At 69.3% G+C, this 96,464-nt stretch carries 64 protein-coding genes and 7 pseudogenes (1 of these 71 only partly in view); 36 read left to right on the top strand and 35 right to left on the bottom strand.

The features are described 5' to 3' along the window. The 9 genes from M8I34_RS09285 to M8I34_RS09245 form a co-directional block, all read right to left on the bottom strand. Positions 1 to 1,190: M6 family metalloprotease domain-containing protein (locus M8I34_RS09285; protein WP_250048772.1), on the bottom strand; the 1,190-nt coding region annotated here is incomplete at its 3' end. Between the two features lie 65 nt (positions 1,191 to 1,255). Further along, positions 1,256 to 2,521, bottom strand: coding sequence for an alpha/beta fold hydrolase (locus M8I34_RS09280; RefSeq protein WP_250048758.1), 1,266 nt, complete (start codon positions 2,519 to 2,521; stop codon positions 1,256 to 1,258). A gap of 200 nt (positions 2,522 to 2,721) precedes the next feature. Then, positions 2,722 to 3,447 carry a GntR family transcriptional regulator gene (locus tag M8I34_RS09275; protein WP_250048771.1) on the bottom strand — a complete coding sequence of 242 codons (726 nt, stop codon included), beginning with the start codon at positions 3,445 to 3,447 and terminating at the stop codon, positions 2,722 to 2,724. A 46-nt stretch (positions 3,448 to 3,493) separates the two neighbouring features. Further along, positions 3,494 to 4,876 carry an aldehyde dehydrogenase family protein gene (locus M8I34_RS09270; RefSeq protein WP_250048757.1) on the bottom strand — a complete coding sequence of 461 codons (1,383 nt, stop codon included), beginning with the start codon at positions 4,874 to 4,876 and terminating at the stop codon, positions 3,494 to 3,496. Next, on the bottom strand, positions 4,873 to 5,877 hold the full coding sequence (locus M8I34_RS09265; RefSeq protein ID WP_250048756.1) for a proline racemase family protein: 1,005 nt from the start codon (positions 5,875 to 5,877) through the stop codon (positions 4,873 to 4,875). The genes M8I34_RS09270 and M8I34_RS09265 overlap by 4 nt, the downstream gene beginning before the upstream one ends. A gap of 24 nt (positions 5,878 to 5,901) precedes the next feature. After that, positions 5,902 to 6,810 carry a dihydrodipicolinate synthase family protein gene (locus M8I34_RS09260; RefSeq protein ID WP_250048755.1) on the bottom strand — a complete coding sequence of 303 codons (909 nt, stop codon included), beginning with the start codon at positions 6,808 to 6,810 and terminating at the stop codon, positions 5,902 to 5,904. Between the two features lie 84 nt (positions 6,811 to 6,894). Further along, positions 6,895 to 8,424, bottom strand: coding sequence for an NAD(P)/FAD-dependent oxidoreductase (locus tag M8I34_RS09255; protein ID WP_250048754.1), 1,530 nt, complete (start codon positions 8,422 to 8,424; stop codon positions 6,895 to 6,897). Further along, positions 8,405 to 8,719 carry a (2Fe-2S)-binding protein gene (locus M8I34_RS09250; protein WP_030075133.1) on the bottom strand — a complete coding sequence of 105 codons (315 nt, stop codon included), beginning with the start codon at positions 8,717 to 8,719 and terminating at the stop codon, positions 8,405 to 8,407. Before M8I34_RS09250 ends, M8I34_RS09255 begins: the two co-directional genes overlap by 20 nt. Positions 8,720 to 8,772: 53 nt before the next feature. Continuing rightward, complete coding sequence (locus tag M8I34_RS09245) at positions 8,773 to 9,927, bottom strand: FAD-binding oxidoreductase (protein ID WP_250048753.1); 1,155 nt, start codon at positions 9,925 to 9,927, stop codon at positions 8,773 to 8,775. Positions 9,928 to 10,227: 300 nt separating this feature from the next. Between M8I34_RS09245 and M8I34_RS09240 the strand changes: the two genes are divergently transcribed. From M8I34_RS09240 to M8I34_RS09220, 5 genes are read left to right on the top strand one after another with little or no spacing between them, the layout of a single operon-like run. Next, positions 10,228 to 11,973, top strand: a complete 1,746-nt coding sequence (locus M8I34_RS09240; protein WP_250048752.1) for an ABC transporter substrate-binding protein — start codon at positions 10,228 to 10,230, stop codon at positions 11,971 to 11,973. Between the two features lie 14 nt (positions 11,974 to 11,987). Then, complete coding sequence (locus M8I34_RS09235) at positions 11,988 to 12,932, top strand: ABC transporter permease (RefSeq protein WP_250048751.1); 945 nt, start codon at positions 11,988 to 11,990, stop codon at positions 12,930 to 12,932. Continuing rightward, positions 12,929 to 13,915, top strand: coding sequence for an ABC transporter permease (locus tag M8I34_RS09230; protein ID WP_250048750.1), 987 nt, complete (start codon positions 12,929 to 12,931; stop codon positions 13,913 to 13,915). The genes M8I34_RS09235 and M8I34_RS09230 overlap by 4 nt, the downstream gene beginning before the upstream one ends. Then, positions 13,915 to 14,919, top strand: coding sequence for an ABC transporter ATP-binding protein (locus tag M8I34_RS09225; protein WP_250048749.1), 1,005 nt, complete (start codon positions 13,915 to 13,917; stop codon positions 14,917 to 14,919). The genes M8I34_RS09230 and M8I34_RS09225 overlap by 1 nt, the downstream gene beginning before the upstream one ends. Further along, positions 14,916 to 15,896 carry an ABC transporter ATP-binding protein gene (locus M8I34_RS09220; RefSeq protein ID WP_250048748.1) on the top strand — a complete coding sequence of 327 codons (981 nt, stop codon included), beginning with the start codon at positions 14,916 to 14,918 and terminating at the stop codon, positions 15,894 to 15,896. The genes M8I34_RS09225 and M8I34_RS09220 overlap by 4 nt, the downstream gene beginning before the upstream one ends. Positions 15,897 to 15,952: 56 nt before the next feature. On the opposite strand, the gene M8I34_RS09215 is transcribed toward M8I34_RS09220, so the two are convergent. After that, complete coding sequence (locus tag M8I34_RS09215) at positions 15,953 to 17,146, bottom strand: M6 family metalloprotease domain-containing protein (protein WP_250048747.1); 1,194 nt, start codon at positions 17,144 to 17,146, stop codon at positions 15,953 to 15,955. A gap of 142 nt (positions 17,147 to 17,288) precedes the next feature. Between M8I34_RS09215 and M8I34_RS09210 the strand changes: the two genes are divergently transcribed. Together M8I34_RS09210 and M8I34_RS09205 are read left to right on the top strand one after the other, a co-directional pair. Beyond that, a complete protein-coding gene (locus M8I34_RS09210) occupies positions 17,289 to 18,263 on the top strand; it encodes a LysR family transcriptional regulator (RefSeq protein ID WP_250048746.1) in 975 nt (324 codons plus the stop codon). Between the two features lie 375 nt (positions 18,264 to 18,638). Next, positions 18,639 to 20,612 carry a collagenase gene (locus tag M8I34_RS09205; RefSeq protein WP_250048745.1) on the top strand — a complete coding sequence of 658 codons (1,974 nt, stop codon included), beginning with the start codon at positions 18,639 to 18,641 and terminating at the stop codon, positions 20,610 to 20,612. 85 nt (positions 20,613 to 20,697) lie between these two features. Here M8I34_RS09205 and M8I34_RS09200 read toward each other — a convergent pair. Continuing rightward, a pseudogene (locus M8I34_RS09200) lies at positions 20,698 to 20,956 on the bottom strand (IS5/IS1182 family transposase); the annotation flags it as partial. On the opposite strand from M8I34_RS09200, the pseudogene M8I34_RS09195 reads away from it, so the two are divergent. Beyond that, a pseudogene (locus tag M8I34_RS09195) lies at positions 20,946 to 21,140 on the top strand (DDE-type integrase/transposase/recombinase); the annotation flags it as partial. The pseudogenes M8I34_RS09200 and M8I34_RS09195 sit on opposite strands and share 11 nt — an antisense overlap. Here M8I34_RS09195 and M8I34_RS09190 read toward each other — a convergent pair. Further along, positions 21,094 to 21,387: an SMI1/KNR4 family protein gene (locus M8I34_RS09190; protein ID WP_250048744.1), complete on the bottom strand. Its 294-nt coding sequence runs from the start codon at positions 21,385 to 21,387 to the stop codon at positions 21,094 to 21,096. The pseudogene M8I34_RS09195 and the gene M8I34_RS09190 overlap by 47 nt on opposite strands. Positions 21,388 to 21,553: 166 nt before the next feature. On the opposite strand from M8I34_RS09190, the gene M8I34_RS09185 reads away from it, so the two are divergent. The 3 genes from M8I34_RS09185 (at position 21,554) to M8I34_RS09175 (ending at position 23,891) form a co-directional block, all read left to right on the top strand. Beyond that, positions 21,554 to 22,819 carry a S9 family peptidase gene (locus M8I34_RS09185; protein ID WP_250048743.1) on the top strand — a complete coding sequence of 422 codons (1,266 nt, stop codon included), beginning with the start codon at positions 21,554 to 21,556 and terminating at the stop codon, positions 22,817 to 22,819. Between the two features lie 449 nt (positions 22,820 to 23,268). Then, positions 23,269 to 23,439 (top strand): helix-turn-helix domain-containing protein, encoded by a 171-nt coding sequence (locus tag M8I34_RS09180; RefSeq protein ID WP_250048742.1) that lies wholly within the window; start codon positions 23,269 to 23,271, stop codon positions 23,437 to 23,439. 32 nt (positions 23,440 to 23,471) lie between these two features. Further along, positions 23,472 to 23,891 (top strand): helix-turn-helix domain-containing protein, encoded by a 420-nt coding sequence (locus M8I34_RS09175; protein ID WP_250048741.1) that lies wholly within the window; start codon positions 23,472 to 23,474, stop codon positions 23,889 to 23,891. A 109-nt stretch (positions 23,892 to 24,000) separates the two neighbouring features. On the opposite strand, the gene M8I34_RS09170 is transcribed toward M8I34_RS09175, so the two are convergent. Continuing rightward, positions 24,001 to 28,791 carry a DUF6531 domain-containing protein gene (locus M8I34_RS09170; RefSeq protein ID WP_250048740.1) on the bottom strand — a complete coding sequence of 1,597 codons (4,791 nt, stop codon included), beginning with the start codon at positions 28,789 to 28,791 and terminating at the stop codon, positions 24,001 to 24,003. Positions 28,792 to 29,272: 481 nt separating this feature from the next. On the opposite strand from M8I34_RS09170, the gene M8I34_RS41860 reads away from it, so the two are divergent. The 4 genes from M8I34_RS41860 (at position 29,273) to M8I34_RS09150 (ending at position 33,103) form a co-directional block, all read left to right on the top strand. Beyond that, positions 29,273 to 29,752: a hypothetical protein gene (locus M8I34_RS41860; protein WP_374210879.1), complete on the top strand. Its 480-nt coding sequence runs from the start codon at positions 29,273 to 29,275 to the stop codon at positions 29,750 to 29,752. A 131-nt stretch (positions 29,753 to 29,883) separates the two neighbouring features. Next, a complete protein-coding gene (locus M8I34_RS09160) occupies positions 29,884 to 31,065 on the top strand; it encodes an FAD-dependent monooxygenase (protein ID WP_250048739.1) in 1,182 nt (393 codons plus the stop codon). Then, complete coding sequence (locus tag M8I34_RS09155; RefSeq protein WP_250048738.1) at positions 31,065 to 32,603, top strand: hypothetical protein; 1,539 nt, start codon at positions 31,065 to 31,067, stop codon at positions 32,601 to 32,603. Before M8I34_RS09160 ends, M8I34_RS09155 begins: the two co-directional genes overlap by 1 nt. Before the next feature lie 143 nt (positions 32,604 to 32,746). Next, a complete protein-coding gene (locus M8I34_RS09150) occupies positions 32,747 to 33,103 on the top strand; it encodes a hypothetical protein (RefSeq protein WP_250048737.1) in 357 nt (118 codons plus the stop codon). On the opposite strand, the gene M8I34_RS09145 is transcribed toward M8I34_RS09150, so the two are convergent. Continuing rightward, the gene (locus M8I34_RS09145) at positions 33,058 to 34,116 is read right to left on the bottom strand and encodes an RICIN domain-containing protein (protein ID WP_250048736.1); all 1,059 of its coding nucleotides are present in this window, start codon (positions 34,114 to 34,116) and stop codon (positions 33,058 to 33,060) included. The genes M8I34_RS09150 and M8I34_RS09145 overlap by 46 nt on opposite strands. 544 nt (positions 34,117 to 34,660) lie before the next feature. Here M8I34_RS09145 and M8I34_RS09140 point away from each other — a divergent pair. Next, on the top strand, positions 34,661 to 35,032 hold the full coding sequence (locus M8I34_RS09140; RefSeq protein ID WP_250048735.1) for a nuclear transport factor 2 family protein: 372 nt from the start codon (positions 34,661 to 34,663) through the stop codon (positions 35,030 to 35,032). Positions 35,033 to 35,041: 9 nt separating this feature from the next. Here the strand turns inward: M8I34_RS09140 and M8I34_RS09135 are convergent. From M8I34_RS09135 to M8I34_RS09125, 3 genes and pseudogenes are all read right to left on the bottom strand, one after another. Beyond that, positions 35,042 to 35,170 (bottom strand): annotated as a pseudogene (locus M8I34_RS09135) (IS5/IS1182 family transposase); the annotation flags it as partial. Positions 35,171 to 35,465: 295 nt separating this feature from the next. Continuing rightward, the gene (locus tag M8I34_RS09130; protein WP_250048734.1) at positions 35,466 to 40,115 is read right to left on the bottom strand and encodes a peptidoglycan-binding domain-containing protein; all 4,650 of its coding nucleotides are present in this window, start codon (positions 40,113 to 40,115) and stop codon (positions 35,466 to 35,468) included. 17 nt (positions 40,116 to 40,132) lie between these two features. Then, entirely contained in the window at positions 40,133 to 43,048 is a 2,916-nt protein-coding gene (locus M8I34_RS09125; protein ID WP_250048733.1) for a hypothetical protein, read from the bottom strand. 87 nt (positions 43,049 to 43,135) lie between these two features. Here M8I34_RS09125 and M8I34_RS09120 point away from each other — a divergent pair, with 87 nt between their 5' ends. Next, positions 43,136 to 43,342: a hypothetical protein gene (locus tag M8I34_RS09120; protein WP_250048732.1), complete on the top strand. Its 207-nt coding sequence runs from the start codon at positions 43,136 to 43,138 to the stop codon at positions 43,340 to 43,342. Between the two features lie 176 nt (positions 43,343 to 43,518). Here the strand turns inward: M8I34_RS09120 and M8I34_RS09115 are convergent, their stop codons facing one another. Then, entirely contained in the window at positions 43,519 to 44,352 is an 834-nt protein-coding gene (locus M8I34_RS09115; protein ID WP_250048731.1) for a hypothetical protein, read from the bottom strand. 239 nt (positions 44,353 to 44,591) lie between these two features. Between M8I34_RS09115 and M8I34_RS09110 the strand changes: the two genes are divergently transcribed. The 3 genes and pseudogenes from M8I34_RS09110 to M8I34_RS09100 all read left to right on the top strand — a co-directional run bounded on the left by M8I34_RS09110 (position 44,592) and on the right by M8I34_RS09100 (position 47,579). Beyond that, positions 44,592 to 45,857 (top strand): hypothetical protein, encoded by a 1,266-nt coding sequence (locus M8I34_RS09110; protein WP_250048730.1) that lies wholly within the window; start codon positions 44,592 to 44,594, stop codon positions 45,855 to 45,857. A 545-nt stretch (positions 45,858 to 46,402) separates the two neighbouring features. Further along, positions 46,403 to 46,996: pseudogene (locus M8I34_RS09105) on the top strand (N-acetylmuramoyl-L-alanine amidase); the annotation flags it as partial. 13 nt (positions 46,997 to 47,009) lie between these two features. Next, a complete protein-coding gene (locus M8I34_RS09100; protein ID WP_250048728.1) occupies positions 47,010 to 47,579 on the top strand; it encodes a glycoside hydrolase family 25 protein in 570 nt (189 codons plus the stop codon). 3 nt (positions 47,580 to 47,582) lie between these two features. On the opposite strand, the gene M8I34_RS09095 is transcribed toward M8I34_RS09100, so the two are convergent. The 3 genes from M8I34_RS09095 to M8I34_RS09080 form a co-directional block, all read right to left on the bottom strand. Next, entirely contained in the window at positions 47,583 to 49,154 is a 1,572-nt protein-coding gene (locus M8I34_RS09095) for a triacylglycerol lipase (RefSeq protein WP_250048727.1), read from the bottom strand. Between the two features lie 665 nt (positions 49,155 to 49,819). Next, complete coding sequence (locus M8I34_RS09085) at positions 49,820 to 50,602, bottom strand: hypothetical protein (RefSeq protein WP_250048726.1); 783 nt, start codon at positions 50,600 to 50,602, stop codon at positions 49,820 to 49,822. Between the two features lie 7 nt (positions 50,603 to 50,609). Next, on the bottom strand, positions 50,610 to 50,819 hold the full coding sequence (locus tag M8I34_RS09080) for a protealysin inhibitor emfourin (protein ID WP_308372098.1): 210 nt from the start codon (positions 50,817 to 50,819) through the stop codon (positions 50,610 to 50,612). Positions 50,820 to 51,222: 403 nt separating this feature from the next. Between M8I34_RS09080 and M8I34_RS09075 the strand changes: the two genes are divergently transcribed. The 4 genes from M8I34_RS09075 to M8I34_RS09060 all read left to right on the top strand — a co-directional run bounded on the left by M8I34_RS09075 (position 51,223) and on the right by M8I34_RS09060 (position 55,903). Further along, positions 51,223 to 52,557 carry a S8 family serine peptidase gene (locus tag M8I34_RS09075; protein WP_250048724.1) on the top strand — a complete coding sequence of 445 codons (1,335 nt, stop codon included), beginning with the start codon at positions 51,223 to 51,225 and terminating at the stop codon, positions 52,555 to 52,557. After that, on the top strand, positions 52,554 to 52,802 hold the full coding sequence (locus M8I34_RS09070; RefSeq protein ID WP_250048723.1) for a hypothetical protein: 249 nt from the start codon (positions 52,554 to 52,556) through the stop codon (positions 52,800 to 52,802). The genes M8I34_RS09075 and M8I34_RS09070 overlap by 4 nt, the downstream gene beginning before the upstream one ends. A gap of 784 nt (positions 52,803 to 53,586) precedes the next feature. Then, complete coding sequence (locus M8I34_RS09065) at positions 53,587 to 54,084, top strand: lasso peptide biosynthesis B2 protein (protein WP_250048722.1); 498 nt, start codon at positions 53,587 to 53,589, stop codon at positions 54,082 to 54,084. A 61-nt stretch (positions 54,085 to 54,145) separates the two neighbouring features. Then, the gene (locus M8I34_RS09060; RefSeq protein ID WP_250048721.1) at positions 54,146 to 55,903 is read left to right on the top strand and encodes an asparagine synthase-related protein; all 1,758 of its coding nucleotides are present in this window, start codon (positions 54,146 to 54,148) and stop codon (positions 55,901 to 55,903) included. Here the strand turns inward: M8I34_RS09060 and M8I34_RS09055 are convergent. After that, positions 55,887 to 57,089 (bottom strand): hypothetical protein, encoded by a 1,203-nt coding sequence (locus tag M8I34_RS09055; RefSeq protein ID WP_250048720.1) that lies wholly within the window; start codon positions 57,087 to 57,089, stop codon positions 55,887 to 55,889. The two genes, M8I34_RS09060 and M8I34_RS09055, sit on opposite strands and share 17 nt — an antisense overlap. 163 nt (positions 57,090 to 57,252) lie before the next feature. Beyond that, positions 57,253 to 57,495: a M23 family metallopeptidase gene (locus M8I34_RS41855; RefSeq protein ID WP_374210878.1), complete on the bottom strand. Its 243-nt coding sequence runs from the start codon at positions 57,493 to 57,495 to the stop codon at positions 57,253 to 57,255. A 464-nt stretch (positions 57,496 to 57,959) separates the two neighbouring features. On the opposite strand from M8I34_RS41855, the gene M8I34_RS09045 reads away from it, so the two are divergent. The 3 genes and pseudogenes from M8I34_RS09045 to M8I34_RS09035 form a co-directional block, all read left to right on the top strand. After that, positions 57,960 to 58,760 (top strand): DUF6424 family protein, encoded by an 801-nt coding sequence (locus tag M8I34_RS09045; RefSeq protein ID WP_250048719.1) that lies wholly within the window; start codon positions 57,960 to 57,962, stop codon positions 58,758 to 58,760. A 279-nt stretch (positions 58,761 to 59,039) separates the two neighbouring features. Continuing rightward, positions 59,040 to 59,608 (top strand): annotated as a pseudogene (locus M8I34_RS09040) (isochorismatase family cysteine hydrolase). A gap of 4 nt (positions 59,609 to 59,612) precedes the next feature. Next, positions 59,613 to 59,852: pseudogene (locus M8I34_RS09035) on the top strand (FAD-dependent oxidoreductase); the annotation flags it as partial. A gap of 87 nt (positions 59,853 to 59,939) precedes the next feature. On the opposite strand, the gene M8I34_RS09030 reads toward M8I34_RS09035, so the two are convergent. After that, entirely contained in the window at positions 59,940 to 61,496 is a 1,557-nt protein-coding gene (locus M8I34_RS09030) for an alpha/beta hydrolase (RefSeq protein ID WP_250048718.1), read from the bottom strand. Between the two features lie 96 nt (positions 61,497 to 61,592). On the opposite strand from M8I34_RS09030, the gene M8I34_RS09025 reads away from it, so the two are divergent. After that, a complete protein-coding gene (locus M8I34_RS09025) occupies positions 61,593 to 62,537 on the top strand; it encodes a MerR family transcriptional regulator (RefSeq protein ID WP_250048717.1) in 945 nt (314 codons plus the stop codon). 308 nt (positions 62,538 to 62,845) lie between these two features. Here M8I34_RS09025 and M8I34_RS09020 read toward each other — a convergent pair whose 3' ends face one another. Both M8I34_RS09020 and M8I34_RS09015 read right to left on the bottom strand, forming a co-directional pair. Then, on the bottom strand, positions 62,846 to 63,445 hold the full coding sequence (locus M8I34_RS09020) for a hypothetical protein (protein WP_250048716.1): 600 nt from the start codon (positions 63,443 to 63,445) through the stop codon (positions 62,846 to 62,848). Positions 63,446 to 63,729: 284 nt separating this feature from the next. Next, positions 63,730 to 64,131, bottom strand: coding sequence for a MerR family transcriptional regulator (locus M8I34_RS09015; protein ID WP_250048715.1), 402 nt, complete (start codon positions 64,129 to 64,131; stop codon positions 63,730 to 63,732). 64 nt (positions 64,132 to 64,195) lie between these two features. Here M8I34_RS09015 and M8I34_RS09010 point away from each other — a divergent pair, with 64 nt between their 5' ends. Continuing rightward, positions 64,196 to 65,005 carry an alpha/beta fold hydrolase gene (locus tag M8I34_RS09010; protein WP_250048714.1) on the top strand — a complete coding sequence of 270 codons (810 nt, stop codon included), beginning with the start codon at positions 64,196 to 64,198 and terminating at the stop codon, positions 65,003 to 65,005. Positions 65,006 to 65,521: 516 nt separating this feature from the next. Here the strand turns inward: M8I34_RS09010 and M8I34_RS09005 are convergent. Continuing rightward, positions 65,522 to 66,550, bottom strand: coding sequence for a hypothetical protein (locus tag M8I34_RS09005; protein ID WP_250048713.1), 1,029 nt, complete (start codon positions 66,548 to 66,550; stop codon positions 65,522 to 65,524). 98 nt (positions 66,551 to 66,648) lie between these two features. Between M8I34_RS09005 and M8I34_RS09000 the strand changes: the two genes are divergently transcribed. Continuing rightward, positions 66,649 to 66,993 (top strand): hypothetical protein, encoded by a 345-nt coding sequence (locus tag M8I34_RS09000; protein WP_250048712.1) that lies wholly within the window; start codon positions 66,649 to 66,651, stop codon positions 66,991 to 66,993. Positions 66,994 to 66,996: 3 nt separating this feature from the next. On the opposite strand, the pseudogene M8I34_RS08995 reads toward M8I34_RS09000, so the two are convergent. The 6 genes and pseudogenes from M8I34_RS08995 to M8I34_RS08970 form a co-directional block, all read right to left on the bottom strand. After that, positions 66,997 to 67,386, bottom strand: a pseudogene (locus M8I34_RS08995) (IS5/IS1182 family transposase); the annotation flags it as partial. 78 nt (positions 67,387 to 67,464) lie between these two features. Continuing rightward, positions 67,465 to 67,890 (bottom strand): lipid II flippase MurJ, encoded by a 426-nt coding sequence (locus M8I34_RS08990; RefSeq protein ID WP_250048711.1) that lies wholly within the window; start codon positions 67,888 to 67,890, stop codon positions 67,465 to 67,467. Continuing rightward, the gene (locus tag M8I34_RS08985) at positions 67,877 to 69,214 is read right to left on the bottom strand and encodes a cytochrome P450 (RefSeq protein ID WP_250048710.1); all 1,338 of its coding nucleotides are present in this window, start codon (positions 69,212 to 69,214) and stop codon (positions 67,877 to 67,879) included. The genes M8I34_RS08990 and M8I34_RS08985 overlap by 14 nt, the downstream gene beginning before the upstream one ends. A gap of 63 nt (positions 69,215 to 69,277) precedes the next feature. Further along, positions 69,278 to 70,894 (bottom strand): acyl-CoA dehydrogenase, encoded by a 1,617-nt coding sequence (locus tag M8I34_RS08980; RefSeq protein ID WP_250048709.1) that lies wholly within the window; start codon positions 70,892 to 70,894, stop codon positions 69,278 to 69,280. 270 nt (positions 70,895 to 71,164) lie between these two features. Then, positions 71,165 to 71,695 (bottom strand): EF-hand domain-containing protein, encoded by a 531-nt coding sequence (locus M8I34_RS08975; protein WP_244416981.1) that lies wholly within the window; start codon positions 71,693 to 71,695, stop codon positions 71,165 to 71,167. Positions 71,696 to 72,120: 425 nt separating this feature from the next. Next, positions 72,121 to 72,813 (bottom strand): NAD(P)-dependent oxidoreductase, encoded by a 693-nt coding sequence (locus M8I34_RS08970; RefSeq protein ID WP_250048708.1) that lies wholly within the window; start codon positions 72,811 to 72,813, stop codon positions 72,121 to 72,123. Between the two features lie 76 nt (positions 72,814 to 72,889). On the opposite strand from M8I34_RS08970, the gene M8I34_RS08965 reads away from it, so the two are divergent. The 4 genes from M8I34_RS08965 (at position 72,890) to M8I34_RS08950 (ending at position 77,782) form a co-directional block, all read left to right on the top strand. Continuing rightward, positions 72,890 to 73,579 carry a TetR/AcrR family transcriptional regulator gene (locus M8I34_RS08965; protein WP_250048707.1) on the top strand — a complete coding sequence of 230 codons (690 nt, stop codon included), beginning with the start codon at positions 72,890 to 72,892 and terminating at the stop codon, positions 73,577 to 73,579. Between the two features lie 232 nt (positions 73,580 to 73,811). Continuing rightward, positions 73,812 to 74,708 (top strand): LysR family transcriptional regulator, encoded by an 897-nt coding sequence (locus M8I34_RS08960; protein ID WP_250048706.1) that lies wholly within the window; start codon positions 73,812 to 73,814, stop codon positions 74,706 to 74,708. Between the two features lie 327 nt (positions 74,709 to 75,035). Beyond that, positions 75,036 to 76,538 carry a peptide MFS transporter gene (locus M8I34_RS08955; RefSeq protein ID WP_250048705.1) on the top strand — a complete coding sequence of 501 codons (1,503 nt, stop codon included), beginning with the start codon at positions 75,036 to 75,038 and terminating at the stop codon, positions 76,536 to 76,538. A 53-nt stretch (positions 76,539 to 76,591) separates the two neighbouring features. Then, positions 76,592 to 77,782, top strand: coding sequence for an amidohydrolase (locus M8I34_RS08950; protein WP_250048704.1), 1,191 nt, complete (start codon positions 76,592 to 76,594; stop codon positions 77,780 to 77,782). Between the two features lie 172 nt (positions 77,783 to 77,954). Here the strand turns inward: M8I34_RS08950 and katG are convergent, their stop codons facing one another. Further along, the gene (gene katG / locus M8I34_RS08945) at positions 77,955 to 80,144 is read right to left on the bottom strand and encodes a catalase/peroxidase HPI (protein ID WP_374210877.1); all 2,190 of its coding nucleotides are present in this window, start codon (positions 80,142 to 80,144) and stop codon (positions 77,955 to 77,957) included. Between the two features lie 684 nt (positions 80,145 to 80,828). Between katG and M8I34_RS08940 the strand changes: the two genes are divergently transcribed. Then, positions 80,829 to 81,341, top strand: a complete 513-nt coding sequence (locus M8I34_RS08940) for a hypothetical protein (protein WP_250048703.1) — start codon at positions 80,829 to 80,831, stop codon at positions 81,339 to 81,341. A gap of 1,119 nt (positions 81,342 to 82,460) precedes the next feature. On the opposite strand, the gene M8I34_RS08935 is transcribed toward M8I34_RS08940, so the two are convergent. Continuing rightward, on the bottom strand, positions 82,461 to 84,590 hold the full coding sequence (locus M8I34_RS08935; RefSeq protein ID WP_250048769.1) for a DUF4157 domain-containing protein: 2,130 nt from the start codon (positions 84,588 to 84,590) through the stop codon (positions 82,461 to 82,463). A 582-nt stretch (positions 84,591 to 85,172) separates the two neighbouring features. Between M8I34_RS08935 and M8I34_RS08930 the strand changes: the two genes are divergently transcribed. Continuing rightward, positions 85,173 to 96,464, top strand: partial view of an amino acid adenylation domain-containing protein gene (locus M8I34_RS08930; protein ID WP_250048702.1) — the 5' portion only. Its footprint extends 42 nt past the window's final position; 11,292 of the gene's 11,334 nt are visible here — the first part of the coding sequence; it begins with the start codon at positions 85,173 to 85,175; its stop codon lies beyond the right edge, outside the window.

The raw sequence follows: 96,464 nt of genomic DNA, 5'->3' as shown, positions 1-96,464 counted from the left end.
ATGCCGAGCCGCACCACATCCCCCGTTCCGTCACTCGCGAGAACGTCGATACGGACGCCGCTGTCCGGGTCTGTGAAGGTCTGGCCGGGTCGGTACGCCGCCAGGTCGAGTCCGGTGCAGCCGGTGGGCGGGGTCGCGGTGGGGTTGCCGTTCATGACCCGGACCGGTCCCTGGCCGGTCGGGGTGGCGGAGTTGACCTTGTAGATGAGCACGCCGACCGAGCACGCGTCCCGGTCGTTGCCCTCGGCCCGGCGGGACTCCGCGACGTACGCCGTTGTCTCGCTGGTGCGCAGTACGGCGATCTTGGTGCCATGGCGCCGTTCCACCGGGGTCAGGCGCACGGTGCGGCGACCGGGGGCGGCCAGGCAGGTGACTTGGGCATCGCGGGTCCAGCCGAGTTTCCAGGAATGCCAGCCCAGGTACTGGGGCGTGGGGCCGGCAATGTTGCCCATGACGTCCCAGCCGCCGACGTACTGGTGCGTGGGGCCGGTGAAGGAGTACAGGTCGGGCAGACCGAAGGTGTGGCCGGTCTCGTGGGCGGCGACCTTGGGGCCCCAGCGCCACAGGTCCTGGCCGAAGGTGACGGCCCACTTGGTGCGGGTGCCGTCGGCGGTCACCCCGGACCTGGTGGGGTCGTAGAGGTAGGTCGGGGAGAAGGAGATCGCGGACGCCGTCCTGGTGGGGACGACGTAGACCATGTCGTAGCGGGAGAAGTCCGCGTACGGGTCGGCGGCGGTGATTGCGTCGCGTACGTACTTCTCGTGTGTCTCGAAAGTGAGGCCGCGCTCGAAGCCGTACGAGTCCGAGGCCGCCGGCATGCGGATCCAGCGGTGCAGGGAGGTGAGGGCGAGGCGGGTGCGGCCGTAGCCGGCCGTGCGCATCCAGTCGGCGACGGGGGCAAGTTGAGCCGCATACTCCGCTGTGGAGCCGGTGGCCTCGGCGTCGGAGAAGTCCACGAACAGCGTCAGGACCCGCCGGGTTCCGGTGGTGGGCTGGAACTGGACGCGGTCGGTGTCGTGGCCTTCGTCGGTCCAGCCCGTCTTTCCGGGCAGCGCGCACGCGGCGGCGGGAGACGGAGGCCGGTGGGCTGAAGGCGAGGAGGCCGCGTTCACCGTCGTGGGGGCGGCGAGGCAGGAGGCGAGGGTGAGGGCCGCCACGCAACGGCGCAGACGGCTCGGTGAGACGGACAGGCCGGGCATGTCACTCCCGTCGGATCGGAGGGGACGGCTTGGGGCGGGGGCGGAGGGCGTTCGGCTCACGCGCGGCCTGCGGCCAGGTCCATCAGACGGGCGAGGACGTGGCCGTTCGAGGCGGTGATGCCGTCGTGCTCCCACTCGTTGGTGACCCAGACGTGGGTGGCGCCGACCTCACGAGCGGTGCGCAGGGAGAGTTCCGCGTCGACGTACATGTCGTCGTGGTAGACGGCCGCGGCGACGGGGACCTGGTTGGCGGCGAGGCGTTGGGGGTCGTAGAGCGGGGGCCAGTCGGTGCGCTGGGACAGAAGGTCCGCGGCGTCCGCGAAGGGGCGCAGGCCCGCAATCTCCCGGAACATCCAGGGATAGATCATTTCCCCGGTGAAGAGGAGGGGGTCTGCTTCCTCGGCGAACTCGGGGAAGGCGGTGAGGGCCCGGTCGGCCGCCCAGCCGGCCGGCCCGGCGCCCTGCCCGTAGAGGGTCTCCTGCATGACGGCGAACAGCGGGTTGTCGGTGAAGCCGGTCAGCGACTCGACCTGATGACGGAAGGTGTCGGTCAACTCGCCGTCGCTGTCCAGGGATTCGTCGAGCAGCCAGTGGATGCGCTCGAAGCCGTCGCCCATGCCGAGGGCGAGGCCGAGGGTGCGCAGACGGCGGGCGGTGAGGCGGTCGCCGCCGGGCAGGCGGATGTCATCGGATGCGAGGTGGTCGGCGATCTTGCGGAGGCGAGGGGCGTCGTCGGGGTAGCGGGCGTAGAAGTCGAGGACCCGGTCACGTACACGGGGGTAGGTGCGGGCGTACACGTCGTCGGCGGTCGCGGTGAGTCCGGGCAGGCCGCCGGTGACGTAGCAGGCTCGCAGGCCGTCGGGGGCCAGGGAGAGATAGGTGAGGGTGATGAAGCCGCCGTAGCTCTGGCCGAGTGTCTCCCAGGGTTCGTCGTTGCCCAGTTGCCGGCGTATCAGTTCTGCGTCGGCCACGATCGAGTCGGCGCGGAAGTGGGCCAGATGTGCGGCCAGTTGGGAGGCGGAGGCGAACCGGGAGGCCATCCGCGCGGTGAGCGGGGTGGAGCGTCCGGTACCGCGCTGGTCGAGGAGCAATACCCGGTGGGTCTTCAGCGCGTGCGGCAGCCATCCCGGCGAACCTGCCGAAGGGCGGGGCGCCTTGCCGCCCGGGCCGCCCTGCAAGTAGAGCAGCCAGGGCAGTTGGTCATCGGCGTGAGCCGGGTCGACGACCTCGCGCGCGAAGACCTGGAGGGTCGGGCCGTCCGGACGGCGGTGGTCCAGCGGGACGGTGAAGACGTGGTCGGTGGTGGCGTACGCGGGGTTCATGGGGCCCTTTCACAGCGAGGCACGGCGAGGCATGGCACGGCACGGCGAGCGAGAGGTTGCGGGTCGGGAGCCATGGATGAGGTGTGACATTGCATACGGGCGCATACGTCAGCGTGCATCAGCTGTCCGCTTCCGAGGAGCTCTTACTTGGGCATAGCACGGCGTTATGGGAGCCCGCCCCGCCTCGACGCCTCAGAACCTCAGCCGGACCGCTTCCCGGTACGCCGCGCCGCTCCCTTGCCACCGGCCGAGGAAGAGCTGCTGCCGCCGTCGGCCCACAGGGAGCGGACATGGCCCAGGTGCTCGGCCATGCACTTCTCCGCCCGCTTGGCGTCGCCGGCGAGCATCAGGTCGAGCAGCTCCAGGTGTTCCTCGGCCGAGGGGATCAGTTCGCCGCGCTCGTCCAGGGCGATGAGCCCGTAGAGCCGGGAGCGCTTGCGCAGGTCGCCGACGGTTTCGACCAGGCGGTCGTTGCCGGAGAGCGCCAGCAGCGAGAGGTGGAACTGCCGGTCGGCCTCCAGGTAGCCGATGAGGTCGTGGGCGCGGGCCGCCCGCACGATCTCCTCGGCGACCGGGCGCAGCGCCTCCAACTGCTCGCGGGTGGCGCTGCGGGTGATCCGGCCGACCATGGGGATCTCGATCAGCCCACGGATCTCGGTGTACTGGTCGAGGTCGCGCTCGCTGACCTCGGTGATCCTGAAGCCCTTGTTGCGGACGGGCTCGGCCAGGCCCTCACGGACCAGGTCGAGCATCGCTTCACGTACCGGGGTGGCGGAGATGCCGAAGTCCTCGGCGAGTGCGGGCGCCGAATACACCTCGCCCGGGCGCAGCTCGCCGGAGATCAGGGCGGCCCGCAGGGCATTGCTCACCTGGTCGCGCAGCCGCTCCCGGCCGACGTTGAGGTCGCGGTGCTTCAGGTGCCCCATGGGGTCGTGATCCCTTCGGTCCGGCATGGACCACCACTGTACAATGTCACGTTGCCCTGGTGGGCGACAGAGAATAGGTCCGGCCGGCGGTGTAGAACTCCAGCGCTGCCCTGCCCTGTTCGCGCGGCCCGAGGCTGGATGCCTTGGCGCCGCCGAACGGCAGGTGGAAGTCGACGCCGGTGGACGGTGCGTTGATCCGGATCATTCCGGTGTCGAGCCCGTCGAGTCCGCACAGCGCCGCGTCCAGATCGGCGGTGTGGACCGAGCTGACCAGGCCGTACGGCACGGAATTGGTGAGGCGTACGGCGTGCGCCACGTCGTCGGCGGGCAGCAGGGCCGCGATCGGGCCGAAGACCTCCTCGTGCAGGAGGCCATGGCCCGCGGGGACGTTCTCGACCAGCGTCGGGGCCGCGTACCAGCCGGGACCGTCGGGCACGGTGCCGCCGGTCAGCACATCCAGGCCGTGCCAGGCGTCAGCGGCCCGGTCGCGGGCGCACTCGTCGATGAGCGGCCCGCTCACGGTCGCCGCATCGGCCGGGTCCCCGACCGGGATCGCCCGCAGGGCTTCGCAGAGCGCTTCGCGCAGGGGGCCGAGGGCCGCCCCGACCGCGACGACGCGGCTGGTGGCGGTGCACTTCTGGCCCGCGTAGCCGGCGATCGCGGCGGCGATGTGGGCCGCGGCCTGCTCGATGTCGGCGTCCGGGAGGACGATCGCCGCGTTCAGGCCGCCCATCTCGGCCTGGACCGGAATGCCCCGGGCCGTGGCGTCGCGGACCACGGCACGGCCGACGACGGTCGAGCCGGTGAAGGAGACGACGTCGGCGGCGGAGACGAGCGCGCCGCCCTCCGGCGCTCCGCCGGGCAGCGCCGTGAACACCCCTTCCGGCAGGGCTCGTTGGGCGATCTCTGCCAGGCGCCGCGCACAGGCGGTGGCCTCGGGTGCGGGCTTGAGGACCACCGCGTTGCCGGCCGCGAGCGCCGGGGCGGCCTTCCAGCTCGGAATGGCGAAGGGGAAGTTCCAGGGCGTGATCAGTCCGGCCACGCCGTGCGGGCGGCGGCGGGTGAACAGCAGGCCGGGGCCCGCTGCGGTCTCGTGGACGGCCCCGACGGGTTCGTACGGGGCCTGGGCGTAGTAGCGCCAGATCGCGGCGGTGCGTGCGACCTCGGCACGGGCTTCGGTGAGGGGCTTGCCCACCTCACGGACGGCGAGCTCGGCCAGCTCGGCACCTGCCGTATCGATGGCGGCGGCAACCGCACCGAGGGCGGTCGAGCGAGCGGCCGCCCCGCCGAGCAGCCATCCGGGCTGGGCGTCGCGGGCCCGCTCCACGGCCTCGATCGACGCGAAGGCGCCGGGCGCCGGGATCTGGAGCAGTACGTCGGACGGATCGGCCGGGTTGTACGAGGTGATCAGGGAGAGGGTGTCGGTCACAGGAGGAAGCCTCCGGGGAAGGGGTCGGCCGGGTCGAGGAAGTACTGGGCGGTGCCGGTGATCCAGGCGCGTCCGGTGACGGTCGGCACGACGGCGGGCAGCGAGCCGACGGTGGTCTTCTCGATCAGGCGCCCGGTGAAGCGGGTGCCGATGAAGGACTCGTTGAGGAAGTCCTGGCCGAGGGGCAGTTGGCCGCGTGCGTACAGCTGGGCCATCCGGGCCGAGGTGCCCGTGCCGCACGGGGAGCGGTCGAACCAGCCGGGGTGGATGGCCATCGCGTGCCGCGAGTGGCGGGCGCCGGAGCCGGGAGCGGCGAGGTAGACGTGTTTGACTCCGGCGATCTCCGGCTGCTCGGGGTGCACGGGCCGCTGGGGCGAGGCGTTGATCGCGTCCATGACGGCGAGCCCGGCGGCCAGCAGGTCGTCCTTGCGCGCACGGTCGAACGGCAGCCCCAGCGCGTCGAGCTCGACGATGGCGTAGAAGTTGCCGCCGAACGCGAGGTCGTAGGTGACCGTGCCGTATCCGGGCACGGTCACCTTGCTGTCCAGCGCGGCGCAGAACGCCGGCACGTTGGTGAGCGTCACCGATTCGGCCGCGCCGTCCGCGACCCGTACGTCGACGGTCACCAGCCCCGCCGGAGTGTCGAGCCGGACGGTGGTGACCGGTTCGGTCACCGGCACCATGCCCGTCTCGACCAGGACGGTGGCGACCCCGATCGTGCCGTGCCCGCACATCGGGAGCAGTCCGGAGACCTCGATGTAGAGGACGCCGTGGTCGGCGTCGGGGCGGGTGGGCGGCTGGAGGATGGCGCCGCTCATGGCGGCATGGCCGCGCGGCTCGTACATCAGGAGCGTCCGGAGGTGGTCCATGTGCTCGATGAAGTACATCCGTCGCTCGGCCATGGTGGCGCCGGGGATGACGCCGACGCCACCGGTGATGACGCGGGTGGGCATGCCCTCGGTGTGTGAGTCGACGGCGTGGAAGACGTGACGGGTACGCACGGGCTTCCTTTCCGTGGGGTGTGGTCAGCGGTGGCCGTCGGCGACGGCCTTCTCGGTGGCGGCCCGCACGGCCGACTCGGTCTCCGCGGTGAGCGGGGAGCGCGGCGGGCGGGTGGGCCCGCCGCGTCGGCCGACGAGGTCCATGGACAGCTTGATGGCCTGGACGAACTCCGTCCTGGAGTCCCAGCGCAGCAGGGAGTGCAGGGACTTGTAGAGCGGGCGGGCCGTCTCCAGGTCGCCCGCGACAGCGGCGTGGTACAGCGTGGCGCAGCCGGCGGGGAAGGCGTTGGGGTATCCGGCGATCCAGCCGACGGCACCGGCGACGGCGAGTTCGAGCAGCACGTCGTCGGCGCCGATCAGCAGATCGAGTTCCGGGGCGAGCTCGGCAATCTCGTACGCCCTGCGGACGTCGCCGGTGAACTCCTTGACGGCGACGACGCTGCCGTCCTGGTGCAGCCGGGCCAGCATGGCGGGGGTGAGGTCGACCTTGGTGTCGATGGGGTTGTTGTACGCGACGACCGGCACCCCGGCCCGCGCCACCTCGGCGTAGTGGGCGCGCACGCCCGGCTCGCCGGCCCGGTAGGCGTTCGGAGGCAGCAGGAGCACCGAGCCGCAGCCCTCGTCGGCCGCCTGTTCCGCCCAGCGCCGGGCTTCGCCGCTGCCGTAGGCGGAGACGCCGGGCATGACGCGTGCCCCGTCGCCCGCAGCCTCGACGGCGGTCCGCACCACGCGGGCCCGCTCCTCGTCGGTGAGGGTCTGGTATTCGCCGAGCGAGCCGTTGGGCACCACGCCGTCGCAGCCGTTGTCGAGGAGCCAGCGGACATGATCGGCGTAGGCGTCGTGGTCGACGGACAGATCGTCACGCAAGGGCAGGGCGGTGGCGACCATGATGCCGCGCCAGGGGCGGGCGTTGTTCCACGTGGTGGCGGTCATGCCGGTAAACCTCTCTATGGTATGTGACATTTTACTAGGACGGGCCCCGAGGAGCTCGGCCGGAGGTCGGCCGTCACCGCCGGATCATCCGTCGGCGTCGGGGGCGGCGTCGGGCTCGGATGTGGTCTCGGATCGGCCTCCGGGCGCGTCGGCGTCGCCCCCGGGCTCGTTGACGGCGGGGACGACGGGGTCGTCGAGCGCGGCGAGCGCCGAGAGCGGGACGGGTGCGGCGAACGGGCGGCGTTCCGCCAGGGGTTCGACGGCTTGGTCGCGGGCCATGAGGCAGGCCACCGCCGGACCGCACATCCGGCCCTGGCACCAGCCCATACCGGCTCGGGTCAGCAGCTTGACGGTACGTGCGTCGCGCGCTCCGAGGTCCTCGACCGCCTCGCGTATCCGCCCGGCGGTGACCTCCTCGCAGCGGCACACATCGGTGTCGTCCGGGAGCCGGTGCGCCCACCCCGGGCCTGGCGCGTGGGCCGCGGTCATCACTTCGGCGAAGGCGCGCATGCGGTCCCTGCGCCGCTGGAGTTCCCGGACCCGGCCGGCGTGGGCGGGGCGCCCGAGGAGCCGGGCGGCAGCAGCGACTGCCGCCAACTCCCCTTCTACCCTGGCCAGTTGCGCGCCACCCACTCCCCCGGTCTCACCCGCCGCCCACAGCGAGCGCACCGAGGTCTCCTGGACGCCGTCCAGGGCCAGGGCCCTGGTGCCGTCGGGCAGCGGGCGGGTGGCACAGCCGAGCGCCGTGGCCAGGTCGACCTGGGGGACGAGGCCGTGTCCGACCGCCAGCGCGTCGCAGTCGATCCGCCGTCCCGTCCCCTGTACGGGGCGCCAGTCGCGATCGAGACGCATGACGGTGACGGCCTCCACCCGATCGATTCCGTGCACCTCGGTGACCGCGCTGCGCAGCCGCACCCGCACCCGGTGCCACAGCAGCGCCGCGCCGTGGACCAGCGCCTCGGCCGCCTTGTGCGGATTGGTGACCAGCGCGCGGGGGTGCCGGGCGTAGCGCAGATAGCCGGACGCCTCGACGACGGCCGGCACCCGTGCGCCGGCGGCTGCCAGCGAGGAGGCGACCGCGAGCAGGAGGGGGCCGCTGCCCGCGACGACGACCCGCCGTCCGGGCAGCACCAGGCCGGACTTGAGCATGGCCTGCGCTCCCCCGGCACCCACGACGCCGGGCAACGTCCACCCGGGGAAGGGCAGCTGCCGTTCGTACGCGCCGGTCGCCAGGAGCACCGCGCGGCACCGTACTCGCACGGGGCGCTCGCCACCGCCGTCGGCCCCGGTGACGGCGTGCACGGACCACACCTCGGCGGCCTCGTCGTCCTTGGTCACGCTCCACACGTGGTGCCCGGGAAGATGCCGGACGTCGCTCTGCGCAAGGCGTCGGCGCAGGTCGGCGTAGGCGGACCAGTCATGGTGCAGGGCTTCGGGCCGGACGGCTCCCAGGGCGGGTGCCGGCGTGCGGTAGAACTGCCCGCCCGTGTGGGTGGAGGTGTCCAACAGGACGACGGACAGGCCGAGCTCACCGGCCGTGACGGCGCCGGCGAGGCCGGCGGAGCCCGCCCCGATCACCGCGAGGTCGTACGGTTCAGACGCCGAGAGCGGCACGGCCGTGTCCTTCCTGAGTGGTGATGGCGTCCCCCGGCCGGGCCGGCACCAGGCAGGCCCGCCGGTTGGGCTCTCCGTTGATGGTCGCGAGGCAGTCGTAGCACTGCCCGATGCCGCAGAACGCGCCCCGCGGGCGCCCGCCGTTGCGTGTGGTGCGCCAGGCCAGGATTCCGGCTGCCCACAGGGCAGCGGCGACGGACTGGCCGGGCAGAGCGGTCACCGCGCGCCCGTCGAACGTGATCCGGAACGGCGGACCGGGCTGGGCGCCGACCAGCTCGGCGGGGGTACGGGCCACGGGTGCTCCTCTCATGGCGGGCATGGCGGTGATGGCGGCGGTCGCAGGCGGTCTCAGGCTGCTGGAGGGAAGCGTTCCGGCCGGAACGGGGTGAGGTCGAGCGGCGGTTCGCCGCCGCTCAGCCATCGTGCGACGGCGAGTCCGGTGGCGGGGGCGAGCCCGACTCCCGCACCTTCGTGGCCGCAGGCGTGCAGCAGGCCGGGGACGCGCGGATCGGGGCCGATGGCGGGCAGGTGGTCCGGCAGATACGGGCGGAAGCCGAGGTATGTACGCATCGCCCGGACCCCGGCGAGGACCGGGAAGAGTGCGGTGGCCTGGGCCGCCAGGCGCCGCAGCACTTCGACCGACAGCGTGCGGTCGTAGCCGACCCGTTCCCGGCTGGCGCCGATCAGGACCGGCCCCGCCTGGGTGCCCTCGACGACCGCCGAACTCTGTAGCGCCGCGGAGCCACTGGCGACATCGGCGACGTAGTCGGCCGCGTACACCTTGCGGCGTACCACTCGGGGCAGCGGCTCGGTGACCAGGACGAAGCCCCGGCGGGGCCGTACGGGAAGCGCCACGCCCGCGAGGCGGGCGAGATCGCCGCTCCAGGTCCCGGCGGCGTTCACCACGTGCGGGGCGTGGAGCTCCCCGGCTGTCGTCCGCACTCCCCGGATCTCGCCGCTCCCGCCGGTGAGCAGGCCGGTGACCTCCTCGCCGAGGCGCAGCCGGATCCGGTCGCCGCCCGCGCGCAGCAGATGTGCGGCGGCGAGCGCCGGCATGACCTGCGCGTCCTGGGGGTAGTGGAAACCGCCCGCCAGACCGGGGGCGAGATGGGGCTCCAGGTCGTGCAGGCGGTCGGGCGGGACCTCGTCCGCCGTGACACCCGCCGCGCGCTGCCCGGCCGCGAAGTCCCGTAGTGCGGCCATTCCGCTCTCGCCGGCGGCGACGACCAGTCCGCCTTTGGGCTCGTACTCGATGCCCGGCGGGAGTTCTTCGGCCAGCTCCCGCCACAACCCGGTGGACAGTAGGGCCAGTTCGAGTTCAGGTCCCGGCTCCTTGTCGGAGACCAGGAGGTTGCCCTCACCGGCCCCCGTCGTACCGCCCGCCACGGGGCCGCGGTCGAGCACGGTGACGCGGAGGCCGGACCGCGCGGCGTAGTAGGCGCAGGCCGCACCGATCACACCGGCCCCGACAACGATGACGTCTGCGGAGTTCCTCGTGAGCACGGCAGTAATATTTCACATTGCACCGTCTCTGCCAAGGGTCCGCGATCCATTGGGTCGGGTCGATTGCCCTTACGTGCCGATGAGTTCCGCCCTCCACCAGGAACGCGGCGGGTTTCGCCGGGACCGGCAGTTGATGATGTGCGGTACGGATGACGGCGGCCGCGGGGTCACCCATGGCAGCCCCCTCGGGCACGGGTGGGTAACGAAGTCGATGAGGCCTTGTCAGTGCAATTTCACATTACTATGTTACCGGTCACATTCCAGCCACTGGCTGTCCAACTGCTTCCGGAGTGACCACTCATGGACAAGCGCACCTGCTCAGCTCTGGCCGCCACACTGGTGGCGGCCCTCACGTTCGGCACAGCCGGGTGCTCCGGCGGGCAGAAGGCGGACGGCGCCCGCGGCCGCAAGAACCCGGCAACGGCCAACAGCGGCCGAGCGGTCGGCGGGACGCCCCAGAAGGGCGGCACCCTCACCGTCCTGTCCAACCAGGACTTCACCCACCTCGACCCGGCCCGCAACTGGGTCATGAACGACATGGACTTCGGGACCCGACTGCTCTACCGCACCCTGGTGTCGTACAAGGCGGCCCCCGGAACCGCCGGCGGCGAGCTGGCCCCCGACCTCGCCACCGACCTCGGCACGCCCTCCAACGGCGCCAAGACCTGGACCTTCCACCTCAAACCGGGGATCAAGTACGAGGACGGAACGCCGGTCACCGCCCAGGACATCAAGTACAACGTGGAGCGGTCCTTCTCCCCGGACCTGCCCGGCGGCGCCGACTACGCGGCCCGCTACCTCAAGGGCGCCGAGGGCTACGGCGGCCCGGCCAAGGGTGAGCACCTGGATTCCGTCAGGACGCCGAACGACACGACGATCGTCTTCGAACTGCGCACGCCCTTCGCCGAGTTCCCCAACGCGACGGTGATGCCCACCTTCGCCCCGGTGCCGAAGGCGAAGGACAACGGGCCCCGCTACGACAACCGGCCGTTTTCCTCAGGCCCGTACAAGATCGAGACGTATCAGCGCAACAAGAAGCTGATCCTGGTCCGCAACCGTCACTGGGACCCCAAGACCGATGAGATACGCAAGGCCTACCCGGACAAGCTGGTCATGGTGATGGGGCTCAAGCCCAACCAGATCGACGACCGGATGATCGCCGGCCAGGGCGCGGACGCCTCCACCGTCCCGTGGTCCGCGCTGCGGCCGGAGAGCGCGGCCAAGGTCCTGCCCAGGGCCGAGGTGCGCGAGCGGCTGCTGGCCGAGTCGACCAACTGCACCGACATGGTGCAGATGCACACCGGGCGGGCCCCCTTCGACAACGTGAAGGTCCGTCAGGCCGTGCAGTACGCCCTCGACAGAGAGGCCGTGATCACTTCCTCCGGCGGCCCCGCCTTCAACGACGTGTCCCACGCCTACATGCCCGCAACCCTGTTCGGCGGCAAGCAGCCGGACACCTTGAAGATCCCCGCCACCGGGGATGCGGACCGGGCCAAGCAGCTGCTGAAGGAGGCCGGGAAGCCGAACGGCTTCACCACCAAGATGACGGTCTCCAACGGGGACAAGGGGCGGGCCGAGGCGATCCAGCAGTCGCTCGCCAAGGCCGGTATCAAGGTCACCATCGAAACGGTCGACCCGTCCGCGTTCTACGCCACCATCGGCGACACCGCCAACCGCACCGACATGGTGTACACCGGCTGGTGCCCGGACTACCCGTCCGGCTCCACCTTCCTTCCCTTCGTCTTCGACGGCCGCTACATCAAGGAGAAGGGCAACACGGGCAACCACTCCCTCTTCCGCGACAAGCCGACCATGCAGCGGATGGACGAGATCGCCGCGATGACCGACGTCAAGAAGGCGAACGCGGCCTGGCGGGAACTGGACGGCACGATCGTCGCCAAGGCCCCGGCCGTACCGGTCCTGGTGCGCCGGTGGCCACTGGTGGTGGGGACCAACATCGCGGGCGCGTACGGGCAGACCTCCTTCGGCGGCCAGCTCGACTACGCCTCGGTCGGCCTCAAGGACCCCGCCAAGAGCGAGGGCTGAGGAGCGTACCCACCATGGCCTCCACCTCCATGTCCGCACCGGCCGTCAACACCACTCCGGCGAGCAGCGGCCCCTGGCAGCTCGCCCGGCAGCACCTGCGCCGACGCACCGCCGTGAAGATCTCCCTCGTCGTCATCGTGCTCTTCGCGATCACGGCGGCGGCCGCCCCGCTGCTCGGCACGCTGGGCGGCTGGTCACCCGAGGAGTTCGACAAGACCGCCGTCGACCCCTACCTGGGCGGGCAGCCGATCGGCCCGCTCGGCGGGATCTCCGCCGACCACTGGCTAGGGGTCGAACCCGTCACCGGCCGCGACCTGTTCGCCCGGGTCGTGCACGGCGCGCAGGTCTCGCTGTTCATTGCCTTCGCCGCCACCGCGATCGTCGTCGTCGCCGGAACGGCGGCCGGGATCGCGGCCGGCTACTTCGGCGGCCGCACCGACGCGGTGCTCTCCCGGCTGATGGACCTCATCATGTCCTTCCCGTCCCTCATCTTCATGATCGCGATGATGTCGGTGGCCCGGGACGTCAACCGGATCGTGCTGATGACCGCCGTGATCGGGCTCTTCGGCTGGCCCGGCATCGCCCGCGTGGTACGCGGCCAGACGCTCTCGCTCAAGCATCGCGAGTATGTCGACGCCGCCCGTGTCGGCGGGGCCGGCCCCTGGCGGGTGCTCACCCGCGACATCCTCCCGGGCGTCGCCGGACCCGTCATCGCCTACACCACCCTGATCATCCCCGGGATGATCGCCACCGAGGCGGCCCTGAGCTATCTGGGCGTGGGCGTTCGCCCGCCCACCCCCTCCTGGGGCCAGATGATCGCCGAGAGCGTCGCCTTCTACGACACCGACCCCATGTACTTCGTCATCCCCAGCGCCTGCCTTTTCCTCGCCGTGCTCGCGTTCACGCTGCTCGGCGACGCGCTGCGGGACGTCCTGGACCCGAGGGGAAGCCGCACATGACCCTCTACCTCGGGCGCCGGATACTCGGCGTCATCGGCGTCCTGATCGCCATCGCCGCCATCACCTTCACCATCTTCTACGTCCTGCCGTCCGACCCGGCGGCCGCGGCCTGCGGCAAGTCGTGCAGTACCGAGCGGCTGGCGGCGATCCGTGAGCACATGGGCCTCGACCAGCCCCTGTGGCGGCAGTTCGCCGACTTCGTCACCGGCATCTTCACCGGCCGCACCATGGGCACGGGCCAGTACGAGCTGCACTGCCCCTTCCCGTGCCTGGGCTACTCCTACGAGAACAGCGAAGCGGTCTGGGACCTGTTGATGGACCGTCTTCCGGTCTCCGCCTCGCTGGCCTTCGGCGCCGCGGTGATCTGGCTGGTCCTCGGGCTGTCCGCGGGGGTCGCCGCGGCCCTGCGCAAGGACACCCTCACCGACCGCGCCCTCATGGTGGGCGCGGTGGCCGCCGCTTCGCTGCCGGTCTACTTCACCTCGATGATGCTGATCTACGGGGTGATCCGGTTCGCGGGCCTGCTGCCCTACCCGCAGTACGTGCCGTTCGGCGACAACCCGCTCGACTGGGCGTCGAACCTGCTGCTGCCCTGGCTGGCGCTGGCCATCCTGTACGCGGCGATGTACGCACGACAGAGCCGCAGTTCGATGATCGAGACGATGGCGGAGCCGTACATCCGCACCGCCCGTGCCAAGGGCCTGCCGCGCCGGACGGTCGTGGTCAAACACGGGCTGCGGGCCGGTATGACCCCGGTCCTGACCATCTTCGGCATGGATCTGGGCGGACTGCTCGCCGGCGCGGTGATCACCGAGTCCATCTTCGGGCTCCCCGGCATCGGGCGGCTCTTCTACGGAGCACTCTCCAGCGGCGACCAGCCGGTGATCCTCGGAGTGACGCTGCTGGCCGCCACCTTCATCGTCGTCGCCAACCTGGCCGTCGATCTGCTCTACGCCGTCGTCGATCCCCGAGTGAGGTACTGATGAGCGCTCGCGAACCCGTGCTCTCGGTCAGGGAGTTGACGGTCACCTTCCCCACCCCGCGCGGCCCGGTACGGGCCGTGGACGGCCTCGGCTTCGAGGTGCACCGGGGACGAACCCTCGGCATCGTCGGCGAGTCCGGCTCCGGCAAGTCCGTCACCTCCCTGGCGGTGATGGGGCTGCACACCGGCGCTTCGGTCACCGGCTCCATCACCCTGGGCGGCCGGGAGCTGACGGGCCTGCCGGAGCGCGACCTGAACCGGCTGCGCGGCCGGAAGATGGCGATGATCTTCCAGGACCCGCTCTCCAGCCTCCACCCGTACTACACCGTGGGCGAACAGATAGCCGAGCACCACCGCGTGCACTTCGGCAGCGGCAGAAGGGCCGCCCGCGAGCGGGCCGTGGAAGCGCTGGGCGAGGTCGGTATCCCCGAACCGCGGCGCCGGGCGCGGGAGTACCCGCATCAGTTCTCCGGCGGCATGCGCCAGCGTGTGATGATCGCGATGGCCCTGGCCTGCGAACCCGAGCTGCTCATCGCGGACGAGCCGACCACCGCCCTGGACGTCACCGTCCAGGCGCAGATCCTGGAGCTCATCGCCCGGCTCCAGGAGGAGCGGGGACTGGCCGTCATCATGATCACGCACGATCTGGGAGTGGTCGCCCGGGTCGCCCACGACGTTCTCGTGATGTACGGGGGAAGAGGCGTCGAACGGGCCCCTGTGGACACCCTGTTCGCGGAACCGGCCCACCCCTACACCGGCGCCCTCCTCGACTCCCTTCCCCGTCTCGACGACAGCGACGAGGAACCGCTGCGGGTGATCCCCGGCAGCCCGCCGTCCCTGCTCACCCCGGCCCCCGGCTGCGCGTTCGCGCCCCGCTGCCCCCGGCCGGCCGACGCCCCCGCCGAGGAGCGCTCCCGATGCGAGAGCGAACTCCCCCTCCTCGACGGCCCGACCGGGCATCCGGCCGCCTGTCACTTCCCCGCGTACGGAGGCATGGCTCCATGACCACCACGACCACCGAACCCCTGTTGTCCGTACAGAACTTGACGGTGACGTTCCCCGGGAGGAAGCGATCCGCGCCGGTCCGGGCCGTCGACGGCATCACCTTCCACGTGGCGGAGGGTGAGACGCTGGGCCTCGTCGGCGAGTCCGGCTGCGGCAAGTCCACCACCGGACGCACGATCGTCCGGCTCCTGGAACCCACCGCCGGCTCCGTCACGTACGACGGACGGGACATCAGCCATCTGTCGCAGCGGATACTCAAGCCGCTCCGCAAGGACCTGCAGATGGTCTTCCAGGACCCGCACTCCTCGCTCAATCCGCGCCAGACGGTGGCCCGGGTCATCTCCGATCCGCTGCTCGTCCAGGGCAGTTCGGCAGCGGGCGCCCGCAAGCGTGCCGCTGAGCTGATGGAGCTGGTGGGGCTCATCCCCGAGCACATCGACCGCTATCCGCACGAATTCTCCGGCGGCCAGGCCCAGCGCATCGGCATCGCCCGCGCCCTGGCCACCGGCCCCCGCCTCGTCATCGCCGACGAGCCGGTCTCCGCGCTCGACGTCTCCGTCCAGGCCCAGATCGTCAACCTGATGGAGCGGCTCCAGCGCGAACTCGGCCTGGCCTACCTCTTCATCGCCCACGACCTGTCCGTCGTCAAGCGGGTGTGCGACCGGGTTGCCGTGATGTACCTGGGCCGGATCGTCGAGATCGGAGCGAAGGAAGAGGTCTACACCGCCCCGACGCACCCCTACACATGCGCGCTGCTGTCCGCCGTCCCGCTGCCCGACCCGGCCGCCGAACGGGGCCGGGAGCGGATCACCCTGCTCGGGGACCCGCCCAGCCCGGCCGCTCCCCCACCCGGCTGCACCTTCCACCCTCGCTGCCCCAAGGCCCAGGAGATCTGCCGCACCGAGGCACCCTCCCTGCGGAAGACGGCACCGGGCCCGGCGCGGCAGGTGGCGTGCCATTTCCCCGAAACGGCCTGAGCACGGCCATGCCCCGGCTCCCGCCCAGGAACCGGGGCACAACCGTCCGCATCACGCTACGACTTGGTGATCCGCACGGTCTCGCCGTTCCCGTCGGCGCTCAGCACCTCGATCCGGACACCCGCGGCGGAGTCGGTGAACGTCTCCCCGGCCCAGAACGGGCCGTCGTCCAGGGGACGACAGCCCGACGCCGGGGTGGCCCTCGGCTTGGCGTCCATGACCCGGATCGGCCCTTCACCGGACTTCACGGAGGAGTCGACCTTGTAGACCAGCGCACCGGTGGCGCAGAGGCCGGTATCCGCGTGGACAGCCCGCCGCGATTCGACGACGTACGCGGTGGAGGGGCCCGTGGGTATCACCGCCATCTTGGTGCCGGACCCGTACTCGACGGCGGTGAGGCGCACGGTATCGCTGCCCGCCGAGGCCCGGCACACGACCTGGCTGTCATCGGTCCAGCCCAGCTTCCAGGAGTGCCAGGCGAAGTACTGCGGCCCGGCCCCGCCTATCAGACCCATCACATCCCATCCGCCCACGAAGCGGTGCTCGTCGTCGCCCTTGTCGAAGGCGTACAGATCGGGCAGCCCGAAGGTATGAGCGGTCTCGTGGGCCACCAGTTTCTTCCCCCAGTGCCACATGTCCTGGCCGAAGGTGACCGCCCACTTGACCCGCCTGCCATCGGCGACGACGCCCGCCGTTCCCGGCTCGTAGACATAGGTGGGGGTGTAGGAGACCGCCGACGCGTTCTTCGTCGGTACGACATAGACCATGTCGTACCGCGAGAAGTCCACGTCCGGATCGGCCGCCGCGACCGCGTCCTTGAGGTACGCCTCGTGTTGCTCGTGCGTCATCCCACGCTCGTATCCGTAATCGGTGGAGTTGTGCGGCATCCTCGTCCAGCGCCGGTGCTGGGTGATATCCAGCCATGCCTTGCCGTACGAGGCGTTCCACAGCCAGTCCGCCCCGGGCGTGACCTGTGCGGCGTCGTCAGCCGGGGACTCGGCGGAAGGGGCAGGGGCATCCGGGAAGTCCACAAAGACCATGGCTGCCTTGATTGTTCCCGCCGGGCGCTGGAACACGGAGAAGTCCGTGTCGTGCCCTTCGTCCGTCCAGCCGGTGGTGCCGCGCAGCGCACAGGCCGACGCGCTGTCGGCGGCCGGGGCGCCGAGAGCGGCCGGGGCGCCGAGGAGGAACGAAAGCGGGAGCAGGGCGGCGAGCAACACCCACAGAAACGCCGACCGTGTGCCTGGCACCCACCGTGTACGCGGCAAGAGATGTGGCCGTCTCACGTCATCACTACCTCTCCATAAATGCCCATCGCGTGTGTCATGTCACATAAGACTGCGGACGCACGCCCCTGTCCGAAAGCTGTCGTCAGTCCATAACATCCGCGCCATGGACCTGGAGATACGGCATCTGCGGGTGGTGTGCGCGATCGCCGAGGCGGGGAGCCTCACCCGCGCCGCCGCCTCGCTCCGTATGACCCAACCAGGACTCAGCGCCCAGCTGCGCCGTATCGAGGCCGCTCTGGGCGGGCCCCTGTTCGACCGGCGTCAGTCGGGCACCGTCCCCACGCCCTTCGGCGAGCTGGTCATCGGACGGGCCCGCGCCCTACTGCCGGGCATCGACGGACTGCTCTCCGACACGGCCCGTGCCGCCCGCCGTATGACAGCCGTGGACCGGATCCGCGTCGGCTCGGTCGGTGCCCCGCTTCTGGGGCACCTCCTCCTGGCCGTCCGAGCACTGCTGCCCGAGGCCGACCTGACCTGCCGTTGCCAGTACTCCCCCGTCGCTCTGCTCGACGACCTCGCCGCGCGCCGCCTGGAAGCGGCGGTACTCGGCGACCACCCCGGCCAGGAGCTGCCGCAGCATGCGGGCGTGGCACTCCACACGATCGTCAACGAACCGGTCTTCGCCCTCCTGCCGGCGGCCCACCCGCTCGCCACGCGGGACGAGGTCCCGTTGGTCGAACTCCTGGAGGAGGACTGGGCGGTCCCCCGGCCCGACAGCGACCGGACCCCCGAGTACTGGGCTTCCGTCTGCACCTCGGCCGGCCGCGCCCCCTTCGCCCCCTATGAAGCGGAGGGGCGGCAGCTGATCGAGATCGTGCGGGCAGGCCTGGCCGTCAGCCTCTGCCAGGCCACGTTCATCGAGGTACCCGGCGTCTCGGTCCGCCCCCTGGCCGAAAACCCCCTGTGGTACCGGCACCTTCTGGCCTGGCACCACGACGGCCCGCTCGCACCGTACGGCACCGAAATCCTGCGCCGAGTCGCCGACGGCTATCTGGCCACATGCAGTGACAGCCCGGTGTACGCGCGCTGGCGGGAACTGAACCCGCACGCGGCCCGACCAGTGACGGTCGCGCCCTGACCTACCCGGCCGGCGGACGGCGGCGCCGCTCGGGCGGCGGTCCCCCGCCACGGAAGCGCTCCCCGGACAGCACCGGCCTCACGGCAAGTCCCGAAGAGCCACCACGTCAAGGCCGTTGACGGGCCGGCCTCTCCGTCGAAACCAGCGCCGCAGCGCTCACCGAAGCCCGGCGAGACGCACCGGAGGCACGCCAAGGGGGCTCGTTCTGTTACTTGCAACCCTCTTCTCACTAACACGTGAACTGTGACATTGTACGGTCACACTTTTCGCGGGCACGACAGCTCCGAGAGTGTTCAACTCCCGTTGCCATCAAGGTCCGCACCCCCCACTGCCGTGCCCCTCGCGCGGCTGCCGACCGGCCTGGAGGCCATCGCTATGCGCAGACCCCCCACAGTGAAGAAACTCGCCCAACTGCTGATATCCACCGTGGCCGCCGTCGGCCTGGGGCTGACCATGCTCGCCCCCAACGGCGAGGCGGCACCGGCCGACGCCGGGGCACCCAAGCCCGCACCGAGGTCGGCCCCCGCCCCACAGCCCGCCTCCGCCACCGTGCTCGCCGCCGATCTCGCCCCCGGACACGCCGCCACCCCCTCGCGATCGGCCACGAAGCCCGCGAACTCCGCGCTGCGCCCTCCGCTCCCCGCGGCCCAGAACGCCGCAGAACGCAAGAAGGCCCGCTCCGCGGCGAAGGCCGTGGCGGACTGTAACGTCAGCGACTTCACCTCGAAGACCGGCACCGAACTGGTCGAGCAGATCAAGCAGTCGGAAACCACCTGCATCAACACGCTGTTCAACGTGTCCGGTGAGGACTCCAAGGCCCTCTTCCGTGAGGAACAGATGGTCACGGTGGCGAACGCGTTCAAGGATGTCGCGACCAACTACCCTGGGGACAACAGCACTTCCGCAGCCCAGGTAGTGCTGTACCTGCGGGCCGGCTACTACATCCAGTACAACCAGCCGGAGAACGTCGGCGAATACGGCCCGGTGCTGAAGAGCGCCATTCAGGGCGCCCTGGACGGCTTCTTCGGCTCGTCCCACGCCTTCGATGTCACCGAGGCCAACGGAGAGACCCTGGCCGAGACGGTCATCCTGATCGACAGCTCCGAAGAGAACGCCCGGTTCCTCAACGTGGTCAAGCGTCTACAGAAGGACTACAACTCGTCGTACGACCAGTTCTACGGAATGCTCGCGGCGGTCAACAACACCTACACCGTGCTGTTCCGCGGCCACCAGCTGCCGGAATTCGTGGAAGCCGTGAAGGCCGACCCGAGCGTCCTCACCGGACTGCGTGACTTCGCCGTCGCCCACGACGATCTGCTCGGCACCGACAAGTCCTACCTGGCCAGCAACGCCGGACGGGAACTCAGCCGCTTCCTGCAACACGCCGAACTCAAGGACACCGTCAAGCCGTTGGTCAAGGAGCTGCTCGGCCGCAGCGAGATCACTGGGCGCACCGCCCCGCTCTGGGTCGGTCTCGCCGAGATGACGGATGAGTTCGACAAGGCGAACTGCGCCGAGTACGACACCTGTGACCTCCAGAACCGCGTGCGCGACGCGGTACTGACGATCAAGCACGAATGCGGTCCGAGCGCGAAGATCCTCGCGCAGGAGCTGACCGCGTCCGAACTCTCGGCCACGTGCGACAGCATCCTCAAGCAGGACCCGGTCTTCCACGGCATCGTCAAGGACAACGGCCCGGTCAAGGACGACAAGAACACCAACATCGAGATCGTCGCCTTCAACTCCAGCACCGACTACAAGACCTACGCCGGTGTCGTCTTCGGTATCGACACCAACAACGGCGGCATGTACCTGGAGGGCGACCCGGCCGCTGAGGGCAACCAGCCGCGCTTCATCGCCTACGAGCAGCCGGCCCAGGACGGCGCCTTCCAGATCTGGAACCTCAACCACGAGTACACCCACTACCTCGACGGTCGCTTCGACATGCACGGCGACTTCGCAGCCGGGCAGACCACTCCGACCGTGATGTGGGTCGAGGGCTTCGCCGAGTACGTCTCCTACTCGTACCGCGGCATCACCTACGACCGGGCGATCGAGGAGGCGGGCAAGGGCACGTACCAGCTGAGCCAGCTCTTCGAGACCACCTACGACAACGCCGACACCACCCGTATCTACCAGTGGGGCTACCTGGGCGTCCGGTACATGCTCCAGTCACACCCTGAGGATGTGGCCACCCTGCTCGGCCACTACCGCGCAGGCGAGTACGACGCCGCCCACAGCCTGCTCCGCGACACCATCGGTACCAGGTACGACGCCGACTTCACCGACTGGCTGAGCAAGTGCGCCGGCGGTGACTGCGGCCAACTGCCGACCCGGAGTGCACGGTGACCGACGCCTCGGTCACCGGCAAGAACTGAGCCAAGCGAACACCGAGCCATGAGAACCCGGTGTCCCGCGCACCGTGCGCGCGGGACACCGCGACGGTGGTCACGGTGCCGTAGAAGACGTACGCCCTCTTGTCGAAGCGGGTGGCTACGGCACGGGAGCTCGTGAGCGCGTTGATCGTTCGTTCGGCTTCATTGCGGCGCTTGCAGATCGTCTTGTCGAAGCCGGTGGGCTCACCGCCCGCGCTACCGCGGCGCCGGCGATTGGCGCCTGGTCCTTGCATTCGGGAGTGGTGTTCTTGATCTGCCGACGCTCAGGTATCGGCGGTTCCGGCGAGATGAGGCCGCCACCACCTGCGCGGCCTTCCTCACCCGCGCAACCGCCTGGTTCGCCCGGCAAGGCATCACCGTCGAACGCGTGCTGACTGACAACGCCTGGGCCTACACCAAGAACTCCTGGCGTCAGACCTGCCGCCACCTGGGCATCAGGCCCCGCTGGCCACGGGCCTGGCGGCCACAGACCAACGGCCGCTCATCTTCTCTACCGCGCTGCGTGCACTGGGTGTCACCTTTACGATGTCGAGAGCTTCGTGGGCAGCGTTGGGTTGGAGGACGCTGAGGAAGTCCTTGAAGCTGCCGCTTCCATAGCGTTCGACGAGTTTTTTGTAGTCGCTGGGCAGTTGAGTGCCCAGCGCGTTTTCGACCGCGGTCCATTCGATGGGTGATGGGCTCGGATCCGGTGAAGGGCAGAGCTGCTGGAGGCGGTTGAGTTCGTTCATCAGGGCTCCTGTAGCCAGGCAGGGTTTTCCAACTTCACATTCTGGAATATCGGACCGCCGCGTCAGGTTCGTCAGGCGCCCCGGGATGGTGGTAGGGATAGCCCGAGGGCGGATACGCCAGCTGACCGGGCTGGAGACGAGTGCGGTCGTCCGTAGCGTCAGCGACATGAATTCCGCATACCCAGAACGCAATCCACGTTCCGTGTTCCGTTGGCTGAGCGCCGGGATGGTCCTGGCCGGCCTGGCCGGCCTGGCCGCTACGACGGTGACGGCCGGAGTCGACTCGGCGGCGGTGCCCCGAAGCGATCGCGGACGGTTGGTGTCCGCTCAGCAGGTGAGCACGCTGCCCACGAAGCAGGATGTTGCTGCGGCCTTGGGCGCCACCGGATTCGACGCGAGTACGGCGCGGTTCGGGGTGGCAGCCTACCGGTTGGTGTACCGCACCGTGGACCCCGCAGGTCGGCCGACCACCGCCAGCGGACTGCTGGTGCTGCCCCGCAGCCGCGAACACCATTTACGGACGGTGTCGTTCGCCCATGGCACTGCCAGCTACCGGCCCGACGCCCCGTCCTCCATGGACAAGGTCGGGTTCGTGTCCTCGCCCGCCATCACGTACGCGTCCGCCGGGTTCGCCGCTGTCGCCCCGGACTACCTCGGTCTCGGCACCGGTCCGGGACTCCACCCCTGGATGGATCTGCCGTCTGAGACGACCGCCTCGTTGGACATGCTGCGGGCAGCCCGTGCCTTTGTTCCGCGTATGGGCCGGGCGCTGGGGCATGATGTGCTGGTCACGGGGTTCTCCCAGGGCGCCTCGGCGGCGATGGGACTCGCGCAGTCACTTCAGGCCGGTGACGATCGATGGTTCCGACTCCAAGCCGTCGCGCCGGTCAGTGGGGCGTACGACTTCCGGAATGCTGAGCTGCCGGCACTGCTCAACGGCTCTCTCGACCCGAAGGCAAGTGTGCTGTATGCGGCGTATTTTCTCGTCGCATGGAACCGGCTGCACCATGTGTATGACTCGCCGACCGAGGTCTTCCAGGCGCCGTACGACGGCACGGTTGAGGCACTGTTCGACGGTTCGCACACCGGCCGACAGCTCTTCGCCGGGACGCCGAACACCATCAACGCACTGCTCACCCCGCGCGGCTTCGACATGCTGCGCCACCCGACCGGCCGACTGGCCGCGGCGCTGCGGGTGGCTGACGGCATCTGCGCCTGGACACCACGCGTCCCGGTCCGCCTGTACGCGGCCCGTGCGGACGAGCAGGCGGCCAATGCCAACACCGACCATTGCGAGGCCGCGTTGCAATCGCACGGCGTGAGTGCGGCGGTCGTTGATCTCGGTACCCCGGAGTTCGAGGGTTCCAGGCACCTCGGCTCCAACGTCGCGGGCACGGCGGCAATCGTCCGCTGGTTCAGTCAATTGCGCTGAGCGCCCGTCGGATGGCGCCGGCCCGCCCTCGCTCGCGGGGCGGGCCAGCGTTGGCCAACCGGAAGCCCGCCATCGTGGAACGCTCAACACCGGCACCCGTTGCGCCGCGCCGCTGACCCCGGCGGATCGGCCTAAGGGCTGTCCCGTAATCCCTGGTGGATCAGCGCACGGCGTCAGATGCGGTGCATCGCAAGGCGGAGGGACGTCCGGATACTGGGCGTATCCGGACGTTCCGACAACGCGGCGAGGTGCCGTAGCTGTCGTCGTGCGCCCGCCAGGGATTGCGGGACAGCCCTTAGGCGTGGAGATCTTCGCCACGGCCGCCTCACTGCCGAGCGACCACTCGGGGCGTGCCTGGGCCGTTGGTGTGCTGAAGCACGGTGTCGACCCGTCCTCGTCCCCGAATGATTGGCCGTCTTCCTTCTGTGCCTGCCTGATCCGCCGTGCCCATGATGCTCACCGCTTCCGAGCGTCACCGGCAGAAGAAGAAGGCCTACGGCAACAAGACACCTCACCGGGCCCGGATCCGCGCCCACGTCGTGCTCCACGCGGCACGGGGTCGCTCCTACGTACGCGTAGCCCGCGATACGGGCCTGCACCTGGACACCGTGCGGACCTGACGTGGCCGCTTTGCCGGCAGGGACTACCCGGGTTGGCCGACCGCAAGCGCCCCGGTCGCCCGCCGGTGTTCACCGCGTTGCAGACCGCCCAGGTCAAGGCGCTCGCCTGCCAGCTGCCCGCCAGGCGCGGCTACGGAAGGGGCTCAAGGCTCGGCTTGCAGGGCACACTCCCCTGCTCTCGGCAATCTTTCTCATTCGAGGCGAAATCGCTCAGCTTCGATATCGTTTTGGCGAGCGACATCGAGGATTCCCTGCACGGCAGCGGCAAGGGAGCGTTCGAGGGTTTGAAGGTGCGGAATTCGCTGCTCGATATCGACAGCCGAGGTCACTTCCTCCCACGCGTGGCGGTAATCGTCTTCCAGCCCCAAGATGACCTCGACGATTTCTGCGCGCTGATCGAGGGACAGACCGACGGGCCCTTGCATGCCCATGCTGAGTTGAGCTCTGGCTGAGATCACGTCACCAACCAGTCGGATATGCGCCACTCCAACTATCTTACTCAAAAGAATCTCTGCAAGAACTGCGTCATGGTGTTCTTCATGTTCATTCATCATGCTTCCCCTAACCCATCATTTTCTTGAGTGTGATCATTCCTCGCGCCCCTGCTGGTATGTCCACTCCACCTGCTCTCAATATGTCGACGCAGTATGTGACGCAACTGTTATGGATTCCATCATAGTTGCCTAGGTCGGCATTGATCGAACGCAGTTGCGCCTCAACGGCTGCGTTCACGTCAGGCACATCGAAGGTCCGCTCTATCACGTTCGGGCCAAGACGCTGGGCGCCTGCTCCCGTCGTGGGATACCCGTTCGGGCTCCCGGTTCCATCCCAGCCATTGATGATCTGTTCGGTCTCCATGTACCTGCCGTTGCCTTCTACTCGGATGGTGGCGTGTTCATTGTCAACATCCCAGCGCACAGTCGCCCGACCGGAGCCATCGGGTTGGGACTCCGGACCGTTGCTGTATGGCGCCAGACCGAGGGGGTCTGACCAGGTATGGGGATTGCGGACGTAGGTAGCGGGGTTGGGGGCCGGGGCGAGACCGAGGGGATCGGGAGTGGCGTAGCGGGCGGTTAGTGGGTCGTAGGTGCGGAAGTAGTTGTGGTGGAGTTGAGTTTCGGGATCGAAGTATTGGCCGGGGAAGCGGAGGGGGGTTTGGACCGTGGAGCCTGCCGACCAGCTGGTGCTGCCCCAGAGAGTGGCGCGGGTGCTGGCAGCGATGTAGCCAGTCTCGTCGAGGAGTTCGGTCGGGGTGCCGACGAGGTCGGTGACGATGGAGAAGAAACGCTGGTCGACTTCGTCCTGTGGGGCGTGGACTGCGGTGGTTCGTTCGCGCTGCGTCAAGGGCACACGGCCCTGGTGGTCCCAGGTGATGCTTATCTGCGTGGTTTGGCCGTGGACAAGGGTGGTCTGCTCACAGAGCGTGTCGCCGTCCCAGGTGAAGTCCACCTGCTCAGCAATGTGTTGTAGTTCCCCAGTCAGGCGCTGCTTGGCGGTGCGCCGACCGAGGGGGTCGTAGGTGTAGCGCCAGGTGGTGCCGTCCGGGGTGGTGCAGGTGACCAGGCGGTCTTCGGCGTCCCAGGTGTAGCGCCAGGTGTCAGGCTTGCGTGACAGTCTGGTCTTCTGGCGCAGGGTGGTGCGGCCGGCGTGGTCGTATTCGTAGCGGATGGTTCCCGCACGGTTCACCCGGGTGCCGGTGTAGCTGCGCTCGCCCCGTGCTTCGGGGGCCGGGTGCTGGTCGGGCCAGGTGGCGTGGGTCTGGTTTCCGGCCGCATCGTAGGCGTAAGTCTCGCTCCAGTTGTGGGCGGAGACCGTGGTGACCCGACCGGTGGGGTCGAGTTCGAAGCGGCGAGGGCCGTTGAGGTGGTCGTCAATGCCAGTGAGATGGCCGTCCGCGCGGTAGGTGTACGCACGGTGCTGGATGGTTTCAGCGGCTGCGGTGACATGCTGGTCAGCGAGACGGCCGCGGGCATCGAATTGGTTGGTGTAGGTGATGTGGCCGAGGGTGCGGGAGAGTTCCTGGCCGAGCGCGTCGTGCGTGAAGGCCAGGGTGCGGCCGGAGACGTCGAGTCCGGTGGTGCGTCCTGCCGCGTCGTAGGTCCATTGACTCACCGCGCCGGTGGGAGTGGTGCGGGAGATGCGACGCCCCAGGGCGTCGCGGGTGAATGTGGTGGTACGGCCGTTCACCGTCTCGGTGACGACCTGCCCCAGTTCGTCACGTGTGTAGGCGATCTCACTGTCGGGAGCGGTGATCCGGGTCAGATGCCCGGCGGCGTCATAGGCAAAGGCAGTGAGATCGCCCTCGACGTCCTTGATGACTCTGCGGCCCAGCACGTCGTGAGTGAAGCGGATCGTGTGGCCGAGCGCCGTGGTGCGGGAGGTGAGCCGGCCCACCGCATCATGCGTGTAGGTCTGGGTGCGGTTGTCGAAGTCCGTCTCGGAGATCAGACGGCCGGCCTCGTCGTACTCGTAGCGCCAGGTCAGGCCCTGCGGGTTGATGACCTTCATGAGTTTGAGTTCGGTGTCATGGATGAACTCGTGACGTGCACCGTCCGGGCCGGTTCGTGCCGTCAGTTGGTCGAAGTGACCGTATTCGAAGCTGGTGACCTGCCCCATGGCGCCGGTGTGGGCGATGCAGTTGCCTTCGCCGTCGTAGGACCAGGATTCCCGGGTGGCGTCCGGGTTCAGTCGGCTCGCGAGGAACCCTTCGGCGGTCCATCGGTGCAGGGTGGTGTTGCCCAGGGGATCCCTGACGGAAGTGGTGCGGCCGAACTCGTCCCGGCACAAGACCGTGACGGCGCCGAGCGGGTCCGTGACGGCAAGGGGGAGGCCGGCCGCGTCGCACTCGATTCGGGTGGTGCTTCCCAGCGAGTCGGTGATCGAGGTGAGGTGACCGAGTTGGTCGTGGGTGAAGCGGGTGGTACGGCCGGCGGAGTCGGTGACCGCTGTCCGATTGCCCTTGGCGTCGTACTCCTGGCGGACGGTCCTGCCGTCCGGGCCGGTGACCGTCGCCGGAAGGCCGAGCTCGGTGTAGGTGGCGGTGCTGGCAGAGCCGTCCGGGCGGACGACGGAAACGAGGCGCCCGTACTCGTCGTACGTGAGCTGCGTGGTGGCGCCCAGCGGGTCGGTGATCTGAAGAGGACGGTCGTGTGCATCGTAGGTGGTGCGGGTGGTGTTGCCGAGGGGGTCGGTGATCGCCACGACCTGGAGCCGGTCGTTGATGAGGTAGCGGGTACTCGCGCCCTCACCGTTGATGTGCGTCGTGGTGCGATCGCCGGTCTCCGCACGTACCTCGCCGTATGTGAACCGGTTCGCCAAGTGCCACTCGGCGCCGGACTGGGTGATGCACCGGTGGCGGTGGTCGTAGGTGTATTCGTAGCGGGAGTCGTTGGAGTCGATCCAGGCGGTCATCCGGTGCTCGGTGTCGTACTCGAACCGTGTCACCGCACCGGTGGAGTTGGTGACGGTGGTGAGGTTGCCGGCCTCGTCGTGCGCGTAGGACCTGATCAGCTGGTCCGTGCCGTCCTCGCCGGCGCCCGCCAGATACAGAGAGCTGAGACGTCCGCCTTCGTCACAGGTCAGCTTCAGCTCGTAGCCTGCGCTGTGCCGGATCGCGTAGGGGATTCCGGTCTCGTCCGCGTAGTCGAAGATGATCCGGTGCCCGTTGCGGTCCGTGATCTCATCGGGCAGAGCGATCCCGGGAGCGTGCAGGGCGTCGCTGAAGTAGCGGGTAAGTCCGGTGTCCGGGTCATGAACGGCCCAGTCACCCTGAAGCGTGCGCATCAGGGGCCAGCGCGGGCCCCTCTTCGGCAAGACCCGCTCACCGGCCTCGGGAATGGCGTAGCGCAGCAGCATCCCGGTCTCGGTAACGAACACGATCTCCGTGGCGTCGATTTCCAGGTGCTGGTCGACGGTGGATGACCAGGACGGGCCGATGTGGCGTCCGATGCGGGTCGATGACTCGTACCTACGGGTGAAGACCAGCGGCAGTGCACCGGGCAGGGTGATGTCCGTCTGGGACAGGAAAACCTTGCCCGTGGCCAGGTCGACCGGGTCGGTGCCGTCCGTGCACTTGCCGTCATCCTTGCGGGTCTTGTCGTGAGGGTGGTCGGCGTCCGCCTGCTTTGACGCCTCGCTCTTCGAGGGCCCCTTGGACTGGGGGCCTTTCGGCTTCGGTGACGCGCCGCCGCCACTGCCGCCGGTCCCTGAACTGCCGCCGTTGGGTGGCTTGGGGTCTTTCCTGCCCTCCTTGCCGAGGCTGTTGAAGTGGTCGGCCAGGCTCTTGTCGTTTTCGTGATGGTTCTTGGCCATCTGCTTGACGCCACGAGTCATGTTGTCGTCGAGGTGCTTGGCGGTCTTCTTGACGCCGTCCTCGATGCCCTCGATGACCTTGTCCAGCATCGCGTTGGCGGCGTCGGCGATGGCGTCCTTGCCCCGGGTACGCCCGTGATGGCTCTTGGCCCGCCCGATCTTGCCGCCGGCCTTGTTACGGAACGTGCCGCCCGCGCTCTGCAGACCGGTAACGACCCTGTCGTGCTCGTCCTTGTCGAAGCTGAATCCGCCGCTGCCACCGGAACTGCTGCTGCCTCCTCCACCGCCGCTGCCGGATCCTCCGAGCCCTCCCCCGCCACCGCCGCGGCGGCCACCGGCGCTGAGGAGCTCCATGGGGTTATCGGCAGCCGATTTCGCGGAATCCTTGGTGTCCTGTACCCCCTGGCCGAAGCCATCCTTGCCCGCCTGCGCGGTCCGGCCCAGGTCCACGCCCTCCTGCACGCCGAGGGCGTTGGCGCCGAGCTGGACGACCAAGTCCCCTACCATCGCGCCGAGCGCTTCCTCGACAGGAGTGAGCGCCATACTGATGACCTGCTCGGCGACGGCCTGGCAAACCTCTTTGAACAGGCGTTTGACGATCACGCGGGTGGCCTGCGTAGCGGCCAGCGCACCGACCTCGGACAGGCCGAGGGTGAAGGGGGCTGCGGCCTGAGCAGCGACCACTTCCGCTGCAAGGATGCCGAGTTGAACAAGTGCACCGATCTTGGCGCCCTCAATCAGGATGGCGACGCCGTCCATAGCCGTGGCCGCCATACGTCCACAGTCGGCAAGGCCCTTGAGGTGCTTGCCGTTGATCTTCCCCCAGTGTGCGTTCAGCGCATCCACAGCCAGGGAACCACCCGAAGAGCCCACCAAGCCCTGGATCGCGGTGTGGGCCTCGTTCGCACCTTCGTCGATGTCCTCGGCGAACTCCCGCATGGCCGTCGCCATTTCGCGATAGTCGTCCTCATCCACATTCGGCCACGACACACCGATGATGTCGAGAACCTCATCCGCCCACCCCGGCAGCACAACACCCACGCGAAACCCGCCCCCGTAAAGAACCTGTCAGATGATCACACGCTCTCGCCTGGGCAGACGGTTCCTCAAGGCAGGAATGGGCCTGCCGTGAGCAACCGTCCCGCCCGTCGGGCGGTTCAGCCGGAGACATCGTTTGGAACAGTTCAAGCATCACCGGCCGACCGAGTTCCGCGGCCGCGAGTGTCACAGGCTGAACCGGCTCAACGGATCGGTGCACCGTTCTTATGCTGTTGCGCAGGCCTTCGTCGTCCCCGATCAATGGTGTCGGACCCATCGGCACCGCAGATAGCAGCGACGGACATGTACGCGCCGGGGACCTGGGTCAGCGAGTCCTGCATGGATGACATGACGGTGGGCCAATGGCTGGCCGATCTCTGCAAGACCGGAGCCTTGTCGGTGACGAAGAGCCCGCAACCGCCGCCGCAACGCTCTGGGTTCTGTCCGGCGGACCATGGCGTCATAGGCTCCGGACCATGCACCCGTGGCACTGTGGACCCGGCCCGCTGGATGTGGCATCCGCAAGGCCGTCGACGGCCCTGAACTGCCCGCGTGCCGGCTGCTGGCCGAATGGCCCGCCACCGAGTCGGAGCCGGTGCAGAGCTGGCTTTCCAACCTGCCCGACAACACCCCGCTCACCATGCTCGTGCGGCCGGCCAAGCTCCGCCGACGGATCGAGCACGACTACTGCGAGGTTCAACAGGCCCTGGGCCCCTCCCATTTCGAGGGCCTCACCTGGAGCGACTGGCATCACCACGTCACCCTCGTCTCCGCCGCCCACGCCTTCGGCACACTCCATTGCCTGGCCCGGACCCAAGAGACACAGCGCCGGCCTGACTCTCTACCAGGTCGTCTGCGAGATGCAGTTGCTCCTGGCTGTCTGGACCGGGGCCTGCGCGCCACCTGTCACCGCGGCATACTCACGGCGATATCCACCTGGCAGGTCCGCCCCTCGGCACGTTGACAGGCGTCTGTCGACATGTTGCTATGAGGCGCTGCTCAGCCGGATCTGCGTCGCGTCGCATGCCGCTCGGGCACCGGATCGACCGCCACTTTTGACCGGGGGCGGCGCCCCCGAACTCAGAGCGAGGACCCATGCCACAGCGCGCCGCGACCATCGTCGGCGGCGGGATCGGCGGGCTCGCTGCGGCCATCGCCCTGCACCGCCGGGGCTGGCGCGTCGAGGTGCTGGAACGGTCCCGGGAGTTCACTGAGATCGGCGCCGGCATCTCCCTGTGGCCGAACGCGCTGCACGCACTTGAGGTGCTCGGCCTGGCCGACGCCGTCCGGGCACTCGGCGCCGTCGAGGCCACAGGCGGCGTACGCGACCGCCGGGGCCGCTGGCTGTCCCGTACGGACAACGCGGAGCTGACGCGCCGCTTCGGCCATCCCCTGGTGGTCCTGCACCGCGCGGACCTGTTGCGAGCGCTCACCGAGGCGCTGCCCGCCGACAGCCTGCGGTCGGGCAGCGAGGTGTCCGCGGTCCGCGACGACGGTCACCGTCTGGTCGTCGTTCACCGTAAGGGCGAGTCCCGGGCCGACCTCGTGGTCGGCGCCGACGGGCTGCGCAGTGCGGTCCGCCGCGCCCTGTGGTCCGACACGGACGGCCCCCGGTACGCCGGTTACACCGCCTGGCGCATGGTCACCGAACCACTTGCCGAGCCGCCCTCCGAGGGCGCCGCGACCTGGGGCCGCGGGGAGAGGTTCGGCTACACGGCGCTGCCGGGCAGGCGGATGTACTGCTTCGCGACCGCGTCGCTGCCGGCGGGAGCAGCCTCAGGATCGTCCGAGTACGCCGAACTGCTGCGCCGGTTCGGGTCCTGGCCGGATCCCATCCCCGCCCTGCTGGCCGCCGTCCCCGCCGACGCGGTGCTGAGACACGACCTGTACGACCTGCCGCCGCTGCCCTCCTTCATCCGCGGCCGGGTCGCGCTGCTGGGCGACGCGGCCCATGCCATGACCCCTAATCTGGGCCAGGGCGCGTGCCAGGCGCTCGAGGACGCGGTCACCCTCGCCCACTGCCTCGACGGCCGGCCGGACGTTGCCGCCGCGCTCCGCTCGTACGACCTGCTGCGCCGCCCGCGGACCCAGGCCATCACGCGCCGCTCCGCCCGGCTCGGCGCAGTCGGCCAGCTGTCGTGGCCGCCCGCGGTGCTGCTGCGCGACACGATCGCCCGGCTGACGCCGACGCGGGCGACGCTGCGTTCCATGACGCCGGTGCTCGACTGGACTGCGCCAGGTGACCTGGCGACCGCGACGGAGAACGAGAGACACTGATGCCGGACTGGACGTATCAACCGCTGCGCGGCTTGGCCGCTGCCGTCCTCGGCCGGCGCCGTTCGCAGCGCACCGCGCTGCGGCTGTTGGCCTCGGTCGGCTCCCGTCCCGCCGGCGCGCGGCTGATCGCCCGGGGGTTCGGCCACCGCCATCCGCCCGAGCGGCTCGCCGGCGAGATCGCCGGCGTGCCCGTCACCGTCCGCCTCGGCATATCCGTCCCGCCCTCGCTCGCCCGCGACGCGGTACACGCCATGCACCCGCTCGGGGCCGGTGTCGTCGAGGTGGCGCCCGTCTCGGCAGCCGACGTGGAGACCGTACGCGAGGCCGCTGCCGACCGCTCGATTCCGCTCGTTGTCGGCACCAGCGACCCGGAGGCCGAGGCCGCCCTCACACCCCATGTCGACGGGTTCACCGACAGCGAGGAACCGCGCATAGTCCATGTCACCGACCCGTCGGTCATCGCCGCTGCCGCCGTGATCGAGGAGCCAAGCGCCGTCGTGCTCGCCCGGCCCGGGGTGCTCGTCGCGGCCGGACCCGGTTGGTTCGCACGGGTCACCGAGGCAGCTACACCCACCGCGCCCGCTCCGCTGCTACGGGACATCGGCCGCGATCCCCGCCGCTGGCCGGCCTGGTGGTGGGCGCTGCTTGTCGGGCTCGGTATGACGGGCGCCGGACTCGGCGCTGCGGCGATCACGCTCGGACCGGTGCTGCTCTGGTACGACCGTGACTACCTCGGCATGACGCTGCACGAACTGCACGCCGCCAACCATCACCTCGTGCACTTCCTCCAGCACGACCGGATCACCATGGCCGGCACGATGGTAGCGATCGGCGCCCTCTACACCGGCCTTGCCGTGGGCGGGATCAGACGCGGCTGGCCCTGGGCCCGTGAGGTGTATCTGCTCTCGGGGGCGATCGGCTTCCCCACCTTGCTCTACTTCCTGGCCACCGGCTTCGTGGAACCCCTGCACACGGCCACCGCCATCGTGCTGTTCCCGATGTTCGTGGCCGCGGTCCGTCGGACCCCGCACGCACCGCGATGGCGCCTGGCGCCGGAGGGGCCTGAGCCCGAGCGCCGACGGGCGCTGGTCGGCCAACTGCTGCTGATCGTCACGGGAGCGGGGCTGTTCGTCGGCGGAGCAGTGATCTCGGTGGTCGGTCTGACCGGTGTCTTCGTGCCGACCGACCTGACGTTCCTGGGCACCAGCACGCAGACGCTGGAAGCCGTGAGCCCTCGGCTGGTGCCGTTCGTCGCCCACGACCGCGCGGGGTTCGGCGGCGCCCTGATGGCCTCCGCGGTGGCGATCGTCCTGCTCAGCGCGTGGGGCTGGCGGCGGGGTGAAGCCTGGGTGTTCTGGACCCTGTCCGTGGCGGCGGCCGCCGGCTTCCTGCCGGCTGTCGTAGTGCACGGCGCGATCCACTACCTGGACTTCATCCACCTCGCGCCGGTCTACTTCGGCATCGCCATGACCGGCACCGGCCTACTGCTTGCGCGTCCGTACCTCTGCGCCAGAGCGTCGGCGGGGCCGAGAGACTGACCGGCCGTCCGTCACGGCAGGCGCTTCGCTACCGTTCCAACAGACTGGCATCTGTAGGTGGTTGGCCTTCTGGGCCCCGGCGGAGGGCCGCGGGTTTCTCCACAGGCAGGCCACGCCTACACCAATCTCCCGAGGAGGTGACGGTGAAGGCTCGTCCTCGCACGGCGAGGTCCGACGTACCGCCGTCGTCCGCCCACGCGGTCAAGACGGATTCCACTCCGCCCCCGAAGGCCGACGCGGCGCAGACCTGGAAGCGGTTACCGGTCGTCGCCGTACTGACCTGCGCCTTGTCGCTGAGGGAGAGATCGGTGGCGGGACGCATCTTCACCATGACGGTGGCGACGGTATCGAAGGTGGTCGCGCTCTTCTCCGCCCAGGCGAGCAGGAAGCGCCTACCCGGCAGCGGTGGCTGCCGGGGCTGGGCCCGCACCACCGTGCGGGCCCGCCTTCTGCTTCAGTTGTTGCAGGTGGTGAAGTCCGGGCTGGTCTGGGCCAGATAGATGCTGGAGCGGCCCTGGTCGTCGCTCTGTAGGGGAACCGTGACGGTGTCCCTCGCCTTCCAGGGGAAGCCGTTCGCATCGAAGGTCCACTCACCGGTCACCTTCGTCGCCAGCTCCGACAGTGCCACCCATCCGTAGTGGTGCGTCGGCACGGTGATCATCAGGCTGTTGCCGAGGTCCTTGCGCAGGTCGTAGGTGACCTGGCCGGAGATGGTGAGGCTGACGCTGGTCTGGACTGGGCTCGCGGCTCCCGTGCCGATGCCCGACTCGAAGGACACGCCCAGCTGGCTCGACCAGCCGGTGGAAGTGTTCAGCGAGAACGTCCACGGCACCGGCGCCTCGGTGCCGTTGTACCAGACGGGAGAGATGCACTGCTTTGGCAGCGGCTCGGCCGGGGCCTGGGAACCCTTCGTCCACGAGCAGGTCGTTGCGTCCTTCTGGCAACGCTTCGACGCATAGTCCACGGCGGCCTTCAACGCGGCGCCGGTTGCCGACGAGGGGATCTTCCACTGCTGCGCCTTGCTGCCGTTGCAGCCGTAGCTCTGGGTCCACGCGTCGTCGTACTGGGCGGCCAGGACAACGTCGATGCACTTGTTGTCACCAGCGTTGCGGACCATGAACGTGTCACTGGTGCCGCTCACGGGCTGGAAGTACCAGCGAAGGCCGGACGATCCGGAACAGGAACGCTGCTTGAGCGGGGAGCCGGCTTCGATGCACTTGCCGGTGGCGTCGTTGACGAGGGTGAACGACCCGTCCGCCTGTGGGCCGGCGGTCCACTTCTGGTGGTAGCCCGGCGCGGAGTTGGTGACAATGAAGACACCGTCTCCGGTGTTGCCGTTCTGCACGTCCAGGTTCCGGCCGCCGTTGGCCGACGAGAACGTCAGGCCGCTCAGGCCCGAGCCGTCGTCGGCCCAGGCCGTGCCGGCCTGGGTGGCCAGGCCAAAGGTGACGGCGAGCACGGCTATGAGGACGGCGAACGTTCTGTGTAAGCCGCTGCGTCTGGGCGGTTTCATGCCAGAACAACCCCCTTATCCGATCGAGGTGTTGGTGGTGTAGTCCACCTTGTTCATCACACTATCGCTGCCTATGCTCCAGCGGCAGTGCTCTGCCCGGCCGGCCGATACCGCAACGCGTCCTCGCTCAGGGCTTTGCTCAGGCCAAGCCCGGTAGTCCGGGAATCGGGACGGATCGTGAAGGGGCATGGGCCGCCGCGAAGTCCTCGCCGGCCGCCGGGTTCACTGGGTTCGCTCGGCCTTTCTCTCCTGAGACGTCGTTTCATTTGGTGAGGCGGCGGTGGCAGATGAGGACCGCGGCTATGCCGACGAAGGCGAGGCAGTGTTCTGCCAGGAGTCTTCCCTACAGTCTCCGGCTGTTGCCGCCTCGGGCCAGCGAAAACGCCGTATCCGGGAATCGGTGCCCGGTGATGGATTACCTCTCAAGTAATCGACAGCCGTGATGCCGGGTGTGAGCATCAGGAGGCCTCCAGGCGACACCATCCGATGCTGCGGATGGTGCGTCGGATGCCCGACCCGGTTTCCTTCAGGAAAGGGAAGTGCCTTGACCAAGATCGCCGATTTCGTGGACCGGTACACCGCGGTGTGGAACGAGGTGGATGCCGACCGCCGTCAGAAGGCCGTCGGAGAGCTCTGGGCGGGCGATGGCCACTACGCCAACATGACCGATGAGTATCGCGGCCACAGCCAGATCCACGAGGCCATTCATGAGGCGTACGAGGACTTCGTCCAGAAGGGGTTCGCCTTCACGATCCACAACTATCAGGTGAACCACAACTCTGTGCGCATCACCTGGCACATGGTGCCCGCTGGCGGCGGTGATGTCGCGGCCGTCGGCACGGAGTTCATCGTCCTCGGCCCGGACGGCCTCATCCAGAGCGACTACCAGTTCATGGACGTGGACCCGACCCAGTAAGACGTCGTTTCATTGGCTGAGGCGGCGGTGACAGATGAGGACCGCGGCTATGCCGACGAAGGCGGCGAGGAAGTGTTCTGCCTTGCGTTCGTAGCCGCGGTGCAGACGTCGGCAGCCGGCAAGCCAGGACACGGTCCGTGGGGCCCAGCCCGACGAGGGCATGGTGGCCTTCGGCGACCAGGGTTACGCTGCGCCGGACCTGGAAGGCGTCGTCGGCTTCGGGCTCCGGTCCTTCCGGACCCCAGCTCAAGCCATCAGCGGCTACACGCAGAAGAGGTTCCAGATGGCCAGACTCTGGACTCCATCACCCGCATGTTCGCCAAGCGCATCCGCCAGGCGCAGCGCGGATAGGCGGAGCTATACGCTCGCGGGGCGAAGGGTCCTGCGCCGACGGCGATGCGCTTCCGGGTCGCCCTAGCCGTGTCACCGCAGGTCAACGGTGGTGGAACCCGCCACCGAACCCACCCCCGTGATCACCCGGTCCGTGATCGCCCGGTCCATGGGGGCCGTCATGGTCGCCGTGGCCGTCATGGCCGTCATGGCCGCCGTCCGGGCCACCCGGCCTCCGCGAGAAGGTGACGGTGTCGCAGTAGATCACCGGCCCGGGTGTCGTGGGCGGGGTAGGGCCGTCGGGGCGGATGCCCTCGGTCTCGAGGACCATCAGGCGCAACGGCCCGTTGCGTCGTCCGGGCGGTATCGGGATCTGGCCCGTGTAGAAGGGCGTTCGGGAGGATTCCGCGTCGACGGAGGTGAGTTGGACGGTGGTGTCTTCGAGGCTCACCCAGCCGAGGTCAGCGTCGTCGACCAGGCTGTTCCGGCGTTGCAGCGTGGCGGTGATGCGCGGCGGCAGAGAGCCGGTGGGGTCCCAGGAGGGGCCGGTGAGGCTGACCGACAGCGAATCGCCGCGCGTGACCCTCAATTCGCGGTCGGGCAGGGTGCGCACCAGGTCGGTGAGGACGACCGTGGAGGAGATCTCGGCTCCGGGGATGGAATCCGGCTGGTAGCGGACCAGGGCGAGCCGGACGAAGGGCAGGCAGGCATCCCCGGTGTCCAGGTCCAGGTCGCAGAACCAGCGGCCGGTCTTGTCCTTGTCCTCATCGGAGTCCTCATCGGACTTCGGAGTGCCCGCTTCGAACTGCGGGGTGAAGCCGACGACCGTGACCGGGAGGGGGCCCGACGGCGTGGAGAGGGAGAGCTTGCCGGACTGCCGCTCCGCGTTGGTGAACATCTCCGGGGTTGGGGCGAAGACCGGCGCGGAGCGGTGGATCGGGTCGCGGCCCATCAGGGTGACGCAGGCGTCCCGTGCGGACTTCGGATCGCCTCCCGGTGGTTCGCCGAGAACGACGCCGAGCAGTTCGCCGTCTCCGGATGAGAACCAGGGGCGGTCCAGGTACACCCGGATTCCGCGACCGCGCCGTTGATGGACGATGGGACCGGGCGGCCCGCCGACGTGCTCCAGGGTGAGCGTGGGCACGCAGTACAGCAGCCGTGGGGCCATGGGAGGCTTGCTGCTCAGCACCGAGTACTCCTGCGCCGCCCCCTCTACGGTCAGCTTGTTCGCGCCAGGCGTGGCGAACTGCGGTGGGAAGTAGTCGGCGAACTTGCTGCCGGCCACGGGGTGGTAGCGCACCGTCCGGTGCTTGGTGTCGCCGAATTCATGCTTCGCGGGGTTGGGCGGGAGAGGGTGAGGCTTGTCGTCCTGATTGCCCTGGGGGTTGGCGGGGTGCGCCGCCGCGGCCGCGGCGTCCGCCTTCGCCTTGCCCTCGGCCGCCTGGGTGTTGAAGGTCAGGACGCCGTCCCGGAGGAGGGCGGGTTCGGCGCCGGGAACACCGTTCCGGCCCGCCGCCCACGCCGTCAGCAGATCGAACACCGGGACAGCCATCTCGCGGATGTGGCGGCCCTTGGGGCCGGCGTCCGTCACCTCGGTCCACTCGGCGATCAGGTCGATCCGGTCCGTAGTGCCCTCGTCCAGCGCGACGGAGCCGATGAGGTGCTCGGCGGTCGCTCCGGCGGCACGCGGGACCGTCGTCGGCGGCAGGGTCAACACCGGTGATTTCATTGGCCGTTGCACCGCATGGACGAGTGTCAGTTCCTGCCAGGGGGTGAACATCCAGTGCCGACTGGCTGCGGCCAGCGCCAGCGTGTCGTCGGTGAGTTGCGCCTCTGCCGCTCTTCTCGCCGCCGCCTCCCCCTCCGTCTCCGACGCCAGCCTCGGTACCGAGTCCTCCTGCTCCCGACACCACCCGGCCATGCCCATGACTTTCTCGTCGAAGTCGATCCTGGAGCACACCCGGACGGTCGCCACGACGCCTTTCGGCAGCGATACGGTCAGCACTCGGGACGCCTCGTCGAAGCGCGGCGGGGCAGTGCCTTCGGCCAGCCGCAGCCGCAGGGACCGGGGGCGGTGCCAGACCTCGCCGTCCCAGGAAACCGGGAAGGGCTCCCCGTCGGGCATGCCCGGCAGATCCAGGAAGACCGCGCCCGAGGACAGCGGATCGGGAAGGTAGGGCAGCTCGACCCGCTCGCCGGTGTGCAGAACGGTGTTCACCGGGTTGTCGGGGTCCGCCGACGACGACTCGATCGGCTCCACTTGAACATCCGGCTGGGACGGGGAGGTGTCGCTCAACGAGCCGCTCTCCCGGGTGGCCAGATCGTAGACCGCGTTCTGCACGGCCTGGTCCGTGGAGCCGATGGCCTCGTCCAGCAGTCCGTGCCACTCGACGCACCGCAGCGACGCCTTCGGTGCCACCACATGACGTTCGTCGGTCCCCCGGTATGGTCCGTGTCCTTCCGCGGTGACCAGGGGCGACCGGTTGAAGTCCGCGGCGTACTGCTCGGCTGTCCGGCCGGCTTCGCTGCCGGCCGCGGTACCGGTTCCCGTGCCGCTGCTCGTGCCCGTGCCGCAGTCGACGGCGAAGCCGCTCTTGAGGCCAAGGTTGGTGAGGGATTTGCAGCCGGGATCACCGTCGGCACCGCTGCCCGTGAAGCCCTGGGCGCGCTGCTCCTCGGCGTACGCGGCCTTGGTCTCGTCGCCGAAGATTCCGTCCGCGCCGTGGGGGAGCAAGTGTGCGTGTCCGTTGTCGATGAGGGCCTGCTGGACGATGCGGACGTCGTCGTTGTGCTTGCCGAATTTGACGTTGACCAGGGCGACGGTCCGCACGGTCCCCCCACCGGCCGGGGGCGGGCCGGTGCCCGGGCTGCTCCGGATCACCATCCGGAAGGCCGAGGAACCTTCCTCGACGGCGAATCTGGGCACTATGGCCGGGGCCAGGACGGGCTCGAACCTCTGGAAGAGTTGCAGTCCGGCCCCGCCGGGGAGCATCAGGGCCGCTGCGTCCTTCGGCGCGGCGGCGGATTCCGCCTTCAGGGCGGCGTCGGCCTCCTCCCTGGTAAGGCCGTTGCCTGCCAGGTCGACCGTACGCAGCCGTACGCGGTAGTGGTGGCCGAACCGCAGCCTGGGCAGCGAGCCGGGCCGTGTCTTGGCCGTGATCTCCAGCGGCAGTTGCGTCTGCGCCGTGTTGTTGAGCGGCTTCGGCAGGTTGGGAGGGCGGTGGTCCTCGACGGACCCCTCGTCGATGTCCAGTACCAGGCCCGGGCGGGGCGCGGACAGCGACCATCCGTCCCAGGTGACCAACTGCTCGGGCACGTAGAGATGGTCGGGGTTTTTGGCGTCGCTCGGCGGTGAGGCCAAATGGGCCTGGAAGAACCCTTCGTCCGACGCCGTGAGCAGGACCGGCCCGTCGCGTGGCTGCCGGTACTCCACGACGCGCTCGTGCAGTGAGAACCATCTCTGTCGTTCGTCGTCCCAGATGTCCATCCGGTGGCCGCGGATCAGGTCCTCGGCGATCAGTTCGGGGGCGGCCTCGGGCTCCTGCGCTTCGTGTGGGGCGACGGCCCCCGGAGGCTGCGGGCCCGGCTCCGCACCCCGCCCGTTCCTCTGCTGCTCGATCACGCGGGCGAAGGCGCCGTCATGCTCGACCGCCCGCGCGAACTCGTCCGTGAGGCTGTCCAGCCGCTCGCTCCTGACCAGCGAGATCCCATGAGTACGCACCGGGGAGAGTCCCGTGGCGCCCTTGGGGGGCGAGACCATCTTGCGCGCGGCGGCGTCGATGTCAGCCTGCTCGACGGCGAAATTCTTTGTCACCGCCACGAGGCCGCGGGACGGCGGCGGCAGCGGCTCCTCGTCCGTGAGGGCCTTCCCCGCGGGCACGAAGGCATGACGGTCCGGAAGGAAGACGTAACGAGTGCGAGGGGCAACATCGTGCGAACGATTCCCCAGTGCGGGCGCCCAGTTGGGGGTGACGGTCAGGATCCGTTGGCCCGAGGAGACAGGAAGCAGGTTGGCCGGCAGGACGAAGTCCAGGACGAGGCCGAGGGCCCGGAGCAACTTGGGATGGTCGCCGAGCGAGGTGAGCATCTGGTGGAAGTCGGGATCTTGCTTGGGGGGTCGCGGCCGCCGGATCGGCTCTCCGTTGGCGAGCGTTGGGGCGGGGGGCATGTTGAGCGTGTGGAAGCCCTTCAGCCCGTTCAGCTGCGGAGGCATGGCGGGCTCGCCGTCCGCGGCGACGTCGCCGGTCGCCATGGCCACATCCCTGGTGCCCGTTGCAGTGTCACTCGCTGAGCGCAGCAGCGCCCTGGTGGAGGGCGGTGTCTCGGGCGACGCCTTGGCCGCTTCCACATATCTTTCCTTGGTGAACGTGCCGACTTCGTTCGCCGAGTAGGTGTGGAATTTGTCCGGGTCGGTGTGGTCCTCGAAGACGTAGGGGTCCAGCGGCGTCTCCCTGCCGAAGAGGCTCTTCCACAGGTCGGCGTCGGGGGGCTGGCCCAGCGGCTTCAGACCGCTGAGGAAGGGCGTCGAGGATGCGGAAGTGCGGTCCCCGGTACCGAAATCGAAGGTGGCCGCTTTGACCTTCTCCGGCCAGGAAAGGAAATCGGGGAAGTGCGGTCCCAGCGTGGTGCGCGGCGTCGTCCTGTCGGATGTCACCAGTCGCGGGGCGATGAACACCGACACGCTGACCTGCGTACCGTCCTTCGAAAGACCGGCGGGGAGAACGGTCCAGTTGATGTGCTGTTCGAAGTCCATTCTCGTCTCCCCGCGGCTCAAGCGGCGAACGCCGCGCAGTACTCACGCCAGTCATGTTCTTTCGAGATGCACTGGGCGAAGGTCGGGTCGCCCGGCGCGCCGGAGAAGCTCCGCTCCAGTTCGAGCGTGACGGACTTGCTGAAGAAGGCGATCCGCACGCTGACCGTGAGCGTGCCCCGTCCGCGGACCACCGACTGGCCGTCGTGCTTTTCGTAGCTGAGTTCCAGATAGAACTCGACGGACACCGTGACGATGCCCAGCACGGTGAGGAAGCCGTTGCACCGCAGATATCCGGCCAGGGTGACGTCGCCGCCCGCGAACAGGAAGTGGATGCCCGCCATGACCGACACGCCGCCGCTCGCGACCCCCAGGTCCAGTGCTGCGCTGCCGCCGAACTCAAGGGCTCCCTCGACCTCCTTCACACCGCTGGTGTCGACCAGCATGGAGAAGTAGCCGCCGCCCCCGAACAGCGAGACCGTGACGTTGAAGGGGTGCTTCTGCTCGCAGACCGAGAAGCGGAAGGAGACCGGCTTGTTGTCGAAGGGGATCGCCACCTCCGCAGACAGAGCGAGGTTCGACAGCATGAAAACGCCGAGCGGGATGGCCGGAACCGCGAGTGTGTAACCGACACGAATACCGCTGGGCTGGATGTCCAGGAACGCGCCGGAACCGAAGACGTCGGCGGGCAAGGCGGCGCGCAGGCTGTTGAGGAACTCCAGCTCATTGCTGAACTTGAGCTCCACGCCGGAGGCCGTCACATCGGGTTTCTTTCCAGGGCCGGTGCTGAACTTCAATTCGTCGAACTCCACTCGGGCCATACCGAAGAAGTTCATCGCGAAGTGGCTCAGTTTGCCGTCCACGGTGGCCTTGTCGACGGCGTCCTTGGAACGGACGGTGCGGGCGTCCAGGATCAGCGAGGCCTTGGACACATCGATAAGGGCGTTCGGGTCCGGCTTGTTGTCGGGCGTCTTCGGCGGCTCCAATGGAGGCTTCCACACATACCGCAGTTCCTTGCCCTGGCCGTCGGCCAGGTCGCGGATGCGCAGCACGGGCGCCGGAAGTTGGCTGTTCGCGTCGTTGAGTATGGCCGCTATCTGCTCGTCGCCGAGCTGACGCAATGTGTCGAAGTTGTCCTTGACCAGGCCCTTCAGGTACTTACCGAGGTCGATGCCGAGCAGCTGGGCCCCGCCGAAGGCATTCCTGATGGTGTCGATGTCCTTCGCGCCGACGACCGCCCCACTGGCGTCCGTGTCGAAGACGTCAGGAACAACGCCTGCCCGGGTGGTGATCGTCTTCACCGCGGAATTGGGGCTGGAGAGTCCACCGGCCTGCTCGGCCCCGAAGGTGAGGCTGAGCGGCTTTTGCAGGTCCAGGTACGCGCCCGCCGGGTGTCCCTCCATGGTCTGCCGCAGATACGTATCGTTGAATACGACCTTGAGATCACCGCCGTTGGGGGTGAATTGCTCGACGGCGGGGACGCGTATCGCCGCCTCGTGCACACAGGGCCGGCCCACCACAGGGGTACCGCCCTTCGGGCCGAGCCCAAAGGTCAGGGTGCCGACTGCGTGGCTGGTACTGCCGGGGGCCTCGGGGGGCGGCTGCGCCATGGCCATCACTTGGCCGTTCATCGGGCGTCGCAGTCGGTCGCCCAGCCTTGGTTCTTGGTTCTCGTCGTACAGCTTCGCCAAACGCCCCTGTTCATTGGGCGTTCCGTCCGCCACGAACACCAGCGGCATGGTGAAACTGACCTTCCGGCCCTCGCTGTCCGTGCCGATCAGGGTGAACTCGAAGTCCTTGAGGGAGCCACGGAGAACCACCCAGAAGGCGTCGGGCTTTGTCGTGGGCGGTTGAATCAGTGGGGTGACGCGATCGGTGATGCGCAGCGTACGGAAGGGCATTTCGCGTCCCGCATGCGGGAAGCCGCTGTCTGCTCCGTACTGGACCTCCGGCTGCTTGACGACGATGTACTCCTCCTGCTGCAAGTAGGCGACGATCCCGTCGTCCGGCCGGGCAACGAACACGCGCCGGGTCTCCGTCACGTCCAGGGCTTCATGACCGGTGCACAAGCAGCCGTGATTGACGACGCGGACGTACTGGTCACGTCCCAGGCCCGTGATGTGGTCGTAGGCCACCAGGCTCGGGGCACGCCGACCGGCCAGCCCGTAGCGTGCCTTGGCCGGATCCGACAGCGGCTCCCAGGCGCCGTGCAAGTGAGCCGAGGTCCCTAGGGGCGTGACGAGGAACTGCTCCGCGTGCAGGGGCGCACTGTGGACTTCGAGGGGCCCATCTGGTCCTCCGGGCAACTCGATCCGGCTGGTGAGGGTGACGAGGTCCTCCAGGGTGGCGCCGGCGACCGGTGCACCCCCTGGCAGCGCACCCCGGTCCGTGACCGTCGCGAAGGCCCGCAGCTGAACGTCGCCGTCCCGTTCACCGTGCAACCGGGCGTGCCACAACACGGCGCGGCCGTCGGACTGTTGGGGTGGGGGGCGACCCACCCAGTCCACGGGGGCGTCGTAGGTGATCAGCAGCCGGGTGGGGAACTCGATGACACTTCTGGGGATGCCCTGGAAGACCGTCGATCCCGGCGTGTCCGGGCTCTGCGGGCCGACCGGCACCGTCATCGGCACCAGACGCGCCCAGTCGAGCAGCGCGTCCAGCGACAGGTCCAAGCCGTCGATGTTGTCCGGCACGGAGAAAGCCAGACGGGTCGAGCCGGCGGTGACTGCCTTCATGGGAGCGGTGACGGCGTTCAGATCCAGGAGGACCTCTTCCACTACGTGCTGTGCCGGCAGCCCGGCGAGGACGAACGCGGGCTGGGCCCGGTCCCGTCGCACCAGGCGGCGGCCGTCGAAGCGCAGGTTGACCAGTGCGATGTCGACGACGAGCATGTCCGCGGGCCGCACCACCCGGAACGGCCCCTCCGCGACGTCCACCTCGTGCGGCGGCGGGTGTTCCGGGGGCCGGTCGGGGCCGGGGCCAGGGTGCTGCGGACCGGGGTGCGGGCCGTGGTGCGGCGGGCCATGGTGCGGACCCCCGGGACCACCGCCGCCCCCACCGAAGCCACCGCCCCCAAAGCCCCCTCCGGAGCCTCCGCCCCCGGACCCTCCGTCGGTGGCGCGGTCACCGCGGTCACCGCCGTGGTCATCGTGCTGTCCCTCACCCTCACCGGGATGGTTGCGCAGCTCTTCCCCGAACCTCAGGGAGACCGGACGGCGGAAACGGAATGACATGAGGAACGCCTCACCGAGCTCATGTGAATGAAGAGTCGTGAAGAGTCATGCGAGCGGTGAGGTGCGGCGAAGGCACCTTCACCTCTCTTCCATGCTCACTCCGGTGGCGGACGCCCGCCACCGGTGAGCGGGACGGCAGCGGCCGACGCCACGGTGCCTCGCCCCGGTCGCCGTCACTCCTCCTCGACGACCAGGCCGGACAGCTCCGTCGCTGCATCGGCCAGGGCGGCCGGGTACGCGTCCCCGATCAGCGACGAGGTCCCGCCCGGGACCTCGTCGGCCTCCAGGATGGGGTGCGACATATCGACCTCGAACGGGGACAACACATCGTCAGCCGCGCCGGTGACGGCCGCGATCAGGCTCTGGAGCGACGAAGAGGGGGACTGTGCGGGGTTGTCAGGCGAGTCGCCCCAGTGGTCCAGGAACCACTGCTTGAAGTCATCGAGCGTCACCGAATCGAAGTCCGGAGGGTTTTGGGTGGTGTAGTCCCTCCAGGCGTCGTTGAGGCCGGGGGCCAGGTCCTGGAGGGTCTGCTGGGTGGCGGCCGCCGCGTCGGCGTTCTGCTGCACGGCATCGGCCTGGGTGTCCGCCGCGTCGTCGTCACCGGCGTCCACCGCGCCGTCGTAACGCTCCAGCGAGGTCACCAGTGCCGTCATGTTGTCCATCAGGACCGTCTGCTGGGCGGCGAACCGCACGACGGTGCGCTGCGGCTCCTCGTCGGGCAGGGCCGACTCGTCGACCGCCGCCCCGCTCACCCATACCTGGTCGAAGTCGTCGCGCGGCGGGTCTCCGGCCAGCTTCTGGACGACCGTGAAGAGCACGAAGAGGGTGCCCGCGACCACAGCCACCGGGCCGGCCACCGGTGCCGTCTGGGGCTGGATCTTGCCCACCGCGACAGCGGCGGCGGCCACCGCGGCCGCGCGGTCCCGCGCCTCACCGGCGACGGTGGCCACCTTCTGTTTGAGCGTCTGCTTCTTCTGCGGCTGAACCTTCTTACGCGGTGGCATGGCCGGCTCCCTTGATGCCCGTGGATTCCGGTGCCGGCAGATGCCCGGCGGCGTCCGAGCCCGGCTGCGACCTCTCCAACCACGTTGACACCCCGTTGAGTTGTCGGCGACCGCAATCGGCGCCCGGGTGCGGGCCGGCAGCCACCGGGCTAGCGTGGAGAGGGAGCCGCCGTGGCGCCCCTGTTCCGGACGACGTCCCGGCCCACCCCCCTGCCCCTTCCTCCCTCAGGCGGATCCCTATGTCCTCCACCGTTCGCATCGCCGGCGCGCTGCCCACGCCGGACGCCGACCCGAGTCTGAGCATCGTCTTCGCCGGCGGCTGGTCGGTGGGTTACGACTGGGTGGCGGACCACGTGGTCACCGCGGGTGCGCCGGTGCAGCCATTGTTCCCCTCGCCGTTCGACCGCGACCTGGACGGCGCGCTGCTCGGCCAACAAGCCTTCAGTGACTTCGAGTACGTCTTCCAGGGCGGCAACTACCAACGGATCAAGCTGGTCGGGCTGCAGCCGGACGGCGACCCCGCCTCGACGGCGGAAAACTGGTCCCTGCCGCCCGACTGGACCGCGCTGGACGCCGTCTTCCCTGGCGGTGGGGTGAAGAGCGGCTTCGCCTACTTCTTCCACGGCCCGGACTACATGCGCTTCGACTGGCCGGCCAACGCCGCCTCGGCCGGCTACCCGAAGGCGATCGGCCCGAACTGGCACACCAGCGGCGACTTCACCCGCGACCTGGACGGCGAGATCACCGGCCTGCGGGGATTTGGCACCAAGGCGTACCTGTTCCGGACCATCACCACCATGGTGAACAGGGACGGCCGACGGACCTCGAGCGGTGGGTTCGTCGTGAATGCTCCGGTGTACTGCCGTTACGACTTCAACGGGGAGGTCGTCGACAACACCGTCACCGATCCGGCCGACGTCGTCGGGCAGTGGAACGGCCTCTTCCCGCTGCTCGATGCCGGACCCGCCATCGAGCTCGGCCTGGCCTGGATCCGCAGGGCCGAAACGGCGGCCGTCGCGACGCCGCTCGCCCCCGCCACCCTGACGGCGTTCGGGCACCACTTCATGACAGGCTCCCCGGACGCGACCGTGGTCAACACGGTCCGTGACCGGCTCCAGCAGATCCGCCGGCGGCTCACCGAGCTTCCGGACCGGTTCAAGTGGACCGCGGACCTGGGGTTTGCGGCCACGACCGTCCCGGGCGTACTGACCGAGATCGGGGACGAGTTCTCGACCTTCCACGGGCCCAACGGACGGGCGGCGGCGCTGATCCACGAGGCGAGCCACTTCCTCTTCGACGCCGGCGTCGACGTGCCGGAGTGGTCGGGCGAGGTGGTCGCCGGTGTGCCGCAGAGCCTGGCCGTGATCAACGGCGTCACCATGCCCCGCTACAGCACCATCCCGACCTCCGATGCCCTGGTGAACCCGAGTTCGTACGCCGCGTTCGCGCAGGAGACCGCGCTGGGCGAGGACACCCGGTTCGGTGCTGCCCGACCCCAGCTCTGAACACGGCGCTCATGCGGCACTCATCGAGCACCTGCCGCCTCACGCTCCCCCCATTACCTTCTTGGTGGCCCCGCAATGGGGCGCCCGGCCTCCGGAGTTGGCATGACTTTCTCCCCCTGTCGAACGCATGGCCTGGGGGTGGTGTCACCGGCTCCGGAGGCACTGACAGACCGCTGATTAGGGGCATGACCACCGGCCTCTTCATTTGGGCGCGCAAGGCCGACGCTGGTTCCGGTGCCTACGTCGCGCTCCAGCCGGGCTGGTTGATCCAGTTGCCGCAGCCGAGGCGCAGCGCAAAAATGGAGATAAATCCACGGCGCCATCCGCGACCTGTGGCAGCGCATGGGATGGGAACGTTCGCCCTCCGCTATCCCGTCTCGGATGAAACGAGGCAACCAACCGATCGCAACAACAGGTTCCAGGACGGGCATGTGACCTGGACCCTCGCAGGCGGCCCCGTAGCGCACCACAGCACCTCCCATCGACTGAGTCCCCCGCAACGGGGGTTTCCTTCAGGAAACCTCTGTCGCTGGAGGGAGGACACCATGGCCGCACCCATGACCGCGGACCAGATGCTCCGGGCACTTCGCAGCGAAGACCTGGTCGTCGAGGAGACCCGAGACTGGCGCCATCACAACCGCAACCACAAAGGTCCGTTCAACACTGTGAACGGTGTGATGATCCACCACACCGTCACTTCTGGCACGAAGAACACCGTCAAAATCTGCTATGACGGCCGCCTGGATCTCCCCGGCCCGCTGTGCCATGGCGTCATCGGCAAGGACGGAGTCGTCTACATGGTGGGCAACGGTCGCACGAACCACGCCGGCGCGGGTGATGACGATGTGCTTCGGGCCGTCATCGACGAGAGGCCGCTGCCTCCTGACAATGAGCAGAACACCGACGGAAACGCGAGGTTCTACGGATTCGAATGCGAGAACCTCGGCAACGGAATCGACCCCTGGCCGGAGGCGCAACTCGAGGCGATCGAAAAGGCAGCAGCCGCGATCTGCCGCACATACGGCTGGCACGCCGGCAGTGTGATCGGCCACCTGGAGTGGCAGCCCGGCAAGATCGATCCCAAGGGATTCACGATGGATAGCATGCGCGCGAGGATCGCCAGGCGCCTCGCTGCCGCCTGAGGAGCTGGCCATGACCATCAAAGGAATTGATGTCTCGTCATTCCAGCCGGATAAATACCACACCGACGGATTCGCCTTTGTATTCATCAAACTCACGGAGGGAACCACCTACTCGAACCCCAAGTGGGTCGCTCAACGTAAGACCGCACGAGACGCCGGGATGGTGACGGGCTTCTATCATTTCGCCCGTCCTGGATCCTTTGAAGCCCAGGCCGACTTCTTCCTCTCCAAGATCAAGCTGGCGGAGGGGGATATTCTCGCCCTCGACTGGGAGGACCATGGCGTCTCGAACTCCTTCAAGGACAACTGGATCAAGCGCGTGCAGCACCGCGCGCCCGGGCACAGGACGGTGCTCTACTGCAACCGGGATTTCTGGCTGCACCGTGACAGTACGTCCTTCGCCGGGGACGGCCTGTGGATAGCCCAGTACAACGGCAGTCCCGGTCGGCCCGACATTCAGCACCCGTGGATGTTCCACCAGTACACCGACCACCCGGTCGACACGAGTGTCGGAAACTTCAAGGACAAGGTGGCACTGCGCGGTTGGTCCGCACACCGGCAGCTGGCTTCGTTCGACTGAAGCTCAGCTGAAGCGGCTCACTGTGAGGCGAAGTCGGGACTCGCTGCCGAGGATGGGACGGACCATCTCGGGCATCGGGATCTCGGTGTGCAGGTCTTCGCCGTCCTCGACCATCCGACATGGTTCCGCGGCGATCGGGTCGGTGTCGTCGATGCTGCCGGGGACTCCTGAATTCCATGCCGCCCAGGCCTGCGATCCTGTCTCTTCGTGCAAGCCGCGCCGGCCGACGTCGACGATGAGCGTGTCCTCCCAGTCGGGCACCTGCTCGAGGTGGTCCTGCCAGAAGAACCGGCCGCTTTTCTCCACGAGGTGGAAGACGCGCAGCACCAGCGTGTAGCGGGAACGGAGCAGCAGCCTGTCCTCCCGTCCGCCACGGACGTTGACCGGGTCGAGGAGGAAAGCGGTGGCCAGGGGTACGCCGCCGGTGTTGCCCTCCGCAGAGCTGTGCTGGGCGGCTTCCTGGTTCAGCTGGATGGGGCAGTAGTGGGCCGCGCGCTGCTCATGCATGACGGTCGGCAAGCCCCGGACGGCCAGCCGCACCTCTGCCTGCCACACCCGTGATTCACCGGAGGGCTGCTCGGGCAGGTCCAGGCCGCGAAGGTCTGCCCGAACCTGGTAGTTCCCGAAGAGGAAGCGGCGCAGGTTCTGGTAGCCCTCTTCGGAATTCACCAGTCCGTAGCGACCCGAGTGGGAGCGGTGGACGAAGGCCCGGTGGGCGTTGCGCACATAGGCGTTGGCGATGTGGACCAGCCCGTCGCTTTGCGGTCCGACCGCCTTCTCGACCAGTCCGTAGTCGGCCGCGTTGGTCCCGACGACACAGAACACTCGGCGCGCGTCGAAGGCCCCGGCCGGAATCTCGTAGGGCCGCCAGCCCGGCGGGGGATCGTCGCCGTTGGACGCTCCGGGAGTCAGATAGGCGTACATCCGCTCGGGGGCGAAAATATCCGATCCATTCGGCCCGAAGGTCTCCATCGCCCAGTCGACGAGCCCTCCGCCGAGGTCGAAGGCGATGCCGCCGTGCGGGGTGCCGTAGGTGAAGAGCTTGTCCACGAGCTCGCTGCCGGCGCGCCGGGGTTCGCCCGTGCGCGGATCGGCCGTATGGGAAACCTTCTGGATCATGCAGCGTGCGAGCAGCCCTCCCATGGAGTGGGCGACCACATGCACCTTGAGGGCGCCGGTCTTCCGGCGGACGAGCTGGACGAAGTCATAGAGGCGCTCTGCCGCCTTTTCGAGGTCGAATTCCTCCGGGGCCGTGGTTACGGACGTACCGAAGGTGGACGCGGCATAGTCGTAGAAGCGGTGCACCCAGATGGACTTGGGCGCGACCGCGCCATCGGCCTGCGACTGGAGATAGGCGTGCTGGTCGCCGCGCACCAGGAGCTGATAGCCCTCGTCGCTCATCAGCCTCAGCAGGGGACCCTCGAACTGGTAAAAGCGCGGCGTTCCCTCCCCGCCGACGCGAATGTGGGTGGCGCCACTGTTGAGCCCGTAGAACGGGTCGTCGGCCTGCCTGTCCACACCGCTCGGCGGACCGGCATATCCCCGCAGGTAGATGATGGGTGGTCGCTCCGCCATGTTGAAACGCCTTCCCGAGGCACGTACGGCGGGTGAAGCCGGCGCGCAGTCGATCGGTGACCAGGCCAGGTTGCGGCAGGAGCGTGAGGAGCACCAACCCGTCTGAGCCAGACGGGGCGCCCGAGCCGGATGTCGGCCACCGGATCGCAGATGCCGACGGAAGTGCCGTCCTGGTGGTGGGCAGCGAAGGCCGAGGGAGACCGAACCAGCGCGAATGAGACAAGGCGTCTCTGTGTGTGAGGACCTGGGCCGCCCAATGGCAGCAACCCGGCACCCGTACGGTCCAGCGTCCGCTCACGTCGAATCCAGGAGCCAGGAGCCTGCCACGGCACCCTCACCCGACAGCCGTGCAGGAAGCGCTCCCGGAGCATGTCACCCTCGCCCCAAACCCGACTCCCTGATCACCCGACCGGGGCTACGACCATGACATCTACCGTGACCAGGTTCGCGCTCGCGACGCCGTGCCGGCCATCGCCCGCCGCGGGGCCCGGCACGGTAGCGAATCGGGCACCTACCGATGGGGGGCGAACGGAGTTTTGCCCGCCGGCATAGCTTCAAACGCCGCCGCGCCGGCACGGGACAAAGATCGCGCAGATCTCCGCCCGGGAGTCGGCTGCGGTGTCCACCAAATCCATTCCGGAAAGGGGCGGTTGGCGACGGCATCGTCAGAGTGCCAGGTCACGGGCGAGGACGGTCAGCACGGCCCGGGTTTTGGTCTCGCCGAATCGCGGCGGGGCAACGTCGCGCTGTCGCAGGGCCTGTTCGAGCAGCTTCTCGGCCTCAGCCGCGTCGGCCGTGCTCGTACGCACCGAGACCTCGAGGAAGCGCAGGTCCTTAGTGATCCACTCCTCAATGACCACGGGGCAGGGCAGAGTGCCCCAGTCCTGTTTCCACTTGACGGTGTACACCGGGCCGAGCGCCCTCAGGTCCGCGAGGTCCCCCTGCTTCAACCCTGCGACGTCCTCCAGAAGGTGGCGGTGCGGCTTGGCGAGGAGGTGGCCCAGCGCTCCGGGCTCGGGCCTGAGCGCCGACTCGACGAGCTTCGCCTCGACCTTCCGGTCGGCCTGCAGCGAGGCGGACACCGCGGGCTTGAAGGCGGGGCCGGTCCGGTCCTCCTCGATCGTGAACTCCCAGGCCCCCTCCTCATCCTTGCGGTTCTTCCGCCATTCGGGCGGCAGCCGGGGGCACGGCCGCAGCTTGACGGTCATGTCCGTTTCGCGCTTGGACCCATGGTCCCCGTCCTCCAGACGCAAGCGGAAGATGACCCCGCGGTCGAGGAAGGGCAACGAGATGCCGTCGCCGCCCTTCCTCGGACTGTCCCAGAAGTGAATGGTGCGACTGCGGCCCTCGCCACCCTGGAGCTCAAGTGCACAGGCCGCCTTCCTGGCCTCGTCTCCGGAAAAGCTGATCTTGATTTCCGCGGCCGTGGCCGTTGGAGTCTCTGTCATGCTGCCGTTATTGCACGACGCACAGCGTCGTGCACCCAGATGCGGTCGTCACCGTCACGGTGTGCTGGAAGCCGTCCGGCACACCCGGGGCGGGCACAGCCCGGCTGCCGGCAACGGCGGCGAGCGCCAGGCGTTCCAGGTCAGCCGCGTCGGGTCCGCCGGAGGTGTCCAGCGCGACCTGGCGTGTCACCCCCGCCGGGCCACCGCTCCTGGTCACCCGAAGCGCAGGACACCGGCGCGACCGGGCAGCTCAGGAGCCGCAGCGAGAACGGATCAGCCGTTGCCGTTCCCGTTCACGCCCACCTCGGCCCACGCCTCGACGGCCACCTCATGCTCCGGCCCCTGCCGTATCGCTTCGCCGCGGCGGCGAGCGTCGCCCGGGCAAACTCCTTGAAGGTGGCGTTCCTGCCATGGGGGGCGGCGCTGCGTTGCGGGCCTTCGCGCCCAGTGAGACGGTGTACGGGGGGCAATGCTGGCGGCCTGGCAATGGACAGCCTTGCAGGCGACGGCACTACGCGTCGATACGCGACTGATCCGCGCCCCACCATATTTTGGCGCCTGACACTCCGTGAATCGGCGCGCGTCCACGAACCGGAAGCGCACAGAGAGCGGGAAATTCAATGGCGAACGGACCCATGGACAGGCGCGCCTTCGGCGAGCATCCCGGTCGGCACAATGGCCCCGTCACGGGCCAGGGCACGGAGTACACAGGTCGATACGTGGTCCTGCTCGACCCGAGTAACCAGGAGATCGGGCTGAACGCGCTGCGTTCCTCCGCCGACATCGCGTCCGTCGAACGTGTCCGGGGAACCGAGGCCGCGAACGTCGCCGAACTCCTTGAGCGCCCCGACGTCTCGGTGCTCTTCGAGGAGCTCGGCGCCGCCGTCGTCGAGGTGCGGCCCGAGCAGCGCCACGCGCTGGTGACCACGGCCGAGGCGGAATCCTCGATCATCGCGGCAGAGCCGGAGCGCATGGTCTACGCCTCGCCGATCACCGCCCCGCAGCAGGCGCCGACCGAGTTCTTCCCGGCCTACCGCAGCGACGAGGAAGTGGTCGCCCATCACACCATGGCCGAAATCGCCGCTGCCCAGGGCCCGGCCTTGGACGAGGAGAAATGGACCTGGGGCTTGCAGGCGATCCGGGCCAATCTGTCCAGCCTGACCGGACGCGATGTGAAGATCGCCGTCATCGACACCGGCGTGGACACCGACCACCCGGACCTGGTCGGGCGCATCGAGGCGTCGGCCTCCTTCGTGCCCGGCGAGCCCGTCGAGGACGGCAATGGCCACGGCACGCACTGCATCGGCACCGCTGCCGGTCCGGCAAACCCCCAGCAGGGGCCCCGCTACGGTGTGGCCTGCGAAGCCCGGATCCTCGCGGCAAAGGTGCTCAGCAACGCGGGCAGCGGCACCGATGGCCAGATCCTTGCGGGCATGGCCTGGGCCGTCGCCCACGGCGCGCGGGTGATCTCCATGTCGCTCGGCGCTCGGGTCCGACCGGGTGAGCTCTTCCCGCAGACATACGAGAAGCTGGCCCAGCGCGCGCTCGAGCGCGGGACGGTGATCGTCGCTGCCGCGGGCAACGACAGCCATCGGCCCCCGGAAATCCAGCCCGTCAGCCGGCCCGCCAACTGCCCCTCCATCCTCGCGGTGAGCGCGCTCGACAAGGCACTCACGCCGTCGTTCTTCTCCAACGGCGGCATCAACGGCCAGGGCGGCGAGGTCAACATCGCCGCGCCCGGCAGGGACGTGCGCTCGGCCGCCCCTGGCGGCGGGTACCAAAGCCTGAGCGGCACCAGCATGGCCACGCCGCACGTTGCGGGCGTCCTCGCCTTGCTCGCCCAGGCAAACCCCAACGCTTCTGCGGCCGATCTCAAAGCCGGTCTGACGTCCGGTGCCTTCCCGCTGACGCAGCCTCCCAGGGACGTCGGCTCGGGTCTGCTCCAGGCGCCGTGAGCGAGTCGTCCCAGTCCGCGCCGGTCGGGATCATCCTCGCGGTCGACCCCGACCGGTTCGCGGAAGTGGTCGAAGCCTTGCGAGGGGCCGGGCTGACGGTCACGGGCGAGCAGCCGACCCTCGGCACGCTCTCCGGCACCGTCGCGGAGGACCGGATACCGGCCCTGGAGACAGTCGACGGCGTCGAATCCGTCGACCGGGAGCGCACCATCCAGCTCCCCCCGCCCGACTCCCCTGTCCAGTAAGTCTGAGGAACGCCCCGGGCCTGAGTCCGGGGCGTCTTCCTCCCGGATGAGCTCCATCGAGTGGGAGAAAGTGCCCCTCACTTGAGGAAGCTCTTGTCAGGAGCGACCCCAAAGCATTGTTGAATTGTCGATAAGCGCCCGGTGCAGGGCTCCGGGCGATCCCACAGCTCATCCGACACAACCCACGGCGACGCACACCACACCAAACGCCCAACTCACCCCGAAGACAGGCACGGCGGGTGCACTACCGGTGTTCTCCGCACAACCGGTCGGCTGCGTCGGACCGCAGAGCAGAGCTACCCCTCAGCGTGCGTGATGAAAACGGGCCTGACAGCGTCCTGCCGTGCTGTTTCCAGAAATGAACCGCTCTAGACCCTCGTGACCTGCGGTGGGCCTGCATAGCCGAAAAGGTGCCGCACGTCGGCCGATTGACGCCGGCACTCCGGTTGCGGGGCATTCGGGCGAGAGTAGCCTGGAGTTGATGTTCTACCGATTCTGGAGGTAGGCAATGTTTCTCCGATTGCTGCGGCGCAGAAAGTCGCATCAGCTCGTTTTTCTCGGTAACGGCTGTCTGATCCGCGGCTTCAGCGGCGGATTCTATGACGGTCACGGATACCAGCACTGACACCGTTCACGGTGGAATCCTGGAGGATATGCGGTGGCAGAGGATACGGATTCCCTGGCAGCCATAACAAGGGTCCTGTCACCGCATTGCCGTGTCACCCGAATGTCCGACGGAGCGCTGATCGCGGACTGGAAGCGGACGCGTTTTCTCGGATTGGCCATGACGGAAGTCCAGAAATTCACCTCCGGAAGCCCTGAGGAACGCGCCGAACTCGTCATCGGTCTCATGCGCGCCGGGTGCGCGACGGCCCGCCGGAAGAAATACCCGGACGTCGGCGTCGGGCTCTGGCTGGGTGGAGTGCACCTGCTGATCCGGACCGTTGGATTCGGGCGCGTCCTCCGGCTGCTGTCCTTGGCCGCCCCGGGTTACGCCCGTGCGGACCTCCCCTCCGCGGAGGAGATCGGACGGCTGAAACGAGCAGTGCAGTCACACAGCAGCAGAAGCTGGTTCGTCAACGGCGACTGCAAGTCCGAGGCGCTGACGGCCTTCGTCCTGCTGCGGCGGTGTGGCCTGCAAGCCGTACTCCACGTCGGTGTGCGTGAACATCCGTTCGCCCTGCACGCATGGACAGTCTCGGGCGGCCTGTGCATCCCCGACGCCGATCCGCGAGGGCACGCCTTCACACCGGTGCTCTCGATCAGCTGCGGAGAACTCTGACGTGGAAGCGCTCCGCCTCGAGTGGGCCGGGGGCGCACCGAGGCTCCGGCCCAGCGAGGCCATGGCGCGTCAGGGACTCGTGACGACGGTCTCCTCGCGGGCCGGCACCGCGGCCGTCGTCGGCTGGGTCGGCTCGGCCCGTGACCGGGCGGCGGGCGCGCGCGGCCTCCTCGACGACTCCGGCAGGCAGGGGGCCGCCCCGCCCATGCCGGCCGGCGACTACGCGGCTGTTCTGGTGTACCGCGACCGCATCCTTCTGACGCGCGACGAGCAGGCACGCATCCCGCTGTTCTTCAGGGAGTCCGGTGGACGTGTGAGCGCCGTAAGCACCTCGGTCCGCTGCCTGGGGAGCGCCACGGAGCTGGAGCCCCGCTACTTCTGCCGATACCTCACCGGGAACCTGGCGCAACCGCACTCGGACCTCACCCCTTTCGCCGGGGTACACCGCGTCCTCGGCGGCGAGGTGGTCGAGCTGTCCCTCACCGGGCAGATGCGCAGTCGTACGCTGCGACGGGCCCGTCGGGCCACCGACCCGTCCGAGCCGACTACAGACGGCTCCTGCCTCGATGAGGCCGCGCAGGAGTTGCGCCTCGCGCTGGAGGCCGCTGTCGGACGCCGCATGGGCACGACGACGGCATGCCATGTCTCGGGCGGCACCGACTCCACCAGCGTCGCGCTGCTCGCCGCACGCCTGCTGGCCGCGGAACGGGGCGGCGCCGGGGACCTGGTCCTGCTCGCCGGGCGTTTCTCCCGCGGGGAGCTGGCCGCGGAGCGGCCGTACCTCGATGTCGCGATGGAGGAGATCCGCCGTCACACACCCGCGGCCCGCCCGGTGATTGTCGATGCCGACGATGTGGCCGACTTCGACGACTTCCAGCACCACGCGGGAGACGCCGACGAGCCTCATGCGCATGCTTTCCGCGCCCCGTTCTGGGCCAGGCTTCACGCCGCGGCCGCGGAACTGGGCTGTGACACGCTCCTGACCGGCTGCGGGGCCGATCCGATCGCGGACGCCAACCCGTTCCACCTGCACAGGCTGGCCCGCACGGGACAGCTCCGGCAGATGACCGCGCAGGCACGTGCCTGGGCCGCGGGAAGCGAGCGGGGCTTGCGGGACATCGTCCGCGCCTACGTGGTGCAGCCGGCCTTTCCGCTGGCAACCGAACAGATCACCGCGCTCCGCGGCGGCGGAACGGTGCTCGGCGGCCTCGGCACCTTCAACCGACCCGGATGGCTGCGATCCGAATTCGCGCGCGCTCACGGCTATCGGGATGCGGGCATAGCGGAGAGCCGGTTCATGTTCGGGCGCAAGCCGGAACAGTCGCTCTACAACGCCGCCAATTACCTCGCCGCTCCCGACCTGCTGTCCTGGCAGCGCGCACGACGGGACGGGTTCTTCCTCTCGCACCCCTTCCTCGACCCGGAGGTCGTCGCCACGATGAGCCGCCTGCCCGCCGCGGCCACGTTCCGGCCGGGCCGTCCGAAGGCCGTTCTCCGTGAGGCCATGGCGGATCTGCTCCCGGCCCCGATCCGCGGCAGGGCGGTCAAGGTGCCCTTCAACGACCTCTACTCCCGCGGCCTGCGAAGACACGGCGACGAACTCATCGCCCTGTGCCGCTCCGCCCGGCATCCACTGATCGCGGAGATGTTCGACGTCGAGACGCTGTGCCGGGCCGTGCGGGAGGCCCAGTTCGGCCTGGGGGACTCATACTCCTGGGATCGCGTGAACAGCTCGCTCGCCCTGGTGGCCTGGCTGGAGCGACTGGACCGGCGTTCCGGCGTGCCCGGCGCGGCAGTGCCCGTCACCGCTGGCTCTTGACGTCCCAAAGGGTCCGCTCGACCGGGCCGGTGACGAGGTCGACGAGGCCGTACCGGCTCACCATCTCGCTTGTTTCCACCGGGGTGGCTTTGCGCATTTCCTCACCTTTTCGCGTAATGGATGACGCCACGTTCGCGCCGTGCGTGCCGAACATCCAGTAGACGCTGACGAATCGCGGGTCCCTCGTGCGTTCGTCGATCGCATTGTTCTCGTGCACCCTGGCACGGAAGATGAGAGAGTCAACACCGAATCTCTGCTGCCCCTTCACCCATCCGGGGACTTTTTCCCTCCCCCAGGAGTACGCCACGAAGTTGAGCGGTGGCTCCAGCACGAGCCGGTCCTTGCGCGCGAGGCTCGCGGTGGCATAGAACGCCACCTGGTCGTACGGCGTATTCATGGGCAGTTGCACCACCATTCGCGTGGTGAAGGTGTCGTTCGCCTCAACCCAATTTCCATTGATCATCCATGGTTTTGCCTCGACCAACTCGCCGGGCTGGTGCATCTCCCGGCGGGAGAGCGGGTTCACTTCCCCCGAGGAGTTGCTCCACTGCTCGGCATCGTCTCGCCACTGCTGGCGGAGCCGGTCCTTCGGGCTCAGCGGCACCTGTTTTCCCATGGCGTGGAACTCGGTGCCAAGCACGTAGAAACCCACGTCGCCGTGGTTGTGGAGGGTGATGTCGACCGGTACGGCGAATGCCGTGCGGTCCTTGCTCAGCACCGGCTTTCCCATGGACACCGTGATGAGAGGTCTGGTTTGCCGCTGGTACGGCTGGTAGAGGTTCTGGTAGCCGAAATTGGCGACCGCGATGACCGAGGAGACGATCAGCGCGGCGGCCACCCGCTTCGGAGCGGGGATCACGACCGACGTCCGCCACACCGCGAAGACAGCGTACGCCGAACCCGCCGTGAGCACGCCGAACAGCGCCGGGTAGGCCGCGGACTCGCCGTTCTTGAGCGTCTGCACCAGGAGCATGGCGTTGGTCAGCAAGGCCGCGAACGTGCCGATCAGCGCGACCAGGCCGGAGTAGGGGAAGCTCTGCCGGATGTAGTGGTCCAGGACCGCGGCGGCGCCCACGAGCGTGGTGAACGAGACCACGAGAAGGACGGCACCGGTGATGCGACCGGCGAAGGTCAGATCATGGACGAAGTCCTCCAGGCCGAGCCGAGCCAGCAGCAGCGTGGTCATAAGGAGGACGAGCACGATCACTGCCAGGGTCACCCGCGACTGCCAGGTTCTCAGCGAGGGCCGTCGCGCTGTCGGGTGCGATCGGGAATGAGGCCTGGGGGGAGTCCGCACGCGATCACCTCCTGAGGCCGCCGGTTGTGCCCTGAACGTGTGCAGCGCGGACTCAGGAGATCTGCCGCCGCGCCAAGGGTTCGAGCACCATCGTCCGTGGCCATCCATCGGGTCGCCATCCGGATGCCCCCGGACGTGCGAGCCGGTGGTTCGCCAGATGGGTTTCGCGACGTCGCCGTAGGACCAGCTGTTGGCCCTTGAACATCTCGAAGTGCAGATGTGGCCCTGTGGCGTTGCCGGTGGCCCCGACCGTGCCGAGCTGCAGGCCGGCGGTGCCCTTCTGAGCGTCGTTCACCTGTCGCTGCGACAGCCGGCAGAGATTCGGTAGGCACAGTCACTCCCGCCCAGACAGGCACGTCTTCCAGGCCAGAGGTACTATCGCCCCTATGGGGCGGTGTGCACCCGTGTCGCACATTTCAAGAGCTGGCGCCACGAACAGTCGATGACGTCACACTTAGCAGCTTGACGTGCTAGTGGCTTCATCTCTTCGCCGCGTTGAAATTAACCGAGGGCCTGGAGGCAGGCGTCGAGGAATAGGCGCGGACCAATCCGGGAGAAATTTCCTGTCGCAGTGGATTGATTCACCTGAAATTCTCCCGTGCAGTGGCACGGCATGCAGTCGATGGTAGTTGCTTCCTGATTTCAGTGACGCAGGTTTCCCCCGGGCCCCATATTCCTGTCAACGGCCTGCATGAACCTGACTTTCGAGAACGTGAGTTTCCTCCCGGAGTACCCGGGACCTCCACCAAGGAGATCGCCATGAACAGCCCGGAACGGGGACACCCAGAGCACGAAGACTTTCCGTGGACCATCTCCGTGGCGGACCATCCGCCCCGTACCGCAAGCTCCCAGTACCGGGCGAGCCGCAAATTGATGGTCAAGCTCGTCGGGACAACTGGTGATTGGGCGTTCGCGCCTGGCCCGTATCAGGACCACCACGGCGGCGGGGTGTGGGTTAAGGACGGCGACGGCTGGCTGTGCCTGCTTCTGCCGCTTGGCATCGAGTGGTCGGCGCAATTCTGCGCCGACCCTTCGAAGGTAGACCGCATCCGCCGCTGCGCCGCCCGGGTGGTCGGAGCCTTCCCGGACACCCTGCCTGGGTACGAGAGCTTCGGCTACGACGACGGTCAACGGCTCCTGGACACCCCCATAGAGACTGCCGAGCAGGTGGCCGAGTGGACGGACTCGATTTTCAACGCCTCGGTGCCGCTGCCCGCTGGTACCCACTCCGGGGTGCTCCCGAAGGCCGCCGGGTACCACCACTACCCGAAGCCCATCGTGGACATCGACCACTTCCGGTACGACGACTTCGAGCTGTTCGTGACGGACGACAGAGGTCTCCCGGCTGCGGTGGTGCCGGTCTCTCCACGCGGCTCCGGCGATGGCCGAGTGCGCCTGCTTGCTGCCCATCCCGACTCACCATATGCGGAGCGCCTGGCCAGCCCCGGCCCGGTGGATCGATCTGTCCGAACCGAAGACGCACAGGCCACCGACGGGGAGGGGGCCCTGCTCTCTGCCGACGATCTGCTGGCCCAGCGGGCCTTCAGGCAGCAGACCTGACGGGAGCCGCCATCGCCGTCCGGAGGGGTGACACGTTCCAACTCGGGAGCCGTGGCGGTGGGTCGGCCTGCTCGATCCGGCCGGGATCCAGGCAGGCCGTGGAGGCTGAGGCTGACGCCTGCCGCGGCTTCCGCGATACGGAGTCACGCCCAGATGCATCCGGACAGCGACTCGTTGCCCCGCTTGCCCGACCTGAGCGGACTGGCCGAGAGGCTGCGCGCCGCTCAGGATGCTCTGCGTGAGAGCGTCGGCTGAGGACACGGGCAGGAGAGGCAACGAATGGACCTCGACAACGCGGCGCTGATCGTGATCGACATGCAGAACGGCTTCGTGAACCACCACAGCCGTGATGCCGTGCCCGCCGTGCGCGACCTGGTGGCCCGATGGTCCGCCGCCGACCGACCGGTGATCTTCACGCGCTACTTCAACTACCCGGACAGCCCCTACGAGCGGTTCTTCCGATGGGAACGTCTCCAGCAGCCCCCGAGACAGACATCGTTCCGGACCTCGCCGAAGCCGCTGTCCACGCGCACGCGGTCATCGACAAGACCGGGTACACGCTCTTCACCCCCGATGCGGCTGCGCTCATCCGCCAGGCCGGCTGGACCGACCTGGTCTTCTGCGGAATTGCCACCGAAAGCTGCGTACTGAAGTCCGCCGCCGACGCCTTCGAGCACGGTTACGCGCCCTGGATCGTCACCGACGCCTCCGCGAGCGACGCAGGCCCGGACGTCCACGACGCCGGGCTCGTCGTGGCCCGCCGCCTGATCGGCACGGGCCAACTCGTCACCGCCAACCACGTGATGGGGCAACTCGCTGCGTGTGTACGGACCACGGTGCTGGAATAGCGCCATGGCCGAGACACCGTCCCGCACTGGTTCGCCGCGACTCTCGAACACCGACCTGATGGTCATCGGTGGTGGCCCGGCCGGCTGCTCTGCCTCCCGTACGGCGGCCGGCGTCGGCATGAATTCGGTCCTGATCGAGCCGGACAGCCTGTGCCGCAACCTGTACCGCATCCCGGCGCTGAACAATGTCCTCGGCGGCTACACCAGTGGTCCCGGACTGGCCGACTCCATCGCGATGCCTCTGGCCAGGGAACTGGAGCAGCCGTTGCCGGCTCAAACAGAACCAGGCCCTGGCCACGGGTCCGGCCGGAACGGTCGGGGGCGGCCCGGCTCAGGCCGTCAGGTGCGTCAGATGCGTCAGCACCGAGCGCATCGCGCGGTGCACGGCCTCGCGCGACTCGTCGGTCGGGTCGAGGGTCTCGAAGCCGTGGTGGCCGTTCGGCACGTCGACCACCTCGACGTCCGCCCCGCAGTTCTTGGCCGCGGCCAAGAACTCCTCGACGGTAACGGCGATCTCGGGCAGCTCAAGTCCCGCCCGGGTGAGCACGATGGGCAGGGCGCCCGCGCCCGCCACCGCGTCCGCCGGGTGGAACCGGCTGCCGGCCAGCCCCCAGTTCGGCATCGGCGCCAGGATCGGATACGTGGCCGCCAGGCAGCGCAGCCACGCCGGGGGCGCCCCCAGCCAGTCCGCCGTGATCAGACCGCCGCCCGAGAAGAACCACAGCGCGACTCGGTCCGCGTCCACTCGCGGATCTGCCCGCACCCTCTCCACCGCGGCGGCCACGTCCGCGGCGGCGCGCTCGTAATCGGCCACGTCGTGCAGGCGGTGGTCGAGGGTCACGCCCACCACGCCCTGCCCGGCTGCGTACCGGGCGTAGCCCCTCAGGGTCGGCCAGTCCCGCGGGGTCGGCCGGGCCTCGGTGGGCACCGGGCCGCCGTGCACGAATACCACCGCCGGCCGTGGGCCCTCGGCGTCGGGCAGGTACAGGTCGACGTTCCCGGTCCGCTCACGGGGGAGTTCGGGCACGTCCAGCAGGAACGGTCGCAGGTGCGCGGGTGGCTCCGCGGCGTCGGCCGGCTCCAGCCGGTGCCCCTCGCCTGCTGCGGCCCGCAGCAGGACCTCCGCCAACTCGGCGGGGCAGGACAGCATCGGCCAGTGCCCGGTGGGCAGTTCGAAGAACGTCACCCGTGGGTCGGTCAGGGCCTGTAGGGCGGGGTCACCGAAGCCCACCCGCATCTGGACCATTTCGATGCTCGCGCCGTTGCCCGTGCACAGCACCCCGGTGGCGGGCACTGTGGCCGCCGCGCCGGTCAGCCGCAGCGGCTGGAGCAGGGTGTCCAGCGGCTGCGGCGCGGCGAGGGCGGTGAGCCGGTCCAGCGCCGCGTCGGGGATGCCTGCGGTGCTGCCCCAGCGCGGCCACTCGTCGCGGGCCGGGGGCGGCAGCTCCCCGTCGGCCCCCTCCGCTCCGACCGGCCCGCCCGCCCCGGCACACTCGGCCAACTGCTCGCGCAGGGACTGGTCGGGCACCGCGGCCAGGGCCGGGGCGCCGTCCTGCGGCATCCCCGCGTCCAGGTAGACGATCCGGGCGATGCGCTCCGCCCGGCGGTCGGCGGCGCCCAGCACCGGGTGGATGCCGTAGTCGTGCCCGACCAACACGATCTCCCGGCTCTCTCGGCCGGCCGCCGCGCCGACCGAGTCGATCACCGCGAACACGTCCGCGATGTGCGTCTCCAGGTCGATGCCGACTCCCGCGGCACCGCGGGGCCCACCGAGTCCACTGAGGGCCACCGCGTGCACCTCGGCGCCCGCCGCAGCCAGCCGCGCGGCCGTGTCCTCCCACACATGTGCGCCGGTGAACACGCCCGGCACCAGGATGAATACGGTCATGGTCCTCTCCTCACTACGCCGTCGTCCGCGGACCGGCCGGATCACCGGGGGCCGCGCTCGCCGGTACGGTAGGAACTCCCCCTGAGGGAGGTTCAAGTGTTCACGTCACACGACGGTCTGTGCAGCATCGGTGAACTCGCAGAGCACGCGGGCGTAACCGTCAAGACCGTCCGCTTCTACTCCGACCGCGGCCTGCTGCCGGAGGCATCCCGCAGCGCCGGCGGGCACCGCCGATACGCCCCCGAGGCGCTCGACCGGCTGCGCCTGATCCGCTCCCTGCGCACCCTCGACCTGCCGCTCCCCGAGGTGCACCGCATCCTCGACGAGGAGGACGAGGCGGGCACCGTACTGGAGGATGCCGTCGCCGGGCATCTCCGCCAACTCGGCTCCCAGCTCAAGGCCCTGCGCTGGCGGGAAGCTGCGCTGCGCCTGGTGCAGGAGTGCCCGCCCGGGGAACGGGCCGGCCGGCTGCACCTGATCGGCGCTGTGACCGCCCCGCCGAGCACGGCCCCACTGGCCCGGTTCTGGCGCGGCTGGCTGCCGCCGAGGATGCCGGCCCGGTCGACGGCCGCATTCCTGGAGGCCGCGGTCCCGCAGCCGCCCGACGACCCGACCCCGGCCCAAGTCCTCGCCTTCGCCCGGCTGAACGCTTTCGTGCTCCAGCCGTGCACGGGCGCCGAGCAGCCCCAGCCCGAGGCGCACAGGACCGCGGGTGCCCGCGGGTCGGCCGTGCTGTACGCGGGCCTGGCCGAGGCATACGACCTGGCGGGCGCGCAACTGCGCCGGGACCGGGGACCGTACCCGGGCGAGGCGCTGGACAGCTTCGTGTCCGCGTACGTGAGCGCGTACGGCACCCGGGACAACCCGGAATTCCGCCGCCTGCTGGCCGGGCAGCTGGCGGCCGACCCGCGCATCGACCAGTACTGGGAGCTGGTAGCCGAGGTGATCACCTCGCCGGGCGACCGGACCGAGCCGACCCCCGGCTCCGCACACGACTGGCTGCTCGCGGCACTGGACGCGCAGACAGCCGCGGCGGCCTGAGCCCGCCGCAAGTCGGCCAGGGGCCATCGGGGTCGGAGGTGAACCTGCTGGCCGACGGCGGCGTTGAGACCCTCATGACGGCGGCGGTGGCGGCGTACGGCGGGGAGGACATCGTCGTGCCCAACGGGCCCGGCCCACGCGGGTCAGCGAGATCGACGCGCCGGAGCTCCGCGAGACAGTGGAGGGGGCTGAAGGGGCCTGACCTGGCCTTGTTCACTTCTAGCAGCAGCGTCGGAACGGCGGGCTGCCGGCAGGACGGCGGTCCGGCTGTGCAGCACGGCAGTCCGGGGCGGGCCACCGGATGGTGGTCAGGAGACGAAGTCGCGGAGGGCAGGCAGCGGAGCGGCCGCCTCGATCGGACCTATGTAGACGACAGCCTCCTCGAACTGGAAGTAGGAGAGTCCTTCATGGCGTGGGCCGATGACGAGCAGGTTGTCCCCGCAACGCCAAGCTGCGTGGCGCCAGTCGCCATCTCCCATGGCCAGGGTGCCGCCTCCGGCCGTGACGTCGTGCTCCGGTGGACCGAGCCGTTGGGTGAACGCGGCGACAGCCGCGTCGATGTGCGCGTCGAACACCTCACGTCCGGCGTTCGCGTGGCTGGACCAGCCAGGCAACGTGCCCCACAAATCCTCGCCCCAGGCGTCGTCGTCGACCCAGTAGAAGTGGGCGAATGACAGGGCTAGGGCGTCCCCGAGATGGGCTAGGTGCCCCTCCGCGGTGACGAACGTGTCTTCCCACGGCAAGTCGTCGCCGGCTTCCCACCAGCCCAGACGCCGCATCGCCGCCTCAGAGACCGCCCAGTCGCCCAACGGTAGTTCCGCCAGGCCGACGACCTGCTCCACCAGACGCTGGGTGATGGAGCATGCGGCGACGTGAAAGGCAGGGTCTTGAGGTTCTTCGTCTGTCATGGCAGGACGGTATCCGGGCCGTACGCGTGTTTCAGGGCTGGGTCGGCACGGGCCAGCGGTGCTGAGTGATGGGCCTTGCTGGGGGGCATCGGCGGTTCGTCTCTACAGATCCGTGAGCCGGGGACGGCGTGCCAATGCACCGACAGATCGTCGAGTCCATCGCGGTCTCATCCTGCTCGATACGCCCTGCCGAACTCGTGAAGAGCATCCGACCGTGAATCGGGGTGCCGCTCGCCCCAATCCGTGAACAACCCCTGCGGATCCTTCTGTGATCCGCGCCTGAGTCACGATCGAGCGTCGTCCAGCGGCTCGGGGAAGTTGCCCGTGTCTGCGAAGCGCGGGGCTGCGGCGAGGACCGTGTCCAGCATGGCGCGAGAGGCCCGGAGCGCTTCGATCTCGGTGCTGATGCGCTGCCGTTCGCCTTGCAACTGTCCGACAAGAGACGGGCAGGCAGGTGCGAGGCGTTCGCCGTCCGCTCGGATGCATGGCAGCACTTGGGCGATCGTGGTGGTGGACAGTCCGGCCGTCAGCAGGCAGCGAATGCGCCGTACGGTTTCGACGTCCGCCTCGCTGTACTCCCGGTATCCGCTGGGGAGCCGCTCGGGGGCGAGCAGGCCCTGCTTTTCGTAGTAGCGCAGGAGCCGTTCGTGCACGCCGGTCCTGCGGACCATGTCTTTCATCCGCATGCGGTTCGCCTCTCGGATCGGCGACTTGACTCTGACACCGATGTCGGAGTTTAACGTCCTGGGCATGACCACTGACCAGGTGATTCTCCAGTCCGGCCTCGATGTTCTCGTGCAGGGCACGGGCCCAGCCTTGCTACTCGCCCACGGCGCGGGGGGTGGGGTCCAGGGCAACTTCGGCCTGGTCCTGGACGACCTCGCGCGGGACCACACACTGCTAGGCCCGCACTACCCCGGGGCCGGTCGTACGCCGGTGGCCTCGGAGCCGCTGGACCTCGATGATCTCGCGGACCGTCTGGTGGCAATTGCTGTCTCGCAGGGGCACGAGAGGTTCGCTGTCCTCGGCGAGTCGCTGGGCACCACGGTCGCCGTACGAGCGGCGACTCGGCACCCGGACCGGGTAACAGCGCTTGTGCTCACCACGGGATTCGCGGTGGCCGATCCAGTCGTCGCGCTGGCCGCCGAGCTCATCCAGATACTGGCGAAGGCGGGTGAATGGAACGCGGCGGCACGGATCGCCTGCCTGTCGTGCATGACGAACGCTCAGCTCAGCGAAACTTCAGGCGCGAGTCTCGATGCTCTGGTCACAGCGACCCGGAAGACGATGCCGCCCGGCACGCCGGACCACTTCAATCTGGTGTCCAGGGTGGACGTCCGTGACGACCTGCCGCAGGTCTCTGTCCCGACCTTGGTCGTCGCAGCGACCGGCGACCGCCTGGTGCTCCCCGACAGCCACCGCAGCCTGGCCGACGGCATCCCAGGAGCCACGCTCGTCGAACTGCCCGGCGCCGGACACATTCTGAGCGAACCCGACCTCGCGACATGGCTACGGCATGTCCGTAAGTTCCTCACCACCGTCGAGCCGCACCCGGCATGACGAGGGTGATCCTCGACCATGCCGCCGCGCCTCGTACCTCAACGGTGCGGCGGCATGGTCGTGCTCGCCATCACCGCTTGACGTCGTCACCACGGCGACCGCCCGGTCTCCAGTTCACCGCGCCTGGAACCAGTGAACCCTTCCGCGGAGTTCGACGGAGTGGCCACGCTGGTCGCCGACGTCTCTCGGGAGGAGACAGCTCTGTGTGGCAGACGCTCACAGCCGACCTGGAGGAGCCCGCCCTGGTCGTCGAAGTCAGCGCCGACACGGCGTTCTCTGTAGGTGGGCGGGGTGGGGTGTGACGTGGGGTGATCGAGGTTCGTTGAACCTTGGGACTCGTTCTCGGGAGGGCTGCGGCAGGTTTGTTGTACGCCCCGGAGCAGGTGTCGCCGATGCGGGCGTTTCTCTCGGTACGGTCGGCGTGAGCAGATTCTCGGTCAGGCGCGCCAGGTAAGCGCGCGGCAACAGGCCTTCAACGGCGGCGAACGCGGTAAGCGGACCCCGAAAGCCGGTCCCCTATGAGCAGGGCCCGAAGAAGCGGTCTCGGCGTTCGCGTAGCAGTGTCAGAGACTCCTGCCCGATCTCGACGATGAACCCGGGGCACAGCAGCAGCTCCAGTGAGGCGCTGCACTTGTCGTTCTCCGCCCGGCGGCGTTCGTAAAGGGCCCGACCACCGGGATAGCTGAGTTCGATGCCGATCGCGGCGGCCGCGGGCGCGGTGTCAGGCAGGACGGGGTGCTCGTCGTCGCTGTGTGGGCAGGTACCGGAGTCGTAATGGGACAGCGCCTTCTCCAGCGCGCTGATCAGCCCGTCGAGGACCGATTTCCTGCGTACCACGCCGGAAGCGGCGTACCAGGCGACTGCCCGGACGACCATGATCCGCCCGGACCGGTCGTCCGGGTCCTCGGCGGCCCTCAGGGCGCAGCCCTGCTCCTCGATCTCCACCTCGACGTCGGTGCCGCACTGCGGATAGCCCTCAAGGAAGGCAGACAGCGAGTCGAGGGTGTCGTGGGCCTCTTGCGGAAGGCGCGGTGGGACGTTGGCGACGGAGCCAGGGTCGAGGGCGTCCAGGGCGATCCGCGCGAATCCGGCGGCGTTGCACGGGCAGCACCACTGGTCGCGTGACCAGTCCTCGTACCATTCCTCCGACTCGTCGAGGAGCGGCACCAGCCAGCCCGCCAACTCCTCGTCCTCCTCCTCGTCATGGATCTCGTACGGATGGGAGGCATGCGCGCAGCCCTGTGCCGACAGGGCCGCCTCCGCCGTCCGGAGCGCCCGGAGCGCGGCCTCCTTCACGCCATCGCCCGGCAGCCAGTTGAGATATCGCCCGGCCACCACCATGCCGAATACCCATACGTAAGCCAGCGAGCCGCCCGGGTCGGCGGCGAGCCGTGCCGCGCAGTCAAGGACACGCCGGTCGTAGGCACTGTTCTGGCCGTAGTCGTACTTGAAGGCGAGTTCCTCCCAGGACGCGACGAGTTCCTCGATGTCTTCGATGTCGACGTCGACGGGATGGGGAGCCGGGCTCGTCTCGTTCTTCGTCACAGTGATCACGACGTGCCGGCGTCTGACCGAGTTCCTTCCAAGGCCGTGAACTTCCCAAGGTTCGATCCGGCGGATCAGGGCGTCATAGGCTCCAGGCCATGCACAGCACCCTGACGGAGCACGCCCGGTGTCTCTACGGAGACGAGTACCGGCCCACGCCTCCGTGCGGGCTCGAACACCGGGAGCACTTCTTCGTCGAGGAGTTGACCTTCGCCGACACGGATTCGATCCTCGCCATGCTGCGCGGACTCTGCCCGCACATGGTTGACGGCCGCTTGCCGGTCTGGATCCGGAACCTGGCCTATCGCCTGGTGCTCTTGCAGCGGCCGGACGAGCCGGCACTGATGCGAGAGGCCGCCGAGAACCTGTGGATGCACGGCCCGGACTGGGACGACGTCGCAGCCGACCTGATGAAGCGGGCCGATGTGCTGGAAGCGGGCTGACCAAGGCCTGAGCCAGGGGCGTATCGAGGTGACGGTGACAGTGCCGTGGAAGACGGAGGCGCAGCTTGTCGCAACGCGTCGCCACGGCCCGGGAGCGCTTGAGCCGGTTGATCGTGCGCTCGACCGCCTTCCAGCACTTGTACATCTCCGTGGCGAAGTCCGCGGGTCGGCCTCCTCGGGTTGCCCCTGCGTCGGCGGTCTGACCCTGGTCCCTCGGCTCGGGATGCTGTGCTTGATCTGACGTCTGCGCAGGTAGCGGCGATTGCGGCGGGAGCTGTACGCCTTTTACCCCCCAGGCGGTCGGGACGCATGCACGGATGACCACCGCAGCGGCGCTTGCCCCGGAACGGTCCAGGACCGGGACCCGCTGCGGGCGTCGCCCCACTGACCGGGCACAGCTGGACGCAGGCGCCGACGCCTTTCAGCGTCCAAGGCGTCCAAGGCGTCCAAGGCGTCCAAGGCGTCCAAGGATCACGGCCAACATGACGCTGAACTCGTGGATCCGGCGAGGCCGACGAACACGCCGAGCAGCATGGCTGCGCCGGCAAGCAGGGCCACGAGTGACCCCAGGGCATTGCTGCCCAACCCGTCGAGCAGCGCCCAGGCCGCGCCTCCAACCACCAGCGCGGCCAGGGCGGCGGCGTTGGTCAGCCGCGCGTAGGTGCGCAGCATGCGCGTGCCGTCCAGATCGCCGCCCGGTTGCCTGCGCAGGCGGCGCCAGGCAACTGCGCTGCCGATGGTGACGGCCAGTCCGTAGGAGGCGGCCATACCGACGATGGCCCAGCGCGACGGAAGGAGCACAAAGCACAGCTCGGAGGCCGAAGCATTCACCAGGGCGACAACGAGGGTGTCGAAAAAGGCGTGCGGGTGTCCTCGTAGGGAGCTACCGATGTGCACGGAGCCGGACCCGTCCGCCCTGGGCGGGAACGAGGGTCACTGACACGAGCCGAGCGGGTTCCAGAGGGCCGGCGGGCCCGGGGACGGCCGCCGCGAGGATCTCCCTCAGAACGGTCTCGGTTTCCAACTGGGCCAGCGACACCCCGATACAGCGCCGCACGCCGCCGCCGAAGGGCGTCAGCGAGTAGGGCACCGGGTCCGTGCCCAGGTGACGCTCGGGCCGGAAGGCGTCCGGCTCCGGCCACAGCTCGGGGTCGAGGTGAGTGAGCGAGAACAGTGCCGCGACGAACGCGTGCCGCGGCACCGGCCGACCGCCGAGCTCCGTGTCGTGCGCGGCGGTGCGCATGGCGTTGTAGACGGCGGGGCGCAGTCGGCCGGACTCCTTGATGGTCGCCTTGAGCAGGCGGTCCGAGCCCTCGTCGAGGTCGGCGATCAGGTCGTCGCGGGCGGCGGGATGGTGGGCGAGCAGATGCAGCGTCCAGGCGATCGTGGTCGCCGTGGTCTCGTAACCGGCCAGCACGAGGCCGGCAAGCTCGTCCAGGAGCTGCGCGTCGTCCAGCCCGGCCCCGTGCTCGTCGCGTGCGTCGAGCAGCATGGACAGCACGTCGTCGCGGTGGACACGGTCGGGCGCGGCCCGGCGTGCGGCGATCTCCTCGCGGGCCAGGTCCCGTACGGTCTCGCGGAGCCGGTGGAAACGGCCGCCCGGGGAGAGCGGTCCGAAATCGCGCTGCAACGGCTTGGGCAGGAACAGGACGGCCAGGTTTCCCATGGCGGCGAACGAGCTCAGCGCATGCCGGAAGATCTCGACCCGGGCGGGGTCCGTCAGGCCGAAGACCACCCTCAGAATGACGTCGAGCGTCAGCCGCTGCGCCCAGGGCCGCAGGGGCACGCCATCGCCGGACAGCAGAGCGGGAAGCTCGGTGTGTACAAGCTCCCGCACCCGCTCCGTCCAACAGTTGATCCGGGCCCCGTGGAACGGGGGCAGCAGGAGTTTGCGATGGCCCAGATGCACGGGTGGTGGCGTGCAGATCAGCGAACCGCCGCCGACGGCGGGCGCCAGCAGGGCAGCGGCGTCACCGCCGGTGAACCGGGCGTGGTCGGTCAGCACGGCCCGGTTGGACGCGGCATCGGCCGCGCACACCAGGGCACCGCGGTAGGGGAAGGTGCGGAGCGAGAAGACCGGGCCGAACCGCCGGCGCAGGGATCGCGCGTAGCCCTGGGGTTCCAGGAGCATCCGTGCCGTCTGCACGGCCCGCGGGGCACGCGCGGCCGGTGGGAAGAGCCGCGGATCCCACGACGGCTCCCGGGTGAACGCATCGTTCATGGCCGGTGGTACTCCTCGGAACGGTGGACAGCGGACGGTGAACGGCGAGCCCATACGGCCGGCTCAGCCGGGCGGAGGCGGCTGCTGCCACGGCCCCTGCGGGTCGTCGTAGGCGGCTTCGTAGCCGTCAGTGGCGATGGGAGCCTGGAGGATTGTGTCCGGAATGGCGAAGGCCTCCACGAGGGCGAGTGCGTCGGGGGCCAGTGCGGCGCTGACGCGGTCGACGGCGGGGGCCAGGTCCCGGACCGCTTCGGCGGTCAGGTGCCCGTCCGCCAGCAGCAACCCCGCATGGGGTGCCAGGCGTTGCAGTGCGAACAACTGGAAGAGCTGCTCGAGCAGGCGCCGCGTGGCGTCATCGCCGACGCGGTCGGCGGCGGCCAGAAAGGCCTGGGCGGCCCGCCGGGCGGCGTACGCGTCGACGAGGTCCAACGCCGGGTTCACCGCATGGTTCCAGCGTTCCATCGGGCCGACGCTGGGGCGGCTGAGCCGGCTGCGGGCGTACTGGTGGCAGTACAGCTCATGGCGCACGAGCAGGTCGAGCAGGAGAGCACAGTCGGTCAACGGGCCGGTGCGCGCGACAGGCGGCGGGGGCGGGCTGTAGCCGCGCCCGATCAACATGTCGGCACCGGCCTTCGTCCAGATGACCAGGTTGTCCCCTTCGGCGGTGATGGTGCTCTCGATCGGCGTGAGCAGGTCGACGATGCGGTTGGCCGACAGCAGCCCCTGGGCACCGCAGCGTTCCCGGCACTCGACCACGATGTCCCTGGACTGCCACGTGATCCAGCCCTTCGCCGCTGCGACAAGAACCTCCGCCTCGGCTGTCTCGGTGTTGTCCGGACCCGCACAGCAGCGGGTGGTCTCGCGCAGCAGGAACGTCGCCGCGTAGGCGCGGGCCGTGACCCCGAGCAGTCTGGTCTGGTGGCAGCGGTAGTCGAAGACCGGTACGGCGGTCCTGCTCGCCGGGGCGAAGGTGTGCCGGCGATGGGCATACCGCACGGAGATGGTGAGGCAGGCCCGGGCTCCGGCCAACGCCGCCGCGCTCAGGCAGAGTTTGCCTGTGGCGACGCGCTGGATGGACCGCAGGAACCGGCGGCGACGGCTGCCGAGCGTGCTGTGGAAGGCGCCTTCGGTGGTCAGGTCCGCGTGGTCGCCGGCCAGCAGCGCCGTCCGCGGCAGTCCCACCTGGTCGAACGAGGTGATGGCGTGATCGACGGCCGACCCGGGAATCTCCGAGAGGGGGCGCACCCGGATACCGGGCAGCGGCCCCTGTCCGTCGCGCAGCGGAACCAGGAACAGGAACACTCCGCAGTCCTGGTCACGGACGATCAGCCTGGCCGCGACCAGACCGCTCTTGGGCCCGCCGGCGGGCCCGGTGTTGGGCATGAACTTCTGGGCGCCGGGCGAGGGGGTGTGCAGGACGAAGGTGTCGGTATCCGTCCGGTAGGTCGCCGTGGTCTCCAATTCGGCGGCGTTGTTTCCGTAGCCGAGTTCGGTGATCAGGGCCGTGCCGTATTGCCGCAGCCGGGTGAACGGCAGGAGGTCAATCGTGCGTCGGGGGTCGAGGCGGAGGAGGCTGCCCAGGAACAGGTTGTAGTGAATGGTCGCCAGGGTGGTCAGCGAGCCGTCGACCACGCCCAACCACTCGTGCAGCGATACCAGTTGGTCAGTCGCTGTGACCATGCCCGCGACAGAATCGATTTCTTCGTTGACGACCCGTAAACGCTCATAGGCGAGTTCGGAACGCTCTGCGGATGACAATCCGTCGCGGTAGCGGAAAATATCCCGGCGGAATACTTCTGTCCAGGGTCTGTGTAAATCGTCGAAACGCCCGTCATAGAGCACGTCGGTCAGTAGCGGTACCTGCAATCGGTCCGCCGGGGCGGCGGTGGTGTGGGCCGTAGCGCAAGAGCCCGTTCCCACCGCCGCGATCGCGTCCAAGGTGGGCTTACCTCAGAGTGCGCCGAAGAGCAGATGGCTTGAGGTTCCGGCCGGTTCCTCATTGCGGTAGTACTGCGCGGCGGAGGTCATGAGCTGGTCCTTCGTCAGCTGCCCGTCCTGCTCCGTCAGGCCATCGAAGGTCGCCCCGGCCTCGGTCGCGGGGACACCAATGGCGGCGAGGACGGTGACGAAGTCCTCCTTGCCGACCAGGCCGTCGTCATCCCGGTCAGCGAGGTGGAAGCCGGCCTGGTAGAGCGGGCCGACCAGGGTGTCGAAATTGACGCTCACCTGGCGCAGGGCCTGACGGAATTCGTCCCTGTCGATCCGGCCATCACCGTCGGCATCGGCGGTCTCACGCAGAGCGCGCCAGTAGTTCATCATCGCGTCGGCATACTTCTCGCCCTTCGCCGTGCGCTCCTCGCTGGAGGCGGTCAGCACTCGGGCGGCCATCAGCTCGAAGTCCTCTTCTGCGATCACACCGTCGCCATTGACATCCAGCAACGAGAAAAGCTTTTCGTACTTTTGATCCAGCAGTGCGCCCACGCGGTCCTCCAGTGCCGACGGTTCCCCCGAAGCGGTTCGAGAGTACCGGCGTACGATCGGGTGAATCGACCCATCATGTGAGCCTCGTTCGCGTGAAAAATGCTCGTCATGATTGACGCTTTCTCGAATTTCTCACCCCTCCCGGCCGGAGCGGACCTAGGACTTGTCCGGCCGATCATGTTGATGGGCAGGGTGCGCGAGCGGGGTGCCAGTGAGCGGAAAGCAATGAGGCCAGCAGTGCGCCGCCTGCGAGCCCAGCCCGTAGAAACCGGTCACCTCGTGTCGGAGCCGGAGCGCCAGGCTTCGGCCAGGGGCCATGTGGTGGTTGGTGGCCTGGGCGACGGTGGTGACTGTGGTGTCGTCGTAGACGGAGTACCACTTTCGGAAGGCCCGTGCGTCGGCCGCGGGTTCGGCGCGCGCCCGGCTCACTTCTTCTTCACGCCCTCGTTCCAGATCAGCTTGGCGATGTTCGGCTGCACGGCCGTGGTGATGATGCCCATGGCCGTACGGACATATCGCCGCTCCGCCATCTCGTGCAGCATGCCGGCGGCGAGGTCGGCACGGGCGGTGAAGACACCGTCGGCGCTGTGCTCGGCGGTGTGGTAGGCCGTGACGACGGGGTGTTCGAAGAGGCCCGAGGGCCGGACCAGGGTCCAGTCGAGGTCCGTCTGATGGATCACGTCCTCCATACGGCGCATGTCCTCGTGGAGGGTACGGCCGAGGCGTCGGTTCACCAACGGGTCGAGTACATGATTGAAGAAGTGGGCGCCGGTGGGGCGCCAGTTCGGGTCGGCGATGCTGGAGCTGACGGCGAGCAGTCGCTTGATGCCGTGGCGGGCCATGGCACCGGTGATGGCCGTGGCGCTCGCCGAGTAGGTGGTGATGGTCTCCTTGCTGAAGCGGGCACCCAGCGCGGACAGGACGGCGTCCGTGCCGCCGATCGCGGCGTCGACGGCTGCCGGGTCGGTGGCGTCGGCGACGGCGACGGTGAGGCCGGGCCGTGCGGGGAGGGAGCCGGAGCGGCGGGTCACGGCGACGACCTCGTGGCCGGCGGCGAGGGCCTGGTCGGTGAGTCGGCGGCCGGTCGGTCCGTTGGGGCCGAAGATGGCGATACGCATGGTGTCGGGGCATCCCTTCGTGTGGTTCCCGGAATGCCCTTGACTGTGCCGGTCACGAAACGCAGGCTCACCCCTGATGAATAACGCTGCTCCGGCACCCGTCCGGCCCCGAGGCCGTCCCCGCGGCAACCCGCCGACCCGCGAGTCGATCGTCTCCGCGGCCCGTGCGCTGTTCCTGGAGCACGGGTATCGGCGCACCACCCTGCGTGGGGTGGCCGGGGCCGCCGGGGTCGACCCGGCGCTGATCGCGTACCACTTCGGCTCGAAGAAGGGCCTGTTCGCGGACGTGATGCAGTTCCAGTGTGCCAACGCGCTGACGGTGGACGCCGTGCTGAGCGGAGACCCGGCCACTCTCCCCGACCGCCTGATCGACGCGGTGACGGACCTGTGGGAGGACACGGACTTCCGGCGGCTGACCACCCGGGGCGAGGAGGCCGCCGAGGTGATCCGCGAATACCTGGAACGCGAGCTGCTGACCCGGCTTGTTGAATTTCTCGGCGGCCGGGACGCGACCGCCCGCGCCACGGCTGTGGTGACGATCCTCGGCGGCCTCATCTACACCCGCTACCTCAACCCCCTCCCCACCCCCGCCGCTCTCGCCCCGTCCGAGATGCGCCGCGTGCTCACACCGGCGCTGCACGCGGCACTGGCCCCGAGGCGGCGCACCGTGGCAACCACCAGAGCAGGCCGCCGTGGCTCACCGAATCCGGTGGAGGCGCCGTCCGGACTTGCCCCGTCAATGGCTCCGGTTCGGCTACCCCTGTAGGTCGGGTGGCCGTGATGGAACCGTTCCCGCAGGGCAGCGGCGTCCGCCAGCACGTTCTGGAGCGCGTTCACTTCGAGGCACATCGGCTCGCCGTCGCTGTCGCAGCGGAAGTCGGTGCGCGAGTAGGAGTCGCTGCCGAACCTTCCAGGTCCTCCAGGTCCTCACGCAAGTGCTGGGTCTCAGCAGTCGAGTAAGCGCAGGCCCTGGTGAGGTGAGCTGGTAGACAGACGGGATGGAGATCCGCACGATCCGCTACTTCCTCACGGTGGTCGACACCGGGTCCATCTCGGCGGCGTCGCGAGCCCTGCACGTCGCCCAGCCCTCGCTGTCCCGGCAGATTCGTCAGCTCGAGACGTCGCTGGGCTGCGAACTCTTTGTACGGCATCGCGGGCGGCTGCACATCAGCCCGGCCGGAGCCCGCCTGCTGCCCGTCGCCCGCGATCTGGCGACCCGGCACGACCAGGCGGTGGCGATGATGCGCGCCCTCGCCGAGGGGCGCGAGCCGCGCCTGACGGTCGCCTGCACGGTGACCACCATCAACGACGTCCTCGCGCCGCTGGCCGCCGTCTCGCGGCACGCCGTACTCAACCTGATGGAGGTCCCGACCGCTGCCATCACCGACACCGTGTCCAGCGGCCAGGCCGACCTCGGTTTCTCCTCACATCCGGGTGCGACCGACCTGGAGGTCGGCCTCGTCGTGCGCTTCCCGGTGTTCGCGCAGGTGCCCGCCGAGCACCCCTGGGCGGGCCGCCCCACCGTGCCGCTGACGGAGCTCGTGCGGGAGCCCCTCATCGTTCCCACCCTCGCCTACTCCGCGCGCAGGGTGTTCGACGACCATCTGTCGAGGATGTCCGGCCCGCTCGGTCGGCAGTCCGTGCAGGAGATGGACCTGCCGCGTGCCGCCCAGGCACTGGCGGCACGCGGGCAGGGCGTGGCGATCGTCACCGACGAACCGCAGTTCGGCCTGCACCCGATGGTGATCACCGGCCCCGCACCGGGCGAACGCGTCGACCTGCCGCTGTTCGCCCTCTGGAGCGCCACCCACTACGCCGCGGAACTCATCGGGCAGTGCGTGGCCGAGGTGCGCGACTTCTGCGTCCGCACGTTCCCCGACGCGCTGCCCGCCTGACCTCCCCGGCTGAGACTCCCGCCGCGCGCACCCGGGTCTCCCCCGGGCTGGCCCATGCCCGTCAGGCATGGCAGGTAGAGGAAACAGGTCGTGGACAGCCATGGGCGTGCTGCGAAGACTGAAACGGCGGAAAGGGCGCTGAGCCCAGTAGCCGAACTTCCCACACCCTTCGCCCCTGTCTGGCAGCGGGCAACGGGCGGCGGGCGGCGGGCGGCGGAGCAGCCGGGCGCGACGGCGCTTCCTGCCGCAGGCGCTTCCCGGCCGTCCGGAGTCGGGAGGGAACCCCGCGCCGATCCAGCATCGGCCCGACACCGAAGGACGGCCCCCATGGCCCTGACCAGCGACGAGTATCTCGGCTCTCCGTCGGACAGCCCGCCGGCCGAAGGCGACCGCTGGTTCTTCGGCCACCCCCGGGGTCTGGTGACGCTCTTCAGCGTCGAGATGTGGGAACGCTTCAGCTGGTACGCGTTGCAGGCGCTGCTGGTGCTCTATCTGTCCGACACGGCCGCCCACGGCGGACTGGGCATGGAGCAGGGCGAGGCCGCCTCCCTCGTCTCCGCGTACGGCACCCTCGTCTACCTGCTGTCGGTCGTCGGCGGATGGTTCGCGGACCGCCTCATCGGCGGCCGCAGATCCGTGCTCATCGGTGGGGTGGCGATCGCCTGCGGCCACTACGCCATGGCCGTCCCCACCGACTGGTCGACCTGGGCCGGACTCGTGCTGATCATCCTGGGCACGGGCTTCCTGAAGCCCAACGCCGCGAACGTGGTCGGCAAGCTGTACCACCGCGACGACGTCCGCCGCGACGCCGGCTTCTCGCTCTACTACATGGGTATCAACATCGGGGCGCTGCTCGGCCAGATCATCGGGGGCTGGCTCGGGCAGGGCTGGGGGTACCACTGGGGCTTCTCCTGCGCCGCCCTCGGCATGACGCTCGGTCTCGTCCAGTACGTGCTCGGCCGGCGCCATCTGCCGCACCGGGCCGACGTGCCCGACGCGCCGCTCCCGCCGGGCCAGGGCGCACAGACCGCCCGGCGGGCCGGGGCCGTCGTCCTCGCGCTGGTCGCCGTCGGCTGCGCGCTCGGTCTGACCGGCACGCTGACGCTGCGAGTGGGCATCGACCTCATCTCGGGCGTCTCGGTTGCCGTGCCCGTCATCTACTTCGTGGTCATGTTCGCCAGCCCCAGGACGGAGCGTCGGGAGAAGAGCGCCCTGGCTGCGTATGTCCCGCTGTTCCTGGCAGCCGCGGTCTTCTACGTCATCTTCAACCAGTTCTCCTCGGTGCTGACCCTGTTCGCGGCCGAACGCACGGACTCCAGCCTGTTCGGATGGCACTTCCCGTCCTCGTGGTTCGTCGCGGTCAACCCCGGCGCCGGGCTGCTGATCGCCCCGCTGCTCGCGTCCGTGTGGACCAGGATGGGGTCCCGGCAGCCCGCCACCTCACTGAAGTTCGGCGCTTCGCTGCTCTGCGTCGGAGCCTCCTTCCTGTTGATACCGGTGGCCGTGACCCTGACGCAGGGCGACCGCGTGGCAGCGCCCTGGCTGATCCTGGTGTACCTCGCGCAGACCGTGGCCGAGCTGCTGCTCGCACCGATCGGCATGGCGGTCACCTCACGTCTCGCGCCGCGGGCCTTCCACGGGCAGACCCTGGCCGTCTGGTTCTGCGCTCCCGCCATGGGGGCGGGCCTCGGCGCCCAGCTCGTCGGGTACTACGGCGAGGTGTCCGACCTCGTGTACTTCGGTGCCACCGGTGCCGTAGCCATCCTCCTCGGCATCGTCATCGCCGCCGCGACGCCATGGATCCGCCGGCGCGCCGGGGCACTCGCCTGACCCCACCGACCGATCGCCCGCACCCTCAACACCGAGTCCTCCAGGAGGAACCCTTGTCCACCACCGAGACCGTGCACGACCGGATCAGGCACGCGACGGCAGAACTGGCACCACGGCTGTGGGACATCGCGCAGGAACTGCACCGGCATCCGGAGTTGGCCTTCGAGGAGCACCGGTCCGCCGCCCTGCTCAGCAAGGAACTCGAAAGCGAGGGCTTCATCGTCGAGCGGGGCGTGGCCGGCATGGAGACGGCGTTCACGGCTCGTGCCGGGAACGGCGACGGGCCCTGTGTCGCGCTCCTGCTGGAGTACGACGCGCTGCCGGACCTCGGCCACGCGTGCGGCCACAACCTGATCGCGGGCGCCGGCCTCGGCGCCGCTCTGGCCCTTCACAACGCCATGCCGGAGATCGACGGCACCCTGCTCGTGGTCGGTACCCCCGCCGAAGAGGGCGGCGGCGGCAAGGCGATCGAGGTGGAAGCCGGGGTCTTCGACGGCGTCGACGCCGCGCTGATGTTCCATCCCGGGGTGTACAGCTGGTCCTCCGCCCCGCTGACCGCCCAGGTGCAGTACCGCGTCGGCTTCCACGGCCGGGCGGCCCACCCGACCGGCAACCCCACCGAGGGCCTGGACGCCCTCGCCGCGCTCATCCAGCTGTTCAACACCGTGGCCGTAGTGCAGCGTCGGCTGCCCGAGGGTTCCCATATCCAGGGGATCATCACCGAGGGCGGCCGGGCCACGAACATCGTGCCGGATTACGCGGAGGGCCGCTTCGGGCTCCGCGGGATCACCGGAACCCTCCTGGACGAGCTGATCGCGGAACTCGCCCGCGCCGCCGAGGGCATCGCCCTGGCCACGGGCACCAGGGTGGAGCTCACGCAGGCGTCCACGCGCTACGAACACTTCCGCAACAGCGACGTGCTGTCCGCGACCTTCGCCGAACACCTCTCGCAGGCCGGCATGACGGTGGGGGAACCTACCCCGGGCATCTACCTCGGCTCCTCCGACATCGGCAACGTGAGCGCCAGGGCCCCCGCGATCCACCCCTTCGTCGCCATCCTGGGCCCGGACGAGTCCGACCACACCCCCCGGTTCGCCGAAGCGGCCGGCGGTCCCGACGGCAGGAAGGCGATGCTGGCCTCAGCCGAGGCTCTGGCCCGCACCGCCGCAGACGTGCTGCTGCGCCCCGAACTCGGCGCCCGGGCATGGTCGGAGCTGCGCCGCAAGGAAGCCGCGGGCCTCTGACCCGGATATCCGTGGTCCCGCGCCGACGACCCGGCGGGCGCCCTTGCCCCTCGCCGATCCCTTGGCGGGCAGCGCGCTCGAACAGCTCGTCGCCGAGAGCGAACACGTCATGCTGACCTGATCCCGCGGATGTCCCGGGTCGGCCGATGAGTGACCGACCCGGGCATCCGGCTCAGGCCAGATCGAACCGATCGAGGTTCATCACCTTGTCCCACGCTGCCACGAAGTCACGCACGAACTTCTCTTCCGCGTCGGCGGACGCGTAGACCTCCGAGACGGCTCGGAGCTGGGAGTGCGAACCGAAGATGAGGTCGACGGCGGTGGCGGTCCACTTGGCCTCGCCCGTGGCACGATCTCGGCCTTCGAATACGTTCTCAGCTGAGGCCGACGCCTTCCACTCCGTGCCCATGTCGAGCAGGTTGGCGAAGAAGTCATTGGTCAATGTCTCCGGCCGGTGCGTGAAGACGCCATGCATGGACCCCGCGAAGCCGGTGTTCAGGGCGCGCATCCCGCCGAGCAGAACCGTCATCTCGGGAGCGGTCAGCGTCAACAGGCTGGCGCGGTCCAGCAGGAGCGTCTCCGGTGACAGCTTCTCTCCGGCCCGAAGGTAGTTGCGGAAGCCATCCGCCCTGGGTTCGAGCACGGCGAACGACTCCACGTCGGTCTGCTCCTGCGACGCGTCCGTACGCCCCGGTGCGAACGGGACGGTGATGTCGTGCCCGGCGTTCTTCGCAGCCCGCTCGACGGCCGCACATCCGCCCAGGACGATCAGGTCGGCGAGGGACACCTTCCTTCCGCCGGTCTGTGAACCGTTGAAGTCCTGCCGGATCTGCTCGAGGGTCTGCAACACCTCGGCCACCTCGGGCAGGTCATTGACCTCCCAGTCGCTCTGCGGCGCGAGGCGAATCCGTGCCCCGTTGGCCCCGCCACGCTTGTCGGTGCCACGGAAGCTTGCCGCCGACGCCCAAGCGGTGGTGACCAGCTGGGAGACGGACAGCCCCGAGCCGAGGATCCTGTCCTTGAGGGCAGCGATGTCCTCGTCCGCAACCAGCTCGTGATCGACCTCAGGGACGGGGTCCTGCCACAGCTGCGGCTCGGCGATCCACGGGCCGAGGTAGCGCGAGAGGGGACCCATGTCACGGTGCAGCAGCTTGTACCACGCCTTGGCGAACGCCACCGCGAGCTTGTCCGGGTTCTCGTGGAAGCTCTTGGTGATCGGCGCGTAGACCGGATCCAGCTTCAGCGCGAGGTCCGTCGTCAGCATCATGGGAGCGTGCCTCTTCGACGGATCGTGAGCATCGGGCACAGTGTCCTTGGCCGAGGGGTCCGTGGGAGTCCACTGGTGCGCGCCGGCCGGACTCGTCGTCAGCTCCCAGTCGTACCGGAACAGGTTGTCCAGGTACCCGTTGTCCCACGTCGTCGGCTTCGAAGTCCATGCGCCTTCGAGACCACTGGTGAGCGCGTCGGCGCCCTTGCCGCTGCCATGGGTGTTCCGCCAGCCGAGGCCCTGCTGTTCGAGGGGACCCGCCTCGGGTTCCGGGCCGATGTACGAGGGATCGACCGCGCCATGGCACTTCCCGAACGTGTGGCCGCCGACGATGAGCGCAGCCGTCTCCTCATCATTCATCGCCATCCGCCCGAAGGTCTCGCGGACGTCCCTGGCCGCAGCCATCGGATCCGGGTTGCCATTGGGCCCCTCCGGATTGACGTAGATCAGTCCCATCTGCACGGCACCGAAAGGAGCGGCGAGATCCCTGTCGCCGCTGTAGCGCTCATCCCCGAGCCAGGTGTCCTCCGGCCCCCAGAAGATTTCCTCGGGTTCCCAGATGTCCTCTCGCCCGAAGCCGAACCCGAAGGTCTTGAACCCCATCGACTCCATGGCACAGTTGCCGGCGAAGACCAGAAGATCGGCCCAGGAGATCTTCCGGCCGTACTTCTGCTTGACCGGCCAGAGCAACCGGCGTGCTTTGTCGAGGCTTGCGTTGTCCGGCCAACTGTTGAGGGGGGCGAAGCGCTGAGCACCGGCGCCGCCACCGCCCCGGCCATCGGCGATGCGGTACGTTCCCGCGGCATGCCAGCTCATCCGGATGAAGAGCGGCCCGTAGTGACCGTAGTCGGCAGGCCACCATTCCTGAGATGCCGTCATCACCTCGAAGACGTCCTGCTTCAGCGCGTCGAGATCGAGGGTCGCGAACTCTTCCGCGTAGGTGAAGCCTTCGTCCATCGGATTGGACCGGGATGAGTGCTGGTGGAGAATCTGAAGGTCCAGCTGGTTCGGCCACCAGTCCCGGTTCGACCGGGGCCGAGTCGACGTGGGGGCCGGGGACGGGATTACTGGGTTCTCGCTTTCGCTGCCGGACACGTCCGTCCTTCTTCCTGTCTCGGTGTTTCTGCTGGCTGCTTGCACGTGCCGTCGGTTGCCTGCTGGTGTCGAGCACTGCGACCCGCGCTCGCAACGCGCCATGGCGCCCGCCGGCTGGAAACGCCTGGCCCGACCCACGGCAACCCATGCGGGCCGGCGGCCAGCGAGAAACGTCCCTCATGCACGACGCCGATGATCGAGCCTGGGTCGGCGTCCGTATGGTCGCGCACCGCGGACCGCACTGGCACGAGAACACGCAGAGCACCACCGCGTATGACTCAAAGATCAAAGACGATGCGCTCGTCTTGGCTGCGCCATCGCCGGCGAACGCGGCATGCCCTGCGCATGCGGCCCGGAGAGCGGGAGTCACCTCCACAGCGGCGAGTCGGTGTTCACGACTCCGGAAGTCACCCTGCCACCGACAGTTGAACCCGAGAGTTCCTAGCCCTTCCTCGACATCTGCCAGCCCTTGCCGTCAACGAAACCATTGGTGCGCCTCGGGGACGGCGGCACAGCCGATGCAGGTGTGATTGCTTCGTTTGCGCCGGCATGGTGATTCGGTATCGCTGGGGTTCTGACAACGGAACCAGTACGAGAGGGCGATGTCGCCCTCACCCGCGTGGCGGAGCGGGATCGCCTGCCGGCTTGATGCCCGCCTTCGGACGGTGCGGCCAGGCTGCCTCCATGAACACAACCGAGACCGAGCTCCCCGTCCCAGCCTGGGCCAACCGCGTGGCCCACGCCATCCCGCTCGTCGCCCTCCCCGTGTGCCTCTGGCGCCTGCCGGTCATCAGTCACGGCATGGGCGGCGAGCCGCTGTCACCCACCGTCGGCCACATCGCGTACGTCGTCGCGCTCAGCGTCCTCTCCGAGATCGCCGCGCTCCTCAGCTTCGGCCTGGTACGCGGCTGGGGTGAGCGGGTGCCAGCCTGGGTACCTCGGCTCCGCGGCAACCGCATCCCGCCCGCCGCCGCGCTCGTCCCCGCCACGGCCGGAGGCCTTGTCCTTACCGCGCTCCTCGGCGTCTGGCTGTACAACGCGCTCGCCTTCGGCCCGGAAGCCTGGCCGTACGCCCCCGGCTGGAACGTCCTGGCCATGACGGTCAGCGGCCTGATGAACCTCTGGGGCCCGCTGGTCCTCATCCTCGCGTACGCCTACTATCGCCGCCGCGTCACCGCTGCCAGGAACGGCCGATGAGCAATGCGGAAGCCACCTGCCCAACAGCACCGGGTGGACGAAACTGTTCGGCGGACATCAGCCGACCGTCCCCGGCACGAAGCGGGTGGCGCGCGGGCCGACGGCGACAGCGGCGCCGAGGAGGTACAGCCTGGGCAAGTCGTCCCGGCGGGCGGCGAGGAGTCTTTCGGGGAGCCGTTCGCCCTGGCGCTTGGTGACCGTCCGGGCGGAGGAGCGGATGTGACCGCTGCGCGGCAGGCCACGCCACGCAGAGGGGCCCCGAGCCGGCGGTCGGCTCGGGGCCCGGCAACTGCTGGGATCTGCGGGATCAGTGTCTGTTACACACCAGGTGGCCCCGGTGCCAGGTCCGGGTCCAGTGGCCCGGGTGGCGGTGGCCGTGCCGGTCCCGCCAGGCCGGGTGCCAGACACGGACCCAGTGCCCATGAACCATGTGGCACCGGCCCCTGTCGACGTGCTTCGTGGGGGAATGGTCGCCGTGGTGCGACGGCGTGGCCGAGGCGACCCCCACCGAGGAGAAGGCCGCACCTCCGAGGAGGGCCACGCTGGCGGCGCCGAGAGCGATGGCGCGCTTGAACCCGTCAATCATTGAGAATCATGCCTTTCTGCATTGCGGTGATGTGGGCTGCCCCGCCTTTGGCCGGGCAGGAAGGACCATGCACCTCTGACGCTCTCTTCATCCCGTCAATGCCCATGGCTTTGCACAATGCAGACAGAAGCCTGAGTAAAGCAGATATCCTATGAATGTGGTCGATGTACGGGAAACCGCAGGATGCGGGCCGGTCCCGATCACCTAGGCCGGGGGCGCGACTTGAGACTTGTGCGCCCCCGGGTCGGCACGCCCCGATCCGGCGCGTTCTCCTCCAACAGCGCCACGACCGCGGCGTGCGCACAGGGTTGCCTGTACCGCGTCGGGGCAGCCTCGCCACCAGTGACGTGATCACCGAGCACACCTTCAGCCGGTGCACGGCCAGGGCCAGGGCCTCATGCACTGTGGTGAAAAGCCGAGGTCCTAGCCGAGGCCCCCTGCCCTCAGGTGCGGACGTGTGGTGGTCGAGAAGCGCAGCGGCTCAGTGGCTCGTGAACGGGTAGCGGGCGCGCGCCGGCTCGGCGTGTCCCGCCCTACGCCTCTGCATCGCCGGGGGACTTCCGGTTCGCTGCCTGGTTGGCGACGAGCTTCTCGACGTATCCGTCGAGGAGAGTCTCGTATTTTGCAGCGCTTTCCTCGTCCATGGTGGTGTGGCGGACGATCTTGATCCCGCTTCGGGGGTTCAGCATGTACTTGTCCGAGAGGAGAACGCGGGCCTGCATGAAGTTTTGCCGGTTCGCTACCCGCATCATTTCGTGGCGGCTCTTCTTTCCTTGCCCCTGGAAGTGTTCGGGGTTCCGCTCGACGAGTTTCCGCTGCCGTGCCAGGTCCGGGTGGCTCAGATTTTCCGGTTGGTTCACGTAGTCGTCGAGGTGACTGGTCGGCGCGTATTCGCCCTGACGGAAGCGTTCAAGGGTCCTGTCGTGAAGCTCTGTGGCCTGCTGCTTCAGGTGCCACTGGCGCCGCTGCTCCGTACGGGCATCAAGTTCCGGGCCTGCGGATTCCACCTGTTTCGAGGTGATGCCGGGGCCGGGCGGAATGATGCTCCCGTCCGGGATCGGTGACGGCTCCTCGACATCGCGATTCCATACGTCGCGGACCGCGTCGAGATTTCTGGTGATCTCGTCGTTCATCTTCTCCCGCTCATGATTGAGGGGAAGCATGGACCTCGTGCTGTCGGGCTCCTCCAGCGAGGGGGACGTGGGCTTGTTGTAGTGGATGGGGCCCAGCGTGTGGAGATCGTCGAGAAGCTCGTCGTCATGTGGCAGACCGTGCGGATGGGCGAGGTAGGCGACGTCGTCGGCCAGGTGCTTGGGGACGAAGATCTGGAACAGGCTGCCCTCTGCGGTGTCGTTGAGCGCTTCGGCCTCTTTGTAGATCTCGGCCACGCCACTGGCGTCCAGGCCGAATTTCGTTAAGAAATCCTCAATGAACGACGCCACGTTGATTTCCGTCTGGCCCTTGCCGATCTGGAAGTAATGGAAGGTCTCTTCACCGGGATGGTTCAGGCCGCCGTGGAGGGACAGGTTGGCGGAGATGATGCTGGACTTGGTGGGGACGATGTTGTCATCGATCAGCCCGTGCTGCTTCATGTCCGTCTCGAAGAACTCCGCTATGTTCCCGTACTGAGAATAGTCGGCGTCCTCCGGTCCCGGATACCTCAGGAAGTGGAAATCCTCCGGCACTTCCTCGCCGTGATGGTGGGAGTAGACCCGCTTGTAGATGTCCTGGGCCACCCGAATCCGGGGGTCCTGAGCGTGGAAGAAGGGGTAGTGGTCGGCGCCGTTTTCTTCCTCCTTCGCGATGACCTCCTGTTGTATCCGCTTGTACTGCTCCGCCTGCTCCGAGGTGATCTTCCGGCGCGGGCGCCCGTCCTGCTGCTGCTCATCCGTCAGTTCGGGTGTGGGGGTGAGGAAACGGCCGTGCACGCCCATCCGGTGCGGCCCCTGGTCCTGCAACTCGGCATTGTGAAAGGGCAGATCGAGATGCGCCTGGGAGGCCGAGTGGCTCACCCGCTGGACCGGTGCGAGCGGTGTCGTGTCCTTGGCTCCGTTCTGTGCGGGGGCAGATGCTTCCGCCGTGCGCGCGGTTCCCCCGCGCAGAGCCTCGGTCGCACCGGCCTCCGCCTCGCGCTCGAAGCGGTCCGACGGGTCCGAGATCTTCAACCCGGTTCCGTCGTCCGTTCCCGCCACCGGTCCCTGCCGTTGCTGGATGACGTGGATCAACTCATGCGCCAGGGTGTGCTTGTCGGTCCCGCCGTCGCCGATGACCACATGGTTGCCGGAGGTGAACGCACGGGCGCCCACCTCGGCGGCGGCACGCTGTGCGACGGCGCCGGTGTGCAGGCGTACGTCGGAGAAGTCCGTGCCCAGCCGCCCCTCCATCTCGGTACGCAGCGGCTCGTCCAGCGGCTGCCCGGCCGAGCGCAGCATGTCGTGCACCGTGGACCGCTGCACCGCCTGCTCGTGCCCGCCGTCCGTGCCGGTGTCGCGCCGCCGCTCCTCGAGCATCTGGGCCACCGCTGCGTTTCCGACAGTGCGTTGCAAGCTCACGAGCGCCGCCGGGGACATGGTCCCGAGGGCAGGCTGCACCGTTGCGGCTGACTGTTCCGGTGCGTTCGGCACGCGCTGTGGAGCAGTGCCTTTCTCCGGCTGTTCCTGCATGTGCACGGTGGGACCTTTCTTTGGGCTCCTTCCTTCTTTACAGAGGCGGAGGCCGACCGGGAAGGTCTGAAAGGGCAGCCTCAAGTGCACGATGGCACGTGGGATTGCACGGATTCCACGGCAAGAGCGCCGCGCCTACCTGGTTATCGTGGCGCAGCCCGGCCCCAGCAAGGTCAATCTCGGTGACACGTTCTGTACGGGCTTCCCCGCCGCGTGCGCTCTTTCCACGGCTGCTACTCCGTGGGCGAGGCGGCTGACAATCGCCCGGGGGTGCACGGGCCCGGGGCCGCTCCGCGCCGGAAAGCGTGAACCAGCCACCCGAGAAGCCCATTCGGCCAGTGGTCCGCGGCCCGTCCCGGCGGGATCATCCGGACAACCGTGTGGCGCAAACCGAGTGCATCGCTCCCCCACCAGCAGGTCGGAGCGGTTTCAAGTAAACGTGAGATAGGGCATATTGCTGCGACTTTACTCTCCCATTGCCTGCTGTGTTTCGATGGGGCCGTCCACTTTTGATCAACCCGCCCACATCCGACGGCAGTCGCCGGCGTCACGCCGGCAAGACCGATGGGGATGCTCATACTCATGCCCGAAAACTGCCCTGAACTACCCCTTTCCGAGGCTCAACTCGGGGTCTGGCTGGCGGAGCGTGCCGGGCACAGCCGTCCCGGTGCCTATCAATGGGCTGAATACCTCGTCCTGGACGGCGATGTCGACGCCGGCCTCCTGGCCGCGGCAGTCACCGGAGCGGCTGCCGACTGCGAGGCGGTCAACGTCCGCATCGTCGAAACGGCGGGGTCTTCTCCGGTGCAACGACTGCTCCGGGACCCGGAACACACCGTCGAAGTGGTCGACTTGCGGGGCGCGTCCGACCCGGATACCGCCGCACTGACGTGGATGCGAGCCGCCATGGCCGAGGCCGGGGGCAGTGACGCCGGGCCGTTGTTCCTGGCGGCCGTCCTGCGTGTCACCGACGACCGCTCGCTGGTGTTCCACCGGGTTCACCACATCGCTCTGGACGGGGCGGGTATGGCCCTGTTCGCCGAACGCGTCGCCGAGATCTACAGCTGTCTGTACGACGGGCGCGCCGTTCCGGAGAGCGACTGGACCGGACTCCGTCCCTTGGTGCACGCCGAGGCCGCCTACCGGGACGCCGGCGAACGCACCGCGGACCGGGACTGGTGGCTGAAGCGACTGGCCGGGCGGCCGGACTTCCTGAGCCTCGGCACCCATGCGGCCGCGGCCATGGACCGGTCGTTGCGGCTGACGAGAGTGCTGTCGACGGAGGACTTCGCCCGTTTACGGGACGGTGCGCAACGGCTCGGGCACCGCTGGACCCGGCTGCTCACCGCGGCTTCCGCGGTCTACCTGCATGCGGTGACCGGTAGCCGCGAGGTCGTACTGAGCCTGCCGGTCGCCGGTCGTCCGGCCGGACTCGCCCGGACCGTGCCCGCGATGTCGGCCAACGTCCTCCCCCTGCGGTTGCACGTCGATCCGGCGGCCCCCGTCGGTGCTCTGCTCGACCAAGTCGCCGACGAACTGCGGCTGGTGCGCCGTCACCAGTGGTACCGGGGTGAGCACCTGCGGCGTGAGCTGGGCTACCCCGAGGACGGCCGGAAGTTCTTCGGTCCGGTGCTCAACATCCAGCGTTTTGACCGGCCGTTGCGGTTCGGTCCGTCGACCGCGAGCGTCCACAACCTCCAAGCGCCGCCGTCGGAGGACCTCTCGATCGTCGCCTATGACCGTGGCGACGGGGTGCTGCGCCTCGACTTCGACGCCAATCCCGCCAACCACAGTGCGGAGTTGCTGCATGACGTCGCCGACCGTTTCCTGCACGTGTTGTGGCAGGTGGCGGAGGCCGACCGGGAGACACCACCGGCGCGGATCGCGGCGTCCACCGCGAGGGAGCGCCGGCACAGCGCCGCTCTGGGCACCGGTGACCGCACGTCGGCCGCGCCGTGCGGCACGGTCGTCGGCCGGTTCGCCGAGCAGGCGTCCCGCACGCCCGATGCTGTCGCGGTCCGCTCGGCCGAGACCGGGGAGCGGCTGACCTACCGCGAGCTGGACGCGCGGAGTTCGGCGCTGGCCGCCGCGATCGCCGCGGCCGGGGCGGGCCCGGAGCGGACCGTCGCGCTGCTGCTCGAACGATCGGTGGACTTGGTCGTCGCGGCGCTCGCGGTGGTGAAGGCGGGCGCGGCCTATGTTCCCCTGCAACGGGACGACGCGGTCTCCCGGCAGGAAGCGGTGCTGTCCGATGCGGGAGCGCGGGTGCTGCTCACCGACCGGGACACCGCAGAGGATCGCATCGTCGCGCTGGTACGTGACCGTGGGGTGCGGCAATTGGACGTACGGGAGGGGGGAACCGCGGCGGGGAACCCGCGGGCGACGGAGCCCTGGGCGACGCCGGATGCGCTGGCGTGCGTGATGTTCACCTCCGGGTCCACGGGGCGTCCCAAGGGGGTCGCGATCACCCAGGGCAACCTGGCCGGGCTCGCCGCCGACCGGTGGTGGTCCGAGGGCGGCGCGGACCGGGTGCTGCTGCACTCGCCGCACGCCTTCGACGCGTTCAACCTGGAACTATGGGTGCCGTTGCTGACCGGTGGCGAGGTGGTCGTCGCCCCGCCGGGGAGGCTGGACCCGGCCGGACTGTCCCGGATCACGGCCGCCACCGGGATCACCGGACTGTGGCTGACCGCCGGGCTCTTCCACGCGTTCGCCACCGAGGACCCCGCCTGTCTGGCCGGGCTGCGCCAGGTCTGGACGGGCGGTGACGTGGTGTCCCCGGCGGCGGTGCGCGCCGTGCGGTCCGCGCTGCCGGAACTCACCGTCGTCAACGGTTACGGGCCCACCGAGACCACGGTGTTCGGGACCAGGTTCGCCGTCGAGGAGATGCCGCAGGACGCCGGCTCGGTTCCCATCGGTACGCCGCTGGACGGCAAGCGGGTGCTGCTGCTCGACGACGCGCTGCGACCGGTACCACCCGGCGTGGTGGGCGAGGTGTACCTCGGGGGTGTGGGAGTCGCGCGCGGCTACTTCGGCCGGGCGGCGGCGACCGCCGAGCGTTTTGTGCCCGACCCTTCCGGCCCGCCCGGCGCCCGCGTCTACCGCACGGGCGACCTGGCCCGCTGGAACCGCGACGGCCGGCTGGAGTTCGTCGGACGCGCCGACGGGCAGATCAAGCTCCGCGGCCACCGGATCGAACTGGGGGAGATCGACGCCGCGCTGCTGGCCGAGCCCGGCGTGCGGCAGGCCGCGACGATCCTGCGCGAGGACCGGCCGGGAGTGCGGCGGCTGGTCTCCTACGTGGCCGCGTCGGGTGACACGACGCGGCTGCTCGATGGCGTGGCGGACCGGCTGCCCCCGTACATGGTGCCGTCGGCCGTGGTGGCGGTGGACCGGCTGCCGTTGACCCGCAACGGCAAGCTCGACCGGCTCGCGCTGCCCGCTCCGGAGGACGGGAGCACGGACGTGGACAGGGCTCCTCGCACCGCCGTCGAGCACCGGCTGGCCGAGCTGTTCGGCGAGGTCCTCGGCCTGGAAAGCGTGCCGCTCGACAAGGATTTCTTCCAGCTCGGCGGCGACAGCATCAAGGCGATCCAGCTCGCCGGTGCGGCGCAGCGGGCCGGTCTGGCCGTCAGCACCCCGGACGTGTTCCGCACACCCACCGTCTCCGCCCTCGCCGAAAGCATGGGAGCGGCGCCGGAACCGGGGCACCGGATCGCGCTGGGGGACGCGGACGATCCCACGGTCCCGCTCACGCCGGTCATGCACTGGCTGCGCGAACGCGGGGGGCCGATCGACGGCTTCGTCCAGTCCCTGACCGTGCGTACTCCGGCGGGTATGACCGAAGCGCAGGTGCGTGCGGTGGTGCAGGCGCTGGTCGATCACCACGCCATGCTGCGGTTCGCGCTGAGAGCGGTGGACGGGCTGTGGGCTCTGCAAGTGCTGCCGCACGCCACCGTCGAGCTCAACCGGCCGGGTACCACGCTCGATCCCGAGCACGGGCGGGTGATCCACGCGGCCTGGCGCGATCCCGGGCCGGCCGAGCCGGGCGAGCTGACCCTCACGGTGCACCATCTCGGCGTCGACGGTGTCTCCTGGCGCATCCTCCGGGAAGACCTGCGCACCGCATGGGAGGCCGTCCGGCACGGGCGCACACCGCAGCTGCAACCGACGGGGACCTCCTTCCCTCAGTGGGCGAAGGCACTGGTCCAGTACGCGCACCACCCGTCCGTGCTCGGGGATTTCTCCCGGTGGAATGCGGTACCCGAGGATCCGCCCGTCGCCGGCCGTGCGCTGGACGGCGGGGTGGACACCGAGGACACCCGGCACCGGCACTCCGCCACCCTGTCCGGCGCGCTCACCGCCCGTCTGGTGACCGACGCGACCGCGGCCTTCGACTGCTCGGTGCACGAACTGCTGCTGACCGCGTTCGCGCTGGCCGCCGCCGACTGGCGGGAGGGACCGGACGCGCTGCTGGTGGACCTCGAAGGCCACGGGCGCGAGGAGTTCGCCGCCAACCTGGACCTGTCCCGTACGGTCGGCTGGTTCACCACCCTGTGCCCCGTGGTGCTCGATCCCGGCTGCTCCTGGGCGGACGCCCGCACCGATCCGGCCGCACTGGACGGCGCAGTGGCCCGGGTGCGGTCCTGCGTACGGGACGCCGCGCGCGCCGGTCTGACCTACGGTCTGCTGCGCCACCTCAACCCGCAGACCGGTCCGGCGCTGGCCGCCCGGCCGTCGCCGCAGTTCGCGTTCAACTACCTGGGCCGGTTCGACGTCGGCGGTGACGGCGACTGGGCGGTGCCGGCCGACTCCTCGGTGCTCGACCCGACCACCGGCGGCAAGCTGGCGATGGGCCACACCGTGGAACTCGACGCGGTGATCACCGATCATCCGGACGGCCCCCGGCTCGTGGCCCACTGGTCCTGGCCGGGTGAACTGCTCACCGAAGAGCGGGTCTCCGGGCTCGCGCGCCGGTGGTCCGACGTGCTCGAGGCCCTGGCGCGGCGGGCCCACGTCCGGGCCACGGGTGAGCTGCCGCTGCCGCCGCTGGCGCAGGGGCTGCTGTTCCACTCGCTCTACGACCACGACGGCACCGACCCGTACCTCGTCCAGTTCGTCTTCGAACTCGGCGGAGCCCTGGACCCGGCCGCGCTGCGCGACGCGCTCCACCGCCTGCTGCTGCGCCATCCCCAGCTCTCCGCGGGCGTGCGGCACGGTCCGTCGGGGCGTCCCGTCCAGGTGGTCGTCCCGGATTTCACCGTGGAATGGCAGGAGATACCCGCAGATGAGGATCTGGAGCGTTTCCTCGATGCCGACCGCGGGCGGCGGTTCGACCTCGCCACTCCCCCGCTGGTCCGCGCGGCGCTGTCGCACCATGCCGACGAGCGGCACACGTTCGTTCTGACCACGCACCACCTCCTGCTGGACGGCTGGTCCATGCCGATCCTGATCAAGGAGTTGTTCTCGCTCTACGCCGGCCACGCGCTGCCGCCCGCGACGCCGTACCGCGACTTCCTCGACTGGCTGTCCGCACGGGACTCCCGCGCGGACGAGGCCGCCTGGCGCGCGCTGCTGTCGTCCGTGGACGGTCCGACGCTGGTCGGCGGAGCGGGACGGCGTGGTGCGGCCGCGGCCCGGCACCGGTCGACGGCCGAGCTGGAACCCGCCACGAGCGCGCGGATCGACGCCGTGGCGCGGCAGTACGGGCTGACCAGCAATGTCGTCGTCCAGCTGGCATGGGCGGTCCTGCTCGGTACCCTGACCGGCCGCGACGACGTGGTGTTCGGCGCGACGGTGTCCGGCAGGCCGGCGGAGCTGCCCGGTGCGGAGCACATCGTCGGCCTGCTGATCAACACCATCCCCGTGCGGGTCCGCCTCGATCCTCGCCGGTCGGTCGCCGAATCCCTCGCGGACCTGCGCGCCCAGCACCTGTCCCTGTGGGACCACCAGCACGCCGACCTGACGCAGTTGCAGTCGATCGCCGGGCATGCCGAACTCTTCGACACCGTCGTGGTCTTCGAGAACTATCCAATCGACGAGGACGCACTGCGCGATCTCGTGCCCGGCCTGGAACTCCGGGACGTCCAGGGACGGGACGGCACGCACTACCCGCTGACGCTGATCGCCATGCCGGGCGACGGCCGTCTGCGACTCCGACTCGACCACAGCGGCGACCTGTTCGACGAGGAAGAAGCCCGCCGGCTCCTCGACCGCCTCGGCGCGCTGCTCGACCGGATCACCGCGCGTCCGGAGGCGCGGTTGGGGCAGCTCGATCTGCTGCTGCCGGACGAACGGGAGAGGCCGGCGGCCACCGGAGACGAGCCCGCCCCGGCCGCCCTGCCCGCGCTGTTCGAGGAGCAGGTGCGCCGGCGGCCGTCGGCCCCGGCCCTCACCTGCGGGGACACCACCCTGTCGTACGGGGAGCTCAACGCGCGGGCGAACCGTCTGGCGCGGCTCCTCGTCGCGCGCGGGGCCGGGCCGGAACGCCTGGTGGCCCTGGTACTCGGACGTTCCGCGGACCTCGTGGTCGCGGTGCTGGCCGTGCTGAAGTCGGGTGCCGGCTACCTGCCTCTGGACCCGGCCCACCCGGAGGAGCGGGTGCGGCAGGTGCTGGCCGACGCCGCTCCCGTGCTCGTCGTGACCGACGAGCCGCTCGCGGTGCCGGATCCGCAGATCGTGCTCGACGGCACCGATCCGGCCGCCCGCTACCCGGCGGACGACCTCGGTCTGACCGTGGACCCCGAAAGCGTCGCCTACGCGATCTACACCTCGGGCTCCACCGGAGCGCCCAAGGGTGTCGTGGTGTCGCACCACAATGTCGGGCGGCTGCTCGCGGTGACCGACGGCCGGTTCGGCTTCGGCGACGACGATGTGCACACGTTGTTCCACTCCTACGCCTTCGACGTCTCGGTGTGGGAGCTGTGGACGGCGCTGGGCCGTGGAGGCCGTTTGGTGGTGGTGCCGGACGACGTCGCCAGGTCACCACGGGAACTCCTGGAGCTGCTCGCCCGGGAGCGGGTCACCGCGCTGAGCCAGACCCCCTCGGCGTTCTACCAGCTCATGCGGGCCGAATCGGAGACGGAACCGGGCGGGCTGCCCGCGCTGCGGGTCGTCGTGTTCGCCGGTGAGGCGCTGGAATTCTCCCGCATCCGCTCCTGGCACGGCCCCGGCCGGCCGAAGCTCGTCAACATGTACGGGATCACCGAGACCACCGTGCACTCGACCTACGCCGAGCTGACCGATCCCGACGAAACGGCCGGCGTCATCGGCACCGCGCTGCCCGATCTGCAACTGCACCTGCTGGACCACGCGCTACGGCCGGTCCCGCCGGGCTGCCCGGGCGAGATCCATGTGGCCGGTCCCGGTGTGACGCGCGGGTACCTGGGACGCCCCGGACTCACCGCGAGCCGATTCGTCGCCGACCCCTTCGGCGCGCCCGGTGCCCGGATGTACCGCTCCGGGGACCTCGCACGGCGCCGGTCCGACGGCACGCTGGAGTATCTGGGCCGGACGGATCACCAGGTGAAGGTCCGCGGTTACCGGATCGAGCCCGGGGAGGTCGAGCAGGTCCTGGAACGGCACCCCGCCGTGGAGCGCGCCGTGGTGCTCGCCGACGCGGATGCCGACGGCAGCCGACTGCTCTGCTACGCCGTGACGAAGGAGGATCCGGCACCCGCCGAGCTGCGCGCGTACGCCCGGACGGTCCTGCCGGCCCACATGGTGCCCGCGTTCATCCTGCCGGTCGACGCGATCCCGCTGACCGGCAACGGCAAGCTGGACCGCAGGGCCCTGCCGCGACCGGAGTCCGCACTGCCGGTGAGCCGCCCTCCGGCGACCGGGCGGGAACGGCTCCTGTGCGCACTGTTCGCCGAGACGCTGGGGGTCCCCGAGGTCGGCGCGGAGGACAGCTTCTTCGATCTAGGCGGGCATTCGCTGCTGGCCACCCGCCTGATCAACCGGGTGCGGACGGAGACCGGATGCGAGCTGAGCATCCGCACCCTGTTCGACGCCCCGGTCGTCGCCGAACTGGCGAGGTGCCTGCCGGAGCCGGCCAGGGCCACGCGCGGCGAACTCGCCACGGTCGCACGGCCGGAGCGGATCCCGCTCTCCCCCGCGCAGCGGAGACTGTGGTTCTTCAGCCGGCTGGCCGGCCCCAACTCGGTCTACAACATGTCCTTCGCGACGCGGCTGAGCGGTCCCCTGGCGACGGATCACCTGTACGCGGCGCTCGGCGATGTGCTCGTCCGGCACGAAAGCCTGCGCACCACCGTCGACGAGATCGACGGCGAGCCCTACCAGCACATCGGCACGGCCGAGGAGCTGTCGTTCCAGGTGGTGACCACATCGGAGGCCGAGCTGCCCGGCCTGCTCGCCGACGCGGCCACCCACGTCTTCGACCTCGCCGCCGAACTCCCCGTCCGCGTGCTGCTCTTCGAGACCGCGCCCGAGCGGCACGTGCTGCTGATCCTGCTGCACCACATCGCCGCCGACGGCTGGTCACTGGCTCCGCTGGCCCGCGACCTGTCCACCGCCTACCGCGCACGCATCGCGGGCGAGGCCCCGCGGTGGACGAGCCGGCCCGTGCAGTACGCGGACTACGCCGTCTGGCAGCGCGGGCTCGACCTCCGCCCCGAGCTCTCGTACTGGACGGAGACACTGCGCGGTGCCCCGCAGGTGCTGCCGCTGCCGCTCGACCACGCCAGACCGCCGGTGTCCGCGCACCGCGGGGAGACCGTCGACTTCACCCTGGACGCCGACCTGCACGCACGGCTCAACCAGCTCGCACGGTCCACCGGCACCAGCCTGTTCATGGTGATGCACGCCGCGATCGCGGTGCTGCTGTCGCGCCTCGGCGCCGGTGCGGACATCCCCCTCGGCACCCCGGTGGCCGGGCGCCACGACGAGGCGCTGCACGACACCGTCGGCTGCTTCGTCAACACAGTGGTGCTGCGCACCGACCTCAGCGGCACGCCGACGTTCGCCGAACTGCTGGAGCGCGTCCGGACCACCGACCTCGACGCCTTCGCCCACCAGGAAGCGCCGTTCGAGCAGGTGGTCGAAGCGGTCAACCCGCCGCGCTCGCTCGCCGGCCACCCCCTCTTCCAGGTGATGCTGGCCTTCCAGGACACGCCGCCCGTCGCGTTCGACCTGCCGGGGCTGCGGGCCGAGCCGGTCGCCGCGCACGGCGGCGCCTCCCGCCTGGACCTGCTGTGGAGCCTGCGCCAGCACCACGGGGACGACGGTGCGGAAGCCGGCGTCGAAGGCCAACTGGAGTACGACACCGAACTGTTCACCCCGGCCTCAGCGCGTCTGCTGCTCACGCGGCTGGAAGGTCTGCTGGGGGCGATCGTGGCGGAGCCGCATCGCCGGATCGCCGACCTCCCGATCCTCGTCGCCGGCGAGCGGGAGCGGATGACCGGGCGCTGGAACTCCACCGCCCACGACGTGCCCGCGACCACCGTGGCCGGGCTGTTCGCGGCACAGGTGCTCCGCGTTCCGGACGCACCGGCCGTACGGCACGGGGACACCGTGCTCACCTACCGGGAGCTGTCCGAGCAGGCGGCCCGCATCGCGGCGGAGCTGCGTGCCCGCGGGGCCGGTCCGGGCCGACTGATCGCGCTGGAGCTGCGGCGTGACCCCGACCTGCCCGCCGCCCTGCTCGCGGTCCAGTCGACCGGCGCCGCCTATCTGCCCATCGACCCCGCGCTGCCGCCACAGCGGATCGCGGCGCTGCTGGCGGACGCCCGCCCCCTGCTGGTGGTGCGCCACGACGACGGGCTCACCGTCACCGCGGGCGCCGGGGAACCCGCGCTCGTACCGGAGAACACGGCGTACGTGACGTACACCTCGGGCTCCACCGGGCGGCCGAAGGGGGTCGTCGTGCCCCACAGCGCGCTGACGAACCTGGTGCTCGCCCTGCGCGAGCGGCTGGCGGTCGGCGCCGAGGACCGCGTACTGGCCGCCGCGCCCGCGAGCTTCGACATGTCCCAGCCCGAGCTGTACCTCCCGCTGGTCACCGGTGCCGCGATGGTGCTCGCCGGCCGAGGCGCGCTACGGGACCCCGACGAGCTGTCCGCCCTGCTCGACCGGCACCAGGTCACCGTGATGCAGGCGACCCCGTCGCTGTGGCAGACCCTCGTGACCCGGCGGCCGGACCGGCTGCGCCACATCCGCGCGGTCATCGGCGGCGAAGCGGTACCCGCGGAGCTGGCCGAAACGCTGGCCGGCCGCACGGCGTCCCTGCTGGCCTGTTACGGACCGACCGAGACCACGGTCTGGTCCACCACCCACCCCGTCGGCCGCGTGGCATCCGCCACGGTGCCCCTCGGGCGCCCCCTGTGGAACACCCGCTGCCATGTGCTCGACGCCAGGTTGCGGCCGGTACCACCGGGCGTGACCGGCGAACTGTACGTGGCCGGCGCGGGCGTGGCCACGGGCTACCTGCACCGGCCCGGACTGACCGCGACCCGGTTCGTCCCGGACCCCTTCGGCCCGGAGGGGAGCCGGATGTACCGCACCGGCGATCTCGCGTCGTGGACCGCCGACGGAGTCCTGCACTTCCACGGCCGGACCGATGACCAGGTGAAGATCCGCGGTCATCGCGTCGAACTCGGGGAGATCGAGGCCGTGCTGGCCCGCCACGAGGGCGTCGACGCGGCCGCGGTGGCCGTCCACGACCGGAAGGCCGACGACCGCCGCCTGGTCGGCTACGTCGTCCCCGCCGACGCCGATCTGCGCGCGGTGGGCGCGCACCTTGCCCGGCACCTGCCGGACTACATGGTGCCCACCCGTCTGCTCGCACTGGACCGGCTCCCCCTCAGCGCCAACGGAAAGCTGCTGCGCGACCAACTGCCCGAACCGGACTGGGCGTCCGCGGGCGACTCGCCGCCTCCGGAGAACCTCCGCGAGCACCTGATGTGCGAACTCTTCGCCGAGGTACTGGATCTGCCCCGGGTCGGGCCCGGCGACCACTTCTTCGAGCTGGGCGGGCACTCGCTCCTGGCGGCCCGGCTGACCGATCGGGTGCGGACCGTGCTCGGGCTGGAGCCGACGATCCGGAACGTCTTCGAGGCGCCCTCCCCCGCCGCGCTGAGCAGACTGCTGGACCGGCCATCGTCGCCGAGCGCACCCGCACACCTCGTGTCGTTCCGGACCACCGGCCCGGCGGCACCGGTGTTCTGCGTCCATCCGCTCAGTGGGATCAGCTGGCTGTACTCGGGACTGTTGCGGCACATCGACCCCGGCCACCCGGTGTACGGCATACAGGCCGAGGGGCCCGGCGGAGTGGCGGATCTGCCCGGCACCGTCGAAGCGATGGCCGAGCGGTATCTGGGCCTGCTGCGTGCGGTCCGCCCCAGCGGCCCCTACCACCTGGTCGGCTGGTCCTTCGGCGGACTCGTGGCGCATGCGATGGCGGTCCGGCTGCACGAACTCGGCGAGCCGGCCGGATCGCTGTTCCTGGTGGACACGGTCGCCGATGCCGAAGCCGGAACGGAACAGCCCATTGACGACCAGCGCATCTTCCGGGTGTTGCTGACGGCCGCGGGGCTCGACGGCGAGCGCTTCGCTTCGGCGGAACTCGACTTCGCCACCGTCTCGGCGCTGCTGCACCAGGAAGGCAGCGTGTTCGCCCGCTTCACCGAGGACGACATCGGCCGCGTCATCGCGGTGTCGCGCCACAACTACAGGCTCGCACGGGCCTACCCGCCACCGCGTTACCCGGGGAACACCACCTACATCGAAGCGACGGCGAGCGCGCCGCGCCGGGTCCCGCACCATGACCTGTGGCGGCCCCACGTCGGCGGCGACCTGACCGTCGGTCACACGACCGCTCCCCACCATCGTGTGCTCCAGCCGCAACACGTGGCCGAA

The organism is Streptomyces sp. MCA2 (assembly GCF_023544705.1).
GTDB lineage: Bacteria > Actinomycetota > Actinomycetes > Streptomycetales > Streptomycetaceae > Streptomyces > Streptomyces decoyicus.
The sequence above is the reverse complement of the archived record's forward strand: the minus strand, read 5'-3'. Positions and strand labels throughout refer to the sequence as shown.

Excerpts from the sequence above, each read along its gene's own strand:
- M8I34_RS09280 (WP_250048758.1), bottom strand. The coding sequence starts at position 2,521 with ATGAACCCCGCGTACGCCACCACCGACCACGTCTTCACCGTCCCGCTG.
- M8I34_RS09275 (WP_250048771.1), bottom strand. The coding sequence starts at position 3,447 with ATGGGGCACCTGAAGCACCGCGACCTCAACGTCGGCCGGGAGCGGCTG.
- M8I34_RS09260 (WP_250048755.1), bottom strand. The coding sequence starts at position 6,810 with ATGACCGCCACCACGTGGAACAACGCCCGCCCCTGGCGCGGCATCATG.
- M8I34_RS09240 (WP_250048752.1), top strand. The coding sequence starts at position 10,228 with ATGGACAAGCGCACCTGCTCAGCTCTGGCCGCCACACTGGTGGCGGCC.
- M8I34_RS09235 (WP_250048751.1), top strand. The coding sequence starts at position 11,988 with ATGGCCTCCACCTCCATGTCCGCACCGGCCGTCAACACCACTCCGGCG.
- M8I34_RS09230 (WP_250048750.1), top strand. The coding sequence starts at position 12,929 with ATGACCCTCTACCTCGGGCGCCGGATACTCGGCGTCATCGGCGTCCTG.
- M8I34_RS09225 (WP_250048749.1), top strand. The coding sequence starts at position 13,915 with ATGAGCGCTCGCGAACCCGTGCTCTCGGTCAGGGAGTTGACGGTCACC.
- M8I34_RS09220 (WP_250048748.1), top strand. The coding sequence starts at position 14,916 with ATGACCACCACGACCACCGAACCCCTGTTGTCCGTACAGAACTTGACG.
- M8I34_RS09210 (WP_250048746.1), top strand. The coding sequence starts at position 17,289 with ATGGACCTGGAGATACGGCATCTGCGGGTGGTGTGCGCGATCGCCGAG.
- M8I34_RS09205 (WP_250048745.1), top strand. The coding sequence starts at position 18,639 with ATGCGCAGACCCCCCACAGTGAAGAAACTCGCCCAACTGCTGATATCC.
- M8I34_RS09190 (WP_250048744.1), bottom strand. The coding sequence starts at position 21,387 with ATGAACGAACTCAACCGCCTCCAGCAGCTCTGCCCTTCACCGGATCCG.
- M8I34_RS09185 (WP_250048743.1), top strand. The coding sequence starts at position 21,554 with ATGAATTCCGCATACCCAGAACGCAATCCACGTTCCGTGTTCCGTTGG.
- M8I34_RS09180 (WP_250048742.1), top strand. The coding sequence starts at position 23,269 with ATGATGCTCACCGCTTCCGAGCGTCACCGGCAGAAGAAGAAGGCCTAC.
- M8I34_RS09160 (WP_250048739.1), top strand. The coding sequence starts at position 29,884 with ATGCCACAGCGCGCCGCGACCATCGTCGGCGGCGGGATCGGCGGGCTC.
- M8I34_RS09155 (WP_250048738.1), top strand. The coding sequence starts at position 31,065 with ATGCCGGACTGGACGTATCAACCGCTGCGCGGCTTGGCCGCTGCCGTC.
- M8I34_RS09145 (WP_250048736.1), bottom strand. The coding sequence starts at position 34,116 with ATGAAACCGCCCAGACGCAGCGGCTTACACAGAACGTTCGCCGTCCTC.
- M8I34_RS09130 (WP_250048734.1), bottom strand. The coding sequence starts at position 40,115 with ATGGACTTCGAACAGCACATCAACTGGACCGTTCTCCCCGCCGGTCTT.
- M8I34_RS09120 (WP_250048732.1), top strand. The coding sequence starts at position 43,136 with ATGGTGCGGACCCCCGGGACCACCGCCGCCCCCACCGAAGCCACCGCC.
- M8I34_RS09115 (WP_250048731.1), bottom strand. The coding sequence starts at position 44,352 with ATGCCACCGCGTAAGAAGGTTCAGCCGCAGAAGAAGCAGACGCTCAAA.
- M8I34_RS09110 (WP_250048730.1), top strand. The coding sequence starts at position 44,592 with ATGTCCTCCACCGTTCGCATCGCCGGCGCGCTGCCCACGCCGGACGCC.
- M8I34_RS09100 (WP_250048728.1), top strand. The coding sequence starts at position 47,010 with ATGACCATCAAAGGAATTGATGTCTCGTCATTCCAGCCGGATAAATAC.
- M8I34_RS09095 (WP_250048727.1), bottom strand. The coding sequence starts at position 49,154 with ATGGCGGAGCGACCACCCATCATCTACCTGCGGGGATATGCCGGTCCG.
- M8I34_RS09085 (WP_250048726.1), bottom strand. The coding sequence starts at position 50,602 with ATGACAGAGACTCCAACGGCCACGGCCGCGGAAATCAAGATCAGCTTT.
- M8I34_RS09075 (WP_250048724.1), top strand. The coding sequence starts at position 51,223 with ATGGCGAACGGACCCATGGACAGGCGCGCCTTCGGCGAGCATCCCGGT.
- M8I34_RS09065 (WP_250048722.1), top strand. The coding sequence starts at position 53,587 with ATGACGGAAGTCCAGAAATTCACCTCCGGAAGCCCTGAGGAACGCGCC.
- M8I34_RS09060 (WP_250048721.1), top strand. The coding sequence starts at position 54,146 with ATGGCGCGTCAGGGACTCGTGACGACGGTCTCCTCGCGGGCCGGCACC.
- M8I34_RS09055 (WP_250048720.1), bottom strand. The coding sequence starts at position 57,089 with ATGACCACGCTGCTGCTGGCTCGGCTCGGCCTGGAGGACTTCGTCCAT.
- M8I34_RS09045 (WP_250048719.1), top strand. The coding sequence starts at position 57,960 with ATGAACAGCCCGGAACGGGGACACCCAGAGCACGAAGACTTTCCGTGG.
- M8I34_RS09030 (WP_250048718.1), bottom strand. The coding sequence starts at position 61,496 with ATGACCGTATTCATCCTGGTGCCGGGCGTGTTCACCGGCGCACATGTG.
- M8I34_RS09020 (WP_250048716.1), bottom strand. The coding sequence starts at position 63,445 with ATGACAGACGAAGAACCTCAAGACCCTGCCTTTCACGTCGCCGCATGC.
- M8I34_RS09015 (WP_250048715.1), bottom strand. The coding sequence starts at position 64,131 with ATGCGGATGAAAGACATGGTCCGCAGGACCGGCGTGCACGAACGGCTC.
- M8I34_RS09010 (WP_250048714.1), top strand. The coding sequence starts at position 64,196 with ATGACCACTGACCAGGTGATTCTCCAGTCCGGCCTCGATGTTCTCGTG.
- M8I34_RS09000 (WP_250048712.1), top strand. The coding sequence starts at position 66,649 with ATGCACAGCACCCTGACGGAGCACGCCCGGTGTCTCTACGGAGACGAG.
- M8I34_RS08985 (WP_250048710.1), bottom strand. The coding sequence starts at position 69,214 with ATGAACGATGCGTTCACCCGGGAGCCGTCGTGGGATCCGCGGCTCTTC.
- M8I34_RS08980 (WP_250048709.1), bottom strand. The coding sequence starts at position 70,894 with ATGGTCACAGCGACTGACCAACTGGTATCGCTGCACGAGTGGTTGGGC.
- M8I34_RS08970 (WP_250048708.1), bottom strand. The coding sequence starts at position 72,813 with ATGCGTATCGCCATCTTCGGCCCCAACGGACCGACCGGCCGCCGACTC.
- M8I34_RS08965 (WP_250048707.1), top strand. The coding sequence starts at position 72,890 with ATGAATAACGCTGCTCCGGCACCCGTCCGGCCCCGAGGCCGTCCCCGC.
- M8I34_RS08960 (WP_250048706.1), top strand. The coding sequence starts at position 73,812 with ATGGAGATCCGCACGATCCGCTACTTCCTCACGGTGGTCGACACCGGG.
- M8I34_RS08955 (WP_250048705.1), top strand. The coding sequence starts at position 75,036 with ATGGCCCTGACCAGCGACGAGTATCTCGGCTCTCCGTCGGACAGCCCG.
- M8I34_RS08940 (WP_250048703.1), top strand. The coding sequence starts at position 80,829 with ATGAACACAACCGAGACCGAGCTCCCCGTCCCAGCCTGGGCCAACCGC.
- M8I34_RS08935 (WP_250048769.1), bottom strand. The coding sequence starts at position 84,590 with ATGCAGGAACAGCCGGAGAAAGGCACTGCTCCACAGCGCGTGCCGAAC.